Source organism: Vogesella margarita, from assembly GCF_028548475.1.
Classification (GTDB): Bacteria; Pseudomonadota; Gammaproteobacteria; order Burkholderiales; family Chromobacteriaceae; genus Vogesella; species Vogesella margarita.
Genome location: NZ_JAQQLE010000002.1, coordinates 111,257 through 221,727, shown reverse-complemented (window position 1 = coordinate 221,727; position 110,471 = coordinate 111,257). Strand labels below are relative to the sequence as shown.

The 110,471-nt window shown below is 67.1% G+C and carries 112 protein-coding genes (2 of these 112 running past the window's edge); 51 read left to right on the top strand and 61 right to left on the bottom strand.

Going from position 1 to position 110,471, the window contains the following annotated elements; translation table 11 throughout:
• On the bottom strand, positions 1-954 hold the beginning of the coding sequence (gene ppc / locus PQU96_RS03590) for a phosphoenolpyruvate carboxylase (protein WP_272770881.1). Its footprint begins 1,755 nt before the window's first position; 954 of the gene's 2,709 nt are visible here — the first part of the coding sequence; the start codon lies at positions 952-954; its stop codon lies off the left edge, out of view.
• 52 nt (positions 955-1,006) lie between these two features.
• Here ppc and PQU96_RS03585 point away from each other — a divergent pair, with 52 nt between their 5' ends.
• The 6 genes from PQU96_RS03585 (at position 1,007) to PQU96_RS03560 (ending at position 6,516) form a co-directional block, all read left to right on the top strand.
• Positions 1,007-1,900 carry an AEC family transporter gene (locus tag PQU96_RS03585; RefSeq protein WP_272770880.1) on the top strand — a complete coding sequence of 298 codons (894 nt, stop codon included), beginning with the start codon at positions 1,007-1,009 and terminating at the stop codon, positions 1,898-1,900.
• 175 nt (positions 1,901-2,075) lie between these two features.
• Positions 2,076-3,011 (top strand): hydroxymethylbilane synthase, encoded by a 936-nt coding sequence (gene hemC, locus PQU96_RS03580; protein ID WP_272770879.1) that lies wholly within the window; start codon positions 2,076-2,078, stop codon positions 3,009-3,011.
• A gap of 1 nt (position 3,012) precedes the next feature.
• Positions 3,013-3,765 carry a uroporphyrinogen-III synthase gene (locus tag PQU96_RS03575; protein WP_272770878.1) on the top strand — a complete coding sequence of 251 codons (753 nt, stop codon included), beginning with the start codon at positions 3,013-3,015 and terminating at the stop codon, positions 3,763-3,765.
• A 178-nt stretch (positions 3,766-3,943) separates the two neighbouring features.
• Positions 3,944-4,972: a uroporphyrinogen-III C-methyltransferase gene (locus tag PQU96_RS03570; protein ID WP_272770877.1), complete on the top strand. Its 1,029-nt coding sequence runs from the start codon at positions 3,944-3,946 to the stop codon at positions 4,970-4,972.
• A gap of 3 nt (positions 4,973-4,975) precedes the next feature.
• Positions 4,976-6,184 carry a heme biosynthesis HemY N-terminal domain-containing protein gene (locus PQU96_RS03565; RefSeq protein WP_272770876.1) on the top strand — a complete coding sequence of 403 codons (1,209 nt, stop codon included), beginning with the start codon at positions 4,976-4,978 and terminating at the stop codon, positions 6,182-6,184.
• Entirely contained in the window at positions 6,184-6,516 is a 333-nt protein-coding gene (locus PQU96_RS03560) for a rhodanese-like domain-containing protein (protein WP_272770875.1), read from the top strand. Before PQU96_RS03565 ends, PQU96_RS03560 begins: the two co-directional genes overlap by 1 nt.
• A gap of 72 nt (positions 6,517-6,588) precedes the next feature.
• Here the strand turns inward: PQU96_RS03560 and PQU96_RS03555 are convergent, their stop codons facing one another.
• The gene (locus tag PQU96_RS03555; RefSeq protein WP_272770874.1) at positions 6,589-7,305 is read right to left on the bottom strand and encodes a pseudouridine synthase; all 717 of its coding nucleotides are present in this window, start codon (positions 7,303-7,305) and stop codon (positions 6,589-6,591) included.
• Between the two features lie 196 nt (positions 7,306-7,501).
• On the opposite strand from PQU96_RS03555, the gene PQU96_RS03550 reads away from it, so the two are divergent.
• The 3 genes from PQU96_RS03550 to PQU96_RS03540 all read left to right on the top strand — a co-directional run bounded on the left by PQU96_RS03550 (position 7,502) and on the right by PQU96_RS03540 (position 10,360).
• Positions 7,502-8,731, top strand: a complete 1,230-nt coding sequence (locus PQU96_RS03550; RefSeq protein WP_272770873.1) for a GGDEF domain-containing protein — start codon at positions 7,502-7,504, stop codon at positions 8,729-8,731.
• 446 nt (positions 8,732-9,177) lie between these two features.
• Positions 9,178-9,678: a GNAT family N-acetyltransferase gene (locus PQU96_RS03545; protein ID WP_272770872.1), complete on the top strand. Its 501-nt coding sequence runs from the start codon at positions 9,178-9,180 to the stop codon at positions 9,676-9,678.
• A gap of 55 nt (positions 9,679-9,733) precedes the next feature.
• Positions 9,734-10,360 carry a LysE family translocator gene (locus tag PQU96_RS03540; protein WP_272770871.1) on the top strand — a complete coding sequence of 209 codons (627 nt, stop codon included), beginning with the start codon at positions 9,734-9,736 and terminating at the stop codon, positions 10,358-10,360.
• A 179-nt stretch (positions 10,361-10,539) separates the two neighbouring features.
• On the opposite strand, the gene PQU96_RS03535 is transcribed toward PQU96_RS03540, so the two are convergent.
• On the bottom strand, positions 10,540-10,977 hold the full coding sequence (locus tag PQU96_RS03535; protein WP_272770870.1) for a hypothetical protein: 438 nt from the start codon (positions 10,975-10,977) through the stop codon (positions 10,540-10,542).
• A 135-nt stretch (positions 10,978-11,112) separates the two neighbouring features.
• Between PQU96_RS03535 and PQU96_RS03530 the strand changes: the two genes are divergently transcribed.
• Both PQU96_RS03530 and ccoG read left to right on the top strand, forming a co-directional pair.
• A complete protein-coding gene (locus PQU96_RS03530) occupies positions 11,113-12,951 on the top strand; it encodes a sensor domain-containing diguanylate cyclase (protein WP_272770869.1) in 1,839 nt (612 codons plus the stop codon).
• Positions 12,952-13,127: 176 nt separating this feature from the next.
• Positions 13,128-14,519, top strand: a complete 1,392-nt coding sequence (gene ccoG / locus PQU96_RS03525) for a cytochrome c oxidase accessory protein CcoG (RefSeq protein WP_272770868.1) — start codon at positions 13,128-13,130, stop codon at positions 14,517-14,519.
• Positions 14,520-14,544: 25 nt separating this feature from the next.
• On the opposite strand, the gene PQU96_RS03520 is transcribed toward ccoG, so the two are convergent.
• Together PQU96_RS03520 and PQU96_RS03515 are read right to left on the bottom strand one after the other, a co-directional pair.
• Positions 14,545-15,867, bottom strand: coding sequence for an aminotransferase-like domain-containing protein (locus PQU96_RS03520; protein WP_272770867.1), 1,323 nt, complete (start codon positions 15,865-15,867; stop codon positions 14,545-14,547).
• On the bottom strand, positions 15,864-16,805 hold the full coding sequence (locus PQU96_RS03515; RefSeq protein WP_272770866.1) for a helix-turn-helix domain-containing protein: 942 nt from the start codon (positions 16,803-16,805) through the stop codon (positions 15,864-15,866). The genes PQU96_RS03520 and PQU96_RS03515 overlap by 4 nt, the downstream gene beginning before the upstream one ends.
• A 143-nt stretch (positions 16,806-16,948) precedes the next feature.
• Here PQU96_RS03515 and pobA point away from each other — a divergent pair, with 143 nt between their 5' ends.
• Both pobA and PQU96_RS03505 read left to right on the top strand, forming a co-directional pair.
• Entirely contained in the window at positions 16,949-18,133 is a 1,185-nt protein-coding gene (pobA, locus tag PQU96_RS03510) for a 4-hydroxybenzoate 3-monooxygenase (RefSeq protein ID WP_272770865.1), read from the top strand.
• A 157-nt stretch (positions 18,134-18,290) separates the two neighbouring features.
• On the top strand, positions 18,291-18,893 hold the full coding sequence (locus PQU96_RS03505; protein WP_272770864.1) for an FMN-binding negative transcriptional regulator: 603 nt from the start codon (positions 18,291-18,293) through the stop codon (positions 18,891-18,893).
• Position 18,894: 1 nt separating this feature from the next.
• Here PQU96_RS03505 and PQU96_RS03500 read toward each other — a convergent pair whose 3' ends face one another.
• Complete coding sequence (locus PQU96_RS03500; RefSeq protein ID WP_272770863.1) at positions 18,895-19,680, bottom strand: substrate-binding periplasmic protein; 786 nt, start codon at positions 19,678-19,680, stop codon at positions 18,895-18,897.
• Between the two features lie 155 nt (positions 19,681-19,835).
• Here PQU96_RS03500 and PQU96_RS03495 point away from each other — a divergent pair, with 155 nt between their 5' ends.
• Positions 19,836-20,387, top strand: a complete 552-nt coding sequence (locus tag PQU96_RS03495; RefSeq protein ID WP_272770862.1) for a YaeQ family protein — start codon at positions 19,836-19,838, stop codon at positions 20,385-20,387.
• Between the two features lie 7 nt (positions 20,388-20,394).
• Here the strand turns inward: PQU96_RS03495 and PQU96_RS03490 are convergent, their stop codons facing one another.
• The gene (locus PQU96_RS03490) at positions 20,395-20,988 is read right to left on the bottom strand and encodes a TetR/AcrR family transcriptional regulator (protein WP_272770861.1); all 594 of its coding nucleotides are present in this window, start codon (positions 20,986-20,988) and stop codon (positions 20,395-20,397) included.
• 66 nt (positions 20,989-21,054) lie between these two features.
• Between PQU96_RS03490 and PQU96_RS03485 the strand changes: the two genes are divergently transcribed.
• Together PQU96_RS03485 and PQU96_RS03480 are read left to right on the top strand one after the other, a co-directional pair.
• Entirely contained in the window at positions 21,055-21,510 is a 456-nt protein-coding gene (locus tag PQU96_RS03485; protein ID WP_272770860.1) for an acyl-CoA thioesterase, read from the top strand.
• 11 nt (positions 21,511-21,521) lie between these two features.
• Positions 21,522-21,875, top strand: a complete 354-nt coding sequence (locus tag PQU96_RS03480) for a DUF1304 domain-containing protein (RefSeq protein WP_272770859.1) — start codon at positions 21,522-21,524, stop codon at positions 21,873-21,875.
• Here the strand turns inward: PQU96_RS03480 and PQU96_RS03475 are convergent.
• Complete coding sequence (locus tag PQU96_RS03475) at positions 21,872-22,747, bottom strand: HD domain-containing phosphohydrolase (RefSeq protein ID WP_272770858.1); 876 nt, start codon at positions 22,745-22,747, stop codon at positions 21,872-21,874. The genes PQU96_RS03480 and PQU96_RS03475 overlap by 4 nt on opposite strands.
• A 183-nt stretch (positions 22,748-22,930) precedes the next feature.
• Between PQU96_RS03475 and PQU96_RS03470 the strand changes: the two genes are divergently transcribed.
• The 7 genes from PQU96_RS03470 (at position 22,931) to PQU96_RS03440 (ending at position 29,042) form a co-directional block, all read left to right on the top strand.
• Complete coding sequence (locus tag PQU96_RS03470; RefSeq protein WP_272770857.1) at positions 22,931-23,938, top strand: class I SAM-dependent rRNA methyltransferase; 1,008 nt, start codon at positions 22,931-22,933, stop codon at positions 23,936-23,938.
• A gap of 78 nt (positions 23,939-24,016) precedes the next feature.
• Positions 24,017-24,514 (top strand): M48 family metallopeptidase, encoded by a 498-nt coding sequence (locus tag PQU96_RS03465; RefSeq protein WP_272770856.1) that lies wholly within the window; start codon positions 24,017-24,019, stop codon positions 24,512-24,514.
• Positions 24,515-24,644: 130 nt separating this feature from the next.
• Positions 24,645-26,261 (top strand): NAD(P)/FAD-dependent oxidoreductase, encoded by a 1,617-nt coding sequence (locus PQU96_RS03460; RefSeq protein WP_272770855.1) that lies wholly within the window; start codon positions 24,645-24,647, stop codon positions 26,259-26,261.
• Positions 26,262-26,518: 257 nt separating this feature from the next.
• Complete coding sequence (locus PQU96_RS03455; protein ID WP_272770854.1) at positions 26,519-27,169, top strand: YiaD family glycine zipper/OmpA-like lipoprotein; 651 nt, start codon at positions 26,519-26,521, stop codon at positions 27,167-27,169.
• A gap of 196 nt (positions 27,170-27,365) precedes the next feature.
• Entirely contained in the window at positions 27,366-27,557 is a 192-nt protein-coding gene (locus tag PQU96_RS03450; RefSeq protein ID WP_272756334.1) for a Lar family restriction alleviation protein, read from the top strand.
• A gap of 69 nt (positions 27,558-27,626) precedes the next feature.
• Positions 27,627-28,358 carry a substrate-binding periplasmic protein gene (locus PQU96_RS03445; protein ID WP_272770853.1) on the top strand — a complete coding sequence of 244 codons (732 nt, stop codon included), beginning with the start codon at positions 27,627-27,629 and terminating at the stop codon, positions 28,356-28,358.
• A gap of 39 nt (positions 28,359-28,397) precedes the next feature.
• Positions 28,398-29,042, top strand: a complete 645-nt coding sequence (locus PQU96_RS03440) for a tetratricopeptide repeat protein (RefSeq protein ID WP_272770852.1) — start codon at positions 28,398-28,400, stop codon at positions 29,040-29,042.
• A gap of 64 nt (positions 29,043-29,106) precedes the next feature.
• Here PQU96_RS03440 and PQU96_RS03435 read toward each other — a convergent pair whose 3' ends face one another.
• Positions 29,107-30,966: an ABC transporter ATP-binding protein gene (locus tag PQU96_RS03435; RefSeq protein ID WP_272770851.1), complete on the bottom strand. Its 1,860-nt coding sequence runs from the start codon at positions 30,964-30,966 to the stop codon at positions 29,107-29,109.
• 189 nt (positions 30,967-31,155) lie between these two features.
• Positions 31,156-32,979, bottom strand: a complete 1,824-nt coding sequence (locus PQU96_RS03430) for a phosphoenolpyruvate carboxykinase (GTP) (RefSeq protein ID WP_272770850.1) — start codon at positions 32,977-32,979, stop codon at positions 31,156-31,158.
• 336 nt (positions 32,980-33,315) lie between these two features.
• On the opposite strand from PQU96_RS03430, the gene PQU96_RS03425 reads away from it, so the two are divergent.
• On the top strand, positions 33,316-33,597 hold the full coding sequence (locus PQU96_RS03425; RefSeq protein ID WP_272770849.1) for a hypothetical protein: 282 nt from the start codon (positions 33,316-33,318) through the stop codon (positions 33,595-33,597).
• A 62-nt stretch (positions 33,598-33,659) separates the two neighbouring features.
• Here the strand turns inward: PQU96_RS03425 and PQU96_RS03420 are convergent, their stop codons facing one another.
• From PQU96_RS03420 to PQU96_RS03400, 5 genes are all read right to left on the bottom strand, one after another.
• Complete coding sequence (locus tag PQU96_RS03420; RefSeq protein ID WP_189373179.1) at positions 33,660-33,884, bottom strand: HP1242/YdcH family protein; 225 nt, start codon at positions 33,882-33,884, stop codon at positions 33,660-33,662.
• A 141-nt stretch (positions 33,885-34,025) separates the two neighbouring features.
• On the bottom strand, positions 34,026-38,150 hold the full coding sequence (locus PQU96_RS03415) for a DEAD/DEAH box helicase (protein ID WP_272770848.1): 4,125 nt from the start codon (positions 38,148-38,150) through the stop codon (positions 34,026-34,028).
• An 80-nt stretch (positions 38,151-38,230) separates the two neighbouring features.
• Positions 38,231-39,508, bottom strand: a complete 1,278-nt coding sequence (gene hemL, locus PQU96_RS03410; protein WP_272770847.1) for a glutamate-1-semialdehyde 2,1-aminomutase — start codon at positions 39,506-39,508, stop codon at positions 38,231-38,233.
• A 469-nt stretch (positions 39,509-39,977) separates the two neighbouring features.
• Positions 39,978-40,295, bottom strand: coding sequence for a thioredoxin family protein (locus tag PQU96_RS03405; RefSeq protein WP_272770846.1), 318 nt, complete (start codon positions 40,293-40,295; stop codon positions 39,978-39,980).
• Positions 40,296-40,420: 125 nt separating this feature from the next.
• The gene (locus PQU96_RS03400) at positions 40,421-41,200 is read right to left on the bottom strand and encodes a hypothetical protein (protein ID WP_272770845.1); all 780 of its coding nucleotides are present in this window, start codon (positions 41,198-41,200) and stop codon (positions 40,421-40,423) included.
• A gap of 473 nt (positions 41,201-41,673) precedes the next feature.
• On the opposite strand from PQU96_RS03400, the gene PQU96_RS03395 reads away from it, so the two are divergent.
• Positions 41,674-42,165 carry a hypothetical protein gene (locus tag PQU96_RS03395; protein ID WP_272770844.1) on the top strand — a complete coding sequence of 164 codons (492 nt, stop codon included), beginning with the start codon at positions 41,674-41,676 and terminating at the stop codon, positions 42,163-42,165.
• A gap of 162 nt (positions 42,166-42,327) precedes the next feature.
• Here PQU96_RS03395 and PQU96_RS03390 read toward each other — a convergent pair whose 3' ends face one another.
• Genes PQU96_RS03390 through PQU96_RS03365 form a run of 6 tightly spaced genes read right to left on the bottom strand, consistent with a single transcriptional unit; the run spans position 42,328 to position 44,959 of the window.
• Positions 42,328-42,789 (bottom strand): CYTH domain-containing protein, encoded by a 462-nt coding sequence (locus PQU96_RS03390; RefSeq protein WP_272770843.1) that lies wholly within the window; start codon positions 42,787-42,789, stop codon positions 42,328-42,330.
• On the bottom strand, positions 42,773-43,177 hold the full coding sequence (locus PQU96_RS03385; protein WP_272770842.1) for a DVU_2496 family lipoprotein: 405 nt from the start codon (positions 43,175-43,177) through the stop codon (positions 42,773-42,775). The genes PQU96_RS03390 and PQU96_RS03385 overlap by 17 nt, the downstream gene beginning before the upstream one ends.
• On the bottom strand, positions 43,174-43,590 hold the full coding sequence (locus tag PQU96_RS03380) for a CopD family protein (RefSeq protein ID WP_272770841.1): 417 nt from the start codon (positions 43,588-43,590) through the stop codon (positions 43,174-43,176). Before PQU96_RS03380 ends, PQU96_RS03385 begins: the two co-directional genes overlap by 4 nt.
• Positions 43,591-43,947 carry an MmcQ/YjbR family DNA-binding protein gene (locus PQU96_RS03375; RefSeq protein ID WP_272770840.1) on the bottom strand — a complete coding sequence of 119 codons (357 nt, stop codon included), beginning with the start codon at positions 43,945-43,947 and terminating at the stop codon, positions 43,591-43,593.
• Positions 43,948-43,950: 3 nt separating this feature from the next.
• A complete protein-coding gene (locus PQU96_RS03370) occupies positions 43,951-44,766 on the bottom strand; it encodes a M48 family metallopeptidase (protein WP_272770839.1) in 816 nt (271 codons plus the stop codon).
• Positions 44,767-44,794: 28 nt separating this feature from the next.
• Positions 44,795-44,959: a rubredoxin gene (locus PQU96_RS03365; RefSeq protein WP_047968505.1), complete on the bottom strand. Its 165-nt coding sequence runs from the start codon at positions 44,957-44,959 to the stop codon at positions 44,795-44,797.
• Positions 44,960-45,024: 65 nt separating this feature from the next.
• Between PQU96_RS03365 and thiD the strand changes: the two genes are divergently transcribed.
• Together thiD and thiE are read left to right on the top strand one after the other, a co-directional pair.
• On the top strand, positions 45,025-45,885 hold the full coding sequence (thiD, locus tag PQU96_RS03360) for a bifunctional hydroxymethylpyrimidine kinase/phosphomethylpyrimidine kinase (RefSeq protein ID WP_272770838.1): 861 nt from the start codon (positions 45,025-45,027) through the stop codon (positions 45,883-45,885).
• Positions 45,872-46,486, top strand: coding sequence for a thiamine phosphate synthase (thiE, locus tag PQU96_RS03355; RefSeq protein WP_272770837.1), 615 nt, complete (start codon positions 45,872-45,874; stop codon positions 46,484-46,486). The genes thiD and thiE overlap by 14 nt, the downstream gene beginning before the upstream one ends.
• A gap of 84 nt (positions 46,487-46,570) precedes the next feature.
• Here thiE and PQU96_RS03350 read toward each other — a convergent pair whose 3' ends face one another.
• The 3 genes from PQU96_RS03350 to metH all read right to left on the bottom strand — a co-directional run bounded on the left by PQU96_RS03350 (position 46,571) and on the right by metH (position 52,782).
• Complete coding sequence (locus PQU96_RS03350) at positions 46,571-48,067, bottom strand: SulP family inorganic anion transporter (RefSeq protein ID WP_272771112.1); 1,497 nt, start codon at positions 48,065-48,067, stop codon at positions 46,571-46,573.
• A 156-nt stretch (positions 48,068-48,223) separates the two neighbouring features.
• Positions 48,224-49,048 carry a substrate-binding periplasmic protein gene (locus tag PQU96_RS03345; RefSeq protein WP_272770836.1) on the bottom strand — a complete coding sequence of 275 codons (825 nt, stop codon included), beginning with the start codon at positions 49,046-49,048 and terminating at the stop codon, positions 48,224-48,226.
• A gap of 2 nt (positions 49,049-49,050) precedes the next feature.
• Complete coding sequence (metH, locus tag PQU96_RS03340; RefSeq protein WP_272770835.1) at positions 49,051-52,782, bottom strand: methionine synthase; 3,732 nt, start codon at positions 52,780-52,782, stop codon at positions 49,051-49,053.
• 124 nt (positions 52,783-52,906) lie between these two features.
• Here metH and PQU96_RS03335 point away from each other — a divergent pair, with 124 nt between their 5' ends.
• From PQU96_RS03335 to PQU96_RS03320, 4 genes are all read left to right on the top strand, one after another.
• Positions 52,907-53,665 carry a substrate-binding periplasmic protein gene (locus tag PQU96_RS03335; protein ID WP_272770834.1) on the top strand — a complete coding sequence of 253 codons (759 nt, stop codon included), beginning with the start codon at positions 52,907-52,909 and terminating at the stop codon, positions 53,663-53,665.
• A complete protein-coding gene (locus PQU96_RS03330; RefSeq protein ID WP_272770833.1) occupies positions 53,646-54,425 on the top strand; it encodes a substrate-binding periplasmic protein in 780 nt (259 codons plus the stop codon). Before PQU96_RS03335 ends, PQU96_RS03330 begins: the two co-directional genes overlap by 20 nt.
• Positions 54,422-55,012 (top strand): YqiA/YcfP family alpha/beta fold hydrolase, encoded by a 591-nt coding sequence (locus PQU96_RS03325; protein WP_272770832.1) that lies wholly within the window; start codon positions 54,422-54,424, stop codon positions 55,010-55,012. Before PQU96_RS03330 ends, PQU96_RS03325 begins: the two co-directional genes overlap by 4 nt.
• Positions 55,013-55,091: 79 nt before the next feature.
• Positions 55,092-56,066 carry a quinone oxidoreductase family protein gene (locus tag PQU96_RS03320; protein ID WP_272770831.1) on the top strand — a complete coding sequence of 325 codons (975 nt, stop codon included), beginning with the start codon at positions 55,092-55,094 and terminating at the stop codon, positions 56,064-56,066.
• Between the two features lie 80 nt (positions 56,067-56,146).
• Here the strand turns inward: PQU96_RS03320 and PQU96_RS03315 are convergent, their stop codons facing one another.
• A complete protein-coding gene (locus PQU96_RS03315) occupies positions 56,147-56,758 on the bottom strand; it encodes a LysE family translocator (protein ID WP_272770830.1) in 612 nt (203 codons plus the stop codon).
• Between the two features lie 91 nt (positions 56,759-56,849).
• Between PQU96_RS03315 and PQU96_RS03310 the strand changes: the two genes are divergently transcribed.
• Positions 56,850-57,869, top strand: a complete 1,020-nt coding sequence (locus PQU96_RS03310) for a GlxA family transcriptional regulator (protein WP_272770829.1) — start codon at positions 56,850-56,852, stop codon at positions 57,867-57,869.
• Positions 57,870-57,964: 95 nt separating this feature from the next.
• Here PQU96_RS03310 and PQU96_RS03305 read toward each other — a convergent pair whose 3' ends face one another.
• The gene (locus tag PQU96_RS03305) at positions 57,965-58,291 is read right to left on the bottom strand and encodes a hypothetical protein (RefSeq protein WP_272770828.1); all 327 of its coding nucleotides are present in this window, start codon (positions 58,289-58,291) and stop codon (positions 57,965-57,967) included.
• 72 nt (positions 58,292-58,363) lie between these two features.
• Entirely contained in the window at positions 58,364-58,768 is a 405-nt protein-coding gene (locus PQU96_RS03300) for a hypothetical protein (RefSeq protein WP_272770827.1), read from the bottom strand.
• 196 nt (positions 58,769-58,964) lie between these two features.
• Here PQU96_RS03300 and ompR point away from each other — a divergent pair, with 196 nt between their 5' ends.
• Together ompR and PQU96_RS03290 are read left to right on the top strand one after the other, a co-directional pair.
• On the top strand, positions 58,965-59,696 hold the full coding sequence (gene ompR, locus PQU96_RS03295) for an osmolarity response regulator transcription factor OmpR (RefSeq protein WP_272770826.1): 732 nt from the start codon (positions 58,965-58,967) through the stop codon (positions 59,694-59,696).
• Entirely contained in the window at positions 59,693-61,003 is a 1,311-nt protein-coding gene (locus PQU96_RS03290; protein ID WP_272770825.1) for an ATP-binding protein, read from the top strand. The genes ompR and PQU96_RS03290 overlap by 4 nt, the downstream gene beginning before the upstream one ends.
• 67 nt (positions 61,004-61,070) lie before the next feature.
• On the opposite strand, the gene PQU96_RS03285 is transcribed toward PQU96_RS03290, so the two are convergent.
• The 7 genes from PQU96_RS03285 to PQU96_RS03255 all read right to left on the bottom strand — a co-directional run bounded on the left by PQU96_RS03285 (position 61,071) and on the right by PQU96_RS03255 (position 67,862).
• Complete coding sequence (locus PQU96_RS03285) at positions 61,071-61,262, bottom strand: YgaP family membrane protein (RefSeq protein ID WP_189373153.1); 192 nt, start codon at positions 61,260-61,262, stop codon at positions 61,071-61,073.
• A 71-nt stretch (positions 61,263-61,333) separates the two neighbouring features.
• A complete protein-coding gene (locus PQU96_RS03280) occupies positions 61,334-61,732 on the bottom strand; it encodes a hypothetical protein (RefSeq protein WP_272770824.1) in 399 nt (132 codons plus the stop codon).
• 12 nt (positions 61,733-61,744) lie between these two features.
• Positions 61,745-62,614 (bottom strand): DMT family transporter, encoded by an 870-nt coding sequence (locus PQU96_RS03275; RefSeq protein WP_272770823.1) that lies wholly within the window; start codon positions 62,612-62,614, stop codon positions 61,745-61,747.
• A gap of 769 nt (positions 62,615-63,383) precedes the next feature.
• A complete protein-coding gene (prfA, locus tag PQU96_RS03270) occupies positions 63,384-64,466 on the bottom strand; it encodes a peptide chain release factor 1 (RefSeq protein ID WP_272770822.1) in 1,083 nt (360 codons plus the stop codon).
• Complete coding sequence (gene hemA / locus PQU96_RS03265; protein WP_272770821.1) at positions 64,466-65,719, bottom strand: glutamyl-tRNA reductase; 1,254 nt, start codon at positions 65,717-65,719, stop codon at positions 64,466-64,468. Before hemA ends, prfA begins: the two co-directional genes overlap by 1 nt.
• A gap of 112 nt (positions 65,720-65,831) precedes the next feature.
• Complete coding sequence (gene fghA, locus PQU96_RS03260; protein WP_272771111.1) at positions 65,832-66,668, bottom strand: S-formylglutathione hydrolase; 837 nt, start codon at positions 66,666-66,668, stop codon at positions 65,832-65,834.
• Between the two features lie 63 nt (positions 66,669-66,731).
• The gene (locus tag PQU96_RS03255; protein WP_444546104.1) at positions 66,732-67,862 is read right to left on the bottom strand and encodes an S-(hydroxymethyl)glutathione dehydrogenase/class III alcohol dehydrogenase; all 1,131 of its coding nucleotides are present in this window, start codon (positions 67,860-67,862) and stop codon (positions 66,732-66,734) included.
• A gap of 101 nt (positions 67,863-67,963) precedes the next feature.
• On the opposite strand from PQU96_RS03255, the gene PQU96_RS03250 reads away from it, so the two are divergent.
• The 3 genes from PQU96_RS03250 (at position 67,964) to PQU96_RS03240 (ending at position 70,098) form a co-directional block, all read left to right on the top strand.
• Complete coding sequence (locus PQU96_RS03250) at positions 67,964-68,848, top strand: LysR substrate-binding domain-containing protein (RefSeq protein WP_272770820.1); 885 nt, start codon at positions 67,964-67,966, stop codon at positions 68,846-68,848.
• A 92-nt stretch (positions 68,849-68,940) separates the two neighbouring features.
• On the top strand, positions 68,941-69,582 hold the full coding sequence (pdxH, locus tag PQU96_RS03245; RefSeq protein ID WP_272770819.1) for a pyridoxamine 5'-phosphate oxidase: 642 nt from the start codon (positions 68,941-68,943) through the stop codon (positions 69,580-69,582).
• A 39-nt stretch (positions 69,583-69,621) separates the two neighbouring features.
• Positions 69,622-70,098, top strand: coding sequence for a YehS family protein (locus tag PQU96_RS03240; protein ID WP_272770818.1), 477 nt, complete (start codon positions 69,622-69,624; stop codon positions 70,096-70,098).
• 83 nt (positions 70,099-70,181) lie between these two features.
• On the opposite strand, the gene PQU96_RS03235 is transcribed toward PQU96_RS03240, so the two are convergent.
• Together PQU96_RS03235 and PQU96_RS03230 are read right to left on the bottom strand one after the other, a co-directional pair.
• Positions 70,182-70,385, bottom strand: a complete 204-nt coding sequence (locus PQU96_RS03235; RefSeq protein ID WP_120810359.1) for a tautomerase family protein — start codon at positions 70,383-70,385, stop codon at positions 70,182-70,184.
• Entirely contained in the window at positions 70,373-71,302 is a 930-nt protein-coding gene (locus tag PQU96_RS03230) for a DMT family transporter (protein WP_272770817.1), read from the bottom strand. Before PQU96_RS03230 ends, PQU96_RS03235 begins: the two co-directional genes overlap by 13 nt.
• A 102-nt stretch (positions 71,303-71,404) precedes the next feature.
• Between PQU96_RS03230 and PQU96_RS03225 the strand changes: the two genes are divergently transcribed.
• Complete coding sequence (locus tag PQU96_RS03225; RefSeq protein WP_272770816.1) at positions 71,405-72,280, top strand: LysR family transcriptional regulator; 876 nt, start codon at positions 71,405-71,407, stop codon at positions 72,278-72,280.
• A gap of 164 nt (positions 72,281-72,444) precedes the next feature.
• Positions 72,445-74,481 (top strand): methyl-accepting chemotaxis protein, encoded by a 2,037-nt coding sequence (locus PQU96_RS03220; protein ID WP_272770815.1) that lies wholly within the window; start codon positions 72,445-72,447, stop codon positions 74,479-74,481.
• Between the two features lie 103 nt (positions 74,482-74,584).
• Here PQU96_RS03220 and PQU96_RS03215 read toward each other — a convergent pair whose 3' ends face one another.
• Genes PQU96_RS03215 through parC form a run of 3 tightly spaced genes read right to left on the bottom strand, consistent with a single transcriptional unit; the run spans position 74,585 to position 79,800 of the window.
• The gene (locus tag PQU96_RS03215; RefSeq protein WP_272770814.1) at positions 74,585-75,922 is read right to left on the bottom strand and encodes a sigma-54-dependent transcriptional regulator; all 1,338 of its coding nucleotides are present in this window, start codon (positions 75,920-75,922) and stop codon (positions 74,585-74,587) included.
• Entirely contained in the window at positions 75,888-77,441 is a 1,554-nt protein-coding gene (locus PQU96_RS03210) for a sensor histidine kinase (protein WP_272770813.1), read from the bottom strand. The genes PQU96_RS03215 and PQU96_RS03210 overlap by 35 nt, the downstream gene beginning before the upstream one ends.
• Positions 77,442-77,445: 4 nt before the next feature.
• The gene (gene parC / locus PQU96_RS03205) at positions 77,446-79,800 is read right to left on the bottom strand and encodes a DNA topoisomerase IV subunit A (RefSeq protein WP_272770812.1); all 2,355 of its coding nucleotides are present in this window, start codon (positions 79,798-79,800) and stop codon (positions 77,446-77,448) included.
• Positions 79,801-79,877: 77 nt separating this feature from the next.
• On the opposite strand from parC, the gene PQU96_RS03200 reads away from it, so the two are divergent.
• Entirely contained in the window at positions 79,878-80,342 is a 465-nt protein-coding gene (locus PQU96_RS03200) for a GNAT family N-acetyltransferase (RefSeq protein ID WP_272770811.1), read from the top strand.
• 47 nt (positions 80,343-80,389) lie between these two features.
• Here the strand turns inward: PQU96_RS03200 and PQU96_RS03195 are convergent, their stop codons facing one another.
• Positions 80,390-81,118, bottom strand: coding sequence for a BPSS1780 family membrane protein (locus PQU96_RS03195; RefSeq protein ID WP_272770810.1), 729 nt, complete (start codon positions 81,116-81,118; stop codon positions 80,390-80,392).
• A gap of 276 nt (positions 81,119-81,394) precedes the next feature.
• Here PQU96_RS03195 and tkt point away from each other — a divergent pair, with 276 nt between their 5' ends.
• The 5 genes from tkt to fba all read left to right on the top strand — a co-directional run bounded on the left by tkt (position 81,395) and on the right by fba (position 87,873).
• Positions 81,395-83,386 carry a transketolase gene (gene tkt, locus PQU96_RS03190; protein WP_272770809.1) on the top strand — a complete coding sequence of 664 codons (1,992 nt, stop codon included), beginning with the start codon at positions 81,395-81,397 and terminating at the stop codon, positions 83,384-83,386.
• A 117-nt stretch (positions 83,387-83,503) separates the two neighbouring features.
• The gene (gene gap, locus PQU96_RS03185; RefSeq protein ID WP_272770808.1) at positions 83,504-84,517 is read left to right on the top strand and encodes a type I glyceraldehyde-3-phosphate dehydrogenase; all 1,014 of its coding nucleotides are present in this window, start codon (positions 83,504-83,506) and stop codon (positions 84,515-84,517) included.
• A 175-nt stretch (positions 84,518-84,692) separates the two neighbouring features.
• Complete coding sequence (locus tag PQU96_RS03180; RefSeq protein ID WP_272771109.1) at positions 84,693-85,865, top strand: phosphoglycerate kinase; 1,173 nt, start codon at positions 84,693-84,695, stop codon at positions 85,863-85,865.
• A gap of 237 nt (positions 85,866-86,102) precedes the next feature.
• Positions 86,103-86,735: a LysE family translocator gene (locus tag PQU96_RS03175; RefSeq protein ID WP_272770807.1), complete on the top strand. Its 633-nt coding sequence runs from the start codon at positions 86,103-86,105 to the stop codon at positions 86,733-86,735.
• 73 nt (positions 86,736-86,808) lie between these two features.
• On the top strand, positions 86,809-87,873 hold the full coding sequence (gene fba, locus PQU96_RS03170; RefSeq protein WP_272770806.1) for a class II fructose-bisphosphate aldolase: 1,065 nt from the start codon (positions 86,809-86,811) through the stop codon (positions 87,871-87,873).
• Between the two features lie 76 nt (positions 87,874-87,949).
• Here the strand turns inward: fba and PQU96_RS03165 are convergent, their stop codons facing one another.
• On the bottom strand, positions 87,950-89,107 hold the full coding sequence (locus PQU96_RS03165) for an HPP family protein (protein WP_272770805.1): 1,158 nt from the start codon (positions 89,105-89,107) through the stop codon (positions 87,950-87,952).
• 93 nt (positions 89,108-89,200) lie between these two features.
• Between PQU96_RS03165 and PQU96_RS03160 the strand changes: the two genes are divergently transcribed.
• Together PQU96_RS03160 and PQU96_RS03155 are read left to right on the top strand one after the other, a co-directional pair.
• Positions 89,201-89,362: a hypothetical protein gene (locus tag PQU96_RS03160; protein ID WP_272770804.1), complete on the top strand. Its 162-nt coding sequence runs from the start codon at positions 89,201-89,203 to the stop codon at positions 89,360-89,362.
• Between the two features lie 86 nt (positions 89,363-89,448).
• Complete coding sequence (locus tag PQU96_RS03155) at positions 89,449-90,243, top strand: TIGR00266 family protein (RefSeq protein ID WP_272770803.1); 795 nt, start codon at positions 89,449-89,451, stop codon at positions 90,241-90,243.
• 66 nt (positions 90,244-90,309) lie between these two features.
• Here PQU96_RS03155 and aroG read toward each other — a convergent pair whose 3' ends face one another.
• The 6 genes from aroG to PQU96_RS03125 form a co-directional block, all read right to left on the bottom strand.
• Positions 90,310-91,386 (bottom strand): 3-deoxy-7-phosphoheptulonate synthase AroG, encoded by a 1,077-nt coding sequence (gene aroG, locus PQU96_RS03150; RefSeq protein ID WP_272770802.1) that lies wholly within the window; start codon positions 91,384-91,386, stop codon positions 90,310-90,312.
• Between the two features lie 246 nt (positions 91,387-91,632).
• Positions 91,633-92,043: an RNA polymerase-binding protein DksA gene (dksA, locus tag PQU96_RS03145; protein WP_047967729.1), complete on the bottom strand. Its 411-nt coding sequence runs from the start codon at positions 92,041-92,043 to the stop codon at positions 91,633-91,635.
• A gap of 275 nt (positions 92,044-92,318) precedes the next feature.
• Complete coding sequence (locus PQU96_RS03140; protein WP_272770801.1) at positions 92,319-92,624, bottom strand: c-type cytochrome; 306 nt, start codon at positions 92,622-92,624, stop codon at positions 92,319-92,321.
• 77 nt (positions 92,625-92,701) lie between these two features.
• Positions 92,702-93,286, bottom strand: coding sequence for a YggT family protein (locus tag PQU96_RS03135; protein ID WP_272770800.1), 585 nt, complete (start codon positions 93,284-93,286; stop codon positions 92,702-92,704).
• Positions 93,283-94,092 (bottom strand): pyrroline-5-carboxylate reductase, encoded by an 810-nt coding sequence (gene proC, locus PQU96_RS03130; RefSeq protein WP_272770799.1) that lies wholly within the window; start codon positions 94,090-94,092, stop codon positions 93,283-93,285. Before proC ends, PQU96_RS03135 begins: the two co-directional genes overlap by 4 nt.
• 53 nt (positions 94,093-94,145) lie before the next feature.
• Entirely contained in the window at positions 94,146-94,835 is a 690-nt protein-coding gene (locus tag PQU96_RS03125) for a YggS family pyridoxal phosphate-dependent enzyme (protein ID WP_272770798.1), read from the bottom strand.
• Positions 94,836-94,957: 122 nt separating this feature from the next.
• On the opposite strand from PQU96_RS03125, the gene PQU96_RS03120 reads away from it, so the two are divergent.
• Together PQU96_RS03120 and PQU96_RS03115 are read left to right on the top strand one after the other, a co-directional pair.
• The gene (locus PQU96_RS03120) at positions 94,958-95,995 is read left to right on the top strand and encodes a type IV pilus twitching motility protein PilT (RefSeq protein ID WP_272770797.1); all 1,038 of its coding nucleotides are present in this window, start codon (positions 94,958-94,960) and stop codon (positions 95,993-95,995) included.
• Positions 95,996-96,010: 15 nt separating this feature from the next.
• On the top strand, positions 96,011-97,147 hold the full coding sequence (locus PQU96_RS03115; protein WP_272770796.1) for a PilT/PilU family type 4a pilus ATPase: 1,137 nt from the start codon (positions 96,011-96,013) through the stop codon (positions 97,145-97,147).
• Positions 97,148-97,198: 51 nt separating this feature from the next.
• Here PQU96_RS03115 and PQU96_RS03110 read toward each other — a convergent pair whose 3' ends face one another.
• From PQU96_RS03110 to cyaY, 9 genes are all read right to left on the bottom strand, one after another.
• Positions 97,199-98,428 carry an EAL and HDOD domain-containing protein gene (locus tag PQU96_RS03110; protein WP_272770795.1) on the bottom strand — a complete coding sequence of 410 codons (1,230 nt, stop codon included), beginning with the start codon at positions 98,426-98,428 and terminating at the stop codon, positions 97,199-97,201.
• Between the two features lie 164 nt (positions 98,429-98,592).
• Positions 98,593-99,327: an amino acid ABC transporter ATP-binding protein gene (locus PQU96_RS03105; RefSeq protein WP_272771108.1), complete on the bottom strand. Its 735-nt coding sequence runs from the start codon at positions 99,325-99,327 to the stop codon at positions 98,593-98,595.
• Positions 99,328-99,329: 2 nt separating this feature from the next.
• The gene (locus tag PQU96_RS03100; protein ID WP_308446620.1) at positions 99,330-99,995 is read right to left on the bottom strand and encodes an amino acid ABC transporter permease; all 666 of its coding nucleotides are present in this window, start codon (positions 99,993-99,995) and stop codon (positions 99,330-99,332) included.
• Entirely contained in the window at positions 99,995-100,738 is a 744-nt protein-coding gene (locus PQU96_RS03095) for an amino acid ABC transporter permease (RefSeq protein WP_272770794.1), read from the bottom strand. The genes PQU96_RS03100 and PQU96_RS03095 overlap by 1 nt, the downstream gene beginning before the upstream one ends.
• Positions 100,739-100,868: 130 nt before the next feature.
• A complete protein-coding gene (locus PQU96_RS03090) occupies positions 100,869-101,768 on the bottom strand; it encodes a glutamate/aspartate ABC transporter substrate-binding protein (protein ID WP_272770793.1) in 900 nt (299 codons plus the stop codon).
• Between the two features lie 104 nt (positions 101,769-101,872).
• Positions 101,873-102,607, bottom strand: coding sequence for an amino acid ABC transporter ATP-binding protein (locus tag PQU96_RS03085; RefSeq protein ID WP_189375634.1), 735 nt, complete (start codon positions 102,605-102,607; stop codon positions 101,873-101,875).
• Between the two features lie 114 nt (positions 102,608-102,721).
• Positions 102,722-103,504: a 16S rRNA (adenine(1518)-N(6)/adenine(1519)-N(6))-dimethyltransferase RsmA gene (rsmA, locus tag PQU96_RS03080; RefSeq protein WP_272770792.1), complete on the bottom strand. Its 783-nt coding sequence runs from the start codon at positions 103,502-103,504 to the stop codon at positions 102,722-102,724.
• A 187-nt stretch (positions 103,505-103,691) separates the two neighbouring features.
• On the bottom strand, positions 103,692-104,102 hold the full coding sequence (locus PQU96_RS03075) for a YqaA family protein (protein WP_272770791.1): 411 nt from the start codon (positions 104,100-104,102) through the stop codon (positions 103,692-103,694).
• On the bottom strand, positions 104,103-104,420 hold the full coding sequence (gene cyaY, locus PQU96_RS03070) for an iron donor protein CyaY (RefSeq protein WP_272770790.1): 318 nt from the start codon (positions 104,418-104,420) through the stop codon (positions 104,103-104,105). It abuts the gene before it with no gap.
• An 88-nt stretch (positions 104,421-104,508) separates the two neighbouring features.
• Here cyaY and lptM point away from each other — a divergent pair, with 88 nt between their 5' ends.
• Complete coding sequence (gene lptM, locus PQU96_RS03065; protein WP_272770789.1) at positions 104,509-104,619, top strand: LPS translocon maturation chaperone LptM; 111 nt, start codon at positions 104,509-104,511, stop codon at positions 104,617-104,619.
• Between the two features lie 171 nt (positions 104,620-104,790).
• Here lptM and PQU96_RS03060 read toward each other — a convergent pair whose 3' ends face one another.
• From PQU96_RS03060 to PQU96_RS03045, 4 genes are all read right to left on the bottom strand, one after another.
• Positions 104,791-106,443 (bottom strand): diguanylate cyclase, encoded by a 1,653-nt coding sequence (locus tag PQU96_RS03060; RefSeq protein ID WP_272770788.1) that lies wholly within the window; start codon positions 106,441-106,443, stop codon positions 104,791-104,793.
• Positions 106,444-106,736: 293 nt separating this feature from the next.
• A complete protein-coding gene (locus PQU96_RS03055; RefSeq protein WP_272770787.1) occupies positions 106,737-107,186 on the bottom strand; it encodes a MarR family transcriptional regulator in 450 nt (149 codons plus the stop codon).
• An 89-nt stretch (positions 107,187-107,275) separates the two neighbouring features.
• Positions 107,276-107,698 carry a DUF488 domain-containing protein gene (locus PQU96_RS03050; RefSeq protein ID WP_272770786.1) on the bottom strand — a complete coding sequence of 141 codons (423 nt, stop codon included), beginning with the start codon at positions 107,696-107,698 and terminating at the stop codon, positions 107,276-107,278.
• A gap of 23 nt (positions 107,699-107,721) precedes the next feature.
• Positions 107,722-108,285 carry a YIP1 family protein gene (locus tag PQU96_RS03045; RefSeq protein WP_272770785.1) on the bottom strand — a complete coding sequence of 188 codons (564 nt, stop codon included), beginning with the start codon at positions 108,283-108,285 and terminating at the stop codon, positions 107,722-107,724.
• A gap of 238 nt (positions 108,286-108,523) precedes the next feature.
• Between PQU96_RS03045 and PQU96_RS03040 the strand changes: the two genes are divergently transcribed.
• Positions 108,524-108,751 carry a hypothetical protein gene (locus PQU96_RS03040; RefSeq protein WP_272770784.1) on the top strand — a complete coding sequence of 76 codons (228 nt, stop codon included), beginning with the start codon at positions 108,524-108,526 and terminating at the stop codon, positions 108,749-108,751.
• Between the two features lie 60 nt (positions 108,752-108,811).
• On the opposite strand, the gene PQU96_RS03035 is transcribed toward PQU96_RS03040, so the two are convergent.
• Positions 108,812-110,471, bottom strand: the final stretch of a protein-coding gene (locus tag PQU96_RS03035) for an indolepyruvate ferredoxin oxidoreductase family protein (RefSeq protein WP_272770783.1). Its footprint extends 1,835 nt past the window's final position; only the last 1,660 of its 3,495 coding nucleotides appear in the window; its start codon lies beyond the right edge, outside the window — the gene reads right to left on this strand; the stop codon is at positions 108,812-108,814.

The following is a 110,471-nucleotide window of genomic DNA, read 5'->3' as shown; positions in this document are numbered from 1 at the left end:
CTCCTCGCGGCGGCTGATGGCGGTGTCCGGCGACATCGCGGCCAACGTTTGCACCGCCACCGACACCTGCACGTGGCGCGACGACAGCGACAGCTCGCGGTACAGCCCGGCCAGCTCGTAGAAGTAGTGCTTGAATGCCACCTCCGCCTGCCGCGTCACCGCGTGGCGCAGCACCCTGGCGTCGACGTTGGGGTTGCCGTCGCGGTCGCCGCCGATCCAGCTGCCCACGCGCAGGAAGGACGGGATGGCGGCCTGTTCGCCCCACAGCTCGCGCACCTGGCGGCCCAGGCGTTCGTACAGCGCCGGAATGGCCTGGAAGAAGGACAGCGGGTGGTAGGCGACGCCGTTCTCGATCTCGTCGGCGACGGTCATCTTGAAGGAGCGGATCTCGGTGGTCTGCCACAACGAGTGGATCACGCGCTGCAGCTTGGCTTCCAGCTCCTGCTCTTCTTCGGGAGTGATCTCCGGCGAGGACAGCTGCGCCAGGAACTTGCGCACCGCACGGTGGCCGTCGAGCACGCTCTGGCGCTGCACTTCAGTCGGGTGCGCGGTCAGCACCGCGCTGACGCTGGCTTCCTGCAGCGCGCGGTTGAGTCTACCGAAATCGACACCGGCGTCGTGGATGTGGCTCAGCGCCCGCGCCAGGCTACCCTGCTGCGGCGCGCTACCGGCACGCTGGTGCGCACGGCGGCGGCGGGCGTGATGCAGGTCTTCGGCGATGTTGAACAGTTGCGAGTACAGGCCGCAGGCGCGCACCAGCGCGGTGGTCGCCGCCGGGCTCAGCCGGGAGACCAGCGCGTCGGCGCTGCGGTCGTGCTGTTGCGCGCCGCTGGGGATGGCGCGGATTTCCGTCACCACCTCCTCGCCGGCTTGCTCGCGCAGCAGGTTTTCCAGCAAACGATCGAGCCGCGCGATGTCGGCGCGCAGCGGTAAGTCCTTGTCCAGTTCCGTCATGCTCTGTTTTCCCTGATTGTTATGGTGATACGAATGCTGTGAAGATAGCGCGATGAACCCTGCGCTGATCCTGTTACCCGATTTCCTGCTCATCCTGTCCGGCTTTGCCCTGCGCCGCAGCGGCATGCTGTCGCCGGTATTCTGGGCCGAAGCGGAAAAATTCGTCTACTTCATCCTGTTCCCGCCGCTGCTGTTCCGCGCGCTGGCGCGGGCCGAGCTGGACTTTGCCGCCAGCCTGCCGATGCTGGCCAGCGGCCTGCTGTTCACCGGCGCCGGTTTCCTGCTCGGCAATGCCGCCAAACCGCTGTTCCGTCTGCCGCAGGCCTCGTTCGCCGCCGGCAATCAGGGCGCCTACCGTTTCAACACCTACGTCGGTTTCGCGGTGATGGGCAGCCTCGCCGGCACGCCCGGCATCGCGGTGATCGCGCTGCTGTGCGGCGCGATGGTGCCGGTGGTCAACCTGATGGCCGTGTGGCAGCTGTCGCGGACCAGCCAGCAGGGCATGCTGCGCGAGCTGGCGCGCAACCCCATCATCTGGGGCATCAGCAGCGGCCTTGCGGCCAACGTGTCCGGACTGATCGTGCCGCAGCCGCTGTTCGCCGCCATCGACCACCTTGCCGCCGCCGCGCTGCCGCTGGGGCTGATCACCGTCGGCGCCGGGCTGCGCTTTACCGCGCTGGCCAGCCACTACGCGCCGCTGCTGTACTGGAACGGCATCAAGCTGTTGCTGCTGCCGCTGATCGCCGTCGCCACGGTGCAGCTGTTCGGGCTGACCGGCGTCTACCGCCAGGCGACGCTGGTGATGAGCATGCTGCCGACCGCCACCTCCGCCTACATCCTCGCGGTGCGCATGCGGGGCGACGGCGAGCTGGCCGCCGCGGTGGTGACCACCTCGACGCTGGCGGCGATGCTGAGCCTGCCGCTGATGCTGAGCCTGCTGCATTGACACCGCCACTACAGGCCAGGCGCCGACAATCCATCCTGCCGCAAAACGCCGCCACCGTGTAGTTAAACTACACGTACTGTTGCAGCTACACACACTGCCTTGCATCAAGGTTGGCCGCAACGCTCGTGCTAAAATGCGCGCCATCTTTCCAATTGCCCGTGCAGGATCGCCGTCCATGAACAAACTCGTCATCGCCAGCCGCGAAAGCAAACTTGCCATGTGGCAGGCCGAACACATCAAGGCCCGCCTGGAGGCGCTGTACCCGGCGCTCAGCGTGGAAATCCTCGGCATGACCACCCAGGGCGACCAGATCCTGGACAAGACCCTGTCCAAGATCGGCGGCAAGGGCCTGTTCGTGAAGGAACTGGAGCTGGCGCTGCAGGAAGGCCGCGCCGACATCGCGGTGCACTCCATCAAGGACGTGCCGATGAACCTGCCGGAGGGCTTCGCGCTGGCCGCCATCTGCGAGCGCGAAGACCCGCGCGACGCCTTCGTGTCCAACACCTACGCCAGCCTGCACGAGCTGCCGGCAGGCAGCGTGGTCGGCACCTCCAGCCTGCGCCGCGAATCGCAGATCCGCGCCCGCTTCCCGCACCTCACCATCAAGCCGCTGCGCGGCAACGTGCAGACCCGCCTGCGCAAGCTGGACGACGGCGAATTCGACGCCATCATCCTCGCCGCCGCCGGCCTGAAACGCCTGGAGCTCGCCGAGCGCATCCGCGCCGAGCTGGCGCCGTCCGAGAGCCTGCCGGCCGTCGGCCAGGGCGCGCTGGGCATCGAGATCCGCGCCGACCGCAGCGATCTCATCGAACTGCTGGCGCCGCTGAACCACGCCGACACCCACGCCTGCGTCAGCGCCGAACGTTCGCTGTCGCGCGTACTGGGCGGCAGCTGCCAGATCCCGATCGGCGGCTTTGCCACCATCACCGACGACGTGATCACCCTCGGCGGCTTCGTCGCCCATCCGGACGGCTCGGTGATGCTCACCGCCAGCGCCAGCGCGCCGCGCGACTACGCCGACGCGCTGGGCCGCGCAGTGGCCAAGAAACTGCTGGACCAGGACGCCGGCCCGCTGATCGAGGCCGTGATCGCCGAACAGGCCGGCAAGTAAGATGCCGGCCACGCCGCGGCCAACCTTGCAGCCCACGCTGCTTCTGGTGCGCCCGGCCGCACAGGCGGCACAGCAGGCGCAGCGGCTGGCGGCCGCCGGCATCGCGGCGCTGCCGTTCTGCGTCGAGGACACCGTCGCCGACGACGCCGCGCTCGCGGTCCTGCCGCAGCAGGCCGCCGGTGCCGACTGGCTGGTCTTCGTCAGCCCGTCCTGCATTGAGCTCGCCTGGCCGCACCTCGCCGGCCTGCCGCTTGCGGCCAAGCTTGCCTGCGTCGGCCGCGCCAGCGCCGACAAGCTGGCCGCGCTCAGCGGCCGCACGGTGCTGCATCCGCCGCAGGGAAACGACAGCGACGCCCTGCTGGCGCTGCCGCCGCTGCAACAGCTCTCCGGACAAACGGTACTGATTGTGCGCGGCGACGGCGGCCGGCCACAACTTGGGGAAACCCTCGCCCGCCGCGGCGCGCGGGTGGTCTACGCGGAGGTCTATCACCGCGTGCCGGTGGAAGCCGACTGGACGCTGTTCGACCGCCTGGCTGCCAGCAATCCGGCGCTGCTGATCACCTCCAGCCATAGCGCAACGCTGCTGTTCCGCCAGGCCGGCGCCGCGCGCCAGCGCGCGCTGCTGGGCTGCCGTTTCATCGCGCTGCACCCGCGCATCGCCGCCACCCTGCAGCAGCTGGGCGTCACCCGGCCGCTGCTGGCCGCCGACGAGACGGCGCTATGCGCGCTGTTTGCCGCCCGCCAGCAGCCCTAGCCGCTGGCCGCACCGGGGCGGCGCGGTTACAATGCCACGGTTCTGTTAAGATTTGTTTCGCCGCCGCGCGCCGCGATACAGCACGGCAGGGCGCAATGATTCCGGCGCAGATGCCGCCATATTCGAGCAAACACGGCCACGCCTTATGGCTGGGCCACACTCCGGTTCTCCGTCATCCATGAGCGAAGCCACTCCAGTTGAAAACGGCAGCAACAAGCCGAACAAACCACCCGTCAACCTTGCGCTGATCGTTGCCGTCGTCGCGCTGGGCCTCACCGGCTGGCAGTACCTGGATACCCGCCAGCAACTGAACAAGGCGCAGCAGGCGCTGGCCGAACGGCTGGCCGACGCCGGAGGCAGCACCAAGGCGCTGCAGAACCAGGCCGAACTGACCCAGGCCAGCACCCGCGAGCTGCAGGCCAAGCTGGCGCTGATCGAGGCCCGCGTCAACGAGTCCGCCGGCCAGTACGCCACCCTCAGCGGCATGTACCAGGAGCTGACCAAGGACCGCAGCGACTGGCTGCTGTCCGAGGTGGAGCACACCCTGGGCGTCGCCAGCCAGCAGCTGCAGCTGGCCGGCAATGTCAGCGGCGCGATCTCGGCACTGGAGGGGGTACAGACCCGTCTGGCGCAAGTCGACAATCCCGGCCTGATCGGCGTCAAGCGCGCGGTGGCCAAGGATCTGGAAACGCTGAAGGCGCTGCCCTACCTCGACACCGTCGGCCTGACCGTCAAGCTGGACACGCTGATGCTGGGCGCCGAGACCCTGCCGCTGGTGATCGACCATCACCGCCTCGGCGGCAAGCCGGTGGCACAGGCCAGCGTGGCCGCCGATGCGCCGTGGTGGACGCGCCTGGCCGGCGAGCTGACGCAGAGCCTGGGCGACCTGGTGCGCATCCGCCGCATGGACAAGCCGGAGGCGCTGTTGCTGTCGCCTGAGCAGGCGTTCTTCCTGCGCGAGAACCTGAAAATGCGCCTGCTGGATGCGCGTCTGGCGCTGATCCAGCGCGACGGCGCCACCTACCAGGCCGATCTCGCCGCCGCCGGCCAGTACGCTGCCCGCTACTTCGACCGCGACGCGCCGACCACCCGCCAGTGGCAGGCGATGCTGTCCGAGGTCGCCTCGGTACGCCTGAGCGTGACGCTGCCGGACCTGTCTGCCAGCCTGAAAGCCGTGCGCGAAGCGCAGGGCAACAAAGGGGAATAAAGCGTGAGATTCGTATTCTGGGTCGTCGGGCTGTTTGCCCTCGCGGTGCTGATTGGCCTTGCCTCCACCATCAATACCGGCTACGCCATCCTGTTCGTGCCGCCGTACCGCATGGAGGTGTCGTTCAACTTCCTGATCCTCGCCATCGTGCTGCTGATCCTGGTCGCCTACGGCGTGCTGCGCCTGCTCGGCATTGCGGCCAACCTGCCGCACGAGGTGCGCACCTACCAGCGCCAGCGCAAGCTGAAGGCGTCGCGCCACGCGCTGCGCGAGGCGGCGATCGCGATGTTCGAAGGCCGCTTCCAGCGCGCCGAACGCGAGGCGCTGAAATCGATCGACGACGAGTATTCCGATGAGAACCGCGGCCTCGCGCTGATGATCGCCGCGCGCAGCGCCGCCAGCATGCAGGACATGGAACGCCGCGACGGCTATCTGGCGCGGCTGGAAGACATGCCGGAACGCATCCAGCTGGCGCGCCACATGCTGGAGGCGCAGATCCGCCTCGACGGCAAGCAGCCGCTGGAGGCGCTGGCCGCCGTCGAGCGCGCACGCGCCATCTCCAGCAACCTGACCTCGGCGCTGCGGCTGGAGCTGAAGATCCGCCTGATGCTGAAGCAGCCGGAACACGTGCTGACGCTGACCGAAAAACTGCTGAAGGCCGACGCGCTGGAAGCGGAGCAGGCGCGCCGCTACCGGCTGGCCGCCTACCGCCAGCAGCTGGCCAGCTTCAGCAGCGAGCGCGAGATCCGCGACTGGCTGAAGCGTATCCCCGGGGTCGAGCGGCAGAACCCGGCGCTGGTCGCCGACATCGCCAACCAGCTGATCAAGCTCAACGCCTACGACATGGCGGCGGAGCTGATCGCCGGCGCGCTGTCCGACGACGAACAGGCGACGCCGGAGCTGGCGCGAGAGCTGGGCCTGCTGGCCGAGCACATCGACAGCCCGCGCCGTCTGACCCTGCTGCGCGACGCGGAAAACTGGCTGAAATCGCGGCCGCGCGACCACCTGCTGCTGCTGTCGCTGGGTCGCCTCGCGCACGCCGAACAGCTGTGGGGCAAGGCGCAGAACTATCTGGAAGCCAGCCTGTCTATTCAGCCTACCCTGTGCGCCCACGCCGAACTGGCCAAGCTGCTGCTGGCGATCGACAAGCCGGAAAAGGCCGAACGCCACTACCAGGACGCACTGAAAATCGCGCTGGAGAACGGCTGCTGATGAAATCCCTTGCCCGTAGCGTACTCGTCCTCGCCAGCTGTCTGTGGCTGGGCAGTGCGCTGGCCGACCCGCTGCTGATCGATGTGCGCAGCCCGCAGGAATACGCTGAGCGTCACCTGCCCGGCGCCATCCTGCTGCCGGCCGAGCGCATCGGCAGCGAGATCCAGCAACTGGTGCCGGACAAGTCCACACCGATCCAGCTGTACTGTCGCACGGGCAGCCGTGCCGGCGAAGCACAGCGGCAGCTGCAGCAACTGGGCTACCAGCAGGTCAGCAACCTGGGCAGCCTGGAACAGGCTGCCACGGTGCTGCAACTGACACCGCAGCCCTGAGCGTACCCCCTACAACAATGCGGCCAACCTTTGCCAAGGTTGGCCGCATTGCTTTTGGCGAAGGCGTAATGCTTACTTCGCCGCCGGATAGCCCAGCAGCGCCAGCTCCGCCGCATCCAGCAGCCGCCACTGTCCCTCCGCCAGCTCGCCGAGCGGCAGATCGCCCATCGCGATGCGATGCAACTGCTCGACACGGTTGCCGGCGGCGGCAACCATGCGCTTCACCTGGTGGTACTTGCCCTGGGTGATGCTCATGTTGAAGCGGTGCGTATCCAGCTGCTCCACCTGTGTCGCGGCCAGCGGCACGGTCTCGTCGTGCAGCAGCACACCGTCGCGCAGCTGCTGCAACAACTGCGGCGTGACGGCGTGACGGGTGGTGACCTGGTAGCACTTGGGGATAACCTTGCGCGGCGAGCTCAGGCTGTGGACAAACTGGCCGTCTGTGGAAAACAGCAGCAGGCCGGTGGTATCGACGTCCAGCCGGCCGACGGCGGCGATGCCGAGATTGGCGAACTGCCACGGCAGCAGGCGAAACACGCTGAGGTGGTGCTGCGGCTGGTGCGAGGTCTCGTAGCCGGCCGGCTTGTGCAGCATCAGGTAGCAAGGCAGCGCCAGCACCGGCCACGGCTCGCCGTCGACGCAGAGCGTGCGGATCGCCGCCGGTTCCACCGCCATGCGCCAGTCGGTCGCGGGCACGCCGTCCAGCTCGACCAGGCCGTAGTCCACCAGCTCGCGACAGGCCTTGCGCCCGCCGAAGCCCTGTTGTTGCAAAAATCGATACAGTTCCATGGCGCGCATTCTAGCATGTTGCCCCGTGCGCCGACCCCGCCAGACCGGCAAGCGGCGCCCCGCCATGACGGATAAGTTCATCTTTTTGAACGGATTATTCTTTAAAATCAATGCGGCCGCTTACAGACCCCAATTAAAAGCGTGGTACAATTTCCGATTGCTTTTTGACAAAACAACCAATCAGGATATTTGCCGCATGGCATCGCTGGACACCCCCACCCTCCTCACCGCCATTGCCCTGGTCTACGGCATTGGCGGCGTCATGGTGTACGCGGGGCGTGACCGGCTGACCGGCCGCGGCATCGAGGCGTTCTGGCTCGGCGGCTCGCTGCTGATGGCGATCCTGATGCTGTACTTCGCCTTCCTGCCTTCTCCGCAAGCGGCAGGCAGCAGCGCCTGGCTGTTGCCCGCCGCACTGCTCACCGGCCTGAAGAACGAACTGCTGGGCCAGGCGGTGGCGCGACTGACCGAAGGGCGCCGCGCGTGGTGGCACGGCAAGGCGGCCTCGGCGACGCAGGCCGTGCTGCTGCTTTGCGGCGTCCTGCTGCTGCCACAGGCCGCATCGCGACAGGCCTTGTTCCTGCTGGTCAGCGGCTGGCTTTTCGCCGGCATTGCCCGCCAGTTGCTGCAAAAACGCAGCAAGCGCGGCCCGGCGGCGCTGCTGCTGGGTAGCGCCAGCGCGCTGTTCGGCCTCTACCTGCTGGCCAGTGCCGCCGGAGCCGCCCTTGCGGCCGCGCCGCCGCTGCTCGGCTGTCCGACCCTGTTGCTGCTGACCCTGATCAGCGCGGTGATGCTGCAACTCGGCTTCATCCAGGTGCAGCGCGAGCTGCAATACCGCCAGCTGAGCAAGCTCGCCGCACTCGACCCGCTGACCGGCATCTTCAACCGCCGCACCTTCTTCGACCTGGCACTGCGCCAGTACGCGCTGCACGCCCGCCAGCAGCGCTCGCTGGCGGTGCTGATGATGGACCTCGACCACTTCAAGCGCATCAACGACACCTACGGCCACAGCAAGGGCGACCAGGCGCTGCGCGCGGTGGCCGACCGCATCGCCGACGAAGTGCGCCAGGGCGACATTTTCGCCCGCATCGGTGGCGAGGAATTCTGCCTGCTGCTGCCGGATACCGATGCCGCCGGTGCGCGCCATGTGGCCAACAAGCTGTGCCTCGCGCTGAACGGCATCCTGCTCAACCCTGCCGATCCGGCGACACAGCTGACTGCCAGCATCGGCGTCGCCAGCGGCATACCGCAGCCCGGCGCCAGCTGGAACCAGCTGTTCGACAGCGCCGACCGCCGCCTGTACCTGGCCAAGTCCGGCGGCCGCAACCGTGTGGTCGACTGCGACCCGGCCCCGCTTGCCCCGTCCAACCGGCCGGTACCGCTGTGCAACACCGTAGGCGGCAAGCCGCGCACCACCGGCCGCTGAGCATGCCTCTGGCCCGAGCGGCCGCTTCACCCCTTTCTCCATCTTGATAGCGACTGCGCGTCGGTCGGTCCGCGCGGCACGTCTTCACCACACCCCGACCGCAAAGAACGGCGGCGGCGATCCTCGCCACGATGAGCGGCGACGCTTGCCGTGCTGCCGTCGGTCGCCACCGTCTCCCCGCAGCCGCCACCCGCGCCTTGCCGCCCCCTATCCCCACGCAACAACTGGCCGGCAACCGGCCACGCAGGCCATAAAAACAAATTTATTACGTAAAAAAATAACGTAATTCGTAATTTTTATTACGAAACAGGCCGTCGGATTGCCACAGGATGGTGGGCACCACCCAAAAGCACCGCTCCCAAAACAGTCTGTTCTGCCCCCTGATTGCACGTTCACAAAGCCATCGCCATCCAGCACAATGTCCCGATCGGAACCGAGGAGACACCATGAGTCACGTGCAGCTGGACATTGCCACCCTCGACGACCTGCCGCAGATCGTCGCCATCTACAACAGCACCATCGCCGGGCGCATGGTGACCGCCGACCTGGAGCCGGTCAGCGTCGATAGCCGCCTGCCGTGGTTCCACGCGCACAACGCCACGCGCCGGCCACTGTGGGTGGTGCGCGAGCAAGACACGGTCATCGCCTGGGTCAGCCTGTCCGACTTCTACGGCCGCCCTGCCTACAACGGCACCGCCGAAGTCAGCATCTATCTGGCCGAAAGCTGCCGCGGGCGCGGCATGGGCAGCCGCCTGCTGCAACAGGTGATGGACATCGCGCCGCAGTACGGAGTGGAGAACCTGCTCGGCTTCGTGTTCGGCCATAACCAGCCCAGCGTCGCGCTGTTCCAGCGCCACGGCTTTGCACAGTGGGCGCACTTCCCGCGCGTGGCGGTGCTGGACGGCGTGCACCGCGACCTGATCATCTTCGGCAAGACACTGGGCTGAGCCGGACTTTTCCCGCAAGTCACTGATAATGCAGTCTTTATAGCAGGAGTCCACCATGTTGAGCCCCGACCAGATCCTTGCCTTTCTTGCCGCCGCGATGCTGATCACGCTATCGCCGGGGCCGGACAACCTGATGGTGCTGAGCCTGGGCATCGCGCGCGGGCGGCGTCACGGCATGGTGTTCGGGCTGGGCTGCGCGCTGGGCTGCCTCAGCCACACCCTGCTGGCCGCGGCCGGCATCAGCGCGCTGCTGGCGGCGTCGGCCACCGCCTTCCTCGCGCTGAAACTCGCCGGCGGGCTGTATCTGGTATGGCTGGGAGTGCAGGCGCTACGCAGCCGCGGCAGCCAGTGGCAGGGCGGCGGCCAGGGCCAGCAGGACGGGCTGGCGGCGCTGTTCGGCAAGGGACTGCTGGCCAATGCCATCAACCCCAAGGTGGTGCTGTTCTTCCTCGCCTTCCTGCCGCAGTTCATCGTCGCCGACGGCGCTGGCGTCGCCTGGCAGACGCTGCAGCTGGGGGTGTTGTTCACGCTGCAGGCGGCGCTGCTGTTCGGCCTGCTCGGCTATTTTTCCGGTTACGCCGGTCAATGGCTGATGACCACGCCGCGGCGCGGCATGTGGCTGGATCGCCTCGCCGGCACCGTGTTCGTCGCGCTCGGGCTGCGCCTGATCTTCAGCCGCTGAAACACATAAAGCGATGCGGCCAACCTTGTTGCAAGGTTGGCCGCATCGCTTTTTTCGTACCGTCACGGCGTGCCATGACAGCCACTCACCGCCAGCGACAATCTGCCAAAAATACCCAAGAAAGTCTGTTTTGGCGCAAGAAGACGGCTGTTGGCGGCAGTTTTCACGCCGCCTGCCGCCTAGTCGCGATCGGCGGGCGCCGCCTCCACCGCCTGGCGCTGGCTACGGAACCACTGCGCGGCGCTGCCCGTCCACGCTAGGTACAGCGCCACCGCGTCCAGCAGCAACACCAGCGCGTCGGCGCCGTGCTGCCACCACGGCATGGCCGCCGCCAGCTGGCTCAGCCACGCGAACAGCGACAGCAACAGCCAGCCGCTGAGCGCCAGCCGCGCCCACGGCCGCGCGCGCGCCAGCTCCCACACCACCCACGCCGACAGGCCGTAGGCCAGCACCACAAAGGCCAGCAGCCTCGCCAGCTCCGCCGGCGGCAAGGCGCTGCCCAGCCACAGCCGTTCACCCAGCTGCGTCAGCGCGCCCAGCAGCAGCGACAGCCACAATAATTGCGCGCTGCGACGCAGGCGCAGCGGTATTTCGGCAAACCGGAAGCGATATTCCATGACATAGACTCAATCAGACCCGAAGCGCGCATTACAACGCGTTGCGCCCGCCGCGGCAAATCGGCGTGCTGGCGCGCGACGCTTCATGCGAGAATCCCCCGAGTCCCCCTTGATCGCGACTTCGCCACCCAGCGTATGCCCATCATCCCGCGCTTTTCCCTGTCCAGCCTCACCGCCAGGACGCTGCTGCTCAGCACCGCGCTGTGTCTGCTGCTGCTCGGCCTCGGCGCGCTGGAGCTGGCGTCGTCCTACCGCAGCGCCCTCAAGCAGGGCTACAACCAGGCGCGCGTCACCAACCTGCTGCTGGCGGAGTGGATACAGCGCGAATTCCGCGAGATCGACCTGATCCAGAGCACGCTCGCGCGCCAGCTTGGTGCCGCCGACTTTGCCACCGCCAGCGACAGCCCGGCGCGCAGCGCGCTGGAACAGCGCCTGGTGCGCGCGATGCAGGGCATGCCACAAACCTACGACCTGATCCTGGTCGACCGCCACTGCAAGCTGGTGCTGTCGTTCAAGGTATCGCCCGGCTTCGACGCCAGCGAGCGCAGCTACTGCAAGGCGATGCTGGCCAACAACCGCGACGACCGCTTCGTCAGCGAACGCTTCCACACCATTGCCGGCGACGACGTGGTGCTGGCCACGCAGCGGGTGCGCGGCGACGACGGCAAGGTGATCGGCCTGATCGGCAGCGCGGTGCGCGTCGAGCACTTCCAGGCCCAGATCAACCGCGCGATGGTCGGCAACCGCTACGACGTGCTGTTCTTTGCCGACGAGCAGCGCCAGCTGCTGGCGCGCCAGCCGATGCTACCGAAGCTGCCGGCGCAGCCGCTGCCGGACCCGCAGGCCGAGGCGATGATCCGCAACCAGCAGAGCGAGGCACAGTACGAGGCGACCTCGGCCCTCGACGGCCGCCGCCGTCTGCACGTGACGCGCCAGATCGAGTTCCTGCCGGTGATCGTGTCGGTCGGCATCGACAAGGACACCCTGCTGGAGCCGTGGTGGAGCAAGCTGGTGCTGTTCCTCGCCAGCTGGGTAGTGATGGTGCTGCTGGTCGTGTACGCCACCCGCCGCTACCTGCAGAACGTGGCGCTGAGCGAGGCGCTGTCCATCCGCAGCGCGGCCATCGACTACGCCGCCGAGGCCATCGCCATCGCCGACGGCAACGGCGTGGTGCAGTACATCAACCCGGCATTCGCCAGCATGACCGGCCACCGCCTCGACGAGGTGCGCGGCCGGAGCCGCCTGGCCGAGCTGCTGCTGGAACAGCAGCCGGAGCTGCAGGAGCAGCTGGCACAGGCGATCCACGACGGCCAGCCCTGGCGCGGCGAGCTGAGCAGCCTGCGCCCCGACGGCCACCGCTGCGTCGAGACGGTGTCGGTGGTGCCGGTGCGCGATGCGCACAAGCAGCTGATCCACATCGTCGCCATCAAGTACGACATCAGCGCCGCCAAGCAGCTGCAGGCCGACCTGGAGCGCCTCGCCAATACCGACGAGCTGACCGGGCTGTACAACCGTCGCCAGTTCCTGCAGCGCGCGCAGGAGGAAATCGCGCGCGGCCAGCGCTGGCAACGGCCGCTGTCGCTGGCGATGCTGGACCTCGACTTCTTCAAGCACATCAACGACCGCTTCGGCCACGGCTTCGGCGACGAGGTGCTGCGCCGCTTCGCCTCCTGCATCCAGTTCAACGTGCGGCTGGAGGACGTCTGCGGCCGCCTGGGCGGCGAGGAGTTCGCCATCCTGCTGCCCGACACCGACCGCTACAATGCCGGCCTGATGATGGAGCGGGTGCGCGAGGCGGTGGAGCAGCTCCGCCTCGACAACCCGCTGGGCGGCGAGGCGGTGCGCTTCACCGTCAGCATCGGCATCAGCGAGCTGTACCCGGGCGAGGAAACGCCGACACCGCTGATCGCACGCGCCGACGCCGCGCTGTATCTGGCCAAGCAGGAAGGCCGCAACTGCGTGCGCACCGGCTGAGAACCGGTTCACGCGCAGTGACCTGCGGCCAACCCTGGCCGCAGCGTTCCGTCTGATCCACGTCAAACCCCGTGTTCGCCGGCGCCGCTGTGTCCTGCCGATCGCGCCGCTCTGTGCCTGTTGCCCCCCGCCAACGCCGCCTAAGCTCGGGCATCGTTTCTCTTCGGGTCCGCATCATGGCAACGCCCCTGCACTTCGTCTCCAGCAAAGTCTACCCCCGCCTCACCGGCGGCCGTTTCAACACCGTGCGCGTCGCCTTCGTGCTCGTCACCCAGCTGATCTACTTCGGCCTGCCGTGGCTGAACTGGGACGGGCAGCAGGCGACGCGCTTCGATTTCGACAGCATGCGCCTGTACCTGTTCGGCCTCACCCTGCTGCCGCAGGACTTCATCTACCTGGCGGCGGCGCTGATCGTCGCGGCGCTGGGGCTGTTCCTGTGGACGATGCTGGCCGGGCGGCTGTGGTGCGGCTTTTCCTGTCCGCAGACGGTGTACACCGAGATCATGATCTGGATCGAGCGCTGGGTGGAAGGCCCGCCCAACCAGCGCCGCAAGCGCGACGCGGCACCGTGGGGGGCGGAAAAAGTGCTGCGCAAGAGCACGACGCAGCTGCTGATGGCCGCGTTCTCGCTGTGGACCGGCCTGACCCTGGTCGGCTATTTCACGCCGATGCGCGAGCTGGCGGCCAACCTCGGCGCCGGCGACATCGGGGTGTGGGAGGCGCTGTTCGCGCTCAGCTACGGCGGCTTTACCTGGCTGCTGGCCGGTCATCTCAGAGAACAAGTCTGCAAGCACATGTGCCCGTACGCCCGCTTCCAGGGCGCGATGTTCGACCGCGACACGCTGCTGGTGGCCTACGACGACAAGCGCGGCGAACCGCGCGGCGCGCGACGCAAGCAGCACGCCATCATCCCGATTGCTGCGGCCAACGTTGGCCGCGACGACAAGCCGCAGGGCGCCTGCGTCGATTGCGGGCTGTGCGTGCAGGTGTGCCCGACCGGCATCGACATCCGCGAAGGCCTGCAATACGAGTGCATCGGCTGCGCCGCCTGCATCGACGTCTGCGACGAGGTGATGGACAAGACCGGCCAGGCACGCGGCCTGATCCGCTTCAGCACCCAGCACGCGATGGCACAGCAGCAGCCGCTGCCGTCGCTGCGGCAGCGCCCGCGCGCGCTGGTCTACGGCGGCCTGCTGCTGGGCATCGTCGCGCTGTCGGCCACCGGCCTCGCGCTGCGGGTACCGTTCAAGGTCGACATCCTGCGCGACCGCGCAGTGATGCAGCGCGAGAGCAACGACGGCTACATCGAGAACGTCTACAACGTGCGCATCATGAACACCGAGCGCGACAGCCGCCGCTACCGTTTACAAGTGGAAAGCGCCGGCCTGGTGCGGGTGGAGGCGCCGATACTGCAGGTGGCCGGCGACAGCGTCAGCAGCTTCAACGTCGCGCTGGTCGCCGATCCGGCCGTACTGCCCAGCGGCAGCCACACCGTCGGCGTGCGCATCGTCAACCTGGACGACCCGAGCCAGGTGCTGCACGAGGAAGCGCGCCTGCTGATGCCGTAAGCGGCGACAAGGTTGGCCGCAATGCTCAGTGCTGGCGCAGCGCGCGCGCCAGCCAGTCCAGCGCCGCCTGCTGGCGCAGCGGATCGAAATAGCTGGCGTTCAGCCGCAGCGCGCGGCGGCCGGCCTCGCCCGGCAGGCACAGGGTACCGGGCGCCAGCACGATGCCCGCACGCTCGGCCTCGGCCGCCAGCTGCACGCTGTCGCAGGGCAGCGCGTCCAGCCACACGAAATACCCGCCCTCGGCCGCGCGCAGCACCACGCCGTCCGGCAGGCGCGGCTGCAGCGCCGCCTCCAGCGCGCGCACCTTCTGCGCCAGCAGACCGCGCAGGCGCGCCAGCAGCGGCAGGTGGCGGCCGCCGGCCAGCAGCTCCGCCAGCGCCAGCTGGTTGGGCAGCGGCGAGGCCAGCGTGTGCGCCAGCTTCAGCCGGCGCACGATGTCGGCGTAGCGCCCCGGCGCCAGCCAACCGACGCGGTAGCCCGGCGCCAGCGACTTGGAAAAGGTGCTGCACAACAGCACGCGGCCGTCGTGGTCGAGCGCCTTCAGCGGCTGCGGCACCGCGTCGGCAAAACCGAGATGGCGGTAGGCATCGTCCTCGATCAGCGGCACGTCGTACTGCTGCGCCAGCGCCAGCAGCGCCTGCTGGCTGGCCGCCGGCAGCGAGCGGCCGTGCGGGTGGCAGAACGCGCTCATCAGCGCGATGCCGTGCACCTCGCCGGCGGCCAGCGCCTGCGCCAGCGTCGCCAGCGGCAGGCGGTCGTCCGCGTCCGCCACCAGCGGCAGCACGCGCACGCCGTGCTCGGCCAGCCAGCCGAGCAGGCCGGGGAAGGCCGGCAGCAGCACCGCGACGCAGGGGTCGGCGATGCCGTGGGTGACCGCGGCGATGGCCAGCGACAGCGCCTCCATGCCGCCGCAGGTCACCAGCACGTCGTCGGCCTGCAGCCGCCAGCCCTCGGCGTGCGCCTGCTGCGCGATCTGGCGCCGCAGCGCTGGCAGCCCGGCCAGCGCCGGCTCGGCCAGTGCCTGGTCGTAGCGGCGCATGGCGCCGATGAAGGCGTGCGTCAGCGGCCGGGTGTCGTACAGCGCGGTGTCGATGAAGGGTGCGCCCAGCGGCGCGGCCAACCTGTCGGCGCCGTGCAGCGCGCCGGCGGCGACCACGTAGCCGCTGCGGGCGTGCGCCTCGACGTAGCCCAGCCGCTCCAGTTCGTAGTAGGCGCGGCGCGCGGTATTGAGGCTGACCGCGTGCTGCGCCACCAGCTGGCGCAGCGAGGGCAGCGCGTCGCCGGCCTGGTAGCTGCCGTGTTCGATGCTGTCGATGACCTGCTGGACGATGGTGCCGTATTTGCTCAAGAGGAATGCTCGTTTGCCGGGACGGAGCCGCCATTATGACGCTTTGCCGGCGTCGCGGGCAGCGCCGGCACCACGCCGCCGCGCTGGCGGAACACGCGCGGGGTAACACCGGTGAGGCGGCGGAAGAAGCGGATGAAGTAGGCCGGCTCGGTAAAGCCGAGCACATCGGCGATCTGGCTCACCGACAGCACGGTGTAGATCAGGTTGCGCTTCGCCTCCAGCAGCTGGCGCTGGTGCACGATCTGCAGTGCGCTGTGCCCGGTCAGGCGGCGGCAGACGCTGTTGAGATAGGCGCTGGTGACCCCCAGCTGCCGCGCGTAGCGGCTGACCGGCCAGTGCGCGGCGTAGTGCTGCTCCACCAGTGCCGAGAATTTCACCAGCTGCGGCTGGCCGCGGTCGGGACGGTCGGTGCTGCTGGCCGCCTGCGGCAACTGCCGGCTGAGCAGCACCACCAGCGCACACACTAGCGAGCGCAGCAGCACGTCGCGGCCGGCGGCGGGGGTGGCGTATTCGCGGGCGATGGCGAGGAACAGCGCGTCCAGCTCGGCGTCAGCGGCGTAGCAGCCCGGCTGCTGCAGCAGCGGCGGACAGTTGGCCAGGCACTCCTGTAACCACGCCACCAGCGGCGCCGCCAGCGTGATGATGTAGCCGTCGATGCTGTCGTGAAACTGGAAGCCGTGCACGCACATCGCCGGCACCACCTGGATCACCGGCATCGCCACCGGCGTGCAGTGCTCCTCGATGAACAGCGTCGCCGGGCCGCGACGCACGTACAGCAGCTGGTACAGGTCGGCGTGGCGGTGCTGGTCGATCTCCCAGCCGTGACGCTGGCTGCGGCTGGAGATGCTCTCGCAGTGCAGCAGGTCCGGCGTCGGCCACGCCGCGCCCTCGCCATACAGCTTGAATACCGGTATGCCCTTGCCGTGTTCCAACATCATTCCCTCCCTGCATTTCTGCGAAAAGTCCTGTTTTTTTACCTGAAATTGCCTGTTATGTCGCCCGCTGCTGACCAAAAATACCGTCACACCAGCCCGTGCGCCGGGCTCTACACAGCAAAAAGCAATACGAGAGGAACGCGATCATGAAAACACAAGTCGCCATTATCGGTGCCGGCCCGTCCGGCCTGCTGCTGGGCCAGTTGCTGCACAAGGCCGGCATCGACAACATCATCCTGGAACGCCAGACCCCGGACTACGTGCTGGGCCGCATCCGCGCCGGCGTGCTGGAGCAGGGCATGGTCAACATGATGCGCGAGGCCGGCGTGGCCGAACGCATGGACCGCGAAGGCCTGGTGCACGAAGGCATCGAGCTGGTCTACAACGGCCGCCGCGACCGCATCAACCTGAAGGAACTCACCGGCGGCGACACCGTGGTGGTGTACGGCCAGACCGAAGTCACCCGCGACCTGATGGAAGCGCGCGCTGCCAGCGGCGCCATGACCATCTACGAAGCGGCCAACGTGCAGCCGCACGAGCTGAAGGGCGAGAAGCCGTACATCACCTTCGAGAAGAACGGCGAGACCGTGCGCCTCGATTGCGACTACATCGCCGGCTGCGACGGCTTCCACGGCGTGTCGCGGCAAAGCATCCCGGCCGAGGTGCTGAGCCACTACGAACGGGTGTACCCGTTCGGCTGGCTGGGGCTGCTGTCCGACACCCCGCCGGTCAACGACGAGCTGATCTACGCCCAGCACGAGCGCGGTTTCGTGTTGTGCAGCCAGCGCTCTGCCACCCGCAGCCGCTACTACCTGCAGGTACCGCTGACCGACAAGGTGGAAGACTGGTCCGACGAGCGCTTCTGGGACGAGCTGAAAACCCGCCTGCCGCAGGACGTGGCCGCCAAGCTGGTCACCGGCCCGTCGCTGGAAAAGAGCATCGCCCCGCTGCGCAGCTACGTGGTGGAGCCGATGCAGTACGGCAAGCTGTTCCTGGTCGGCGACGCCGCCCACATCGTGCCGCCGACCGGCGCCAAGGGCCTGAACCTGGCCGCCTCCGACGTGTGCTACCTGTACCGCATCCTGGTGAAGGTGTACAAGGAAGGCCGCACCGACCTGCTGGAGAAATACTCCGAGCTGGCACTGCGCCGCATCTGGAAGGCCGAGCGCTTCTCCTGGTTCATGACCACGCTGCTGCACGACTTCCCGGACGCCGACGCCTTCGACAAGCGCATGCAGCGCACCGATTACGACTACTACACCAGTTCGCCGGCCGGCCTGAAGACCATCGCCGAGAACTACGTCGGCCTGCCGTTCGACGAAGTGGACTGAGCCCGCGCCCCGGCATTTTCCTCTGATGACTCTTGCCAGCCCCGGCCCTGCCGGCGCTGGCTTTTTTACTGGCTCCGTGACAACGCGGGAAAGTGGCTCTGGCCGCAACAGTCCGGCGGCGACAACATCAGCACTGTCCCCCGTCACGGAGCCAGCCATGCCCTTGTACCAGCCACCGTCCTTCGCCGCCGCAGCCAACGTTGGCCGCAGTATCGCCGACGACTTCCCGTTCGCCACGCTGATTACCCAGCAGCCGGATACGCCGTGGCTCAGCCATCTGGTGCTGCTGCCCGATCCGCACCACCCGGACTGCCTGCTCGGCCACCTCGCCGCCGCCAACGGCCACAGCGCCGCGCTGCTGGACTCGCCCAGCGTGGCGATCTTCCACGGCGAGCACGGCTACGTGTCGCCGCGCTGGTACGTCACCCCCGGCATGGTGCCGACCTGGAACTACCGCGTCGCGCACGCCCACGGCCAGGCCGAGGCGGTGGACGGCGACGAGCTGACTGCGCTGCTGGCACAACTGGCCGCCCGTTTCGAAGGGCCGGACGGCTGGACGCCGGCGGCGGTGCCGGACACCGCGCTGGCGGCGATGCAGCGCGCCATCGTCGGCTTCCGGCTACGGGTCACGCGCTGGGAAGTGAAGGAGAAGCTGAGCCAGAACCGCACGCCGCAAGACATTGCCGCGGTGATCGCCGCGCTGCAGGCCGGCGACGGCGAACAGCGGCAGCTGGCGGCGCGCATGGCGCAGGCGCAATAAATCAGCCGACGCCGAGGCTGGCGTACACCTGCTGCCGCGTCTGCGCGACCAGCCGCGCCAGCTCGCCGCTGTCGCGCATCTTGCGCAGCTCGCGGTTGAAACGGGCGATCAGCTCCGCCGCCTGCGGATGCTTGCGCGACACCGCCACGCACAGCGGTGTGGTCCAGTACTCGCGCGCCTGCGGCACCAGCTGCCGTGCCTGGTGCGAACGCAGCGTGCTGCGGACCAGCAGCTGCCCGGCCTCCCACTCCATCGGGAACAGGTCGATGCGCCCGGCCAGCAGCTTGCGCAGGTTGCTGATGTCGTCGCCGGCGACGTCGACCTTCAGCACGCCCTGCTGCTGCAGGCTGTTGAAGGCGTCGGAATAGAAATTGCCGGCGGTGATGCCGAAACGGTAGGGAGCGAGATCGGCCAGTGACTGCCACGGGTAGCTTTCGCCGGCGCGCTGGAACAGCACCATGCGGAAGGGCATCACCGGCTCGGAAAACAGCAGGTCGCGCGACCGCTCCTCGTTCGGCGTCCAGCCGAGGCTGCCGTCGACATCGCCGTTGCGTGCCAGCTGGATGGCGCGGTGGTTCGGATACCAGCCGTAGCTGATGCTGACCTGGCCGCGACGGAACACCTCGCTCACCACCGCCGACAGGATGCCGCCGCGCGGCAGCTGCTCGCCCATGAACGGCGGGTAGGACTGGTTGGAGAAACGCACCCGCAACGGCGCGTCGCCGGCCAGCGCCGGCAACGACCATGCCAACAGCAGCAAGAGCATGAAATTGCGGAACAACGTCATATTTACCCCGGTCTGCGCCATTTTGCGTTGCATAGCAGCCTATCCCAAGCAGATGCTGTCGCCAAGCGGCAATAATACCCGCCACCACGGGCGCAGGCGGGACAAAAGCGGTACACTGCCGGCCTTGACCGAAACCTTCCCCAGCGAAAGCCCTCATGGCACTGAAAGCCACCATCTACAAAGCCGACCTCACCATTTCCGACATGGATCGCGGCTATTACGACAGCCATAGCCTGACCATCGCGCAGCACCCGTCGGAAACCATCGAACGCATGATGCTGCGCATCGCGGTGTTCGCGCTGCACGCCGACGAGCGGCTGCAGTTCAGCAAGGGCATCAGCGCCGACGATGAGCCGGACCTGTGGCGCAAGAACTACGGCGACGAGGTGGAGCAGTGGATCGAGCTGGGCGAGCCGGACGAGAAGCGCCTGCGCCAGATCTGCGGCCGCGCCGAGGCGGTGTGGATCTACAGCTATGGTGGCCGCGCCGCCGACATCTGGTGGGAAGGCATGGCCGGCAAGGCCAGCCGCTTCGACCACCTGAACATCATGAGCGTGTCGCCGGAAACGCTGGCGGAACTGGCCTCCCTGTGCGAACGCAGCATGCAGCTCAACGCCACCATCCAGGACGGCACGCTGTGGCTGTCGTCGGAACAGGGCAGCGTCGCCTTCACCCCGCAGCGGCTGTACGGCAGCGGCGAACGCTAAAGGCGCCTCAGCCGGCCTGGTGCATCGCCATCAGCCGCGCAAAGCCGCGCCGCGCCAGCGCCACGCCGTCGGCGCTGTCCAGCAGTTGCAAATCGTGGTGCGCGCTCTGCACCAGCCCGAACAGCATGAAGGCCAGTAGCGCCACGTCGCAATCTTCCGCCAGCTCGCCGGCGTCGCAGGCCTGCTGCAGCAACCGCTCAAGCGTGTCGCGCTGCCAGCGCTGGCCGGCGACCAGCGCCTCGCGCACCGCGCCGGGCTGGTCGTCGAACTCGTAGGCCGCCGCCAGCAGCGGACAGCCGCCGGGATAACACCCGCCCTCCAGACGTCCGATCCAGCCCTCGAACAGCGCCGTCAGCCGCGCCATGCCGCGCGGCAGCGCCAGCGCCGGCTGCACCGTCTCCGCGACGAACTGCGCCTGCGCCGCCAGCACCACCGCCAGCTGCAGCGCCTCCTTGCTGCCGAAGTGGGCGAACAGCCCGCTTTTCGACAGGCCGCTGGCCGCCGCCAGGCTGCCGATGGTCAGGCCGCTGACGCCGACCTGGCTGGCCAGCGCCAGCGCCTGTTGCAGAATTGCTTCCCGTGTTGCCGCCTTTTTCGTCATCGCTGCTTGCCTTGCCGCTGTCTTCGTGCAAAATAGCACGATCGTTCTATTTTAGGAATCACACCCATGACCGCATTCAGCAAAGTCGTCGAGGTACGCTGGGCCGATATCGACGCCAACCAGCACATGCGTCACAGCGCCTACGCCGACCTGTGCACCCACACCCGGCTGGAGTGGCTGCAGGCGGCCGGTTTCGGCGCCGACGAATTCAAACGCCAGGGCTTCGGCCCGGTGCTGTTCCGCGAAAGCACCGATTATCGCCGCGAGGTGAACCTGGGGGAACGCCTGGACATCAATGTGCTGATCGCCGCCGCCAGCCCGGACAACAGCCGCTGGCAGATCCGCCAGGAAATGCGCAAGGCGGACGGCACCCTGGCCGCGGTGTACGAAGTGGCCGGCGCCTGGCTGGACCTGCGCAGCCGCAAGCTGATCGCACCGCCGCCGGCGCTGGCCGACATCCTCGCCGCCTTGCCGCGCAGCGCCGATTTCACCGCGCTGCCGCTGCCGCAAAGCGCCGCCTGAACGGAGCCGCCATGACGCTCGCCGCCAGTATTGCCATCGCCGTGGTCGCGCTGATCCATGTCTGGATCATGGTGCTGGAAATATTCTTGTGGACGCGCCCAGCCGGGCGCCGCGCCTTCGGCCTGACGCCGGAGTTCGCCGCCGCCAGCCGCGTGCTGGCCGCCAACCAGGGCCTGTACAACGGCTTTCTCGCCGCCGGCCTGATCTGGAGCCTGCTGCCGGGCAGCCCGGCCGCCATCGCGCCGTTTTTTCTCGGCTGCGTGATCGTCGCCGGCGTGTTCGGCGCCGCCACCGCCAGCCGCAAGATCCTGTGGGTACAAGCGCTGCCAGCAGCCATCGCCTTGCTGCTGTTCTGGCTGGCCTAAGCCAGCAGCCGTGCCAGCAGGCCGCGCTTCGGCTGCGGCAAGGCACGGTAGCCGGCGCGCACCATGTCGTCGATCAGGTCATGGTCTGCCTGCGGTTGTCTTGCCTGCACCGGTTGTGCATTGCCGGTGGCCTGCAGCGCCGCGTGCGACCCCGTGCGGCTGACGCGATAGCCCATGGTGCAGGACGGACAGTACACCTCGTCGCCGTCGCCGACGCGGCGTGGCAAGGCGATGACCGGCCCGCACTGCTTACACACCTGCAAGGGAATACCCGCTTCGCTATGACCGACGATATGCGCCAGCGCCGGACCCTCGCCCAGCTGCAGCAGATTGCGGCCAACCTCGATATCGAACTGGCTGCCGAGGTTAGCCTCGATAATGGACAGTGCCCGGGCAATCGGCATCCCGGCACGATACGGCCGCGTGCTGGTCATCGCGTCGAAGGCATCGGCCACGCCGACGATGCGCGCCACCAGCGGAATCTCCGCGCCGGGCAGGCCGTGCGGATAACCGCGCCCATCCGGCGTTTCGTGGTGCAGCAGCACCGCATCCAGCGCCAGCGCTGCCAGCGGGTGACCGCGCAACAAATCGGCACCGACACGCGGATGGGTCTTGATCACCGCGTACTCCTCTTCGCTGAGGCGGTCGCGCTTGTTGAGCACCGCATCGGGAATGCCGACCTTGCCCAGATCGTGCAAAAACCCGCCCAGCTCGATGCGTGCCACCTGCTCCGCATCCAGCCGCATCGATTCCGCCAGCAGTCGCGACAGTTGCGATACCCGCCACAGGTGGCCACCGGTGTAGGCGTCGCGCGCCTCCACCATCATTGCCATGGTGTACAAGGAACGTAACAGGTCGCTGGCAGTGCTCATTTATTTCTCCCGGGGTTGGCCGCAACGAACGGCGTTGCGGCTTGGTCGCCTCCACTGGCGGATTCTTACAACGCTGACACCATACAGCTTGCGACAGCCATGGCGGTATCAGCGTACAATTCGGTCATTCTCGGCCGGGGCGATGACCACCGGCCGCACTTTTTTCAGGAATTGCGAGAACCCATGTCCACACTGCTGCCCCTGCTGCAAGCCGCCGATGCCCAGCGCACCGCGCTGCTGGCACAACTGCACGACGAAAACACCAACGCCTACCGCCTGTTTCACGGCAGCGTCGAGGGCCGCGACGGCCTGACCATCGACCGTTACGGCGATGTGCTGCTGATCCAGACCTTCCACACCCCGCTCAGCGACGACGAGCACCAGACCATCCTCGACCACTACGCGCCGCTGGGCCTGCACGCCGTCTACAACGACCGCAGCAGCAGCAATTCGCGCATCGGCAACGCGCTGAGCGAGGAAGAACTGGTCGCGGCGCAGCAGCCGCGCGTGATCAGCGAGCTGGGCGTGAACTACCACTTCGAGGCGCGTCACGACGGCCAGGATCCGTGGCTGTTCCTCGACCTGCGCGCCGGCCGCCGCCGCGTGATGCAGCTGGCCGAGGGCAAGAGCGTGCTCAACCTGTTCGCCTACACCGGCGGTGTCGGCGTCGCCGCCGCCAAGGCCGGCGCCAGCTTCGTGATGAACGTGGACTTCGCCGAATCCAGCCTGCGCGTGGCGCGTGGCAATGCCAAGCTCAACACCCTGGCCACCCGCCCGCGCTGTGTGCAGAGCGATTTCTTCCCGGCCATCCGCCAGCTGTCCGGCCTCGGCCAGGCCAAGATGGTACGCGGCAAGAAGATGCCTCCGTTCCAGCCGCTGGAAGCGCGCCAGTTCGACCTGGTGTTCCTCGATCCGCCGCGCTACGCCAAGAGCCCGTTCGGCGTCGTCGACCTGATCAACGACTACCCGGCGCTGTTCAAGCCGGCGCTGCTGGCCACCGCCGAAGGCGGCATCATCATCTGCTGCAACAACGTGGCGCAGGTCGATGCCGACGCCTGGCTGGAGCAGCTCAAGCGCAGCGCCGCCAAGGTTGGCCGCACCGTGCGCGAGGTGGAGTGGATCGCCCCGGAAGCCGACTTCCCGTCCTTCGACGGCAAGCACCCGCTGAAGATGGTGCTGCTGCACGTCTGAGCCCGCCTTCGCCGCCATCCGACAGCGCCCGCCGGGCGCTGTCCCCGTTTCCACGCCCCGAGATCGAGCACTACCCTCATGAGCCAGCCGCTGACCTATCTGCAAGCCTATCCCGCCGAACTGCTGGACAAGGTGCGCGCGCTGCTGGACCAGGGCCAGCTCGGCCAGTGGCTCGCCCGCCGCTATCCAGACCGCCACGACGCCACCACCGACCGCGCGCTGTACGACTACACGATGGCGCTGAAGCAGCGCTACCTGAAGAACGCGCCGCCGCTGGCCAAGGTGCAGTACGACAACACCATGCACCCGGTCAACGGCACGCTGGGCACCAACGCCTTCGTGTCGCGGGTGCAGGGCGGCAAGCTGAAATCGAAGAACGAGATCCGCATCGCCACCCTGTTCCGCGAGGCGCCGGAACCGTTCCTGCAGATGATCGTGGTGCATGAGCTCGCGCACCTGAAGGAAAAGAACCACGACAAGGCGTTCTACCAGCTGTGCTGCCACATGCTGCCCGATTACCACCAGCTGGAGTTCGACACCCGGCTGTGGCTGACCGCGCGCGAGCTGGAACGCTGACGCGCAAGGTTGGCCGCAAGATGTACGGCCAACCTTGCGGCTGACACCCGCACGCCGCTCGCCTACAATACGCACCCTGTTGATTTGACAACGATTTGCGGCACTACCCGCCGCCCATGAAAGCCCGATTATGTTGCGACTCGCCGAAATCAAGCTGCCGCTTGACCACCATGACTCCGCGCTGCGCGAGGCCGTCTGTGCCCGCCTCGGCGTACCCGACAGCGCCATCCGCGCGCTCACCGTTTTCAAGCGCAGCTACGACGCGCGCCGCTCCTCGCAGCAGCTGATCTACATCGTCGATCTGGACATCGCCGGCGAGGATGCGCTGCTGAAGAAGTTCAAGGGCGACCCGCACGTCAGCGCCACGCCGGACATGAACTACTACTACGTCGGCCAGGCGCCGGCGACGCTGCCGTGCCGCCCGCTGGTGATCGGCTTCGGCCCCTGCGGCATCTTCGCCGCACTGATCCTGGCGCAGATGGGCTTCAAGCCCATCGTGCTGGAGCGCGGCAAGGAAGTGCGCCAGCGCACCAAGGACACCTGGGGCCTGTGGCGCAAGCACGTGCTGAACCCGGAATCCAACGTGCAGTACGGCGAGGGCGGCGCCGGCACCTTCTCCGACGGCAAGCTCTATAGCCAGATCAAGGACCCGCGCTACCTCGGCCGCAAGGTCATCGACGAGTTCGTCAAGGCCGGCGCGCCGGAGGAGATCGTCTACGTCGCCAAGCCGCACATCGGCACCTTCCGCCTGGTGACGATGGTGGAGAAGATGCGCGCCACCATCATCGAGCTGGGCGGCGAGATCCGCTTCGAGCACAAGGTCACCGACATCCTGCTGGACGGCGACGGCGACAAGCGCCAGCTGCGCGGCGTGGTGCTGGAAAACGGCGAACAGCTGCTGTCCGACCACGTGGTGATGGCGCTGGGCCACAGCGCGCGCGACACCTTCGAGATGCTGCACGCGCGCGGCGTGTACATGGAGGCCAAGCCGTTCTCCATCGGCTGCCGCATCGAGCACCCGCAGTCGCTGATCGACAAGGCGCGTCACGGCAAGCACGCCGGCCACCCTATCCTGGGCGCCGCCGACTACAAGCTGGTGCACCACGCCAAGAACGGCCGTGCTGTGTACAGCTTCTGCATGTGCCCGGGCGGCACCGTGGTCGCCGCCGCGTCCGAGCCGGGGCGCCTGGTCACCAACGGCATGAGCCAGTACTCGCGTAACGAACGCAACGCCAACTCGGCGCTGGTGGTCAGCATCACGCCGGAAGACTACCCGGGCGAAGGCCCGCTGGCCGGCATCGCGCTGCAGCGCCAGCTGGAAGAGCTGGCGTTCAAGCTCGGCGGCGAGAACTACGAGGCGCCGGCGCAGCTGGTCGGCGACTTCCTCGCCGGCAAAGCCTCCACGCAGCTGGGCGAGGTCGAGCCATCGTACAAGCCGGGCGTGAAGATGACGGACCTCGCCAGCATCCTGCCGCCGTACGCGGTGGAGGCGATGCGCGAGGCGCTGCCGGCTTTCGACCGCCAGATCCGCGGCTACGCCATGCACGACGCGGTGCTGACCGGCCTGGAGACGCGCACCAGCTCACCGCTGCGCATCACCCGCGGCGATGACCTGCAGAGCCTGAACGTGCGCGGCCTGTATCCGGCCGGCGAGGGCGCCGGTTACGCCGGCGGCATCCTGTCGGCCGGCGTCGATGGCATCAAGATCGCCGAAGCGGTGGCGAAAAGCATGCTCGGCCTGCACTGAACCCGCAGCGCTGATCCCTGTCAAAACGCGGCGCGCCACTCCGGCGCGCCGCATTTTTTGCTGCGACCGCCCGGCGGCCGTGGTAAAACGCCCGTATGCACACGACGCACGTCGCGGCAATTGTTAACCCGACGTGCTAAAACCAAGGTTGGCCGCAGGGCCACATGCCGGCTCTGGCCGCCAACCCGGATCATAAGCAGCACCCGGCACGCATCGGGCGCCTACCTGTTAAAACCCTTGCTTGCAAAGGAACTACCGTGAAGCTTTCCATCAAATCGCTGGCCATCGCCAGCCTCGCCGTCGCCGTTACCGGTTGTGCCGTCAATCCGCAGACCGGCCAGACCGAAATGAACAAGACCGCCACCTACGGCCTCGGCGCGGCCGCCGCCTGCGGCATCGTCGGCGCGCTGACCCACGGCGGCAAAGGCGCACGCAACTCGGCGCTGGCCTGCGGCGCACTGGGTGCCGGTGTCGGCGCCTACATGGACTACCAGGAAAAACTGCTGCGCGAAAAACTGGCCAATAGCCAGGTGCAGGTGCAGCGCGTCGGCGACCAGATCAAGCTGGTGATGCCGGAAAACATCACCTTCGCCACCAACAGCGCCACGCTGGGCAGCGGCGCGGTGAAGACGCTGGGTGACGTGGCCGGCGTGCTGGCCCAGTACGCCGATACCACCATGGTGGTAGCCGGCCATACCGACAGCACCGGCAGCCAGGCGCTGAACCAGAGCCTGTCCGAGCGCCGTGCCGCCGCCGTGGCCTCGGTGCTGCAGCAGCGTGGCGTCGCTAGCGCGCGCATCCGCAGCGTCGGTTACGCCTCCAGCCAGCCGGTAGCCGACAACGGCACCGCCGAAGGCCGCGCCAAGAACCGCCGCGTCGAGATCGCCATCGACCCGATCAAGCAGTAAGCCCCCAGCACTGCCGACACCGCCCCTGCCGCCCCGCGCCAGGGGCGTTTTTCTGTACCGGGGCGACCGGGCGCCGCCGCCGTGCAGGCTGCGCCATCCGCGGCTACAGTGAAACAAGCAGCCTCACCGACGGCCACGTTGGCCGCAGGCTTTGCGGTATCATCGCCGTCCCATTCCTTTATCCAGCGAGCCCAACATGAGCGACATCACGCCTGTCACCCCCAAGCCCTGCCACAAGTGCGGCGCCCCCGCCGAGGTGGTCAAAGCCGGCTCGCGCCGTTTCTGGGTGCAGTGCTCGCGCTACGCCGGCCAGGGCACCTGCTCGGCGATCGGCTCGCAGGCCGACAACCGCAAGGAAGCGATCGCCAACTGGAACAAGATCCGCTGAATGTGCGCGCCAGCGGACGCGGTCATTGTGCCGGCCATGGTCTAGCATGAGATGAGGATACCGTCGGAGATGCCTGTGCGCTTGTTCCTGTTCTGCCTGCTGCTGGGTGCGGCACTGCCGGCGCTGGCCGACGGCTGGCGCGTGGTCGGCGACGAGCAGTTCGCACCGTACAGCTTCCAGTACGGCGAAGACCGGCAGCCGCGCGGGCTGGACGTGGAGGTGGTGCAGGCGGTGCTGCGCGAGGCCGGCATCGACTACCAGCTGCGCCTGTATCCGTGGGCACGGGTGAAGCAGATGCTGGCGCTGGGCGACGCCGAGATGGCCTTCCAGTTCGCCGGCACGCCGGAGCGCAGGGCGCAGTACGAGCTGGCCGGCCCGCTGCGCAGCGGCGCCACCGTGTTCATGACCCTGCGCAAGTTCCCGCTGGCGGACTGGCAGCGGCTGGACGACCTGGCGCCCTATAGCGTCGGCCAGGTCAGCGGCTACTCCTACGAGGCCGCCTTCGACAGCTTCGCGTTCAGGCGCGACAGCAGCGCGCAGAACCCGCGCCAGCTGGTCGCCATGCTGCTGGCCGGCCGCATCGACGTGATCGTCGGCGACCGCCTGCAGCTGATGCACTTCGTGCGCGAACAGCGGGCAGAGCAGCAGGTACGCATCCTGCCGCGCCCGCTGGTGGAAATGCCGCGCTACGTCGCCTTCGCCAAGGGCGACAGCGCGCGGGCACAACGCTTCGCCAGTGCGCTGCAGCGCTTGCAGCGCGCCGGCAAGCTGGACGCCATTTACCGGCGCTGGGGCTTGTAAGCGCACCCGACCCCGCGTCCGGACAGGAAGGGGGACGCCATGCGACATCTGTCTTTGCTGCTGTGTCTGATACTGGGCTCGACACCGGCCCTGGCCGCCGAACCGCCAGCGGTGCCCGGCTGGCAGGACTACCGCGACGGCAAGCTGGCCAGCGCGCGCCAGCACTTCGAGGAGGCGGCCGACGCCGGCGACCGGGTCGCCGCCTTCAACCTGGCGATGCTGTACTGGCGCGGCGAGGCCGTCGCCACCAGCAAGCCCAAGGCGCTGTACTGGCTGCGCCGCGCCGCCGAGCAGCAGCTGCCGCAGGCCGAGCACGCGCTGGGCATCCTCTACGAAAACGGCGACGCGGTGCCCAAGTCGCTGACGCGCGCCACCTACTGGTTCGACCGTGCGGCCAACCATGGCCTGATCGTGGCGCAGATCGACCTTGGTACCCAGTTCTTTCTCGGCCGCGGTGCGCCACAGGATTACGGCCGCGCCGCCTACTGGTATGAACGCGCCGCGGAACAGGGCGACGCCGGCGCGCAATACCTGATCGCCAGCATGTACGAGTTCGGCCACGGCGTACGCCGCGACCTGGAAAGCGCGATCCGCTGGTACGCCAAGGCCGGGGTGCAGGGCGATGTCGCCGCCACGCTGAAGGCGATCGAGCTGGCGAAACAGATCAGCGGCCAGCCACTGTAGGCCACGGCATGCAAAACGGCGGGGAGCCCCCGCCGTTCTGGTTGACACCGCGTTCAGCCCAGACTCAACCCAGGCTGAACGCCGTCTCGTCGTCCTCCGCCTCCTCGCCGAGGAAACCGCCGCTCTGGTGCGCCCACAGCCGCGCGTACAGACCGCCGCGCGCCAGCAGGCTGGCGTGGTCGCCTTCCTCCACGATGCGGCCCTTGTCCAGCACGATCAGCCGGTCCATCGCCGCGATGGTGGACAGCCGGTGCGCGATGGCCACCACGGTCTTGCCCTCCATCAGCCGGTACAGGCTGCGCTGGATCGCCGCCTCCACCTCCGAATCCAGCGCGCTGGTCGCCTCGTCCAGCAGCAGGATGGGCGCGTCCTTCAGCATCACGCGCGCGATGGCGATGCGCTGGCGCTGGCCGCCGGACAGCTTCACGCCGCGCTCGCCGACGTGGGCGTCGTAGCCGCTGCGACCCTTCGGGTCGGTCAGCGTCTGGATGAACTCGTGCGCCTCGGCGCGCTCGGCGGCGGCGATCATCTGTGCGTCGCTGGCATCGTTGCGGCCGTACAGCAGGTTGTCGCGCACCGAGCGGTGCAGCAGCGAAGTGTCCTGCGTCACCATGCCCACCTGCGCGCGCAGGCTGTCCTGCGTCACCTGACTGACGTCCTGGCCGTCGATCAGGATGCGCCCGCTTTCCACGTCGTAGAAGCGCAGCAGCAGGTTGACGATGGTGGACTTGCCGGCGCCGCTGCGACCGACCAGGCCGATCTTCTCACCGGGGCGGATGGTCAGCGACAGCTCGTCGATCACCGTGCGCGTACCGCCGTAGCTGAAGCACACCTGTTCGAAGCGCACCTCGCCGCGGCCAACCTTGAGCGGCTGCGCCTGCGGCGCGTCCTTGATCGCCACCGCGCGCGACAGGGTGTTGATGCCGTCCTGCACCGTGCCGATGTGCTCGAACAGGCTGGACATCTCCCACATGATCCAGTGCGAGATGCCGTTCAGGCGCAGCGCCATCGCGGTGGCCGCCGCCACCGCGCCGACGCCGACCGTGCCGCGCGTCCACAGCCACAGCGTGGCGCCGGCGGTGCTGGCGATCAGCAGCATGCTCAGCAGGTGGTTGACGATCTCGAAGCCGCTGACCAGCCGCATCTGCCGGTAGGCGGTAGCCAGGAATTCCTGCATCGCGCCGCGGGCGAAGCCGGCCTCGCGCTGGCCGTGCGAGAACAGCTTCACGGTGGCGATATTGGTGTAGGCGTCGGTGATGCGCCCGGTCATCAGGCTGCGCGCGTCGGCCTGCGCGCTGGCGGCGCGGCCCAGCCGCGGCACGAAAAAGGCCAGCGTCGCCACGTACAGCGCGAGCCAGGCGATGAACGGCCACAGCAGCACGCGATCGAAGCTGCCGACCACCGCGATCATGGTGACGAAGTAGATCACCACGAACACCAGGATGTCGGTGACGATCATCACCGTGTCGCGCACCGCCAGCGCGGTCTGCATCACCTTGGCCGACACGCGGCCGGCGAATTCGTCCTGGTAGAAGCTCATGCTCTGGCCGAGCAGGTGGCGGTGGTAGATCCAGCGCAGGCGCATCGGGAAGTTGCCGGCCAGGCCCTGGTACTTGCACATCGCCTGCAGGGCGATCAGCAGCGGGCTGGCCAGCAGGATGCCGGCCAAGAGCAGCAGGTTGTGCTTCTGCTCCTGCCACAGCAGCGCCGGCGGCACCTTGCCCAGCCAGTCGACGATGGAACCGAGCATGGAGAACAGCAGCGCCTCGAAGGCGCCGATGCAGGCGGTGAGCGTGGTCATCGCCAGGATCAGTGGCCGCGTGCCGGCGGTGGCCGCCCAGATGAAGGGAAAGAAGCCCTGCGGCGGTTGCGCGGGCGGGGTTTCCGGGTAGGGATTCACCCGGCTTTCGAACCATGACAGCATAAAGAACACTCCTTTTCCCGACATAACAGCAAGCTTATGCCAGTACAGGTTATAAAACGGGCCAATGACAATAGCGTTAAGCGTATCGCGGCGCAACTTCTTTATCGCACTGTAGCGCAGCCGGCCAAGGTTGGCCGCAAACAAAAACGGCTGCCCGCGGGCAGCCGTTTTGTGTGGTCACGCCGTGCGTCAGGCGATCAGCGCCGCGCTGAGGCGGGTACGCTGCGCCGCCAGGGCCGGCGGCAGGCGGTCGGCCAGCTTGGCGAACCACTCGTCGTGCGCCGCCAGCTCGTGCTGCCAGGTGGCATGGTCCAGCGTCATCAGCGCGGCAAAGCGCTCGGCGGTGACCTCGTCCAGCCCGTCCCAGTTCAGGTGACCGTGTTCCGGCACCCAGCCCAGCGGCCCGGACACCGCCTCGGCGCGACCCTGCACGCGGCCGACGATCCACTCCAGCACGCGCATATTGTCGCCGAAGCCCGGCCACAGGAAGTTGCCGTCCTTGTCGGTGCGGAACCAGTTGACGCAGAAGATGCCCGGCGCCTGGCTGACACGCTGGCCGATGTCCAGCCAGTGCTGGAAGTAGTCGCCCATGTGGTAGCCGCAGAACGGCAGCATCGCGAATGGGTCGCGGCGGGTGACGCCCTGCGCGCCAAAGGCGGCGGCGGTGGTTTCCGAGCCCATGGTCGCCGCCATGTACACGCCCTCGGCCCAGCCGGCTGCCTGGAACACCAGCGGCACGGTGGACGAGCGGCGGCCACCGAAGATGAAGGCCGAGATCGGCACGCCAGCCGGGTCGTTCCACGCTTCGTCCAGCGACGGGCACTGGGTCGCGGCCACGGTGAAGCGCGCGTTCGGGTGCGCCGCCTTGCGGCCGGTTTCCTTGGCGATGGCTGGCGTCCAGTCCTGGCCCTGCCAGTCGGTGAGGTGCGCAGGTAGCTCCTTGCTCATGCCTTCCCACCACACGTCGCCGTCGTCGGTCAGCGCCACGTTGGTGAAGATCACGTTCTCGTGCAGCATCGCCATCGCGTTGGGGTTGGACTTCACCGAGGTACCCGGCGCCACGCCGAAGTAGCCGTTTTCCGGGTTGATCGCATACAGGCGACCGTCGGCACCCGGCTTGATCCAGGCGATGTCGTCGCCGACGGTGCTGACCTTCCAGCCGTGGTAGCTCTTGGGCGGGATCAGCATCGCGAAGTTGGTCTTGCCGCAGGCGCTGGGGAAGGCCGCCGCGACGTAGGACTTCTCGCCCTGCGGGCTTTCCACGCCCAGGATCAGCATGTGCTCGGCCAGCCAGCCCTGGTCGCGGCCCATGGTGGAGGCGATGCGCAGCGCGAAGCACTTCTTGCCCAAGAGCGCGTTGCCGCCGTAACCGGAACCGTAGGACCAGATCTCGCGCGATTCCGGGAAGTGCACGATGTACTTGGTGTCCGGGTTGCACGGCCACGCCTTGTCGGCCTGACCGGCGGCCAGCGGCGCGCCCACCGAGTGCACGCACGGCACGAAATCGCCATCCTTGCCCAGCACCTCGTACACCGCACGGCCCATGCGCGTCATGATGCGCATCGACGCCACCACGTACGGCGAATCGGTGATCTCGATGCCGATGTGGGCGATCGGGCTGCCCAGCGGGCCCATGCTGAACGGAATCACGTACATGGTGCGGCCGGCCATGCAGCCGTCGAACAGGCCGTTCAGCGTGCCGCGCATCTCGTCAGGCGCCATCCAGTTGTTGTTGGGACCGGCGTCGGCCTTGTGCGCGCTGCAGACGTAGGTGCGGTCTTCCACCCGCGCCACGTCGGACGGGTCGGAGAAGGCGGCGTAGGAGTTCGGGCGCTTGGCCGGGTTGAGGCGGGTCAGGGTACCGGCCTTGACCATTTGCGCCAGCAACTGCTCGTTTTCTTCGGCCGAGCCGTCCACCCAGTGTACGGCGGCCGGTTTGGTCAGGGCGGCCACTCGGGCAACCCAGGCGATGAGTTCGGAATGCTGAATATAGGACGGTGCTTGCAGCGACATGACAAACCTCGACAACAGGGATGGACAGGGGGAACCGAGTCCGCCATTGTCGCCGATTTGTAGTCGGCAAGGTTCACCGGCGCCTGTCGGAACGCAAACAACACCATGTTTTTGCGCCAAAAACAGGGATTTGTTGCACTAAAAACAAAAAAACAGGGAAAAACCGGTGACGTAAGGCCGGACTTACGTAAGCGTAAAACTACATCCTGCAGGGCAGGACAAGGTTGGCCGCAAGCGCCCGCGCCGCCGGTCGCGCCGCGACAGCACTTGCCGTGCGGCGCCAATCCGGTGTTCAATGCTCAAAAAATGACAACAGCAACAACATAAGGAGCAGACATGGCCTTTGACGAAGCAGTACACCCGGATCACTTCAGCACCCTGCGCCGCACCCCGTTCCCGCACGCGCTGATCGAACAGCAGCTGATGCAGATGGGCGGCGGCGGCGTCGCCGGCAGCAGCTTCCGCAAGCAGGTGCTGCTGGCCGCCGGCTGGCCGCACGACGGCCTGGTGCCGTTCGCCAAGCACCCGCAGCTGGCAACCACCACCTTCAACCGCATCCGCCTGCTGCTGGACCAGCATCAGCAGCCGGATACGTTGCTGAGCGCACTGGCCGGCTAAGCCGCCGACCGGGCATAAAAAAACCGCCTGTGCACAGGCGGTTTTTTCATTTCCGGCAGCAATCAGCCGGCGCTGACCGAGGCCTCTTTCAGGATCACGTACAGCTCGTCCTTCAGCTGCAGCTTTTCCTTTTTCAGAGTCTCGATCTCCAGCGGCGTGGCCGGGACGATGTGCGCTTCCATGTTCTTGATCTGCTGGTCGAGCTCGTTGTGCTTGTCGAACAGGCGGCTGAAGCGGCTGTCTTCGGTTTTCAGCTGGGAAATCAGGTCGCGGAATTCTGGAAACATGGGCAGGCTCCTTGTCGGTGGGTCGTTGCCTGAAACAGGCGGTCGATTTCATGCTACGCCTAGCGGCACGCTCCGACTTGATCCAGCGCAAGCAAGCTCGCCCGCCATGCCAGTTACATGACACGGCGGACGGCGTTGCCCTCAGGCGCCGCGCAGCAGCGCCAGCAGCGCCTCCGAATCCAGGCGCGCGCTGACGTCACCACCTTCCAGCAGGCTGTCGGCGAGGTCGCGCTTGGCCGCGTGCAGCGCCACGATCTGCTCCTCGATGGTGTGCTCCGCCACCAGCCGGTAAATGGTCACCGGCCGCTGCTGGCCCATGCGGTAGGCGCGGTCGGAGGCCTGGTCTTCCACCGCCGGGTTCCACCACGGGTCGAGGTGGATCACATAATCCGCTGCCGTCAGGTTCAGGCCGGTGCCGCCGGCCTTCAGGCTGATCAGGAAGATGTCACCCTCACCGCGCTGGAAGGCGTCGACGCGCTCCTTGCGCGCCTTGGCCGGCGTAGTGCCGTCCAGATACTGGTAGGCGACGCCGCGCGCGTCCAAATGCTGGCGCACCAGCGACAGGTGATCGACAAACTGACTGAATACCAGCGCCTTGTGGCCGTTTTCCAGCAGTTCGTCGGCGATGTCGGCAAAGGCCGCCAGCTTGCTGCCGGCGATGGTGCTGTCCTTCAGCACCAGCTGCGGATGGCAGCAGAAGCGGCGCAGCTTGGTGATCTCGGCCAACACCTGCATCTGCTTGCCGTCGGCACCCTGCAGCTCGTCCAGCTTGGCCACCGCCTGCTGCCGCATCGCCTCGTACAGGTGCAGCTCATCGGCCGACAGTGGCACCTTGCGCGTGATCTCGGTACGCGGCGGCAGCTCGTCCAGCACCTGGGTCTTGGTACGACGCAGGATAAAGGGCTGGATCAGCGCCTTGAGCGCCTTCTTCGCGCCCTTGTCGCCACGCTCGATCGGGTTGCCGAAGCGCTGCGCAAAACGTTCCTGGCTACCGAGCAGGCCGGGATTGAGGAAGCGGAACAGGCTCCACAGCTCGCCGAGATGGTTTTCCACCGGTGTGCCGCTGGCGGCCAGGCGGAAACCGGCCTGCAGGTCCATCACCGCCTGCGCACGCTTGGTGCCCGCGTTCTTGATCGCCTGCGCCTCGTCCAGCACCACGCTCTGCCATTCGATGGTGGCAAAGGCGGCGGCGTCCTGCTGCAGCAGGCCGTAGCTGACCACCACCAGGTCCAGCGGCCCCAGCCCTGCCAGCGAGCGGAACTGGTGATACGGGCGCACCTTCAGCGTCGGCGCGAAGCGCGCCGCCTCCGACAGCCAGTTCAGCGCCACCGAGGTCGGCGCCACCACCAGCTGCGGCCCGCCCGGCGCGCGCGACAGCAGCAGCGCCAGCGTCTGCACCGTCTTACCCAGGCCCATGTCGTCGGCGAGACAGGCGCCGACGCCCCAGTGCGCCAGCCGCGACATCCAGTCGTAACCCTCGCGCTGATAGTCGCGCAGCTCGGCCTGCAGCGTGGACGGCAGCTGCGGCTGGTAGGCCTGCAGCGACTGCAGGCGCTCGGCCTGCGCCTGCCACGCGTCGTCGGCGTCGAAGTCGCCGACTTCGCCGGCCAGCTCCGCCAGCTGCGCGGCGGCCAGCGCCGACACGTGCAGGCCGTCGCGGCCAACGTGGTCGGCCAGCAGCGCCAGTTCTTCCAGCCGTTTCTTCATCGCCTCGGTCAGCGCCAGCCAGTCGTCGTCGCCGAGCTTGAGGAAGCGCCCCGGCGCCTCGCGCATCAGTTCCAGCAGCTCGCGCAATTGCAGCACGCGGCCGTCGTCCAGCTTCAGCGCGCCGTTGAGCACGAACCAGTCGCCCTGCTGCTTGATGCCCAGGCTCAGCTGCGTCAGGCCGCGGCGCGACTTGATGCGCAGGCGCTCGCCCTCCGGCCACACGCATTCCAGCAGCTCGCTGTCCAGCGCCTGCAGTTCGGACAGCACTTCCAGCGCCGCCTGCGGATCGGCCAGCAGCCACTCTTGGCCGTCGTTATCGCTGGCGGCCAAGAGCGGACAGGCGGCCAGCACGCTCTTGAGCGCCTTCTGTTCCTTTTTCAGGTTGCGGCGGGTCTGGATCGCCTTGCCGTCGATGTCGCCGACGATGTTCTCCAGCCCGGCGCCGGGCTTGCACCAGTTTCCGCCCGGCAGCGGCCGCACCAAGAGCTGCAGGCGCAGGCCCTCGCTCAGCGGCAGCAGGTGCGCGTAGATGCGGCCGTCGGCCGGCACGCTGTCGATGTGCGCCGCCAGCTCCGGCATGTCGGTGTGCACCGGCACCAGCGGCGCGATGTCGCGCACCGCCTCCAGCAGCTGCGCCTTGGCCGCGCGCGGCACGGTCAGCTCCTTGCCGAGGATGGTGGCGATCTGGCGCACCTCCTTGCTGATGCTGTACACCGCCAGCCGCGTCGGCGTCGCCTTGTCCCACACGATCTCGCTGTCCGGCGCGATCTTGCCCGGCACCAGCTTGATGCGGATCTGCTCGCCGCTTTCCTGCAGCTGCAGCGCCACGCTGCCGGCGACGATGTCGATGCCGACATCCGGCGCGTCGCTCCAGTACACCGCCGGATGGCCGACCAGCTGCGGCAGCGCCTTTTCGGCGTCGATCTCGTAGATGCTGCTGGCGTGGTAGTGGTGCTCGTGCTGCGCGCGCAGCACCTTGATGATCTGCTGGTCCTGCGGCAGCAGGTAGTCGAGGTCGTCACCGCCGTCAAACAGGCGGCGCCACGACACGGTGCGGCCGCGGCTCCACTGGTTCTTGGCCGAGCGCTTCTGCTCGCGCGCTTCCAGCATCACGCCGTGGGCGCCGGCGCTGAGCAGCCACGCCAGCCGCGTCTGGCCCTGCGCCGCCGCGCTGCGGCCCTCGCTCTTGTTGGGGCCGAGCTGGCGCAGCGCGTGCAGCGCCTGCTGCCATGCCTCCTGACGCTGGAACGCCTCCAGCAACGGCTTCAGCCGGTGCTGGCGGTGCCACTCTGCTTGCTGCCGTGGCAGGCCGAACTGCGCCGCCAGCAGCGCATCCAGCTCGGCGGCCACCCACAGGTAGCCCTCGTCCTGCATCTGCTCGCGGAAGTTCTGCAGCGCCGCCTGCCACTGCGGCGTGCGCGCCTGTTTCACGTCCAGCCAGTACATCGCCAGCGCCAGCAGCAGGCCGTCGACACCGGCCAGCGTCGACGCGTCCGGCAAGGTCAGGTTGTTGCTGATGGCGCCGCCCTCGTGCTGCAGCACCAGATGCTGCAGCACGTAGTAGCTGTGGCCGAAGTGCTGGCGGATGCCGCTGCTGATCGCCTGCTTCAGCGCGCTGCTGCGCTGCGGGCTGTCCGGGCTGCCCAAGAGCGCGATGCAGTGGAAGGCGTTGAGGTCGGCCGGCAGCTCGATCTTGCGTTTCTGCGTCTGCTCCTTCAGCTCGTCCAGCCACTGCTGCAGCGTGGACAGGGCCTCGCCGTAGCGGCCGGACACGGTATGCAAAAAGAACAGGCTGCTGATGGCGAAGCCCTCGCCGGCGGCGGCCTCCTGCAGCAGGCGCTGGATGTCGCCGCGCCACAGGAACTGCAGCATCAACAGGCTGGTGAGCTGGTCCCAGTCGCGGTAGCCGTCGTCCAGCCGCGACAGCGCGTAGCGGTAGCCCTCGCGGAAGGTGTCGAAGCGGTAGTTGGCCTCCGGCAGGTAGTCCAGCAGCAGCAGTACCTGGATGTCGTCGACCAGCTGGTCGAACAGCTGGCGCCCGGCGGCATTGGCGAACAGGCGCTTGAACGGCGCCTGCGGCAGGCTGCCGCTGTGCAGTGCCGCCGCCTGCTGGTAGCGCTGCAGCCAGTCCTGTGCCGCCCCGACCTGGCCGTGCAGGATCGCCAGCCACAGCCGCAGCTGGATCAGCGCGAGATCGGGCTTGCCACGCGCCGCCGGCGACATCGACAGGTGCTCGGTCAGCAGCTCGTCCCACGCGGTGCGCTCCTGGCGGTCGTGCAGCAGCTGCAGCAGCACGGTATTGCGCGCGCCCGCCGCGATGCGGTAGGGCAGACCGGCGGTACGCACGATCCAGCCCTGGTGCTCCAGATCGCCGAGGATCTCGCCGAGCTTGTCGTTGTTCACCGCCTTGCCCTGCTCGTCGCGGATCAGGTTCAGCTGCAGCAGCGTCAGCAGGTTGGGCCTGGATTCGCCGGCCGGCAGCAAGGCCAGCGCCTGCAGCACGGCCAGATGCGCCGGTGCGAGTTGATCAATGGTGTGGGCGGCAAACAAATCGGTCATTGGCGGCGATCGGGAAATACAAAAACAAAAAAGCCGCACACCCGGTCAAGGGCATGCGGCCAACCTTGGGCAGGGCAAGATTATACGCGGCTCAGCGCACGGCGTGCGGCGGAGATGGTCTGCTCGACCAGCTCGTCGGTGTGGGCGATGGAGATGAAACCGGCCTCGTAGGCCGACGGCGCCAGGTACACGCCCTCGTCCAGCATCGCGTGGAAGAAGGCCTTGAAGCGGGTGATGTCGCAGCGGGTGGCCTCGGCGTAGCTGGCCGGCACCGTGTCGCTGAAGTAGAAGCCGAACATGCCGCCGACGCTGTCGGTGGTCATGGTCACGCCAGCTTCGCGTGCGGCGTCGGCGAGGCCCGCGGCCAACCTTGCACTGCGGCGGCCCAGGGTGTCGTGGAAGCCCGGCTGCTGGATCAGGCGCAAGGTCGCGAGGCCGGCGGCCACCGACAGCGGGTTACCGGACAGCGTGCCGGCCTGGTACACGTTACCCAGCGGCGCGATCTTGCCCATGATGTCGGCGCGCCCGCCGAAGGCCGCCAGCGGCATGCCGCCGCCGACCACCTTGCCCAGCGTGGTCAGGTCCGGCGTGATGCCGTGCAGGCCCTGCGCGCAACCCAGCGCCACGCGGAAGCCGGTCATCACCTCGTCGTAGATCAGCACCGCGCCGTACTGCTCGGTCAGCGCACGCAGTGCCTGCACGAACTCGGCCGACGGCTTGATCAGGTTCATGTTGCCGGCGATCGGCTCCAGGATCACGCCGGCGATCTTGTCGCCCAGCTCCTTGAAGGTGTCGGCCAGCTGCTGCACGTCGTTGTACTGCAGCACCAGCGTGTGCTTGGTGCAGTCGGCCGGCACGCCGCCGGACGACGGGTTGCCGAAGGTCAGGAGGCCGGAGCCGGCCTTCACCAGCAGGCTGTCCGAGTGGCCGTGGTAGCAACCCTCGAATTTCACGATCAGGTCACGGCCGGTAAAGCCGCGCGCCAGACGGATCGCCGTCATCGTTGCCTCGGTGCCGGACGACACCAGCCGCACCTGCTCCACCGAGGGCAGCAGCTTGCAGATTTCCTCGGCGATCTCGACCTCACCCTCGGTCGGCGCGCCGAAGGACAGGCCGCCGACGGCCGCATCCTGCACCGCCTTCACCACCTCGGGGTGGGCATGGCCGAGAATGGCCGGGCCCCAGCTGCCGACGTAGTCCAGGTACTGCTTGTCGTCGGCGTCCCAGAAATAGGCGCCTTCGGCGCGCTTCACGAAGCGCGGCGTGCCGCCGACCTGACCAAAGGCACGCACCGGCGAATTCACGCCGCCGGGAATCACCTGCTTGCCACGTTCGAACAGTTCGAGATTGCGGGACATCGTTTTCCTTTCTGGCGGCGTCGCACGCCGCGCTGGCTAATGGGCAACGGGCCACCCGTGGCAGCCCGGCAAAATCCTGTCGGTCACGATACGGCAGTGCGCGCGTCGCGGCGTTGACCTGTATCCAGAAGCGTGCGCCCTGCGCGGGCGTCTGTTATCGACGCAGGATTGTCCGGCAAATCGCCGCACAAGGCCACCACCGGGCAGAAACGCAGCGTTCGGCCGGCGCGATGGGCTTGGGTTGTCGCGACAAGCAGGGTTGATTCCTGCCACGGAAGCACACGGGAAACACGGACCAAGACCAACGCGGCCTTGGCCACGAAACCCGCGAAAAGACACGGATATGAAAACGAAAGGTTGGCCGCAAGCCATGTCGATCGCCAGCCCGTCACGGCAGGGGACGTCACAGGTAGGGTACGTCACCCGCAGGGCGACGCACCGTCAAAGGCGAGTCCGCGGCAGCGTCACCTCACAAGGCCAACAGCGGCGCCACCTCGTCCACCGTCAGCGGCCGCACCACGCGGCCAACCTCCACCCCGTCGCGCAGCAGGATCAGCGTCGGCCACAGCTTGACGCGGAAGCTGCGCCCCAGCCGCCGCCCGGCGCCGTCCTCCACCTTGATGTGCGTCAGCGCCGGCTGCTCCGTCAACGCCTGTTCGATGGCCGGCTGCGCCGCCTGGCAGTGCGGGCACCAGTCGACGCCGAATTCCAGCAGCAGGGTGCCGCTGCCGGCATCAAGTTCGGCGCGCTCCGGCGCGGCGGCGGAATAGGTGGCAACGTAAGGCATCGCGGGCTTCCTTCTGCTATCGGGTATACGGCCATGATAGCGGGAAACGCGTGGGACGCACGTTGGCCGCAAACCCGGCATGGTTTGCGGCCAACGTTTGCGACTTAAGCGGTGCGCGACGCGGCTCAGTCATGCGGCCGATGACCACGCTCCTCCGCCCAGATCACGTGGGTATACACGCGCCAGCCGTGGCCAAAGTCCTGCACATAGGTTTCCACCATGCCGCCACGCTGGCTGCGCAACAGCCGCCCCCACTGTCCGGGGGTCGCCAGCTCCAGATTGGCCATCGCCGCCGGCATCGCCGCCAGCGTGGTGCTGGCGTCGAGGTGGCTGTAAATGATCGCCAGCTCGTCGTAGTCGTGCGCATTGGGCGACAGGTTGGTGCTCGGGTCATTGGTGTAATCCATGCAGGTGCCGAGGTTGGGATTACTGAAGTTCTCGTCCTGATGTCCCAGCCCGAAATTGTGGCCGATCTCCTGGCACATCACCAGCTGGCGCCAGGCCGGCGTGTTGTAGCTCGCCGTCCTGAAGTAGCTGTCGTTGAGCTTGGTGGTGCCCTGCACGATATGGCTGCCGCTGGCCCAGATCTGCGCCAGCCCCAGCCAGCCGTTATTGCCGTACAACGCATTGCAGACCTCGACCCGGCCGCTGGTCGGCCGGCAACGCTTGGCGGTAGTGCCGCCGGTCACGATCTTCGTGGCCAGCACGGTCGATTTGCTCCAGTCAGAACTCGCACCGTCAAGGTGCGGCTGCCAGTCAGTGTCGACGTTATTCCCCAGCTGCACGGTAAACGGGTTGCCGGTACGGGCCCAGTGGTAATTGCCCCAGGCATGGTTGGCCTGCGCCAGCGGCGCCGCCAGCAAGGAAGCCAGCAGCGTGCCGGCCAGAAGCGTAGTGCGTGACATGATGCAAGCCCCCGTGAAGTGTCCCCTTCACAGTAATGACCAGCCGCAGCGCAAATACAAATGCCACGCAGGCAAAAATCTGTCTTTCACCATGCAATTGCAGTAGAGCCTTCTGGTTTGACGCCGAGCCTGCTTCCGCAAGCAAAACGTGCAGGCCAGCACCATATGGTTAACAAGCCGAAGACAAGGTCGGCCGCAAGCTGGGCAAGGATTGAGGCCAACCTCGACTAGCCATTGCATGCACCTTGGACCTCACCGGCAACACCTAGCCCGCCCCACCAGAAGGCGCACTTGCTCATGCAGTCATGTTGAGTAACAACGGGCCGTTTCCGGTTGCTGCGACGACCAGGTCGACTGCAATTCATGCCAATAGCCTATCAAATATGGTTTCTTCAGTTTTTACTTGTACTTCAAACGGCACTCATCCATAACGGCAGTAATGCAAGCATGTCCCCTCCCGCAGGAGTCATACCATGTGTGCCTATACCAGAAAATTTCTGCTGCTACTCTGCGCCACCGGGTTCAGCTTGCCACTGTACGCAGACACCGCATTGCTCTTTTTCGGGGCCTCGCGCCATTGGGGCTGCGACCAAAGCCGCTACAATTGTGAATATCGCGAATTCAACCCAGGTCTTGGTCTTGAAGTTGCAAAACAAACAGACAACTGGGGAAAGATATTTGCCCGCTTAGGACACTACAGGGACTCTTACGGGGATCAGGCCAACTTTTTCGGCCTAGGCCTGCGACAGGACTGGGCTCTCTCTCATCCTGAATGGCGACTCGGCGTCGGCTTCATGGCCGGCCAGTCTACTGGCCGACACAATAGAACAATTGGATTGCCTTTTGTCTACATTGCCCGTTCAAATCTGGCGATCGAAATGGGCCTTGCACCCGCCCAGTTAAGTGACCAAGACTACAGGGCAAAATATATTGGCACGCTGAGTGTCAGGTGGGATCTGAATTGAAATGGACGGATCCCCTGAAACACAGGACACCATTTCCCCTTCTTTCAATTAAGTGCCGCAAATGCTCGGCTTGCCGCATTCTCAAATAAGAAAAAGGCAAGCCATCCGGCCTGCCCTTGTCCATCTCACCTTGCGGCCAACCTAGGCCGCCACCTCAGCCGCTCACCACGACCCAAACGGATTCTTCGACAAATAAGCATTGGTAAAGCGCCCGTCGAAGGTCACCTCCTCGCCGATCCAGTCCGGCTTGTCGAAGGCGGTGTCTTCCGACGGCAGCTCGATCTCGGCCAGCACGAGGCCGGCGTTGGCGCCGAAGAACTCGTCCACCTCCCACACAAAGCCGCCGAAGCTAATGCGGTAGCGCAGCTTGTCCACCACCATCGGACACATCGCGTCCATGATGGTCTGCGCCTCCGCCACCGGGATCAGGTATTCGAACTCGTGGCGGCTGATGTCGCTGATCTGGCCCTTCAGCGTCAGCCACGCTTGGTCGCCGACCACGCGCACGCGCACGGTGCGTTCCTTTTCCACCGACAAATAGCCCTGGCGGTAACGCACGCCCTCGGCCAGACCGCGCCAGGCGTCACCGTTTACCTTGAAGCGACGTTCAATTTCCACTGCCATTGTGTTTTTCCATTTCCTTGACGAGACGGGCCGGCGCTTTCAGGCGCCAGTCCGCGGGGCGATAGGGGTGCACGTCGTCCGGCCAGCGCGCGTCGGTCTGCCACACCGACCAGGCGCCGGGGACGGCGATGCGGCCGGCGCGGGCGCTGTCGACATAGTCGCTGCGCGCGGCGGTGACGTTGCAGTAGGCCTTGCGGCCGGCGTAGGAGCCGTCGGACGACAGCTGGTTGCGCGGGAAGCCGGCCGGCAGCTGGGCCGGGGTCATCTTGCCGGGCACGCTGTCGCCGGCGGCCAGGCCCTGGGCCAGGATGTAGACGTGGCCGTCGCAGTCTTGCTGGCAGCCGGTGAGCAGCGCGGCCAGCGCGAGGGGGAGCAGGAGCTTGATCAAAACGGTTTCACCACCACCAGGATCAGCACTGCCAGCAGCAGCAGTACCGGTACTTCGTTGAAGAAACGGAACCAGACGTGGCTCCGGCGATTGCGCTGCTGCACGAAATCCTGCAGCAGCCGGTAGCAGTAGCCGTGGTAGCCGACCAGCACCGCGACCAGCGCCAGTTTGGCGTGCAGCCAGCCGCCGCTGACGCCGTAGCCCAGCCACAGCACCAGGCCGAACACCAGCGCCAGCACGGCCAGCGGTGTCATGAAGCGGAACAGCTTGTACGCCATCAGCAGCAGGCGGTCGTACTCCTTGCCCGGCTCGGCCAACGCCAGGTTGACATACAGCCGCGGCAGGTAGAACAGGCCGGCGAACCAGGAGACCACGAAGAACAGGTGGAAGGCCTTGATGTAGAGGTAGGTCATTCAGAGTCCGTATTGCGCGCGTAGGGCTTTTGACAGCCGGGAAAGCACGATGAGGCGCGCTGCGGCCAACCTTGCCTCGATCTGCGCCACGCTGAAGCTCTGCAGCGTGTGCAGTTTGATCCAGCGGGCGCGGGCGAGGTAGGGCGCCGGGGTGACGCCGGGCAGGTCGCACAGCGCGAGGAAGTCGTCGGCGTCGACCTTGAACGCGACGCCGCCGTCGTGGAAGGTGGCGAACATCTTGCCCTCGATCTGCAGCACGCGCACGCCGCCCCACTTGATGTCGAGCACCACGCCGGGCAGCGCCAGCGCGTGCCGCTCCAGCTGTTGCAGCAGCGCGGCATCAAGCGAGGATGGCATCGCTCAGCGCGCCTTGCGGGCGGCGTTGTACAGCGGCATCACGCGCGGGATCAGGCGTTGCAGCTCGTCGATGCGCGCCGGGCCGGACGGGTGGGTGGACAGGAAGCTCGGGCCGGTGCCGGCACCGTTCTGCATCATCTTCTGCCACAGCGTCACCGACGCGTTCGGGTTGTAGCCGGCGCGCGCCATCAGCTCCAGGCCGATGACGTCGGCCTCGGATTCCATGGTGCGGCTGTTGGGCTTGGTCAGCGCCACGTCGGTGGCGATCGCCGCCAGTTCCATCGAGCCTTGCGACAGGCCGGCGAGCTGGCCGACGATGCCGAGGCCCATCTGCTGCGCGTAGGCCTGGCTCATGGTTTCGCGCGAGTGTTCGCGCAGCGCGTGCGAGATCTCGTGGCCGATGATGGCCGCCATCTCGTCGTCGCTCAGGCGCAGGCGGTTGACGATGCCGCTGTAGACCATGATCTTGCCGCCGGCCATCGCGTAGGCGTTCAGCTCGTCGGACTGGGTGACGTTCACTTCCCACTTCCAGTTGCGCGCGTCGGCGCGGAACACCGGCACTTGCGCGATCAGGCGTTGCGACACGTTGCGCACGCGGGCGGTCAACGCGGCGTCGGTATTGAGCTTGCCGGCGCTGCGCGCCTTGCCCACTTCCTGCACATAGGACTGCGCGGAGGCCTGCTCCACTTCCTGCGGCGACAGCAGCATCAGCTGCTTGCGGCTGGCGCCCACGGCGCCGGTGGCGGTGGTATTGACGCAGCCGGCGACGGCCGCGCTAAGCATCAGGACACATCCGGTACGGGTCAGCCAGTTAGCCATGTTCATCTTCCTCTTGCCGTGGCGTCACTCAGAACGCCATCATCTCGAAATCGTCTTTACGCGCGTCGCAATCCGGGCAGGTCCAGTTCATCGGCACGTCTTCCCACTTGGTGCCGGGCGGGATGCCGTCTTCCGGGCGACCCGCCGCTTCGTCGTAGATAAAGCCGCAGATCAGACACATCCAGGTTTGCATAGTGTTAAGCCTTCGCTCGGTTAAAATCCGTATTGTAAATCCTGTGAGACCAGAGAGGTTAAGCCTTGAGCCAAGACATCATTCTCCCGCCCATCGTGCTGACGCTGGCCGGGGCCGATCCCACCAGCGGCGCCGGCATCCAGGCCGACATCCTGACCCTGGCCAGCATGGGCTGCCATCCGCTGTCGGTGATCACCGCCATCACGGTGCAGGACACCCGCGGCGTGCAGGACTTCATGGTCATCGACGACGAATGGGTGCTCGACCAGGCGCGCGCGGTGCTGGAAGACATGCCGGTGGCCGCGTTCAAGGTCGGCATGATAGGCAGCATCGACAACGCGGTCGCCATCGCCGAACTGGTCGCCGACTACCCGGACATCCCGCTGATCTACGACCCGGTGCTGGCCAGCGGCGCCGGCGACGAGCTCTCGCGCGAGGACATGATCCACGTGCTGCGCGACGTGCTGCTGCCGCAGGTGACGGTGCTGACCCCCAACAGCATCGAGGCGCGGCGACTGGCGGCCAACGATGCCGACGACGAGGAAGAGCTGACCGTGGCCGACTGCGCCAAACGCCTGACGCGGCTGGGCTGCGACTACGTGTTCATCACCGGCACCCACGAGCCGTCGCGCGACGTGGAAAACCGGCTCTACGACCTGGGCGGCGAAATCCGCGTCGACACCTGGCCTAGACTCAACGGCAGCTTCCATGGTTCCGGCTGCACCCTCGCCGCCGCCATCGCCGGGCTGGTCGCGCGCGGGCTGGCGGTGCCGGAGGCGGTGAAAGAGGCGCAGGACTACACCTGGCAGGCGCTGCGCTACGGCTTCCGCCCCGGCATGGGCCAGTTCATTCCCGACCGTCTGTTCTGGGCCAACGACGACGCCGGCGACGACGATGCCGACAAGGAACAAGATGCAAACGTTTAACGGCCTGTACGCGATCACCCCCGACACCGACGACAGCGAACGTCTGATCGAGCAGGTCGGCGCCGTGCTCGACGGCGGCGCGCGCATCCTGCAATACCGCAACAAGGGCAGCGACACCGTGCGCCGGCTGTGGCAGGCCAATATCCTGGCCAGCCTGGCGCGCAGCCGCAACGCGCTGTTCATCGTCAACGACGACGTCGAGCTGGCGCGCGCGGTGGGCGCCGACGGCGTGCACGTTGGCCGCGACGACGCCGACATCGCCGCCGCCCGCGCCGCGCTCGCCCCCGGCGCCATCGTCGGCGCCAGCTGCTACGACAGCCTGGAGCTGGCACGCGCGGCGGTGGCCGCCGGCGCCAGCTACGTCGCCTTCGGTGCGGTGTTCCCGTCCGCCACCAAGCCCGGCGCGGTGGCGGCGCCGCTGTCACTGTTCGCCGAGGCCGCCAGCCTCGGCGTGCCGCGCGTCGCCATCGGCGGCATCACCGCCGCCAACGCCGGCGCGGTGGTCGCCGCCGGCGCCGACGCCATCGCGGTGATCGGCGGCCTGTTCGAGCAGGCCGACCCCGGCACCGCGGCGCGCACGCTGGCGGCGCTGTACCGCTAGGCCGCGCCGCCCTGATGCGGCCAACGTTGGCCGCAAAAAAACCGCCACGCTGCTACGTGGCGGTTTTTCTTTGCGGCGACGGCCTCAGCCCAGCCGGTTGTCGGCGATGTGGTAGTGCGGGTCCTCGAACCGGTTCACCTCCACCATGCCCTTGGCCTTGTCCAGCAGCTCCAGGCAGTCCGGGCTCAGATGACGCAGGTGCAGCGTCTTGCCGGCCTGCTGGTAGCGCGCGGCCAGCGCGTCGATGGCCTCGACGGCCGAATGATCGACCACCCGCGCGCGGCGGAATTCGATCACCACGTGCTCGGGGTCGCTCTTCGGCGCGAACAGCTCGCTGAAGTTGGCCGCCGAGGCGAAGAACAGGCTGCCTTCCAGCTCGTACACCTTCCAGCCCTGCGCGTCGGTGCGGGTTGTGACGCGGATGGTCTTGGCGTGCTGCCAGGCGAACACCAGCGCGGCAAACACCACGCCGCACAGCACCGCCACCGCCAGATCGGTTAGCACGGTGATCAGCGTCACGCCGACCACGATGATCGCGTCCTGGCGCGGGATCCTGCGCAGCGCCTGCAGGCTGCCCCAGGCGAAGGTCTTCTGCGACACCACCAGCATCAGCCCGACCAGCGCCGCCAGCGGGATCTGCTCGATCCACGGTGCCAGGAACAGGATGAAGCCAAGCAGGAACAGCGCGGCGACGATGCCGGACAGGCGGTGGCGGGCACCGTTGTTGATGTTGATCATGCTCTGCCCGATCAGCACGCAGCCGCCCATGGTGGCGAACAGGCCGGCCACCACGTTGCCGCCGCCCTGTGCCAGCGCCTCGCGGTTGGGCTGGCCGCGGCTGTCGGTGATGTCGTCGATCAGGTTCAGCGTCAGCAGCGATTCCAGCAGGCCGATGGCGGCCAGCACCAGCGAGTACGGCAGGATGATGTAGAGCGTGTCCAGCGTCAGCGGCACCTGCGGCAGGTGGAACTGCGGCAGGCCGCCGGCGATGGAACCCATGTCGCCGACGGTCTTGGTGTCGATACCGAAACCGGCCACCACGCCGGCCACGATCAGGATCGCCACCAGCGCCGCCGGCAGCGCGCGGCTGAGGCGCGGCAGCAGGTAGATGATGGCCATGGTCAGCACCGTCAGCGCCGCCATCACCGCCAGCTGCGGCGCCGGCAGCCACTGGCCGCCGCTCTTGAAGTGACCGGCCTGCGCCACCGTCATCACCAGCGCCAGGCCGTTGACGAAGCCCAGCATCACCGAGTGCGGCACCATGCGGATGAACTTGCCGAGCTTGAACACACCGAACAGCAGCTGCAGCACGCCCATCAACACCACGCTGGCGTACAGGTACTCCACGCCGTACTGGGTAACGATGGACACCATCACCACCGCCAGCGCGCCGGTGGCGCCGGAGATCATGCCTGGACGGCCGCCGAAGCTGGCGCTGATCAGGCACAGGAAAAAGGCGGCATACAGCCCGGTCAGCGGGCTGACGTGGGCGACCAGCGCGAAGGCGATCGCCTCCGGCACCAGTGCCAGCGCCACGGTGATGCCGCTGAAGAAGTCGGTCTTGATCGCCGACGGGGTCATTTTGGTCAACACGCTACTCCGCAACAGGGTATGCGCCGGCAGGCGGCGGCAAAAGAAACAGGCAAGGGAAGGCTGGACGGCCGGCGCACGGCGCGGCACGCTGGCGAAAAAAGGGAGCGATTATGCTACAGAAACAGGGACTTGTCGCCGCGCGGCTCAGCCGGCGCCCAGGGTTGGCCGCAAGGCACCGCTGCCCGCCGGCTGCGGGCGGAACAGCGGCTGGCTCTGCCCCGGCAGGCGGTAGCGTAGCGCCAGCGCCTGGTACAGCCCGGCCTGCGCCTGCTGCTGCAACGCCTTGTTGAAGCGGTCGCGCACGCGCGGATCGCGGAACGACAGCGCGTACTGCGTCGGCGGGAACAGCGCGTGGGTGCACAGCGGCTGGCGGTTGTTCAGCGGCACGTCCGGCTGCTGCGCGAAGTGCAGGAAGATGTACAGGTCGGAGATCACCACGTCGGTGCGGCCGGTGAACAGCAGGTTGTTGAGGATGGGCTGCGGCGACGACTCGACGTACTCGGGGTTGCTCCTGGCCATCGCCGCGAACTCGGCGCCGAGAAAGCGCTGCGCATTGTGGAAGGCCGCCACCCGGTACTGGCCCAGCTCGGCGATGTGTTTCAGCTGCAGGTGGCGCTGGCACAGCGTGATCGCCATATTGCGGTAGGCGATGTAGGGCTCGGACACGAACGGGCCGTCATTGGAGATGGCCGCGTCGATGCGGCCGTCGGCCAGCGACTGCTGCGCGCGCTGGTTGGGCAGCAGCAGGATTCTCGGCTGGTAGCCGGCCGCGCGCAGCACGCTGCTGACCAGCTCGTACTCGATGCCGCGGGATTCGTCGGCGATGATGTACGGCGGCTTGTTCTCGCCCAGCGCTACCTGCAGTATCGGCATCGCCGCCATTTCCACCGCCTGCGCCGGCAACGCCAGCCACAGCAGCGCCGCCGTCAGCAGGCGGCGCAAGCGGGGACGGGCGAAATGGCCGGCCATGATCAGGCGTTGTAACCCAGGTTCGGCGCGAGGTCGCGCTCGGCCTGCTGCTGGCTGACGCCGCGGCGTTGCGCGTAGCTTTCCACCTGGTCGCGGCTGATCTTGCCGATGCCGAAGTAGCGACTGTCCGGGTGGCTGAAGTAGAAGCCGGACACCGCCGCGGTCGGCAGCATGGCGTAGCCCTCGGTGAGGGTCATGCCGATGGCCGGGGCGCCCAACAGCTCGAACAGCTCGCGCTTCACGGTGTGGTCCGGGCAGGCCGGGTAACCTGGCGCCGGGCGGATGCCCACGTACTTCTCGTCGATCAGCGCCTCGTTATCCAGCGTCTCGTCGGCGGCATAGCCCCAGAACTCGGTGCGCACGCGCTTGTGCATCAGCTCGGCAAACGCTTCGGCAAAGCGGTCGGCCAGCGCCTTGAGCAGAATCGCCGAGTAGTCGTCGTTGGCTGCTTCGAAGCGGGCCACATGCGGGTCGATACCCAGGCCGCCGGTCACCGCGAAGGCGCCGATGTAGTCGGCCACGCCGCTGTCGGCCGGGGCGATGAAGTCGGCCAGTGCCCAGTCCGGGTTCTTGTTGCCGTCCTTGTCGGTCTTCACCAGCTGCTGGCGCAAGCCCACCCAGGTCATCAGCGGTGCGCGGCTGTCCGGGTCCAGAATCTCGATGTCGTCCACGTCCACGCTGCGCGCCGGGAACAGGCCGATCACCGCGTTGGCGCTCAGCCACTTTTCGTCGATGATCTGTTTGAGCATGGCCTGCGCATCTGCCCACAGCGCGCGGGCGGATTCGCCGACGATGTCGTCGTCCAGAATCGCCGGGAAGCGGCCGGCCAGCTCCCAGCTCTGGAAGAACGGCGTCCAGTCGATGAAGCGGGCGATCTCGGCCAGATCGTATTGTTCGAAGCGGCGCACGCCCAGCCATTTCGGCGTCGGCGGGGTGTAGCCGGCCCAGTCGATCTGGTGGCGCTGCGCCCTTGCTTCATTGATCGGCAGCAGCTTGGCATCGCCGCGGCCTTCGAAGATGGCGCGCGCGCGGGCGTAGTCGTCGGCCACTTCTTTTACAAACGGGTCGCGCAGGGTGTCGGACAGCAGGTTGGAGCACACGCCCACCGCGCGGCTGGCATCCGGCACGTAGATCACCGGGCCCTGGTAGTGCGGTGCGATCTTCACCGCGGTGTGCACGCGGCTGGTGGTGGCGCCGCCGATCAGCAGCGGGATGTCGAAGCCCTGGCGCTGCATCTCCTTGGCCACGTGGCTCATTTCTTCCAGCGACGGTGTAATCAGGCCGGACAGGCCGATGATGTCGGCCTTGTGCTCGATGGCGGCGTCCAGAATCTTCTGGCACGGCACCATCACGCCCAGGTCGATCACCTTGTAGTTGTTACAGCGCAGCACCACGCCGACGATGTTCTTGCCGATGTCGTGCACGTCGCCCTTCACCGTGGCCATGATGATCACGCCCTTGGCCGGCGCGTCCTGCAGGCCCATGCGGATTTTTTCTTCCTCGATGAACGGCTCCAGGTGGGCGACGGCGGCCTTCATCACGCGCGCCGACTTCACCACCTGCGGCAGGAACATCTTGCCGGCGCCGAACAGGTCGCCGACCACGTTCATGCCGTCCATCAGCGGGCCTTCGATCACGTGGATCGGGCGCTCGGACTTCAGGCGTACTTCTTCGGTGTCTTCGGTGATGTAGGTGGTGATGCCCTTGATCAGCGCGTGTTCCAGCCGTTTTTCCACCGGCAGCTCGCGCCAGGCCAGGTCTTCGCCCTGCTTGCCGGCCACCGCGTCGCCCTTGAACTTCTCCGCCAGCGCGATCAGGTTTTCGGTAACGTCGGAACCGTCAGACGTTGGCCGCATCAGCACCACGTCCTCGATGCGGTCGCGCAGCTCGGCGTCCACCTCGTCATACACCTCCAGCGCGCCGGCGTTGACGATGCCCATGGTCATGCCGCGCTGGATGGCGTGGTACAGGAACACGGCGTGGATCGCCTCGCGCACCTTGTTGTTGCCGCGGAACGAGAACGACACGTTGGATACGCCGCCGGAAATCTTGGCGTGCGGCAGATGTTGCTTGATCCAGCCGGTGGCCTCGATGAAGTCCAGGCCGTAGCGGGCGTGTTCCTCGATACCGGTGGCCACCGCGAAGATGTTGGGGTCGAAGATGATGTCTTCCGGCGGGAAGCCCACCTCGTCCACCAGGATGCGGTAGCTCTTTTCGCAGATTTCGATCTTGCGGGCGAAGGTATCGGCCTGGCCGACCTCGTCGAAGGCCATCACGATCACCGCCGCGCCGTAGCGGCGCACCAGGCGCGCCTGCTCGACGAACTTGTCGCGGCCTTCCTTCATCGAGATGGAGTTGACGATGCCCTTGCCCTGGATGCACTTCAGCCCAGCCTCGATCACCTCCCATTTCGAGCTGTCGATCATGATCGGCACGCGGCTGATGTCCGGCTCGGCGGCGATCAGGTTGAGGAAGCGCACCATGGCGGCGTGGGCGTCCAGCATGCCCTCGTCCATGTTGATGTCGATCACCTGCGCACCGTTTTCCACCTGCTGCCGCGCCACATCCAGCGCAGTGGCGTAGTCGCCGTTGAGAATCAGCTTGGCAAACGCCTTGGAGCCGGTCACGTTGGTGCGTTCGCCCACGTTCACGAACAGGTCGTGGTCGCCGATATTGAACGGCTCCAGCCCGGACAGCCGGCACTTGGGCTCGATCTGCGGCAGCGGGCGCGGCGGCAGGTCTTTCACCGCCTGGTAGATGGCAGCGATGTGCTCCGGCGTGGTGCCGCAGCAGCCGCCGATGATGTTCACCAGCCCGGCTTCCGCCCACTCGCGCACCTGCGGCGCCATGTCTTCCGGCGTGAGGTCGTAGCCGGTGGGCGCCAGCGGGTTGGGCAGACCGGCGTTGGCGTGTACCGATACATAGGTGGCGGAAATGCGCGACATTTCTTCCACGTACGGGCGCAGCAGGTCCGGGCCCAGCGCGCAGTTCAGGCCGAAGCTCATGGCATCGGCGTGCGACAGCGAGTTGTAGAACGCCTCGGTGGTCTGGCCGGTAAGGGTGCGGCCGGACTGGTCGGTAATGGTGCCGGACACCATGATCGGCAGCCGCGCCACATCCGGGCGCTCGTCGAAATACTTGTGGATGGCGAACACCGCCGCCTTGGCGTTCAGCGTGTCAAAAATGGTTTCCACCAGCAGGAAGTCCGCACCGCCCTGTACCAGACCGTCGATGGCCTCGCTGTAGGTTTCCACCAGCTCGTCGAAGGTCACGTTGCGGTAGCCCGGATCGTTCACATCCGGGCTGATGCTGCAGGTGCGGCTGGTGGGGCCGAGCACGCCGGCACAGAAGCGCGGCTTGTCCGGGTTGGCCGCCGTCGTCGCCACGCACAGCTCTTTTACCAGCTTGGCGGCGGCAAAGTTCAGCTCCCATACCAGTTCTTCCATGCCGTAGTCGGCCATGGCGATGGCGGTGGCGTTGAAGCTGTTGGTCTCGATGATGTCGGCACCGGCATCGAGATAGGCCTGGTGGATGCCGGCGATGATCTGCGGCTGGGTCAGCACCAGCAGGTCGTTATTGCCCTTCACGTCACGCGGCCAGTCCTGGAAACGCTCGCCGCGGTAGTCCGCCTCTTCCAGCTTGTGGCGCTGGATCATGGTTCCCATGCCGCCATCCAGGATCAGGATGCGGCGGGCGAGCAAATCGTAGACGGCGTGCTGGGCAATTTTTGACATGGCAAAGGCGGCTTTTTTAAGTAAAACTACGTAGGTGCGGAGCCGGTTATCTTAACATTGCGCACGCGGCAGCGAGATCGAATCCTTAGATCGAGCATTTATAACCATCAGGCTGGTGCTTCATATGAAAACCACACTTCCGGTGCTAACCATCGCCGCAGCCGTCCTGTTGGCCGCCGGTGCCCAGGCGGCACCGGCGTTGCGCATCGGCGTCGCCGACTCCGACTCCGCCCCCATCGTGGTGTTGGCCGGCAGCCAGCTGGTCGGCGGGCTGTCCAAGGAGCTGGGCGAGGAGCTGGGGCGCACGCTGAAGGCACCGGTGGAGTTCATCGTGGTATCGCGCAAGCGGGTGGAGCTGGCCATCGACAGCGGCAGCATCGACATCGTGTGCAACACCAACCCGGCGTGGTACGTCGGCGCCTCGCGCGTCGGCTGGACGCGCGAATTCTACCCGCAGGTGGAGCGGGTGATGTCGCTGAAGCCGCACCCGCGCACCATCGACAGCGTCGACGAGCTGGCCGGCCAGCGCATCGGCGTGATCGGCGGCTACCACTACAGCACGGTGGAGCCGCTGTGGCAGGGCCAGCGCGCCACCCGCGTCAACCAGCCGCGGCTGCCGCTCCTGATGCGCGCACTGCAGACCGGCATGGTCGACGTGGTGATCAATTCCGAGCTGGAAATGAGCGCCTGGGCGCGCGCCAACCCGGCACAGGCGGCCAACCTGCGCCTGCATCCGCTGGTGGTGTCGTCGATGCCGACGCGTTGCGCGGTGTCGCCGGGCAGCCGCTACAGCGAGAGCCGGCTCGACCAGGCCATCGCCGAGATGGAACAAAATGGCAGCATCCGGCGTATCCTTGACCGTTATGAATGGAAAAACCGCTAAACGTTGGCCGCAACGGCTGGCCGGCGCGCTGTGCCTGCTGGCCGTGGCCCTGACGGCCACCGCCGACGACGACCCCCTCACCGTCGGCGTCACCGAAAACGACGCCGCGCCGTCGATGATCTTCTCCTACAGCCCGCGCCTGCAGCTGGACGGTGGCGTGTGGAAGGACCTGCTGGACAGCATCGCCCACCAGCTCGGCCAGCGCGTAGAGTACCTGCCGCTGGCGCGCAAGCGCCTGGACAGCTACCTGCAGAACGGCCAGATCGACATGGTGTGCAACACCAACCCCGCATGGTGGGAGGCGCCGGAGCGCTTCCACTGGTCGCTGCCGCTGACCGAGCAGGTGGAGCGTTTCGTGTCGCCGCTCAGCCTGAGCGAGCGCATCACCTCGCTCGGCCAGCTTAACGGCCGCCGCATCGGCACCGTGATCGGCTACCACTACCCGGCGCTGGAGCACGCCTTTGCCCACGGCGCGCAGCGCATCGACCAGCAGCAGGGCAATCTGCAACTGCGCGCCGCCGCCAGCGGCGTGGTCGATGTCGCGGTGGTCGACGAGCTGAGCTTTGCCTGGTGGCTGAAAAACAATCTGCGCGAAGCGCGCCAGGTGCGGCTGCAGCCGCTGGTACTGTCGCGCATGCCGCTCAGCTGTGCGCTGTCGCGCCGCTCGCGCCTGGCGCCCGCCAGCCTCAACCACGCGATCCGCACCCTGCAGCAGCAGGGCGTGCTGGCCGCCCGCCTCAAGCCTTACCAGGTGCCATGAACCAGCGTTATCTCTACCTGCACGGTTTCCAGTCCGGTCCGCAATCGCTGAAGGCGCGCGAGACCGCCGCCTGGCTGCAGCGACACCCGGATGCCGGCCAGCTGCTGTGCCCGCAGCTGTCGCCGTACCCGGCCGAGGCGATGCGGCAGCTGCAGTTGCTGGTCGAGCAGCAGCAGCCGACGGCGCTGATCGGCAGCTCGCTGGGCGGCTTCTACGCCACCGCGCTCGCCGAGCGCTACCGGCTGCCGGCGGTGCTGATCAACCCGGCGATCCGGCCGGAGCGCGAGCTGCAGCACTTCCTCGGCCCCCTGCACAACCCGTACACCGGCGAGGACTACCGGCTGACCCGGCAGCACATGGCCGAACTGGTGGCGATGCGCCCGCCGCGGCTGACGCCGGCGCGCTACTTCCTGCTGCTGGGCACGGCCGACGAGGTGCTGGACTGGCGCGAGGCGGTGCGCCACTACGCCGGCGCGCGCCAGCTGGTACTGAGCGGCGACGACCACCGCCTGCAGGCGTGGCCGCAGCTGCTGCCAGGCGTCGTGCGCTTTGTCGACGACTACTACCGCCGCCAGGCCGCACGCTAAGGAACACTGTGTTCCCCCGCCCAGCGCGCGCTTTGCGGCACACTGCCGCTGTTACCGATCCCACGCTTCCGGAGGCTCCATGAACCTGACCATCCGCCTGCCGCACTGCGGCGGCCCCGACGTCCTGCGCGCCGAAGACGCCGCCATCCCCGTGCCGGCCGCCGGCGAAGTGCTGCTGCGCCACACCGCCATCGGCGTCAACTTCATCGACACCTACTACCGCAGCGGCCTGTATCCGCTGCCACTGCCGTCCGGGCTCGGCTCCGAGGCCGCCGGCGTGGTGGAGGCGGTCGGCGACGGCGTCGGCCAGCTGAAGGTCGGCGACCGCGTCGCCTACGCCGGCGGAGCGCAGGGCGCCTACAGCCAGTGGCGCGCCATGCCGGCGGCGCTGCTGGTGAAGCTGCCGGACGACATCGGCGACGAGAGCGCCGCCTGCGCGATGCTGCAGGGCATGACCGTGGAGTACCTGATCCGCCGCACCTACCCGGTGCAGCCCGGCCAGACGGTGCTGTGGCACGCCGCCGCCGGCGGCGTCGGCCAGATCGCGGTGCAGTGGCTCAGCTCGCTGGGGGTGAAGGTGATCGGCACCGTCGGCTCCGACGCCAAGGCTGACCTCGCACGCTCGCTCGGCTGCGCCCACGTCATCAACTACCGCGAGGAAGACGTGGTGGCGCGGGTGCGCGAGCTGACCGGTGGTCGCGGCGTGCCGGTGGTGTACGACTCGGTGGGCAAGGACACCTTCGAGATGTCGCTGGACTGCCTCGCGCCGCGCGGCATGTTCGTCAGCTTCGGCAACGCCTCCGGCGCAGTGCCGCCGTTCGCGCCGCTGCTGCTGACGCAGAAGGGCTCGCTGTTCTTCACCCGCCCGCGCCTGGGCGACTACGTGGCCACCCGCGCCGAGCTGGAAGCCAGCGCCGCGGCGCTGTTCGAGCGCATCGGCGCCGGCGCGGTGAAGGTGCAGCCGTCGGCGCGCTACGCACTGGCCGACGCGGCGCAGGCGCACACCGACCTGGAAGCGCGGCGCACCACCGGCTCCATCATCCTGCTGCCCTGAGCACCCCTCCGTCCAGATGGCAAAAAGGTTGGCCGCAGCGATGCGGCCAACCTTTTTTGTTGCTGCGAGACGACGCGGCGCTAGCCGGCCAGCGGCAGGCAGGCGGCGATCAGCACGAACAGTCCGGCGCACACGCGGTTGAAGTGCTGCCCGCTGTGCGCCAGCCACGGGCGGATGCGGCCGGCCAGCCGCGCCAGCAGCAGCTCCACGCCAAACTCGATGACGGCATAGGTCAGCGTCAGCAGCAGGAACTGCGGCAGCAAGGCGCGCTGCGGATCGACGAAGGGCGGCAGGAAGGCGCCGTAGAACAGCAGCACCTTGGGGTTGGACAGCGCCGTCAGCCAGCCCTGGCGGAACAGGCTGGCCCGGCCTGGGCGCGGCGGCCCGCCCGCCGCCTCCGGCCGCAGGGGTGGTGCCCGCCACAGCTGCCAGCCCAGCCACAGCAGGTAGGCGGCGCCCAGCCACTTCAACAGCGGCAAGGCGAGCGATGACGCCTGCAGCAGCATGCCCAGGCCGAACATGGCCAGCGCGATCAGGCAGCAAAAGCCGGCCACGCCGCCGGCAATGGTGAACAGCGTGTGACGGGTGCCGTACAGCGCCCCGTGCGTCAGCGCCAGCAGGCTGTTCGGCCCCGGTGTCAGCGCCAGGCCCAGCGTGGCTCCGCAATACAGCAACCAGGTATCGGGATTCATGCCGCGTACTCCGTGAAAAGATATGGCCAGTGTAGCCGTCACGCGCGACAATCAACGGTAACTTCTGGCCATTTTACGGTGTTATACGGACATGACCCCGCCCGACGTCTCCGACGTACGCTTCCTGCTGCTGCCCTTGCCGGATTTCGCGCTGCTGCCGTTTGCCGGCTTTCTCGACAAGCTGCGCTTCAGCGCCGACGACGAGGACTACAGCCGCCAGCGCTACTGCCGCTGGACCATCGCCGGCCTCGCCGCGGGCAGCATCCGCGCCAGCTGCGGCGCGCTGCTGCAGGCGGAGCACGCGCTGGCCGAGCTCGACCCCGGCGACTACGACTACCTGGTGCTGTTCGGCAGCCGTCAGGCCGGCGCCATGAGCGCGCTGGCGCCCGGCTGCCAATCGCTGCTGCGCGGCATCGCGGCACGCGGCGTGAAGCTGGTCAGCATCGACAACGCGTGTTTCCTGCTGGCCGCCTGCGGCCTGCTGGACGGCTACCGCGTGGCGGTGCACTGGCGCCACGTCGCCGAATTCCAGGCCAGCTTTCCGCGCGTGCGGCTGGAGCCGGAGGCGCTGTACCTGCAGGACGGCGCGCGCCTGAGTTGCGCCGGCGGCACCGCCGCCATCGACCTCGCCGTGGCGCTGCTCGGCCGTCACAGCGGCCGGGAGCGGGCGCTGAAGGGGCTGGCCGACATGCTGGTGGACGACAGCCGCGGCAGCCGGCACGCGCTGCGCTCGCTGGACGGTGCCGCGCGCGACAGCGGCCCGCTGGAGCGGGCCATCGCCCAGATGCGCGACTGGCTGGCCGGCCCGCACCACATCGAGCGGCTGGCACGGGCGGTGGGCATCAGCCGCCGGCAGCTGGACCGGCTGTTCCACGCCGGCCACGGCATGAGCGCCAGCGACTACTGGCTGGAGATGCGGCTGCAGCACGTGCGCTGGCGGCTGCTGAACTCGCCACACAGCCTGGCCACGCTGGCGGACGAAGTAGGCGCGGCCGACAGCAGCTATCTGGGCAAGCTGTTCCGCCGCCGCTTCGGCCTCCCCCCCGGCGCCTGCCGGCGGCAGGCCGGCGTGCTAGCGGAGGCGGACGGGGAGCGGGCGGGCGAGAGGTGACGCAGGCCGGAGACAAAACGGCCGCCCAAAACAAGTTTGGCCGCAGCACCCTCGCGGTGTTGCGGCCAACCTTTTCCTGGTATCGCTGTCCCGGCCTAGTCGCGTTCGGCGTCCTGCTGCTGGCGCCAGCGCTGGTGGCGCGGCGGCGGCGGGTCGCGCCGCTCATGGCGCGGGCCGCGTCCGGCGCCGTCCTCATCCGGCGACAGGTAATGCCAGCGGCGCAGCCGTTTCAGCGCACGCGCCTCTTCGCGCGTCAGCTCGCCGCGCTCCACCGCCTCGCGCAGGCGCAGGTCGCGCAGGCGATGCGGTGGCGCCGCCTCGGCCTGCCACGCGGGCGGGCCGTTGTCGGCGCGCCAGGGTGGGGCCGCCAGCGCACTGTGACCTGCCAGCAGCGCCAGCAGGAGCAGGAAGAGGGCTTTCATGCGTGCATTTTATCCCGCACTTCGCGCGGCTGCCACGGCGGCCGCGCGGTGCTCAGTTTCAGTGGCGCCTGTTCAGTTGCTCTTGGCGGCAGGCGGAGTGGCCGGCGCGCCGCAATGGCCATCACCGCGATGGTGGCGCATCTTGTCGCCCCGGAACTGCTTGCCAGCCACCGCTTCCGGCCAGCTGTCGCGCTTGGCGGTGCGCTCCTTGTTGTCGATCAGCGCCTTGGTCTTCGCCTGCAGCTGCTCGTGCAGCTTCTGCATCTGCGCGTGCACGGCGTCGCGCTCCTTCTTCAACTGGGTCAGCTCGGCGTCGGTCAGCGCGCCGGACATCACCGCCTCGTGGTAGGCGCGCATGTTCTGGCGCATTTCCTCGCGCTGCGGCTTGCCGTCGCCGCCAAAGGCGAAAGCAGTCAGCGATACGCCGGCCAGCAGGCTGGCGAACAGGGTCACGGCAACGGTACGTTTGGCATTCATGGTCAGACTCCTCGGTTGCTACGTTGAAAGGGATGAGCTGACTGTACGCGGCAGGTTTTGCCCGGGTATTGCCGCGCCGGCGGCAAGTGTTAAGAGGTGTTAACCACCGCCGCCGCGTTAACGGCTGTTCATATCCGGGCTGACTTGGCGCGGCAGGCGCGTTACGCTTGGCAAATAAAGAGACGGGGTGTGACGGATGGAAAACCACAAGATACTGGTCGTCGACGACGATGTGCGCCTGCGCGAGCTGCTGCAGCGTTACCTCGCGCAGCAGGGCTTCAGCGTCGACACGCTGCCGGACGCGCGCGACCTCGACCGCAAGCTGGCGCGCAACCGCCCGGACCTGCTGGTGCTGGACGTGATGATGCCCGGCGACGACGGGCTGGCGGTGGTGCGCCGCCTGCGCGCGCAGGGCGAGCAGATCCCGGTGATCATGCTCACCGCGCGCGGCGAGGACATCGACCGCATCCTCGGCCTGGAAATGGGCGCCGACGACTACCTGGCCAAGCCCTTCAACCCGCGCGAGCTGGCCGCGCGCATCCACGCGGTGCTGCGCCGCCACGCGCAGACGCCGGTGGTGATGGCGCAGCACGACGCCGACGAGGTGCTGGGCTTCGGCAGTTGCGAGCTGCACCCGGCGCGGCGCGAACTGCTGCGCGATGGCCAGCCGGTGACGCTGACCACCGCCGAGTACGCGGTGCTGCTGGCGCTGGCCAGCCACCCGCGGCGGCCGCTGACGCGCGAACAGCTGATGGAGCTGGCGCTGGGCAAGGGCGGCGGCGAATCGCAGGACCGCAGCATCGACGTGCACGTGTCGCGGCTGCGCAAGCTGATCGAGGACGGCGACGGCGCGCCGCGCTACCTGCAGACGGTGTGGGGCTACGGCTACGTGTTCGTGCCGGACGGCAAGGCAAGGGACGCGACATGAACCTGCTGGTGCGCTTCGGCGGCACGCTGTTCCTGCGCCTGGCGGCCCTGGTGGTGCTGGCGGTGCTGGCCAGCCAGGTGTTCACGCTGTGGCTGACCGAGCAGCAGAAAAGCGCGCTGCTGGCGCGGCAGCTGTACGCGCAGGTGCTGGACACGCTAGCCGACTACGAGGAAGCGCTCGACCGGCTGCCGGCGGCGGAGCGCGACACCTTCCTGCTGCGCAACAACCTGCCCGGCCTGCCGCGGCTGCTGCCGCTGGCCCAGGCGCCGGCAGAGACCTTTCCCGCGCCGCCCTTTGCCGCGCCGCTGGAAGCCTGGCTGGGCAACGCCGTCGGCGAGCCGGTCAGCGTGCGCATGAGCCGCGCCGAACGCCGCGAGCTGTGGCTCAAGGTGCCGGTGCTGGACAGCCACTACTGGCTGGTGATGCCGCTGCGCCGCTACCTGCCGCCGGCGCTGCGGCCAACCTTGCAGGCCGCCGGGCTGGTGGCGCTGCTGTCGGTGCTGGCCGCCTTCGCGCTGGCGTGGCGCACCACGCGGCCGCTGAGCCGGCTGGCCAATGCCGCCCGCCACCTCGAAGCCGGGCGCATGCCGCAGGCGGTGCCGGTCAGCGGCCCGCGCGAGGTGCGCGACGTGATCGAGCGCTTCAACACCATGGCGCTGGCGCTGGACAAGGCCGCCAGCGAACGGCGGCTGATGCTGGCCGGGCTGTCGCACGACCTGCGCACGCCGCTGACGCGGCTGAAACTGGCGGTGGAGCTGCAGGACGACCTCGGCGACAAGGCCGGCATGCTCAACGACATCGACGAGCTGTCGCGCATCGTCGGCCAGTTCATCGACTTCGCGCGCAGCGAGGAAACGCGGCCGCTGACGCCGCTGGCGCTGGGCGAGCTGGTCGACAACGTGCTGACCCGCTTCCGCCGCGACGACATGGAGATCGCCTGGCAGCGCGGCGACGCCACCATCAACGGCGACGCGCTGGCGCTGCAGCGCCTGCTGTCCAACCTGCTGGAAAACGCGCGCCGCTACGGCCGCGCGCCGTTTCGCGTCAGCCTGCAGCCCGGCGATCGCCACTGCGAGCTGCGCGTGCATGACAGCGGCGACGGCATCGCGCCGGAGTTGCAGCAGGCGGCGCTGACGCCGTTCGAAAGGTTGGCCGCACACCGCGGCAGCGACGGCGGCAGCGGCCTGGGCCTTGCCATCGTCAGCCGCGTGGTGGCACAGCACGGCGGCAGCCTGCGCTTCGACTACCCGCCGGAAGGCGGCTTCGCGGTGGTGATCACGCTGCCGACACTGGCCGACGCCGGCTGACGCAGCGTGCAATACGCAAACAAAAACCGGCCACTATGGCCGGTTTTTCGTGACGCTGACGACGCGCTTACGACTTGTGCTTGCAGGTGTTGATGCCCAGCAGCGCGTACGGCGGGCACCAGCCGAAGATGCCGGTCGCCACCGGCACCAGCCCCAGCAGCGCCCACGGCGAGGCCGGGCCGATGAAGGCGAGGCTAGTGATCGCCAGCCCCACCACGATGCGGATCACGCGTTCGGTATTGCCGATATTCTGTTTCATCGCCCTGCTCCTTGTTGTCGATAATTCATTATATACATATATAAACTATTTACCAATATACAAATCGCAAGTCAGTCGCCATCGCAGCCGCCGCAGCGACCGACCAGCCACGGCGCCAACAACAGCACCAGCATGCCCAGCCCGAGATAACCGCCGGCGCGCGGATCGTAATCCGCCAGCAGCCGCTCAGGCGGGTAGCCCAGCAGCGTGCCTAGGCCGAACTCGAACAGCAGCATCAGCAGCAGCCACAACGCACCAGCCTGCAGCTGTTGCGCCGGCGTGCGCAGCCGCAACCAGCGCCGCGTGGCCCAGGTAAGCAGCAGGATCAGCAGCGCACCGCTGACCACGCCCAGCTGCCGCGCCGGCAGCTCGCCCAGCCACGGCACCAGCCACAACTGGCGCAGCACGCCCTGCAGCGTCTCCGCCAGCACGATCAGCCCCCACACCGCCCACACCCGGTGCCAGCGCATCGCCGCCCCCGTTCAACCGCGGCGCTGCCAGCCCAGCAGCAGCACCCCGGCCAGGATCAGCACGCCGCCGGCCAGCATCGCCGCGCTCACCGCCTCGCCCAGCCACAGCGCACCCCACAGCACGCCGAATACCGGCACCAGATAGGTGACGCTGCTGGCGCGGATAGCGCCCAGTTTCTCGATCAGACGGTAGAAGATCACGTAGGCAAACGCGGTGCAGGCCAGCGCCAGCAGCAGCACCGCACCCCACACCGTGGCCGTCGGCATCTGCGACGGCCACGTCCACAGCGCCAGCGGCAACAGCAGGATGGCGCCGGACGCCAGGCTGCCGGTCGCCGTCACCAGCGGCGGCAGCCCCGGCAGCCAGCGCTTGGCCATGTGCCCGGACCAGCCGTAGCAGGCGGTGGCCGCCAGCATCGCCAGCACCGGCAGCGCGCTGTCCAGCCCGAACGCCGCGCCGCGACCGAGCGTCAGCACCAGAACCCCGGCCAGCCCCAGCGCCAGCCCGGCGGCGCGCTGCCGCGTCATCGCCTCGCCGGCCAGCGGCATCGCCCACAGCGCGGTCATCAGCGGCGTGGTGGCGTTCAGCACCGACGCCACCCCGGCCGGCAGTGTCAGCGTCGCCCACGCGATCAGGCAGAACGGCAGCGCCGACAGGAACACGCCGACCACCGCGATCGCGCGCCAGTGCTGCCGCCACAGCGCGAAACCGCCCGGCAGCCACCCCAACAGCGGCAACAAGGCCAGCGTCGCCACGCCGAGGCGCAGCGCGATCAGCGGAAACGGCCCCAGCACCGGCACCGCCACGCGCATGAACAGGAAGGACGCCCCCCACATCGCCGCCAGCAGCAGCAACCACAACCAGTCGCGCGGCGTCGTCATCGCCCCGCTCCCGTCACCAACCCGTTCGTCACCGTCATCACCACACCCTCGCGAAAATCACAGTGTAGGCAAACGCGGACGGCATGACGATCCGATTCTTGCTTTGCAATCCGGACGACGGCGGCTTGTAGTGATGGTTTTGGCCACGGAAGCACACGGAAAGACACGGACAAGAGCAAGGGCGGCCTTGGCCACGACACCCGCGAAAAGACATGAAAGTAAAAACAAGGTTGGCCGCAAGCCCGTTATGGCCTGCGGCCAACCTTTGAGCATCAGCGGTGCGTCGCTCGGCAAGCCGGGTGACGACACCCTGCGCCAACCATGCAGCAGCCAAGATTGGCCGCAAACACCACCACCGGCCAAACCACCGAGCCGCCAGCCAGCACCGAACCGACGCACCCGTTCCCGTTGGCGCAAGCCGTGACAACTGTCGCCAGCCCGGGAACAAGCCGTCCTCTTTTGAGCGCAGCGGATGGGCGGCGCCGGGATGGTGTCAGTTGTCGCGGGGATTCTTGCGCCTTCGGGAAGAGCGGGGATTGAAAAGGGGGATGCGGTATCCCCCTTTTCCCGTCCGCCGCGCGGAAGCGGCAAGACAAACCGGCATCCGCGCAGCGGATACAGCAGACCCGAACAAGGTTGGCCGCAAGCAATGTCGGGTTACACTCCGCTAACCCAACCTACACTTACGCATCATGATAAAAGGGCAAGCCAACCGGCTTGCCCTTTCCTGCTACCGCTTGCGGCCAACCTCGGCCGCCAGATCACCCCCTCAACTCCCCTCCGACAACTGCGCCAGCAGCTCCGCCTGGCGCTCGGCCACCAGCGCGTCGGTCAGCTCATACAGGTCGCCGTCCATCGCCTGGTCCAGCTTGTACAGAGTGAGGTTGATGCGGTGGTCGGTGATGCGACCCTGCGGGTAGTTGTAGGTGCGGATGCGTTCGGAGCGGTCGCCGGAGCCGATCAGGCTCTTGCGCTCGGCCGCTTCCTTCTGGTTCTTCTCGCGCAGCTGGATGTCGTAGATGCGCGCCGCCAGCACCTGCATCGCGCTGGCCTTGTTGGCGTGCTGCGAGCGGCCGTCCTGGCATTCGGCGACGATGCCGGTCGGCAGGTGGGTGATGCGCACCGCGGAATCGGTCTTGTTGATGTGCTGGCCGCCGGCGCCGCTGGCACGATAGGTGTCGATGCGCAGGTCGGCCGGGTTCAGCACCACCTCGGCGATCTCGTCGGCCTCGGCCATCACCGCCACGGTGCAGGCGGAGGTGTGGATGCGGCCCTGGGTCTCGGTGGCCGGCACGCGCTGCACGCGGTGGCCGCCGGATTCGAATTTCAGCCGGGAGTACGCGCCCTGGCCGACCAGGCGCACGATGACTTCCTTGTAGCCGCCGAGGTCGGATTCGCTGGCGGAGACGATCTCGGCCTGCCAGCGGTTGCGTTCGGCAAAGCGGGTGTACATGCGCAGCAGGTCGGCGGCGAACAGCGCGGCCTCGTCGCCGCCGGTGCCGGCGCGGATTTCAAGAAAAATGTTCTTGTCGTCGTTGGGGTCTTTCGGCAGCAGCAGTTTCTGCAGTTCGAGGTCGAGCGCAGCCAGTTTTTCCCTGGCTTCGCCGATTTCTTCCTGCGCGAATTCCTTCATGTCCGGGTCGTCCAGCAATTCGCTGGCGGTGGCGATGTCGGCTTCGCACTGGCGGTAGGCGTTGAACGCCTCGACCACCGGGGTCAGTTCGGCGTGTTCGCGGGTGAGCTTGCGGAAGGTGTCCATGTTGGCGGTGGCCTGTTCGGACATCAGCAGTTGCGTGACTTCTTCCAGCCGGTCATCGAGCTGGGCCAGTTTCGCGGCAATCGAGGGTTTCATTACGACTCCGGGTGCAAACGATACAGGCTGGCGATCAGCGCCACCTGCGCGTCGTGCGCCGCGCCGCTGCCGGAAGACAGCGCCTGCGTCGGCGGATGCATCAGTTTGTTGGTCAGTTGTACCGACAGGACTTCCAGCACTTTTTCCGGCGGCGTGCCGCGGGCCAGCTGTTTCATCGCGGCTTCCAGCGCATTGCGGCGGGTGCGTTCCGCTTCGTCGCGCAGCGCGCGGATCAGCGGCACGCTTTCGCGGCGCTTGAGCCAGTCGGTGAATTCGCCGACGCGGTGGGCGATGATGGTTTCGGCTTCTTCCGCCGCCTGGCTGCGCGCCTGCTGGCCGACTTCGACGATGCCGGCGATGTCGTCCACGGTGTAGAGGTAGACGTCGGACAGCTCGCCGACTTCGGCCTCGATGTCGCGCGGCACCGCCAAGTCGAGCATGAAGATCGGGCGGTGGCGGCGTGCCTTGATGGCGCGTTCGACCATGCCCTTGCCGATGATGGGCAGCTGGCTGGCGGTGGAGCTGACCACCACGTCGTAGTGGTGCAGGTGGTCCGGCAGCTCGGCGAGGGTGATGGCGTTGCCGCCGAATTGCGCCGCCAGTGCCTGGCCACGCTCCAGCGTGCGGTTGGCGACGGTGATACAGGCCGGGTTGCGCGCGGCGTAGTGGGTGGCGACCAGTTCGATCATCTCGCCGGCGCCGATGAACAGCACCTTCAGTTCGCCGACCGAGGCGAAGATCTGCTCGGTGAGGCGCACGCCGGCGGCCGCCATCGACACCGAGCTGGCGCCGACCGCGGTCTGGCTGCGCACGTCCTTGGCCACGGCAAAGGTTTTCTGGAACAGGCCGTTGAGCAGGCTGCCCAGCGTGCCGGCGCGTTCGGCGGTGCGCACCGCGTCCTTGATCTGGCCCAGGATCTGCGTTTCGCCCAGCACCATGGAATCCAGCCCGGAGGCGACGCGGAAGGCGTGGCGTGCCGCTTCGGCGGCGTCGAGCTGGTACAGGTAGGGACGCACTTCGTCCAGGCTCAGGCCGTGGTAGTTGGCCAGCCACGCCAGTGCCGCGTCCGGCTGCTGCGTGGCGCAGTACAGCTCGGTTCGGTTACAGGTGGAGACGATGGTCGCCTCACGCGCGGCCTGCGAATCCACCAGCTGCGCCAGGGCGCCCGGCAGGGTTTCTGCAGGGAAGGCCAGCCGTTCGCGTATCGCCAGCGGGGCGGTGTGGTGGTTCAGTCCAAAGGCAACCAGGTGCATGAGTGCAAGGAAAAGCCGCAGTGGGAAACGGGCTATTCTAGCCCAAAACCTGCCGCCCGAGGGGCTGGCCGCGCGGCGGCCAGCCCGGCTGCAGGAATGCGCTTGACCTGCATCAGGCGAACAGGTGGCCGGCGTGGAAGCGCAGCTGCGCCTCGATGAAGCTGGCGATGAAGTAGTAGCTGTGGTCGTAGCCGTCGTGGCGGTGCAGCTGCAGCGGGTAGCCGCTGGCGGCGGCGGCACGTTCCAGCGCTTCCGGCTGCAGCTGTTCGGCGAGGAAACCGTCGGCGAGGCCGATGTCGACCCGTGCCGGCAACTGCGCGTCGGCAGCGGCGGCGGCCATCAGCACGCTGGCGTCCCATGCCTGCCATGCGGCGCGGTCAGCGCCGAGGTAGGCGGCGAACGCCTTCTGTCCCCACGGCGCGTTGACCGGGTTGGCGATCGGGCTGAATGCCGACACCGACACGTAGTCCTGTGGCCGTTTCAGCGCACACATCAGCGCGCCGTGGCCGCCCATGGAGTGGCCGGCGATGGCGCGCCGGTCGCTGACCGGGAAGTGCGCGGCGACCAGCGCCGGCAGCTCCTGGCTCACGTAGTCGTACATGCGGTAGTGGCGCATCCACGGCGCCTCGCTGGCGTTGACATAGAAGCCGGCGCCCTGGCCGAGGTCGTAGCCGGCGTCGTCGGCGACGCCCTCGCCACGCGGGCTGGTATCCGGCGCCACGATGGCGATGCCCAGCTCGGCGGCGACGCGCTGCGCGCCGGCCTTCTGCATGAAGTTCTCGTCGCTGCAGGTCAGCCCCGACAGCCAGTACAGCACCGGCACCGGCCCGCTGGCGGCCTGCGGCGGCAGGTAGACGGCAAAGCGCATGCGGCAGCCCAGCACTGCCGAATCGTGGCGGTACTGCTTGTGCCAGCCGCCGAAGCTCTTGTTGCTGGCGATCATTTCCAGGTTCATCTGGCGTATCTCTCCCGGTGGCGACTGCGGCCAACGTTGGCCGCAGCCGCCGGTGGTTTACTTGCCGTAGTGGATCACCGAGCGGATGCTCTTGCCTTCGTGCATCAGGTCGAAGGCGGTGTTGATGTCCTGCAGCGGCATGGTGTGGGTGATGAAGTCGTCGAGGCGGAATTCACCCTTCAGGTAGCGCTCGACGTAGTCCGGCAGCTCGGAACGGCCGCGCACGCCGCCGAAGGCCGAGCCGCGCCACACGCGACCGGTCACCAGCTGGAACGGACGGGTGCTGATTTCCTGCCCGGCGCCGGCGACGCCGATGATCACCGACTCGCCCCAGCCCTTGTGGCAGCACTCCAGCGCCGAACGCATCACGTTGACGTTGCCGATGCACTCGAAGGAGAAGTCCACGCCGCCGTCGGTCATTTCCACGATCACGTCCTGGATCGGCTTGTCGAAGGTTTTCGGGTTGATCACGTCGGTGGCGCCCAGCTTCTTCGCCAGCTCGAACTTGCCCTCGTTGATGTCGATGCCGATGATGCGGCCGGCGCCGGCCATGCGCGCGCCGATGATGGCTGACAGGCCGATACCGCCGAGGCCGAAGATGGCGACGCTGTCACCGGCCTTGACCTTGGCGGTATTCACCACAGCGCCCATGCCGGTGGTGACGCCGCAGCCGAGCAGGCACACCTCTTCCAGCGGCGCCGCCGGGTTCACCTTGGCCAGCGAGATTTCCGGCAGCACGGTGTACTCGGAGAAGGTGGAAGTCCCCATGTAGTGGTAGATCGGCTGGCCGTCCTTGCTGCGGAAACGGGTGGTGCCGTCCGGCATCAGCCCCTTGCCCTGGGTGGCGCGGATTTTCTGGCATAGGTTGGTCTTGCCCGACTTGCAGAATTTGCACTCGCCGCACTCCGGCGTGTACAGCGGGATCACGTGGTCGCCGACGGCGACGCTGGTGACGCCCTCGCCGACCGACTCCACGATGCCGCCGCCCTCGTGGCCGAGGATGCAGGGGAAGATGCCTTCCGGGTCTTCGCCGGACAGGGTGAAGGCGTCGGTGTGGCACACGCCGCTGGCGACGATGCGCACGCGCACCTCGCCGGCCTGAGGCGGCATCACTTCGATGTCTTCGATGGACAGTGGCTGGCCGGCGGCCCAGGCCACCGCGGCCTTGCATTGGATGATTTCGCTCACGACGTGCTCCTTGAGTGCGACAGACTAAAGCGGCATTGTATTACCGCTTTTTTCGCCGATAATCGCCACTATCGGTAAATGATTTTTTACGAGGAGCAACAATGCTGGCTTGGGAAGGGGTGTGCGAGTTCGTCAGCGTGGCCGAGCAGGGCAGCTTTACCCGCGCCGCGCTGGCACTGTCGCTGTCGGTGGCGCAGGTCAGCCGCCAGGTGACGCGGCTGGAGACGCGACTGGGCGCGCAGCTCTTGTACCGCACCACCCGCCATGTGACGCTGACCGAAACCGGCCTGCTGTACCTGCAGCACTGCCGCCAGCTGCTGGATTCGCTGGCCGACGCCGAGCGCGCGGTGTCGCAGCACTTGGCGGTGCCGCAGGGCACGCTGAAGCTGACCGCGCCGCTGGCCTACGGCGAGAGCCACATCGCGCCGCTGATCACCGCCTTCGGCCAGCAGTATCCGGCGCTGGAGATCAACCTCAACCTCAGCAACCAGCTGCTGGACCTGGTGCACGACGGCTACGACCTGGCGATCCGCATCGGCCACCTCGCCGACTCCTCGCTGATGGCGCGGCGGCTGGCGTCGCGACGGCAGTTCATCTGCGCCGCCCCCGGCTACCTGGCACGCCACGGCATTCCCAACAGCCTGTCGGAGCTGGAGCAGCACAACTGCCTGCTCGGCAGCAACGAGGTGTGGCACGTGCAAGAGCAGGGACGCCGCCGCCTGCTGCGCGTACGCGGCAGCCTGCGCTGCAACAGCGGCCACGCGCTGGTGCACGCCGCGCTGCAGCAGGTCGGCATCGTGCAGCTGCCGGACTACTACGTGGCGCGCCACCTGCAAAGCGGCGCGCTGGTGGCGCTGCTGGGCGCCTATCAGGAGCCGGACGAGGGCATCTGGGCGCTGTACCCGCACAACCGCCAGCTGTCGCCCAAGGTGCGCATGCTGGTCGATTTCCTCGCTGCCGAGCTGCCACAGCGGCAGCTGCCATAGCCGGTGTGCCCATCCCGGCGACGGCCTGCGGTATCATGGCGGCCAACCTTGCCGCCTCGCGGCCACCGCCGTCATTCATTCAGGAGTCTGCCATGGCGCTCAATCTCGCCGATATCCGCCTCGAATACAGCCAGCACGAACTCTCGCCCGACGACTGCCTGCCGGACGCCGTGGCACAGTTCGAACTGTGGCTGCACGAGGCGATCGCCGCCGAGGTCAACGAACCGACCGCGATGCACGTCGCCAGTGTCGACGAACACGGCCGGCCGTCGGCGCGCATCGTGCTGCTGAAAGGGGTGGAACAGGGGCAACTGCTGTTCTATACCAACTACCTCAGCCGCAAGGGCCGCCAGCTGGACGCCAATCCCTACCTCGCGATCACCTTCTTCTGGCCGGAGCTGGAACGGCAGGTGCGCATCGAGGGCTGTGTGGCGCGGGTGGCGGGCGAGGTGTCCGACGCCTACTTCGCCAGCCGCCCGTACACCAGCCGCATCGGCGCCTGGGCCAGCGAGCAGAGCAGCGTGATCGACAGCAAGGCGGTGCTGGTCAGCCGCGCCGCCGGCTTCGGCCTCAAGCACCCGCTGTCGGTGCCGCGCCCGCCGCACTGGGGCGGTTACGCGGTGGTGCCGGACCGCGTCGAATTCTGGCAGGGCCGCCCCAGCCGCCTGCACGACCGCGTGCTGTACACCCTGCAAGCCGACGGCAGCTGGCTGCGCCAGCGCCTCGCCCCCTAACCCGACGTTGGCCGCAAGCGGCCAACCATAAAGACCGCCATGATCAATAACGACATCCTGCGCAGCGTGCGTTTCATCATCGACTGCCCCGACAACCGCATGCTGGCCATCCTGCGCCACGTCGAGCCGCTGGCCGACGACGACTTCGCGCCGCTGCTGAAGAAGGACGACGATCCGGCCTTCCGCCCGTGCAGCGACGAGCTGCTCGGCGCCTTTCTCGACGGCCTGATCATCGAGCGCCGCGGCCGCCGCGACGGCACGAAGGCCCCGGCACCACTCTTGCGCCTGAACAACAACGAGATCCTGAAGAAGCTGCGCATCGCCTTCGACCTGAAACAGGAAGACATCGAGGCGCTGATGGCGCGCAGCGATTTCAAGGTGTCCAGCAGCGAGACCAGCGCGCTGTTCCGCAAGCCGGACCACAAGCACTTCCGCCCCTGCGGCGACCAGTTCCTGCGCTACCTGCTGAAGGGGCTGGCGCTGCGCGAACGGCCGGACGACGCGGCCAAGTCCTGAGCCGCCCGCCAGACGACCGGCAACAAAAAACTGCGGCCAACCTTGCACAAAGGTTGGCCGCAGTGTCGTTTAGTCGGAACCGTTCAGCTGCCGCGCGCGCGGCGCACGGTGACGCTCTCGCCGCCTATGCCCCAGTTGTCGGTATCGACCTCGTCGATCACCACCACGGTGGTGGCCGGGTTCTTGCCCAGCACGTCGCGCAGCAGGTCCGTCACCCCGGCGATCAGCTCCGCCTTCTGTTCCGGTGTCGCACCCTCGCGGGTAATCTTGATGTTCACGTACGGCATGGTTTTTCCTCGGTAAGGGTTGGCCGCAAGCCGCGACCACGTTCAACGGATGCCGGACGCGCGACCCACCACGCACCCAGCGACACACTCAACAACGCCCCGGCCAGCCCCGGTGTCAGCGGCTCGTGCAACAGCGGCACCGCCGCCACGCCGGCCACCACCGGGATCAGCGCCATCAAGGCCGCCACCCGCGACGGCCCCAGCAGCGCCACCGCGCGCAGATAGCACAGCATGGCGACGATGGCCGGGCTGATGCCGTGAAACAGCGCCTGGCCGACGATCACCGGCCACGGCGTCTGCGCCAGCCCCTTGGGCAGCCACAGCAGGTACACCGGCAGGTACAGCAACGCCGACGCCAGCGTGACAAAACTGGTCATCTGCCACGCATCATACGGCCGCCGCTTGGCCAGCAGCGCGTACAGCGCCCACAGCACGCCGGCCAGCAGCAGCATGCCGTCGCCCAGCCACTGCCCCGGCGCCGCCTGGCCGGCGAACAGCGGCCACGCCAGCAGCAGCAAGCCCAGCGCCATCAGCGCGTAGCCCGGCCACGTCGCCCGTTGCGGCCAACCTTGCCGCCACAACAAAAGCAGCAGGGCGAGCAGAAAGGGCTGCAAGCCGGCCACCAGCAAGGCCAGGTGCGCCGCCGGCACCCACCGCACCGCACCGTAGCACAGCAGGCAGAAGGCGACACAGCCGATCAGTGCCAGCCCCCACATCGACGCGTCGCGCCACGCAGCGGCCGGCGGCTTGGGCAGCCAGCACAGCACCGCGCTGGCGGTGGCCAGCCGCAGCGCCAGCACATCGAACGGCGTCAGCGGCGTCTTGCCGCCCAGGCGCGCGATCAGCATGAAGCTGCTCCACAGCAGCACACAGGCCAGGATGTAGACATAACCGCGACGCGGGACGGCAAGGGGCATGGCAGGCTTTCGGCAAGACAATCAGGCGACCACTATGCCGCAGCGCGCCCATCCTGAAAAATGAATTAACATGATGGAAATCATCTTCCGGAGAGAACGATCATGGATCTCGGTGACCTCGCCATTTTCCAGGCGGTACTGCAGGAAGGCGGCATCACCGCCGCCGCGCGCCGCCTGAACCGCGTACAGTCCAACATCACCACCCGCATCCGCCAGCTGGAAGACGACCTCGGCGTGCCCCTGTTCCAGCGCGAGGGCCGTCGCCTGCAGCCGACGCCGGCGGCGCGCATCCTGCAGGACTACGCCGGCCAGCTGCTGGGGCTGGCGCAGGAGGCACGCGACGCGGTGATCAGCAACGCACCGCAAGGCCAGCTGCGGCTGGGGGCGATGGAAAACACCGCTGCGGTGCGGCTGCCGCCGCTGCTGGCCGACTTCCACCAGCGCTATCCGGCAGTGCAGCTGGAGCTGCGCACCGGCGCCACCGCGCGCCTGATTGCCGAGGTGCTGGCCGGCACGCTCGATTGCGCACTGGTGTGCGGCCCGGTGGAGGACGCGCGGCTGGAAAGCCAGCCGTTCTGCCGCGAAACGCTGCTGCTGATCGGCGCGCGCGGCCGGCCGCCGCTACCGGACGACCGGCCGCACACGCTGCTGGCCTTCGACAGCGGCTGCGCCTACCGCCAGCGGCTGGAGCTGTGGCTGCGCCATAGCGGCTGCGCGGTGGACCGCATCGTGGAGCTGGATTCCTACCACGCGATGATCAGCTGCGCCGCCAGCGGCATGGGGCTGGCGCTGGTGCCGCAGGCGCTGCTGGCCTGCCTGCCGGCCGGCGACAGCGTGGCCTGCCACGCGCTGCCGGAGCACATCGCCATCGCCGACACCGTGCTGATCCGCCGCCGCCAGCAGCGCCACGCCGCGGTGGACGCCTTTGCCGCCTTGTTGACCGCATCGGCCCCACCCGGCGGCGAGCACGCGGCCTGAGGTGCGGCGTACCCCGTGAAAAATGTTTCCAATCAAAAGGATAAGCAGTCGCAATTGATCAAAATCAACATGCCATCGTCAATAAACGGTTAGCCTCCGGTGTATTGTTGCCATAACAAGTCTTTTTTATGACAACAGCCACCCCCTTATCACCGGATGTCGCCATGCCCCGTCTGCAACTCGCCGGATTGTCTCTGGCCCAAAAACTCAGCCTGTTGCTGAGCATCGCCCTTTTCGTGATCCTCGGCGTCGCCGGGGTCGTCCTCAGCAGCTGGCTGGGCGAGCGCATGGAGCAGCGCTCGGTCGACGCCATGGCCCAGACCAACCGGCAGGTGGTGGACACCATCGACGCCTACGCCAGCGTGCTGGAAAACACGGCCCGCATCAGCGCGGCGCAGCTGGCGGCCAGCCTGCCGCAGCCGCTGCGCAGCGACAGCAGCGCCCCGGTCAGCGTCAGCGGCGTCAGCACCCCGGCGCTGTACGGCGGCGAGCTGCTGCTCAACGGCAACGACGCGCTGGTCGACCGCTTCAGCGCCGCCACCCGCGGCGTGGCGACGCTGTTCGTGCGCGAAGGCGACGACTTTGTGCGCGTCGCCTCGTCGCTGAAGAAGGAGGACGGCACCCGCGCCATCGCCACCCGCCTCGACCACGACCACCCCGCCTACGCGCAGCTGCGCAGCGGCCAGCCCTACACCGGCCCCGCCAACCTGTTCGGCCGCGACTACATGACCCACTACCTGCCGCTGAAGGATGCCGGCGGCGCGGTGGTCGGCGCCATGTTCGCCGGCATCGACTACAGCGACGGACTGCAGGCGCTGAAGCAGAAGGTCCTGTCCATCAAGATTGGCGACAGCGGCTACGTGTACGTGGTGGACGCCAGGAACCGCCCCGGCGAGCTGGTGATCCATCCGAACGCGGAAGGCAAGAACCTGCTGGACAAGACCGACGCCGACGGCAACGCCTTCATCAAGACCATGCTGGCGCAGAAGAACGGGCAGAGCAGCTACCTGTGGCTGGACCCGGGCGCCAGCGAGCCGCGCCGCAAGCTGGCCACCTTCCTTACCTACGAGCGCTGGGGCTGGCTGGTGGCCACCGGCGCCTACCAGGAAGAGCTGGTGCGCGAACCGCACGAGATGCAGCTGAAGATGCTGCTGGGCACGCTGCTGGTGACGCTACTGCTGGTGGTCCTGGTGTACTTCTCGATGCGCTACTGGGTCAGCCGCCCGCTGGCGCAGCTGGTGGACGTGTCGCGCCGCGTCGCCTCCGGCGACCTGACGGTGAGCATCGACAGCCGCCGCCGCGACGAGATCGGCGAGGTGCTGGCCGCCAGCGACCACATGTGCCAGGCGCTGCGCCAGCTGATCAGCGAGGTGAACCAGAGCGTGGACAGCCTCGCGTACAACGCGCACAACCTGGCGGCGCTGTCCGACGACGTGTCCGGCAGCTCGCGCGAGCAGAGCGCGGCGGTGTCGGCGATGGCCGCCTGCGTCGAGGAAATGACGCAGAGCATCCAGCAGGTCAACCAGCACGCCGGCAGCGCGCGTGAACTGGCGGTGCAGTCGGACGAGGTGTCGCGTAGCGGCGAGGCCGTCGTCAGCCGTACGGTGGACACCATGCGCGAAATCGCGGCGGCATCGGGCAGCACCGCCGCCACCGTCACCCAGCTGGGCGAGCGCTCGGAGCAGATCAGCCGCGTGGTGACGGTGATCCGCGAGATCGCCGAGCAGACCAACCTGCTGGCGCTGAACGCGGCGATCGAGGCGGCGCGCGCCGGCGAGATGGGCCGCGGCTTTGCCGTGGTCGCCGACGAGGTGCGCAAGCTGGCGGAGCGCACCACGCAGTCGACACTGGAGATCAGCGACACCGTTGGCCGCATCCAGAACGAGGCGCGCGAGGCGGTGGACAGCATGAGCAGCGGCGTGGTGCAGGTTGAGGCGGGGGTGAAATCGGCGAGCGAGGCCGGTGCCAGCCTGCAGAGCATCCGCGACGGCGCCAGACAGGTGGAGCTGGCGGTGGCCGGCATCTCCGACGCGCTGCGCGAGCAGAGCACCGCCAGCCTCGACATCGCCCACAACGTGGAGCGGGTGGCGCAGCAGGCCGACCAGAACCACCAGAAGGCGCACGACGCGTCGCTGGCCGCCTGCGAGATGACGGCGATGGCGCAGCAGTTGCGACAGTCGGTGGCGCGCTTCCGCGTGTAAGCCGCCGCGCCCAACAGTAAAAAGGCAGCAAAAAAGGCGTTACCGCAACGGTAACGCCTTTTTTCTTGCGGCCAACGTTGGCCGCAACGGTGCGGCCAGGCGCTCACTTCATGCCCAGCCGCTCCAGCCGGTAGCGCAGCGAGCGGAAGCTGACGCCCAGCAGCCGCGCCGCCTGGGTGCGGTTGCCGTCGCTGGCCTGCAACGCCTTGTCGATGGCGGCGCGCTCGACGCGGTCGAGGTAGTCCTGCAGCGTCTCGCCGCCGTCCTGCGGCTGTGCGCCGGGGAGCGCAGCCTCCGCGCCGGAAGCGCCCAGCTGCAGGTCGCCGGCGCGGATGCGGCCGTCGCTGGCCAGCGCCACCGCCCGCTCCAGGATGTTCTCCAGCTCGCGGAAGTTGCCGGGATAGTGGTAGCCCAGCAGCGCCTGCAGCGCGGCCTCGTCCAGCTGCGGCTGTTCGCTGCCGGCGCTGAAGCGCTGCAGCAGGCGGGCGACGAACTGCGGCAGGTCGTCGCGCAGCTCGCGCAGCGGCGGCATCGCCAGGCCGATCACGTTCAGGCGGTAGTACAGATCCTGGCGGAAGCGACCCTGTTCCACCAGCTGCACCAGGTCGCGGTGGGTGGCGCTGACCAGGCGCACGTCGACCGCCTCCTCCTGCGCCGCGCCCAGCCGCCGCACCTTTTTTTCCTGGATCGCGCGCAGCAGCTTGACCTGCATCGCCAGCGGCAGGTCGGCAACCTCGTCGAGGAACAGCGTGCCGCCATGGGCGAGCTGGAAAAAGCCGTCGCGGTCGGCGTCGGCGCCGGTGAAGGCGCCCTTGCGGTAGCCGAAGAACTCGCTCTCCATCAGCGTCTCCGGGATCGCACCGCAGTTCACCGCGACGAAAGGCTGGCTTGCGCGCGCGCTCTGCTCGTGGATCTGCCGCGCCGCCTGCTCCTTGCCGGTGCCGGATTCGCCGCTGATGTGCACCGCCGCCTGCGTGCGCGCCAGCTTGTCTATCATCGTGCGCACGTCGCGCATCGCCGCCGCGCCGCCCAGGAGGCGCGGCTCGCCGCCGGCGGCCGGCGCCGGCTCCCTCACCTGCAGCGCCGACTTCACCAGCGCGCGCAGCGCAGCCAGGCTCAGCGGCTTGGCCAGGTAGTCGAAGGCGCCGGCCTTCATCGCCGCCACCGCGTTCTCGGTGCTGCCGTAGGCAGTGATCACCGCCACCGGGATGTCCAGCTGCTGTTGCTGGATGTACTGCACCACCTGCAGCCCCTCGCCGTCCGGCAGGCGCATGTCGGTGAGCACCAGGTCGCAGCGCTCGCGCGCCAGCAGGCGGCAGGCGTCGGCAACGTTGGCCGCAGCCAGCACCTGCAGCCCCATCTTGAGCAGGGTCAGCTGCAGCAGCTCGCGCAGGTCCGGCTCGTCGTCAACGATCAGTACGCAGGAGGGGGTCGGGTTCATGGCTTTCCGGGAAGGTCAGTTGAAAGCAGCCGCCGGGCGGCTGGTAGGACAGCTGCGCGCCGTTGGCCTGGGCCAGCTCGCGCGCGATGTACAGGCCGAGGCCGGTGCCGCTGCTTTCGGTGGTGAAGAAGGGTTCGAACAGGCGGCTTTGCGCCGCGGCATCGAGACCGGGGCCGTCGTCCAGCACCGTCAGCCGTTGTGCAGTGGCCACCAGCTGCACCGCGCCCGGCTGTGCGCTGCCGTGGCGGCAGGCGTTGGCCAGCAGGTTGGTGAGGATGCGCTGCAGGTGGCTGCGGTCGAAGCGCACCGTGGCCGAGGGCTCCACCTGCCAGCCGAGACGCTCCCGGTATTCCGGGTGCGCCAGCAGGAAGCTCGCGATCAGCTCGTCGACAAAGGACGCCAGCGGGAACACCTCGCCGTGCACGCGGTCGCGGCGACCCAGCTGCAGCACCTCGGCCACCAGATGTTCGATGCGCGCGCAGTTGTCGCCCACCATGCCGCTCAGCCGCTGCGTCACCGGCGTTGCCGCCTCTTCGCCCAGCAGCTCGGCGGCGTGGCTGATCGCCGCCAGCGGGTTGCGGATTTCGTGCGCGATATTGGCGGTCAGCCGCCCCAGCGCCGCCAGCTTCAGCTGCTGCGCCTCGGCGGCCAGCTGGTCTGCCGGACGCAGGAACATCACCAGCAGCAGGCTGTCATCTTCCGCCAGCGGCACCATGCGCCCGATCAGTTGCCGCCCGCCCAGATCCAGGTCGATCTCCTGCTCCTGCAGCGGCATGCCCTGCCGCTGCCAGCGCCGGATCAGCGGTTGCAGCGCCGGCGGCGCCCGGTCGCGCTGCAGCTCGCCGAACAGGCGGCTGGCAGGCGTGTTGAACTGACGCAGCACGCCCTGCGCGTCCAGCACCAGCACCGCCTCGCGCAGCGCCTGCAGCGCCAGCGCGTTGACGCGGTTGAGGCTGGCCAGCTGGCTGCCGCGCTGCGCCGCCAGCAGCTCGGACTGCCGCGCCTTGCGCGACAGCAGCCAGGTGGTGGCGCTGGTGACGAAGCCGGCGATCGCCAGCAGCGCCGCCTGCAGCAGCTGGTTGCTGTCCGGCCCGTCGTGCCAGGCGTTCAGCGCCACGCTGGCGAACAGGCTGAAGGTGGCCAGCGCGGCGTAGAACAGCGCCAGCCGGCCGCTGACCAGCATGCCGGCCACCGCCAGGAAGGGCAGCAGCAGCATGCCGAAGCCGCTTTTCACGCCGCCGTAGAGATGGGTAAAGCTGCTGATCAGCACAATGTCGGCGGCCAGCGTCGCCGTCAGCAGCCACGACAGCGGCAGCGCCAGGCGGCCGACCAGCGCACCGGCCACCACCAGCGCGCCGTAGGCCAGCGCCCACTGCCCCAGCGCGGCGCGATCCAGCGCCTGTTCCGGCAACACCCACTGCGTCATCAGCAGCAGCACCGCCACCAGCGCGATGCGGAACAGGTTGAAAAAGCGCAGCGCCTTGCGGGTCGACAGCAGCGAGGCGGGCGGCGGCGTCATCGTGTCAGTCCGGCTGGCGGATGGCGCCGACCGTCCACTTCTTCGGCATCAGCTTGCCCTTGGCGCCGCGCTTGCCGTCGAACTCGGCCAGCGCCAGCTTCTCGTCACCCGCCTTGCCGCGTACCGACACCGTGGACAGCAGTGCCTTGTCGCCGGCCACCAGGCCGATGGCGGTCAGCGCCTCGCCCGCGGCCAGCGACATCAGCATCAGGCCGCGGCCCTTGGCCAGCTCCTTCAGCTCGCCGGCCGGGAAGGCCAGCGCGCGGCCGCCGTCGCTGGCGGCCACCAGGCGCAGGCCGTCAAGGTTGGCCGCAATGCGCACCGGCGCGAGCACCGTCTCGCCCGCGTCCAGCGTCAGGAAGGCCTTGCCGGCCTTCACGCGGCCGCTCATGTCGCCGAGCTTGGCGATGAAGCCGTAGCCGCCGCTGCCGGCCACCACGTAGCGGGTGGCGTCTGGCGCCGACAACAGCTGCGCCGGCTTGGCGCCGTCCTGCAGCTCGACCAGGGACGCCACCGGCACACCGTCACCGCGCCCGGTCGGCACGTCGGCGGGGTCGATGGTGTAGGCGCGGCCGCGGCTGTCGAGCACGATCAGCGACCACACGGTGCGCGTCTCCACCACCGTGTGCAGGCCGTCGCCGTCCTTGAAGGTGAGCGCCGACAGATCGACGTTGTGGCCGACGCGGGCGCGGATCCAGCCCTTCTGCGACAGGATCACCGTCACCGGCTCGTCGGCGGTGGTCTGCGTCAGCACCGCGCGCTCGGCGACCTTGATCTCGCTGCGGCGCGCGTCGCCGTATTTCACCGCATCGCTGCGGATTTCCTCGGCCATCAGCCCGCGCAGCGCAGCCTCGCTGGACAGCAGGTGACGCAGGTTGTCGCGTTCCTTGCGCAAATCGGCCAGTTCCTTCTCCAGCTTGAAGCCTTCCAGCCGCGCCAGCTGGCGCAGGCGGATCTCCAGGATGTCCTCGGCCTGCGCCTCGGACAGGCCGAAGGCCTTGATCAGGTCCGGCTTCGGCTCGTCCGATTCGCGGATCACGCGGATCACTTCATCGATATGGATGAAGGCGATCATGCGCCCTTCGAGGATGTGGATGCGCTTGTCGACCTGGCCCAGGCGGTAGTTCAGGCGGCGGGTGATGGTGTGCTGGCGGAAGGACAGCCACTCGGCGAGGATGGCTTTCAGCCCCTTCTGCGCCGGACGGCCGTCCAGGCCGATCATCACCAGGTTCATCGAGGCGTTGCCTTCCAGGCTGGTCTGCGCCAGCAGGATGTTGATGAACTCGTCCGGATCCTGGCGGCTGGATTTCGGCTCGAACACCAGCCGCACCGGCTGCTCGCTGTCGGACTCGTCGCGCACGCGGTCGAGCAGCGACAGCATCAGGCTCTTCAGGTTTTGCTGTTCCTGGGTCAGCGCCTTCTTGCCGGATTTCAGCTTCGGGTTGGTGGCCTCCTCGATCTCGGCCAGCACCTTCTGTGCGCTGGAGCCGGGCGGCAGCTCGGACACGATCACGCGCCACTGGCCGCGCGCCAGTTTTTCCACTTCCCACTTGGCGCGCACGCGCACGCTGCCGCGGCCAACCTCGTAGGCGGCGAGGATGTCCTCGTGCGGGGTGATGATCTGGCCGCCGCCGGGGAAGTCCGGGCCCGGCACGTGGGCCACCAGCTCGGCGGTGCTCATGTCCGGATCGGCCAGCAGCGCCAGCGCGGCGGAGGCCACTTCCTTCAGGTTGTGCGGCGGAATCTCGGTGGCCATGCCCACCGCGATGCCGGAGGCGCCGTTGAGCAGCATCATCGGCAGGCGCGCCGGCAGCAGCGCCGGCTCCTCGAAGGCGCCGTCGTAGTTGGGCACGAAGTCCACGGTGCCCATGTCGATCTCGGACAGCAGCAGCTCGGCGATCGGGGTGAGGCGCGCCTCGGTGTAACGCATCGCCGCGGCGCCGTCGCCGTCGCGCGAGCCGAAGTTGCCCTGGCCATCGATCAGCGGGTAGCGCAGGGTGAAGTCCTGCGCCATGCGCACCAGCGCCTCGTAGGCCGAGCTGTCGCCGTGCGGGTGGTATTTACCCAGGATTTCGCCGACCACGCGCGCCGATTTCACCGGCTTGGCGCCGTGCACCAGGCCCATGTCGCGCATCGCGTACAGGATGCGGCGCTGCACCGGCTTCTGGCCGTCGGCCACCTCCGGCAGCGCGCGGCCCTTGACCACGCTCATCGCGTATTCGAGATAGGCACGCTCGGCGTACAGGTCGAGCGCCAGCTGGCCGTCGTCGTCGACCAGATCGGCCGCCGGCGGCGCGGGCGGGGCAGGGGGCACGCTGGCGTCGGGCAGCGTGCCGGCAAACAGATCGTCGTGATTCATAAGGGTCCGTACGGCGTGCAGTCAGCACATCGTGCTATGGTGAGGGTCACAAAACTGGCAATGGGGCAAATTGTACTATGGCAAGTCAAGTGAAGTGGCACTGCCACGGTTTCGGGGACTTCGGCGTGCAGCAGCTGTACGAGGCGCTGCAGCTGCGCGATCAGGTGTTCGTAGTGGAGCAGCGGTCGATCTACGGCGACCTGGACGGTCTGGACCAGCACGGCTGGCACCTCAGCGGCCGCGACGGCAGCGAGCGGCTGGTGGCCTACGCCCGGCTGCTGGCGCCGGGCGTCAAGTATCCGGACGCGGTGGCCATCGGCCGGGTGGTGGTCGCCCCCGATCGCCGCGGCGGCGGGCTGGGGCGGCAGCTGCTGCAGCAGGCGATCCGCCACTGCGGGCAGCGGTATCCGGGGTGCGCCATCATGCTGTCGGCGCAGGCCTCGCTGCAGCACTTCTACGAGGAGTTCGGCTTCGTGGTGCAGTCCGAGCCCTACGACGACGACGGCATCCTGCACCTGGACATGCGCCGTCACGACGCCTGAAACAGCACGGCGGCGAACGCAAGGTTGGCCGCAGTTGCCGCGGCGCGCTAGCGGTGGCGCGGCATGCCGTCGCCGCAGACGTCGTGCCAGGACATGAACACGGTGACGAACATCACCGGCAGCCACAGCAGCAGGCCAAGGCCGAAGGGCAGCAGCGCCAGCCCAAACAGCACCGCCAGGATCAGGCCGCAGTACAACATCGCGCCCCAGTTCGCCATGCCGGCGCGCGCGCTGTAGCGCATCGCCGGCAACGGCTCGCCGCCACGTAGCACGATTTCCACCGGCGCGAACCAGTAGCTCAGCGACGCGACGAACAGGCTGCCGCCCATCAGCACCATCATCAGTATCATCAGCACCGGCGAACGTTCGAACGCATGCCCGGTCTGCAGCGTGTCGCCGAACAGCAGCAACAGCAGCACCGCCATCATCATCAGCAGCACGACCAGCAGGCCGAAGTAGGCGATGCCCAGCATCACCAGCCGCTGCCAGTACGGCTTCAGCATCAGGAACAGGTCCAGCGGGCGCAGCTGTTCGCCGCGCATCGCCTTGGCGGCGGCCAGCACGAAGCCGCCGGCGAATACCGGCACCAGCACCATGCTCAGGAACTGCCCGACCACCGGCAGCGCCGCCACGGTAAGCTGGATCATGCCGTACATCGCGGCGTACAGCAGCCAGGTCAGCGGCTGTTCGCGCACCAGGAAAAAAGCATGCTGGACCCAGGCGGCACCCTGGCGAAACGGCACCTTCTGCGGCACCGGAATGGATAGAGACTCCACGACTGACAGCTCCCCTGTTGTTGATGTTGTGGTCGCCCGCCACGGCACAGTGGCGGCATAAGTGCCGGCAAACGGCTCACCATTGGCATGGTTATACCTGCTGGCAGCCTCTTTCTGCCGGAAATCACGTCATTTGCCGCGCCGCAGCCTGCGGCCAACCTTGCCTGAAAAGGCCGAATTCAGCGATAATTCCATGATTTCGCAACGGTTACCCCATCGGCAAAAGCGGTGGCGTCACTGTTGTTCCGGTTCCCTACAAATTGAGGTTCTTCCCGAATGGTCTCCCGAACCGAGCTTGCCAATGCCGTGCGTTTCCTGTCGATGGACGCGGTGGAAAAAGCCAAATCCGGTCACCCCGGCGCCCCGATGGGCATGGCGGATATCGCCGAAGTCTTGTGGCGCGATCACCTGAAGCATAGCCCTGCCAATCCAGACTGGTCCAACCGCGACCGCTTCGTGCTCTCCAACGGGCACGGCTCCATGCTCCTCTACAGCCTGCTGCATCTCTCGGGCTACGACCTTTCGATCGACGATCTCAAGAACTTCCGCCAGCTGCACAGCAAGACCCCGGGTCACCCGGAGTACGGCTACGCACCGGGCGTGGAAACCACCACCGGCCCGCTGGGCCAGGGCATCAGCAACGCGGTGGGCATGGCGCTGGCCGAGAAGATCCTCGCCGCCGAATTCAACCGCGACGGCTTCCCGATCGTCGACCATCACACCTACACCTTCCTGGGTGACGGCTGCATGATGGAAGGCATCAGCCACGAAGCCTGCGCGCTGGCCGGCACCTGGGGCCTGGGCAAGCTGATCGCCTTCTACGACGACAACGGCATCTCCATCGACGGCGACGTCGAAGGCTGGTTCACCGACGACACCCCGGCCCGCTTCGAAGCCTACGGCTGGCAGGTGATCCGCCACGTCGACGGCCACGACGCCGAAGAGCTGCAGATCGCCATCGCCACCGCGAAGAAGGAAACCGCGCGGCCAACCCTGATCTGCTGCAAGACCGTGATCGGCAAGGGCGCACCGAACAAGGAAGGCGGCCACGACGTGCACGGCTCGCCGCTGGGCAGCGCCGAGATCACCGCCGCGCGCGCCAACCTGAAGTGGGCGTACGAGCCGTTCGTGATCCCGCAGGACATCTACGACGCGTGGAACTACCGCGCCAAGGGTAGCGAACTGGAAGCCGGCTGGAACCAGCTGTTTGCCGACTACGCCGCCGCGCATCCGGAACTGGCTGCCGAGTTCACCCGCCGCATGGCAGGCGAGCTGCCGGCCGGCTGGGACGCGCATGTGGCCGCCAAGATCGCCGCCGCCAACGACAAGGGCGAGACCATCGCCACCCGCAAGGCGTCGCAAAACGCCATCGCCGCGCTGGCTGAGGTGCTGCCGGAACTGGTGGGCGGCTCCGCCGACCTGACCCCGTCCAACCTGACCAACTGGCCGGGTTCCGTAGCCGTGACCGCCGAAGCCGGCGGTAACTACATCCACTACGGCGTGCGCGAGTTCGGCATGGCCGCCATCATGAACGGCCTGGCCCTGCACGGTGGCGTGAAGCCGTTCGGCGCCACCTTCCTGATGTTCAGCGAATACGCACGCAACGCGCTGCGCATGGCCGCGCTGATGAAGATCAACCCGGTGTTCGTGTTCACCCACGACTCCATCGGCCTGGGCGAAGACGGCCCGACCCACCAGCCGGTCGAGCAGATCGCCACCCTGCGCCTGATCCCGAACATGGCGGTATGGCGTCCGTGCGACACCGTGGAATCGATGGTGGCGTGGGCCGACGCGCTGTCCGCCAAGGACCACCCGTCGTGCCTGATCTTCAGCCGCCAGAACCTGCCGTTCGTCACCCGTGACGCCGCGCAGATCGATGGCGTGAAGAAGGGCGGCTACGTGCTGCGCGATGCGGCCAACCCTCAGGCCGTACTGATCGCCACCGGCTCGGAAGTGGAGCTGGCGCTGAAGGCGCAGGAAGCGCTGGCAGCCGAAGGCATCGCGGTACGCGTGGTGTCCATGCCGTGCACCAATGCCTTCGACAAGCAGGACAAGGCCTACCAGGCCAGCGTACTGCCGGCAGGCGTGCCGCGCGTGGCCATCGAGGCCGGCGTGACCGACATCTGGCGCAAGTACGTGGGTCTGGAAGGCGACGTGGTCGGCATCGACCACTTCGGCGAATCCGCCCCGGCCGGCGTGCTGTTCAAGGAATTCGGCTTCACCGTGGACAACGTGGTCGCCAAGACCAAGGGCGTGCTCCGCGCATAACACTCAGGCCGCCCCGCACGGGGCGGCCGCACCATTATCAGTGCCACCAGACCGGCCCAAGCCGGCAGACACGGGCACCTTCCGCTTTTAAAGACATTTTTCTTGGGAGAGAAAATTATGACCATCCGCATCGCGATCAACGGCTACGGCCGTATCGGCCGCCAGGCGCTGCGCTCCATCTACGAGTACAAGCTGCGTAACGAATTCGAGATCGTGGCCGTGAACGCCTCCGGCGATCTGGCTACCAACGCGCACCTGACCAAGTTCGACACCGTGCACGGCCGTTTCGACGCCGAGGTGAGCCACGACGAGCACAACCTGATCGTCAACGGCGACGTGATCCCGTTCTTCTCCACCCGCAACCCGGCCGAACTGCCGTGGGACAAGCTGCAGGTGGACCTGGTGCTGGAGTGCACCGGCTCGTTCACTACCAAGGAAAAGTGCCAGGCGCACATCAACGCCGGCGCCAAGAAGGTGCTGATCTCCGCTCCGGGCGGCGACGACGTTGACGCGACCATCGTGTACGGCGTGAACCACGACATCCTGACTGCCGACATGACCGTGGTGTCCAACGCGTCCTGCACCACCAACTGCCTGGCCCCGGTGGCCAAGGCGCTGAACGACGCTATCGGCATCAAGAAGGGCCTGATGACCACCATTCACGCCTTCACCAACGACCAGGTGCTGACCGACGTGCGTCACAAGGACCTGCGCCGCGCCCGTTCCGCCACCGACAACCTGATCCCGACCAAGACTGGCGCCGCCAAGGCCGTCGGCCTAGTACTGCCGGAGCTGAAGGGTCGTCTGGACGGTTTCTCGGTACGCGTGCCGACCATCAACGTATCGCTGGTTGACCTGACCTTCACCGCTTCCCGCGACACCACCAAGGACGAGATCAACGAGATCGTCAAGGCCGCGTCCGAAGGCAGCATGAAGGGCACGCTGGGCTACAACACCCTGCCGCTGGTTTCCAGCGACTTCAACCACAGCACCGAAGGCTCCATCTTCGACGCCACCCTGACCAAGGTCACCGGCGGCAACATGGTGAAGGTGCTGGCCTGGTACGACAACGAGTGGGGCTTCTGCCAGCAGATGCTGAAGACCGCGCGCGCGATGTTTGCAGCAAAATAAAGCCAGACCATGCCGCCGGCCGCAAGGTTGGCCGCATGCCTGGTAGGGTGGGCCGGACACGTCCGGCCCACACCGTTGTTTGAACGGTAATGCGACGATCTGCCTGCGGGCAGATCGTCGCATTCCGGACGATGGTGGGCCGAACCGCCCACCCTACCTAGCCGAGGAGATGAAATTGCAATTCAAGAAACTGACTGACCTCCCGCTGGCCGGCAAGCGCGTGCTGATCCGCGTGGACATGAACGTGCCGCTGAAAAACGGCGTGATCGGCGACGACACCCGCATCCGCGCCAGCCTGCCGTCCATCGAACACTGCCTGAAGGCCGGCGCCAGCGTGATCCTGATGACCCACCTGGGCCGCCCGACCGAAGGCGAGCCGAAGCCGGAAGACAGCCTGGCGCCGGTCGCTGCGCGCCTGTCCGAGCTCTTGGGCCAGGCCGTGACCGTGTCCGACAACTGGCAAGCCGGCCTGCCGCTGGCCGCCGGTGACGTGGTGATGCTGGAAAACGTGCGCCTGAACAAGGGCGAGAAAAAGAACAACGAAGCACTGGGCCGCGCCTACGCCGGCCTGTGCGACATCTTCGTTAACGACGCCTTCGGCACTGCGCACCGCGCCGAAGCGTCCACCCACGCCGTGGCGCAGTTCGCCCCGGTGGCCTGCGCCGGCATCCTGCTGGCTGCCGAGCTGGACGCGCTGGGCAAGGCGCTGTTGGCACCGGCCCGCCCGCTGGTGGCCATCGTCGCCGGCTCCAAGGTCTCGACCAAGCTGACCATCCTGGAAGCGCTGGCCGACAAGGTGGACCAGCTGATCGTCGGTGGCGGCATCGCCAACACCTTCCTGCTGGCCGAAGGCAAAACCATCGGCAAATCGCTGGCCGAGGCCGATCTGGTGGACGACGCCCGCCGCGTGATCGCCAAGATCCGCGCCCGCGGCGGCGACGTGCCGCTGCCGGACGACGTGGTCTGCGCCACCGAGTTCTCCGACACCGCGACCGCCACGCTGAAGAACGTGGCCGAGGTCGGCGCCGACGACATGATCCTGGACATCGGTCCGGACTCGGCCAAGGTTCTGGCCGACATCGTCGCCAAGGCCGGCACCGTGGTGTGGAACGGTCCGGTCGGCGTGTTCGAGATCGAGCAGTTCAGCCACGGCACCCAGGCGCTGGGCGAGGCCATCGCCAAATCGGCGGCGTTCTCCATCGCCGGCGGTGGCGACACCCTGGCGGCGATCGCCAAGTACGGCCTGACCGAGCAGATCAGCTACATCTCCACCGGCGGCGGCGCCTTCCTGGAATTCCTGGAAGGCAAGCAACTGCCGGCGGTCGCGATCCTCGGCGAGCGCGCCTGAAAACCGGCTAACGACCTCGCGAGCTCGCGCGAGACAAGGCGAAAACGGCTGAGGAAGCGGAGTTGACATAGCGTCAATGCGCATCACCAAGTCGAATTCAACGCGGTATCGCGCGAAGCGCAGCAGGTCGTTACTGCGGCCAACGTTGGCCGCAGTAACGATGCTGTAACTTGCCGGGTACAGGCATCACGCCTAGACTCGGCAACACCCCTATTACAGAAGCAAGGAGCAGCGCCCATGGCCTTCGATACCTGGCTGATCTTCGTCGTCACCGTGTTTTTCGTGTCGGCGACCCCCGGTCCCAACATGCTGCTGGCGATGAGCCACGGCATCCGCTTCGGCCTGCGCGGTGCGCTGCCGACCATGGCCGGCCTGCTGCTGGCGCTGGGGCTGATCATGGGCGGCTCCGCCGCCGGCCTGGGCGCGCTGCTGGCCGCCTCGGAGCAGCTGTTCTCCTTCGTCAAGTACGCCGGCGCCGCCTACCTGGTGTGGCTGGGCTACCAGGCCTGGCGCGCGCCGGTGAGCGAGCGCATGGGCAGCGAAGACGACGAAAGCGCGGCCGCCGTCAGCAACTGGCAGCGTTTCCGCACCGGCTTCCTGGTGGCGATGAGCAACCCGAAGGCCTTCGTGTTCTTTGCCGCGCTGTTCCCGCAGTTCATGCGCGCCGATGCGCCGCAGATGCCACAGCTGGCTGTGCTGGCCGGCACCTTCTACGTGATCGAGAGCAGCTGGCAGGTGGTGTACGCCTTCGGCGGCGCCAAGCTCAAGCACTGGATCACCAGCCCGCTGCGCCAGCGCCTGATGAACCGCTTCGCCGGCGGCTCGTTCATGGCGGCCGGCGTCGCGCTGAGCACCGTCAGCCGCGCCTGATCCCTGCGGCCAACCTTTTTCCGCGCCGGCCACGGCGGGCGCGACAAGCATACAACTACTGGAGACTCACCCCATGGCACTCGTTTCGATGCGTCAGCTGCTGGACCACGCAGCAGAATTCAGCTACGGCCTGCCGGCCTTCAACGTGAACAACCTGGAACAGATGCGCGCCATCATGGAAGCCGCCGACAAGGTGGACGCCCCGGTGATCGTGCAGGCCTCGGCCGGCGCGCGCAAATACGCCGGTGCACCGTTCCTGCGCCACCTGATCCTGGCGGCAGTGGAAGAATTCCCGCACATCCCGGTGGTGATGCACCAGGACCACGGCACCAGCCCGGACGTATGCCAACGCTCGATCCAGCTGGGCTTCAGCTCGGTGATGATGGACGGCTCGCTGAAGAGCGACGGCAAGACCCCGGCCGACTACGCCTACAACGTGGACGTGACCCGCACCGTGGTGAACTTCTCCCACGCCTGCGGCGTGTCGGTGGAAGGCGAGATCGGCTGCCTGGGTAGCCTGGAAACCGGCATGGCCGGCGAGGAAGACGGCGTCGGCGCCGAAGGCGTACTGGACCACAGCCAGCTGCTGACCGACCCGGAAGAAGCCGCCCAGTTCGTCAAGGACACCGGCGTGGACGCGCTGGCCATCGCCATCGGCACCAGCCACGGCGCCTACAAGTTCAGCAAGAAGCCCACCGGCGACGTGCTGCGCATCGACCGCATCAAGGAAATCCACGCCCGCATCCCCAACACCCACCTGGTGATGCACGGCTCCTCCAGCGTGCCGCAGGAATGGCTGCAGATCATCAACGAATTCGGCGGCGAGCTGGGCGAGACCTACGGCGTGCCGGTGGAAGAGATCGTGGAAGGCATCAAGCACGGCGTGCGCAAGGTGAACATCGACACCGACCTGCGCCTGGCCTCCACCGGCGCCATCCGCCGCTTCCTGGTGCAGAACCCGAAGGAATTCGACCCGCGCAAATACCTGGCCGCCAGCACCGCGGCGATGCGCGACATCGTGATCGCCCGCTACGAAGCCTTCGGCGCCGCCGGCATGGCCAGCAAGATCAAGCCGGTCAGCCTCGACACCATGGCCAACCTGTACCTGAAAGGCCAGCTGGCGCAGATCGTGAAGTAAGCACGGCCTGACCATGCAAAACGCCACTCTCCGGAGTGGCGTTTTTGTTGGTGGCGTGCGGCCAACGTTGGCCGCATCAACCGGCATGCAGCCGGTCGCGGAACAGCGCGGCGATCAGGTCCGACTGGCTGATCACGCCGGCCAGCGTGCCGTCGACCGCCAGCACCGGCACATGGTGCAGGCCGCGCTCGGCGAACAGCGGCACCAGCTCCACCAGATGCAGGTCCTCGCGCACGCTGATCAGGGTGCTGCTCATGATCGCCGCCACCCGGCTGTCGCCGGCGCGGCCGCCGAGCAGGCGCGCCAGCCGTTCACGCAGCCCCTGCGGCGAGCCGTCCAGCCGCTTGAGAAAGTCCACCAGCGACACCATGCCCAGCACCTGGCCGGCGTCGGTGACCACCGGCAACGCCCGCACCTTGTGCCGGCGCAGCAGCCGCCACGCCTCCTGCAGCGCGGTGTCCGGACGCAGGCTGATCACGTCGCGCGACATGATGTCGCGGCAGCGGATGTCGCCCAGCCGGCGGCGGTAGGCGTGCATCTCCGCCAGCGTCATCACCTGTTCCAGGTCGCTGCGGCTGATGTCGAGCAGGTGGTTGAAGCCGGACAGTGCCGCTTCCATGTCCTCCTCGCGGATGCCCAGCCGCGCCAGCGGCGCCGGATCGCGGATCAGGTGGCGATTGGGCGGCGGCAGCACGCGCGGGTAGGGACGGCGCAGCAGGTAGTTGTTGAGCAGCCACGCCAGGGCCAGCATCAGCAGCGTATTGCACAACACCAGGCCGACAAAGCCGAAGCCCATCGCCTGCACCGCCGGGCCGCCGACCACCGCGTTCAGCGCGATGGCGCCGCCCGGCGGGTGCAGGCAACGCAGCGCAATCATGGCGAAGATGGCCAGTCCCACCGCGAGGCCGGCCGCCAGCGCCGGCTGCGCCACGTAGTGCGCGCACAGCACACCGATGGTGGCCGACACCAGGTGGCCACCCAGCAGCGGCCACGGCTGCGCCAGCGGGCTGCTGGGCAAGGCGTACAGCAATACCGCCGCCGCGCCCATCGACGCCACCAGCAGCGGCGCCGATCCTAGGGTCAGCGCAGTGAACAGGCCGGTCAGCGCGATGGCAAACAGGGCGGCAGCGGCCACCAGCAGCTGTTCGCGCCGGCCGATCACCAGCGGCTCCGGCCACCAGCGTTCCAGACGCCGGCGCAGTCCGGCCGGCAACAAGGCAAGAGATGTCATCATCCCGCCATTGTATTTGAAGATGTATTTGGTTTGCCACTTTATAGCCGGCCGCCGCCACTTGGCCGGCGCCGCCGCGCTGCGTACACTATGCCGATGAGCGAACTTTTCTCCCCCCTCGAATGGGTCTTCGTGATCATTCTCGGCCTGGTACCGCTGGCCGGTATCGTGTTCCACCTGTGGATCATGCTGCTGCGCCCGCCGAAGCAGCCGCCAACCGACGCGCCCCCGCCGGCACAGGACCGCGAGCAGCCCTGACACCGCGCCTCTCGTCCGGCTTTGCATTGGGCATCCGCAGCCGCTAGCATGAATGCATGCCGGCAACGGTGCCCAAGGAGAGCAAGATGGCAATGGACGTGATCGACTACCAGATCTTCGGCGACGACATGCAGTACGTCGAAGTGGAGCTGGACCCCGGCGAGGCCGCGGTCGGCGAGGCCGGTGCGCTGTACTACATGGAAGACGATGTCAGCATGGACACCATCTTCGGCGACGGCTCGGCGGCGCAGAGCGGGCTGATGGGCAAGCTGCTCGGCGCCGGCAAGCGGCTGATCACCGGCGAATCGCTGTTCACCACCGTCTACCTCAACCAGGGCCAGCGCAAGCGCCGCGTCGCCTTTGCCGCCAGCTATCCCGGCAAGATCGTGCCGGTGCACCTCCTGGAGCTGGGCGGCACGCTGTACGCGCAGAAGGACAGCTTTCTCGCCGCCGCCAAGGGCGTCAGCCTCAGCCTCGCGTTCCAGAAGAAGATCGGCACCGGCCTGTTCGGCGGCGAGGGCTTCATCATGCAGAAGCTGGACGGCGACGGTTACGTGTTCCTGCACGCCGGCGGCACGCTGACCAGCCGCCAGCTGCAGCCGGGCGAGGTGCTGCGCGTCGATACCGGCTGCGTGGTGGCCTACCAGCCGACGGTGGATTTCGACATCGAGTACGTCGGCAAGCTGAAGTCGGCGCTGTTCGGTGGCGAAGGCCTATTCTTCGCCAAGCTGACCGGTCCCGGCCGCGTGTGGCTGCAGTCGCTGCCGCTGTCGCGGCTGGCCGACCGTATCGTCGCCGCCAGCCCCAAGGCCGGCGGCGGCAGCAGCGAGCAGGGTTCGCTGCTGGGCGGGCTCGGCAACATCCTGGACGGCAAGGACTGAAGCGCGGCCAGCGCCTGCATGAAAAAAGCCCGGAGCACGCTCCGGGCTTTTTCGTCGACGGCAGGCTTACTTGCCGGACGGCACACCGACCTTGGCGCGGCGCGCCTGGACCGCGTCGGCCAGCGTCTGCAGCAGCGCCTCGGTATTGTCCCAACCGATGCAGGCGTCGGTGATGCTCTGGCCGTAGGTCAGCTCGCAGCCCGGTTTCAGATCCTGACGACCCTCCACCAGGTGGCTTTCCACCATCACGCCGAAGATGTGCTGGTCGCCGGCCGCCAGTTGCGCGGCGACGTCCTCGCACACTTCCATCTGGCGACGGTAGTCCTTGCGACTGTTGGCGTGACTGAAGTCCACCATCAGCTTCTGCGGCAGGCCGACGGCGGCCAGCTCGGCGGCGGCGGCCTGCACATAGCGGGCCTCGTAGTTTGGCTCCTTGCCGCCGCGCAGGATCACGTGGCAGTCCGGGTTGCCGCCGGTCTCGACGATGGCGGAGTGGCCGGTCTTGGTCACGGACAGGAAGTGGTGCGACACGCTGGCGGAGCGGATGGCGTCCACCGCGATCTTCAGGTTGCCGTCGGTGCCGTTCTTGAAACCGACCGGGCAGGACAGGCCGGAGGCCAGTTCGCGGTGCACCTGCGATTCGGTGGTACGCGCGCCGATCGCACCCCAGCTGATCAGGTCGGCCAGGTACTGCGGCGTGATCATGTCCAGGAATTCGGTGGCGGCCGGCATGCCCATACTGTTCAGGTTCAGCAGCAGGCGGCGCGCCAGGCGCAGGCCGGTGTTGATGTCGTAGGACTCGTCCAGGTGCGGATCGTTGATCAGGCCTTTCCAGCCGACGGTGGTACGCGGTTTTTCGAAGTAGACGCGCATCACGATCTGCAGCTCGCCAGCGTACTTCTGGCGCAGCGGCAGCAGCCGGCGCGCGTATTCTTCGGCCGCGGCCGGATCGTGGATGGAACAGGGGCCGATCACCACCAGCAGGCGGTCGTCCTCGGCACGCAGCAGACGGGCAATGTCACGACGGGCGTTGAAGATCAGCTCGGCAGCGGATTCGTTGATCGGCAGCTCGTACAGGTGAGCAATCGGCGGGAGCAGTTCTTTGATGTCGCGGATTCTGACGTCGTCGGTCTGGCGGTGCATTGCTGTGTCCTTGGTTTCTTTTGTTTGCATAGCAACATTACCCGCTTCACCCAGTCATGCCAAGCCCCAAACCGCATCATGACCGGCGATTTTTTTGGCCACGTCCGCCCTGGCCGCCGCGGCATGAGCTGCCAAGCCCAAGGCCTGAAAACGGCACCATTGGAATATCATTCCAAAACAGATGCCAATAAAAACAAAAAGCACCCAAGAGGGTGCTTTTGTCGGGCAATGCGGCCAACCTTGGGTTCAGTCGGCGTACTGGCGCTTCATGCGTTCTCGACGCTCCTGCGCTTCCACCGACAGCGATGCCGTCGGACGGGCCAGCAGACGCTTGAGGCCGATGGGCTCGCCGGTGTCTTCGCAATAGCCGTAGCTGCCGTCTTCGATCAAACGCAGGGTGGACTGGATCTTCTGCAGCAGCTTGCGCTCGCGGTCGCGGGTGCGCAGCTCCAGCGCGTACTCTTCTTCCAGTGTGGCACGATCCGCCGGATCGGGCGTGGCTTCCTGCTCCTGCAGGTGGCTAGCCGTGGCACTGGCGTTGCTCAACAGCTCTTGTTGCATGTTCAACAAGCGCTCCTTGAAGAACTCAAGATGGTCGGCGTTCATGTAGTCATCGCCGGACCAGTTGATGATGTCTTGTTCAGTCAGCTTGGCCATAGTTTGATGCTTCCAGCTATAAAGTTGTGGCAACAGGCGTGGAAGATTACCGACGGCATAAGGAAAGTGCAACACAATCCGTACGCCATTTCCAGCACAACTGTCTTTTATCTTGTGTATATAGTGCCGAACGGGGGTGAACTCAAGAGGGCAGGCCAATTAAGGTCGGAGTTAAGACATTGGCAAGAAACACGAAAAACGGCGCGGCGACTGATCGGCCCCGCGCCGGTACGACAAAAGCGCCTGACGGCGCTTTCATGTTGCATAAAACGTGATTACTTCTGGCTCAAGACCCACTTCACCAGCGTTTTCAGATCGGCATCGCTGACCTGCGGATGAGCCGGCATCGGGATCGGCCCCCACACGCCGGAACCACCGGCCTTGACCTTGGCCACCAGTTTGGCTTCGGCACTCTTGTCGCCGGCGTACTTCTTGGCGACATCCTTGTAGGCCGGGCCGACGATCTTCTTGTCGACCGAGTGACAGGCAACACAGGCGTATTTCTGTGCCAGCTGCAGGTTGGCAAAAGCGGGGGTGGCCAGCACGCCCAGGGCCACAGCGGCCAATAGCATTTTCTTCATGCAACGTTCTCCACAGGATCAAACCCCTGCCCTGGCTCCGTCGCCAGGCAGGGCGACTCCACTTGATAACCGAATGCTCATACTGCCATCTTGAGTTGCATCAAGAAAGACATTTCCAGCATCCGGACCGGCAACATCAGGATCACCTGGATCACCAGCAACAGCACCAGCGGCGACAGGTCGACGCCGCCGATCACCGCGCGCTGGAACGGGCGCAGGTAGGGGCGGGTCAGCGCCTCCAGCACCGGACGCAGGCCGTTGTAGGGATTGACCCAGCTGAGAATGGCCAGCACGAATACCGCGCCCATCAACAGGTACAGCGACAGGCGGAACACGTCGAGCACAGCCAGCAGCGTCAGCGCCAGCCAGCTCTGCGGATGCAGCAGGTCGTAGGGCAGCGGGTTGAGCAGCAGGATGCAGACCAGCGCCAACAGCGATACCGCCCACGCCAGCACCATGGTGGCGGTGTCATAACTGCGCCACGCCGGAATCCAGCGCCGCAAGGGCAACACCGCAAAATTGCTGACCGCGATCACGAACTGGGTCAGCGGGTGCTTGAACGGCGCCCGTGCCACCTGCAGGTAGAAGCGCATCAGCAACACCAGCACGAACAGTTCGCTGATGGTCTTGATCAGGAATTGCAGCGTTTCCAGCAGCATCATTCGCCGTCCTTGCTCAACAGGTCACCCAGCTCCACCGAGCGGGCGCGGCAATCCAGCGCCCCGGCGATGATCGCCGCCTTGACGCCCTCGGCCTCGAAACGGGCGATGGCGCGCTCGGTGGTCCCGCCCTTGGACATCACGTTGGTGCGCAAGGTTGCCACCGGCAGCGGGCTTTGCTTGGCCAGCTCCACCGCGCCCTCGAAGGTGCCCAGCACCAGCGCCCGCGCTTCCTGCTCGCTGAAGCCGACCTGGCAGGCGCCCTCGATCATGCTCTCGATAAAGTAGAACACGTAGGCCGGGCCGCTGCCGGAGACGCTGGTGATGTCGTCGATGCCGCCCTCGGTCTCCAGCCAGCTGGTGATGCCGACCGCCTGCATGATGCGTTCCGCGGTACTGCGATCCGCCTCGCCGACATCGGCGGCGGCGTACAGCCCGGACACACCCTTGCCGACCATGGCCGGAGTGTTGGGCATCACCCGCACGATGCGCGAGCTGCCCAGCCAGCGGCCCAGCGCCTCCAGCCGCACCCCGGCAGCAATCGACACCACCAGCGCGCCGTGCAGGCGCGGTGCCAGTTGCTGGCACACCGCCTGCAGCGCCTGCGGCTTGACCGCCAGCACCACCACCTCGTCGGCGGCAAAACGCTCCGGCAGGGTCGCCAGCGCGGTGACACCGAACTCGGTCTGCAGGCTGGCGCGCTTGTCTTCGTGCAGCTCCACCACGCTGATCTGCTGGCCGGGCTGCTTGCAGAGTCCGGAAATGATGGCGGAGGCCATATTGCCGCCACCGATGAACGTGATACGCATGGTTTTCCCCTGGTTCTTGTTGCTTCGCCCGCTGGCGAAGCCTGATTGGACGGTTAGCCGTAGTGGCGCGCGCCGAAGATCGCGGTGCCGACGCGCACCATGGTGCTGCCGGCGGCGATCGCCGCCGCCATGTCGCCGGACATGCCCATCGACAGCGTGTCGGTGGCGATGCCGGCCGCCGCCAGCTGCTGCTGCAGCGTGGCCAGCACGCCGAAGCGTGCGGCCAACGTTGCCGCATCCTGCGTCGGCTCCGGAATGCACATCAGCCCGCGCAGGCACAGGCCGGGCAGGGCGGCGATGGCCTGCGCCAGCGGCAGCACCTCGTCCGGCGCGCAGCCGCTCTTGCTGTCCTCGCCGGAGACGTTGACCTGGATGCAGACATTCAGCGGCGGCAGGGTCGCCGGGCGCTGCGCCGACAGTCGTTCGGCGATCTTCAGCCGTTCCACCGAATGCACCCAGTGTGCCAGCTCCGCCACCGGCCGCGTCTTGTTCGACTGCAGCGGGCCGATGAAATGCCACTCCACCGCCAGGTCCTGCAACTCGGCGGCCTTGGCCTGCAGCTCCTGCACGTAGTTCTCGCCGAAGCGGCGCTGGCCGGCGGCGTAGGCTTCGCGCACCGCCGCAGCCGGGAAGGTCTTGCTCACCGCCAGCAGGGTCACGCTGCCGGCGTCGCGACCGGCGGCCTGTGCCGCACTGCCGATCGCCGCCTGCACCCGCTGCAGGGCGCTGCTGATATCTGTCATCGTCTGCTCGCTTTCTCTCCCGCCGGTGGCCGTGGCCTCAGTGGGCAGCGACACCCGGCGGCGTTACAATCGTCCGCACCGATTCGATGAACCCGGCATTGTTGCGGACGCGGAGAAATTATATGGAAATTTCCGAACTTCTGGCCTTTACGGTCAAAAACAAGGCATCGGACCTGCACCTGTCGTCCGGCTTGCCTCCGATCATACGGGTACACGGCGACATCCGCCGCATCAACCTGCCGCCGATGGCGCACCACGACGTGCACGACATGGTGTACGACATCATGAACGACCACCAGCGCAAGGCCTTCGAAGAGTCCTTCGAGTGCGACTTCTCCTTCGAGCTGCCGGGCATCGCCCGCTTTCGCGTCAACGTGTTTCTGCAGAACCGCGGCATCGCCGCGGTGTTCCGCGTGATTCCGTCCAAGGTGCTGTCGCTGGAGGATCTCAACGCGCCGAAGATCTTCCGCGAAATCTCCGACCTGCCGCGCGGCATCGTGCTGGTCACCGGCCCGACCGGCTCCGGCAAGTCCACCACGCTGGCGGCGATGGTCGACTACATCAACGAGAACCAGTATTCGCACATCCTGACGGTGGAAGACCCGATCGAATTCGTGCACGAAAGCAAGAAGGCCCTGATCAACCAGCGCGAGCTCGGCGCCCAGACGCAGAGCTTCGCCAACGCGCTGAAGAGCGCGCTGCGCGAGGACCCGGACGTGATCCTGGTCGGCGAGATGCGTGACCTGGAAACCATCCGCCTGGCGCTGACTGCGGCCGAAACCGGCCACCTGGTGTTCGGCACCCTGCACACCAGCGGCGCTGCCAAGACCGTCGACCGTATCGTCGACGTGTTCCCGGCCGGCGAAAAGGAAATGGTGCGCGCGATGCTGTCGGAAAGCCTGCGCGCGGTGATCTCGCAGACGCTGCTGAAGACCAAGGACGAGAGCGGCCGCGTCGCCGCCCATGAAATCATGATCGGCACCCCGGCGATCCGCAACCTGATCCGCGAAAACAAGATCGCGCAGATCAACTCGATGATCCAGACCGGCCAGCAGTACGGCATGCAGACCATGGACATGTGCCTGCAGGAACTGGTGCGGCGCAATGTGGTGTCGGTCCAGGACGCCCGGCAAAAGGCGTCCAACAAGGACGCGTTCTAAACGAGGTAGTAGCGTATGGAAAAAGACCAGGCATCACGATTCATCCACGATCTGCTCAAGCACGCGGCCAGCAAGAACGCCTCCGACATCTTCATCACCTCCGACTTTCCGCCGGCGATGAAGATCGACGGCAAGATCACGCCGGTGGCGCCGCAGGCGCTGACCGGGCAGCACTGCAAGGAGCTGGTGCGCTCGGTGATGAACGACCGCCAGATGGAGGAGTTCGAATCCAGCTCCGAGGCCAACTTCGCCATCAGCCCGCCCGGCATCGGCCGCTTCCGTGTCAGCGCCTACATGCAGCAGGGCAAGGCCGGCATGGTGCTGCGCAAGATCAACACCGAGATCCCGACGCTGGAGCAGCTGAACATGCCGGTGGTGCTGCAGGACGTGGCGATGATCAAGCGCGGGCTGGTGATCTTCGTCGGTGGCACCGGCTCCGGCAAGTCCACCTCGCTGGCGGCGCTGGTGGACTGGCGCAACAGCAATGCGGCCGACCACATCATCACCCTGGAAGACCCGATCGAGTACGTGCACCAGCACAAGAAGAGCATCATCACCCAGCGCGAGATCGGCGTGGACACCGAGAGCTGGGAGGTGGCACTGAAGAACACACTGCGCCAGGCGCCGGACGTGATCCTGATGGGCGAGATCCGCGACCGCGAATCGATGATGTACGGCCTGCAGTTTGCCGAAACCGGCCACCTGTGCCTGGCCACGCTGCACGCCAACAACGCCAACCAGGCGCTGGACCGCATCCTCAACTTCTTCCCGGAGGAGCGTCACCAGCAGGTGCTGATGGACCTGTCGCTGAACATGCGCGCCATCGTATCGCAGCGGCTGATTCCGCTGAAGCAGGTCAAGGGCCGTGTGGCGGCGGTGGAAGTCCTGCTCAACAGCCCGCTGATCGCCGACCTGATTTTCAAGGGCGAGGTGTCCGGCATCAAGGAGGTGATGGGCCGCTCGCGCGAGACCGGGATGCAGACCTTCGACCAGGCGCTGTTCGAGCTGTACGAAGGCGGCCAGATCAGCTTCGAGGACGCGCTGCGCAACGCAGACTCGGTCAACGACCTGCGCCTGAAGATCAAGCTCTACGGCGAGGAGAGCAAGCACAGCGATCCGCTGAGCGGGATCGACCACCTCGACATCGTGTAAACAAAAGGTTGGCCGCAACGGCTTGCGGCCAACCTTGCCGTGCCCCGCCGCTCAGGCGGGAACGTCGTCCTGCCACATCTTGCGCACCCACTCCAGCGCTTCCAGCTGCACCTGGTTGAAACTGTCCGCCGCCAGCGTCGGCAGTGGCGTCGCCGTCTCGCGGCATTCGGCCAGCTCGGTCTGCGCCAAGAGCTCGCCGAGCATGCCCTGCCGGTACAGCAGCGCCTGCAGCACCTTGTCGCGCAGCGCCAGCGATGCCACCAGCGACTGCATGCTCATGCCCAGCAGGCTGTCGGCCAGCGACAGGATGCCGGTCATGAACGCCTCGTCGCGCTCGGCCGGCGGCGCCAGCAGCTCCATCATGCGGCCGCGCACCGCCGCCATCTCCAGCAGCGGGCTGGGGCCGCTGCCTGGGCGACAATCGGCGGCGAACAGGATGACCAGCGCCCAGCGCTTCAGCCGTGAGGAGCCGAGCATGGTCAGCGCCTCGCGGATGGAGCGCACCGGGCGGCCGTAGTTTTCCGCCGCGTTGACCAGCTTCAGCAGGCTGACCACCATGTCCGGCGCCCCCTTGAACGCCTCCTCCAGCGCCAGCAGCTCGGCGTCCTGCATCACCAGCCCCAGCAGGCGCAACATCAGCGCGCGGTGCGGATGGGCACGCTGCTGCTGCATGACGGTCGGCTTGGCGAAGAAGTAGCCCTGGAACAGGCGGATGCCCAGCTCGCGGCAGCGTTCGAACTGCTCGTAGCTGTCCACCTTTTCCGCCAGCAGCTGGCCGCGATAGCCCTGCAGCCGCTGCAGTAGCGCCGGCAGCCGTGCCAGCGACACCTGCTGCAGGTCGATCTTCAGGTAGGCCACCAGCGGCAGCATCGCCTGGATTTCCGGGGTGATGTCGCTGACGTCGTCCAGCGCCAGCCGGTAGCCGCGCGCCCGCAGCTCGCGGCAGCGCGCGCGCACCGAGTCGTCCAGCGGTACGCTTTCCAGGATCTCGATGATGATGCTCTCCGGCGGCAGCAGGTCCAGCATCGGGCTTTTCAGCAGCCGTTCATTGACGTTGATGAAGCCGGGGCAGCCTTCCAGCACCCGCGACATGCCCAGATCGATGAAGGTGTGGCGGATCACCGAGGCGGTGGCGCTGACGTCATCGAGGAACTGCGCGCGGTTTTCCGGTCCGGAGCGGAACAGCAGCTCGTAGGCGACGCGCTGCTGCTGGACATCGACAATCGGTTGGCGGCCAAGATAGATGGTGGTGTGCATGTCGGCGATATTAGCGGATGCCATCGTCAAACAAAACCGCGATCATGACCGGCATATGTCAGGCATGATCAAGCGCAAGCCTGACGGGGGAAAAAACCACACCCGCGGGCGCGGGTGCAAAAAACGCCACCGCAAGGGTGGCGTTCCATGTGAAACGTTGGCCGCAAAGCCTGCGGCCAACCGTGCACTCAGTGCTGCAGGATCTTGGACAGGAACTGGCGCGCGCGCTCGGAGCGGGCGTCGATATTGCCGAAGAATTCCTCCTTCTCGCAGTCCTCGACGATGGCACCGCGGTCCATGAAGATCACGCGGTTGGCCACCTTGCGCGCGAAACCCATCTCGTGGGTCACACACATCATGGTCATGCCTTCGTGCGCCAGTTCCACCATCACGTCCAGCACCTCGTTGACCATTTCCGGATCCAGCGCCGACGTCGGTTCATCGAACAGCATCGCGATCGGGTCCATCGCCAGCGCACGGGCGATCGCCACGCGCTGCTGCTGGCCGCCGGACAACTGGCCGGGGAACTTGCCTGCGTGTGCCTTCAGGCCAACGCGGTCGAGATAGTGCATGCCCTTCTGCATTGCCTCGTCCCGGTTGCGGCCGAGCACGCGCTGTTGCGCGATGGTCAGGTTCTCGGTGATCGACAGGTGCGGGAACAGCTCGAAGTTCTGGAACACCATGCCGATGCGGGCGCGCAGCTTGGGCAGGTCGGTTTTCGGGTCGCCGACCGACACGCCGTCGACGAAGATCTCGCCCTTCTGGAACGGCTCCAGCGCGTTGACGGTCTTGATCAGTGTGGACTTGCCGGAACCGGACGGGCCGCACACCACCACCACTTCGCCTTTCTTGACGTTGGTTGTGCAATCGGTGAGTACCTGGAAGTCACCGTACCATTTGCTGACGTTCTTGATCTCGATCATGCTCATACTGCCAACCTCTTTTGCAGACGCTTCACCAGAGAGGACGCGCCGAAACTGATAACAAAGTACACCGCACCGGCAAAAATCAGGAACTCGTGCGATTGCCCCATGATGTCGCCGCGCGCGCGCGCGGCATTGAGGAAGTCGATCAGGCCGACCGCATACACCAGCGAGGTGTCCTGGAACAGGATGATGGTCTGCTGCAGCAGCAGTGGGGTCATCTTGCGGAACGCCTGCGGCAGAATGATCAGGCGCATCGCCTGGCTGTAGGTCATGCCCACGGCGTAGGCGGCGTTGATCTGTCCCTTGGAGATCGACTGGATACCGGCCCGCACGATCTCGCAGTAGTAGGCGGCCTCGAACATCACGAACGCCACCAGGCAGGAGGTGAACGCGCCGACGGCGACGAACTCGCCGGTGATCCAGTTCAGAATCATCGGCACCGCCAGGTAGAACCAGGTGATCACCAGCAGCAGCGGGATGGAGCGGAAGTAGTTGACGTAGGCCTTGGCCAAACCGGACAGCATGGCGTTGCTGGACATGCGCGCCAGTGCCAGCACGGTACCGAGGGCGATGCCGCCCGCGACCGCCAGCACCAGCAGCTGCAGCGTCAGCTTCATGCCGTCCCACAGGCTGGGCAACGACGGGATAATCTGGCTGAAATCCATTATTTGGCCCCTCCCATCATGCCGGGAATGCGTACTTTCTTCTCGACCAGGTTCATCAGCGCCATCAGGCTCATGTTGAGCACGAAGTAGATCACCGTGGCCAGGGTAAACGCCTCAAAGATGTTGGCGCTGAATTCCGCGGTCTGCTTGGTCTGCGCCAGCAGTTCCATCAGGCCGATCAGCGACGCCACCGAGGAGTTCTTGAAGATGTTGAGGAACTCGCTGGTGAGCGGCGGGATGATGATGCGGAACGCCTGCGGCAGCAGCACGTGGCGATAGGTCTGCCCGATGCTGAAACCGACGGCCAATGCGGCAGCGCTCTGGCCCTTGGGCAGCGCCTGGATGCCGGTACGCACCTGCTCGCACACCCGCGCCGCGGTAAACAGCGCCAGACACACCACCACCGAGACATAGGCCGAGGTCGCCGGGTTCAGGTCCTGCTTGAACCAGGTCTGCAGCGGCTCCGGCAGATAGTCCGGCACCACGAAATACCACATGAACAGCTGTACCAGCAGCGGCACATTGCGGAACAGCTCGACGTAGCCGGTGGCAATCGCCGGCAGCGCCTTGCCCGGCAGGGTGCGCATCACGCCCAGCACCGACCCCAGCAGCAGGGCGATGATCCAGGCGACGAGCGCCACGGCAATGGTCCAGCCCAGACCGGAGACGAACCAGTCGAGATAGATTTCGCTGCCGATGCCTGTGGACTTGAAGAAGATGTTCCAGTCCCAGTTGTAATTCATAGACGTCTCCAAAAGAAAAGGGGCGCCAGCAGCGCCCCTCCGGGAGCGGGTTGCCGGGTGTTGCCACCCGGTCCCGGTCTCGTTTCACGCTTGTGTCAGAAAACCCGCTCCGTCATTACCGACAAGCTGCTTACATTTCCTCGGCAGACTTGTCTGTCGGCTTGGCCACCAGCGACTTGAATTCGTCGGACATCGGGAAGTTCAGATTCAGGCCTTTTGGCGGTACCGGTGCCATGAACCACTTGCTGTAGATCTTGTTCACTTCGCCGGACTTGAAGGTAGCCTTGAGCGCGTCATCGACCACTTTCTTGAAGGCCGGATCTTCCTTGCGCATCATGCAGCCGTAGATTTCGAAGGACTGCGGCTTGCCGGTCACCACCCAGTTGCCCGGGTTCTTGGCCTTGGCCATTTCGCCGTACAGCAGCGCATCGTCCATCATGAAGGCGACGGCACGACCCGACTCCAGCATCAGGAACGATTCGCCGTGATCCTTGGCGGAGATGATGTTCATGCCCATCTGCTTCTCGGCGTTCATCGCCTTCAGCAGGCGCTCGGAAGTGGTACCGGCGGTGGTCACCACGTTCTTGCCCTTCAGGTCCGGGAAGTCCTTGATGCCGGAAGTCTTGGCGGTCAGCAGGCGGGTGCCGATCTCGAAGATGCCAACGGAGAAGGCCACCTGTTTCTGGCGCTCCAGGTTGTTGGTGGTGGAGCCGCACTCCAGATCCACGGTGCCGTTCTGTACCAGCGGGATGCGGGTCTGCGAGGTCACCAGGTTGTAGCGCACCTGCAGGTTAGGCATCTTCAGCTGTTTCTTCACGGCTTCGACCACCTTCAGCTGCAGGTCGTGCGAGTAGCCGATCGGCTTGGTCGGGTCGTTCGCCAGGTAGGAGAACGGGATCGAGGCATCACGGTGACCGAGCACGATCACGCCGGAGCTCTTGATCTTGTCCAGGGTACCTTCGGCCATGGCCGGAGCGGCAAAGGCGGAAGCGATGACAGCAGTAGTCAGCAGACGAGTCGTAAAGCGCATTGGTTTCTCCATTTTCTCTTGGGTTTTGCTGCTTTTATCAAGCCGTACCGGCTGGGTATGGCCCGGAAACCTGGCACCACCAGTACAGCGGTGCCGGTGGGCAATCAGCTCATCGGGGTGAGCAATTGCCGCAAAAACTGTTGTGCCCGTTCGTGTTGCGGGTTCTTGAAAAATTCTTCCGGCGGCGCCTGTTCCACGATCTTGCCGTGGTCGATGAACACCACCCGGTCAGCCACTTCGCGGGCAAAGCCCATTTCGTGGGTGACCACCATCATGGTCATGCCGGATTCGGCCAGATCCTTCATCACCTTCAGTACTTCACCGATCATCTCCGGGTCCAGCGCGGAGGTCGGTTCGTCGAACAGCATCACCCGCGGTTCCATCGCCAGGCCGCGGGCGATGGCCACGCGCTGTTGCTGGCCGCCGGACAGCTGCGCCGGGAAGGCGTCCTTCTTGTGGGCGAGACCGACCCGCTCCAGCAGCGCCACCGCCTGCTTGTCGGCCGCGGCCTTGTCCATGCCCTTCACCTTGATCGGCGACAACGTGATGTTGTCCAGTACCGACAGGTGCGGGTAGAGGTTGAAGTGCTGGAACACGAAACCGACTTCGGCGCGCAGCGCGTTGAGATCGGTTTTCGGGTCGGCCACGTTCTTGCCGTCGACCCAGATCTCGCCCTCGTTGATGCTCTCCAGCTGGTTCACGGTGCGGATCATGGTCGACTTGCCGGAGCCGGACGGCCCGCACACCACCACCACCTCACCCTGCGCCACCTGCAGGTCAATCCCGTTCAATACGTGCAAGTCCTTGAACCACTTGTGGACATTGTTGAAACGAATCATCACTTTTCCTTTAATTCCTGTGCCAGCCCGCCTTACGGTGCGGCTTGGTCCGCATCATTCAAAACGGATTGTGCGGCGGCCAACCTGGTACAGCAAGCCGCAGCGCAACATGGGTCAGCCGCGCGCGGCGGCCAGATGGTTGGCCAGCGCCACATACTGCTGCACGCTCAGCGTCTCGGCCCGGGCCGTCGGGTCGATGCCCAGCGACAGCAGGGCCTCGTCATCGATCACGCCCTTGAGGTTGTTGCGCAGGGTCTTGCGCCGTTGGGCGAAAGCCTGTGCCACGATCTCCTCCAGCAGCGCCTCGTCTGTCGCCACACCACAGCGACCGGCATCAGGAATCATCCGTACCACCGCGGAATCCACTTTCGGTGGCGGGTAGAATGCACCCGGTGGTACGAGCAAGATCTGTTCCATGTCGAAACGATACTGCAACATCACCGTCAGACGGCCGTAATCCGGCGTCGACGGCGCCGCCACCATACGGTCGACCACCTCTTTTTGCAGCATGAAGTGCATGTCGGTGACGCGGTTGCCGTAGCAGGCGAGGTGGAACAGCAGCGGGGTGGAAATGTTGTACGGCAGGTTGCCGACCAGCTTGAACGGGCCGTCGCAGACGCTGCCAAAATCGAAGGCCAGCGCGTCGCCCTCGTGGATGGTCAGCCGCTTGGGCGAGAACTCGCCACGCAGGCGGCTGATGATGTCGCGGTCGATCTCCACCACATGCAAATGGTCTAAACGCTGCAACAGCGGCTTGGTCAGCGCGCCGAGGCCGGGGCCGATCTCGATCACCACATCGTTCGGCTGGGCGCCGACGGCGCTGACGATGTCCTCGATCACCTTGCTGTCCTGCAGGAAGTTCTGGCCGAAGCGCTTGCGCGGAATGTGTTTGCTCATTGCTACTTTCTGGATGAAAAACGGCGACAGTCTCGGCCGATGCTGGCGGGCAAATACTGTCGCACAAAGATAAAGTCATAACCCAAGCATAGCGGCGATCGTGCCGCGCGCCAGTACAACGCCATGATGCTGCCGCCACCGGCATGGCGTCCGGAAATCCGGACAACAACCCGCCGGTACGTACGCCTCACCGGATAAGACCCAGCATTCCCCACGCCAGCAAGGCGTAACGGCTGGCCTTGCCCAGCGTAATCCACAGCACGCAGGGCCAGAACGCCAGCCGCAGCCAGCCGGCGGCCAGCGGCAGCGCATCGCCGGCCAGCGGCACCCAGCTCAGCCACAGCGCGGCCGGGCCGAAACGCTCGAACCATGCCGCCGCCCGCGGTGGCAGCGGTTTGGGCGGCACGCAGCGCCCCAGCCACAGGCTGCTGATGCTGCCCAGCGCGTTGGCGACGGTGGCGACCAGCAGTGCCGGCCACAGCAGCTCCGGACGCTGCAACAGCAAGGCGCCCAGTGCCAGCTCGGAATTGCCCGGCAGCACGGTAGCGGACAGGAAGGCCGACGCCGCCAGGCCGCCCAGCAGCAGCCAGCTGCTCACTCAGACGGCAAACGCGAAGTCGCAGCCGGCCGCCTGGCCGACCACCGCCGACAGCGTGGCGCCGAACTCCCTACCGTCGCGCGCCGCCAGCCACTGGCCATCGCGCAGCGCGAAGTGGAAACCGCCGCTCTTGGCCGCGATCCACAGCTCCTGGTTCGGCACGTGGCGGTTGACCACCACCTTCTCGCCGCTGTCGAACTCGATTTCCAGCACATTCCCCATTTTCAGGCAGTCCAGATCCAGCTCCGCCTCATCCAGTGCCGCTTCGATGCGCGTGAAAATACCGTCGGTGAGGGTCAGGAATTCGCTTTCAGTCATGGAAAAATCCTAAAGGTTGGCCGCATGGCTTGGGGTGGGAGGCTCGCGCCTGTTAGACTGCGATTTTGCCATAGCTACCGGATTCCGTATGCGTACTGCGCTGATGTTTGTCCTTGTCGCCACCGTTGTCACCGCCTGCGGCTTCAAGGGTCCGCTGTATCTGCCGGCCCCGACCGGCCAGCAGCAGACCGCACCGTAAGCGGCCCGTGCCGGCGTGCGGCCAACCTTGCCGACGCCGGCGGCGGCCCGTAACGGGCATGATTGACCGATGCAGAAGCCGGTGCAGGAAGTGGATGACGACAAGGCGGCGGCTCGCGCGCCGTAGCTTGGCGCAGGCCTCGCCGATGCCGGTGACGGGAAAAGACGCCGGCTACGGTGCCGGCGCCACCTCCAGCCGGTTGCGGCCCTTGTGCTTGGCCTGGTACAGCGCGAGATCGGCGGCGCGCAGCGTGCGCTCCCAGTCCTGCGGCTGGTTCTGCCACGCCATGCCGAGGCTGGTGGTGACGTGCAGCAGCGGGTGCAGCGTGCTCCAGTCGTAGTCCATCAGTGCCAGCCGCAGGCGCTCGCAGGTCGCCACCGCCGCCTCCTGCGAGGTCTCCATCAGCAGCAGCACGAACTCCTCGCCGCCGTAGCGCACCACCAGATCGACCGAACGGGTGTGCAGCACCACCAGCTGCGCCACCTTGCGCAGGGTGTCGTCGCCGACAGCGTGGCCGAAGCGGTCGTTGATCGACTTGAAGTAGTCCAGATCCAGCACCACCACCGCCATGCCGTCAAAGCCGCCGTGCAGTTGCGCCAGGCGCTGCGGCCCTTCGCGGTCGAGACAGCGGCGGTTGCCGACCCCGGTCAGCGCGTCGACCAGCACCGCCTGCTCCAGCTCGTTCATGCGCGCCTCGGCCACCGATTTTTCCGCCTCTAGCCGCGCCGCGCGCAGGCGCTCGTGCTCGGCCTTCAGCCGTTCGCGCTCGGTTTCCAGCCGCGCGCTGGTGATCTCCAGCTCCTTGCGGATCGCCCAGCCCTGGGTGCTGGCGCGCTTGCCGGCCAGCGCCTGTTCCAGCTGGCGCAGGCGTTCCAGCTGCCGCAGCGCCGGCTCGAACTGGCCGCCATCCTTGTGCACGCGGTACAGCGCCTCGTGCGCCAGCACCCGCATCTCGTACTCGATCCGCTCCGCCGGCAGTGCCAGCACCCGCTCCAGCACCGCGATCGCCGCCGGCAGCTGCCCGGTGCGGTGCAGGATGATCGCTTCCGCGAGATCGGCGCGGTGCTGCAACGCGGCAAAGTCGCCGCACCGTGCCAGCTCGCGGCCCTGGGCCAGCGGCTCCAGCGCTTCGTCGTAGCGCGCGAGATCGGTGAGGATTTCCGCCAGATTGATGATGGCGCTGGCTTGCAGGTGCGGGTTGTCCGTCGTGGCCGCCAGCGTCGCCGCCTGCTGGAAGTGGTCCAGCGATTGCGCCAGCAGTGCCGCGGCCCCGGACTGGGACAGCGACTGCGCCAGCTGGCCGGCGGTGCGGTAGGTGGAGCCGAGATTGTTGATGGCGCTGAACAGCGCGACGAGGTGGCCGTGCTGCGCCGCCAGCTCGCGCGCCTGCTGCAACAGCGCCACGCTTTGCTCCAGATCGCCGACCGCGCTGTAGGTGCACAGCCCGGCGCGGTTCAGCGCCCAGCTCAGCATCAGCGGCTGCCGGCAGAGGCGGGCAGCGCTCAGCGCCTCCAGCGCGTACTTCAGGCCGTCGTGCGCCAGCCCCAGCTCGTTGCAGGCCATCGCCACCGTGCACAGCACCTCGGCGCGGGCGGCGGCATCGGCGGGCCGCTCCAGCAGCGACGCCGCTTCCAGCCCCGGCGGAATGGCGTCGGCCAGCTGGCCGAGCCGGAAGCGGTGCAGCGCCAGCAGGGCCAGCGCCTCGCTGCGCAGGTGTTCGAAACCATGCTCGCCGGCCAGCTGCAGCGCCGTTTCCGCCGCCTGCAGGCCGTGATGGTGACGGCCGCTGTTGCCGGCCTCGCGCGCGCTACGCAGCAAGCGCAACAGGGTCTGACGCTGCGATCCCGCACCGCCGGCCGCGGCTGCCGCAATGGCCGCCACAGCCGGCTGGGGACAACGCGATACGTTTACCGGCTCACAGGATTTGTCAGCGCCGATCATAAAAACCACCGGAAATTCAGATGGCTGAATTTATATACCGATTTATGGCAAGGACGTAGCAGAAGGTTGGCCGCAATGACGGATTGCCGGCGGCAAAGCGCAAAAAACAACAATCGCAGCGCAACATAAGCGCACCGCCATGACGTAAGGATTGGCGCGGCGCTGGCCGTGACGCCTCAGTCCGGCACCAGGCTCTGTGCCGCCTGCAGCAGCAGGTCCAGCGACAGCGCACCACTGGTCTGGCGCAGCGCCAGCAGCTCGTCGCGGTGCGCGCGGGCCAGCCGCTGCACCAGCTCCTCACCCTTGGGTGCCAGGCTGATCTCGACGCAGCGGCGGTCTTCGCGCCCCGGCTTGCGCACGATCAGCTGCTGCGCCTCGCAACGGCTGACCAGCCCGACCACGCTGTGGTGGTGCGACTGCAGCCGCTGTGCCAGCTCCGCTACCGTCGCCCAATCGCGCCCAGGGTAGCCGCGCAGTTGCAGCAGCAACTGGTACTGCAGCGGGGTGATGCCGTTGTTTTGCGCCAGCTCCTCGCTGAAACGCAGGAACAGGCGCAGGCGGTAGCGAAAATCGGCCAGACGCTCGAAGTCGTCCTTGGACAGCGGAGTCGGGGGGGAAGGGTTCATCGTGGCAACACCAGGCAACAAGCCCGCCAGCGTAGCAGATTTCCGCGCCGCCGCCGTGGCGGCGCGTCCGGGCGATGCCTCCGCCATGCTCAGTGCGACAGGCCGGCGTAGCACACCGGCGAGCTGCGCCGGGCGGCGTCGTGCCAGTAGTCCTGTGCCGCCAGGCGCGCCTCCAGGAAACGCGCCAGCGCCCGCACCGGGTTGTGCAGGCCGTCCTCGCCATCGTACAGCAGCACTACGCCGCCCTCGGCAGCGGCCTGCAGCAGTGCCTGCCAGCGCGGCGGGTTGGCCGCGAGATCGGCCCAGTAGGTATCGCAGAACAGTGCGTAACGCAGCGGGTCACGGCGCAGCCAGGCCTGCAGCCCCGGCGCCGGCAGCGCGCGCGGCAACCACCGTGCCCGCGGCAGGCTGCCGCGGGGCAGCCCCGCCGGCCAGCGTGCGGCAAGCAGGAACACGTTGTCGCGTTGCGCCGGGCACTGGCTGGCCGGCAGCAGCTGGATGGCGGAACTCATCTCTGAACTCATCTCGGGCGTCCTCATAGCAGTGGTACCGCGATCAGGGCCACCAGCACCGCCCACAACAGGGCGCCGACGGTGAACACGGTGTAGGCCAGCGATTCGGTGCGCACCGAGTCCTCATGCTCGAACAGTGCGTCCAGGCCGTGATAGATCAGCAGGCCGGAGGCCAGCAGCCCCAGCAGGCCGATCGCCATATTGAAGAACGGCATCGGCACCAGCAGCGACAGCGCCGACAGCCAGATCGGCAGTGGTGCCAGCGCCGCCAGCCGGTAGCAGTCGGCGTACGGCGGCCGCGCCTCGGCGTGCACCGCCATGCGGATGAAACCGGCCATCAGGTGCACGCTGAACCAGTTCAGCAGCAGGAACAGCACGATCACCGCCTGCCACTGCGCCAGCGGCACCTGCGGCGCGTACACCTCGCCGTTGAAATAGGCGGCGTACAGCAGCATGCCGGCGGCGAACAGCGAGGCCGGCAGCACGATGCGGAAGAAGGACCGGGCAGTCGAGGCATGGTGGTGGGCGATTTCGTCCCAGCCGTGATGCGAGGACAGCAACATGCGAAGCGGGGTAAGCGGGGTCATGGCGACACTCCTTGCTGACGTGGCGGACGGGCACGACGGGGCGCGTCCTCTCCTGAAATATATCGCATTACGATATAAATACAAGGCGCCAGAAGACGTAGTCGTGCCTTATCCCGGTGCAGTACGTTTTACGCCGCACCGCAGCATCACATCCCGGCCAATGGCGGCAAGGCCGGTGCCGTACTGAACCTGGCACGGCTTTTGCATTGCAACAACATTATCCTGATGGAGTCTTGCCATGCGATCCCTGCCTGCCAGCAGCAACACCCCGGTTACCAGCGATGCGGTGGTGTTCAATTACCAGCGACCGACCCGCGCGCGGCTGATCGCGCTGGGCACCGGCAGCCGACTGTGGCTGGTGGAAGCGTTCGACCCGCTGCACAAGGTGTGGGTGTGGCAGGACGAGAGCAACAATATGGAACAGGCGGTGGAAGGCGCGCGCCGGCTGAGCCTGTTCCCGTCCTGAACGGCGGCCATAAAAAAAGCGGGCCGGCTGGCCCGCTCAAACACCCTCAAACATTGCCCGTTACGCCACGGCGCCCTTGCCGGTGCGCGGTGACGCCTCGAACGCCTGCCGCAGCGTCGCCAGCTTGCCGCGGGCGCTGGCGAGGCCGGCGTCCTTGACATGGCCGAAGCCGCGAATGCCTTCGTACTGCTTGACCATCTCGGTGGCGGTGTCCAGGTTGGCCGCAGTCAGCTTGCCGCACAGCTCGTCCACCAGCGTCTCGAACTCGACGATCAGCTGCCGCTCCAGCTTGCGGTCGGCCTGGTAGCCGAACGGGTCCAGCGCGGTGCCGCGCAGGCTCTTGAAGCGGGCGATCACGCCCATCGCCTTCAGTGCCCACTGGCCGAGGTTGATCTTGCGCGGCTGGTGGCCGGTCATCCAGCTGGCACCGAAGTGGAAGGTCAGCTTCAGGTCGCCATCGAACTGCGCCGCCAGATCGCGCTGGAACACGCCGTCGCTGTACAGGCGCGCCACTTCGTACTCGTCCTTGTAGGCCAGCAGGTGGTAGTAGTGCTTCGCCACCGCCAGTGCCAGCGCGCTGCTGCCGGGCTTGGCCTGCTCTTCGGCAGCCTGCACCCTGGCTACCAGCGCCTTGTAGCGCTCGGCCAGTTTTTCGTCCTGATAGGCGACCAGCTCCTTGCTGCGATGGTGCAGCACGCCGTCCACGGTTTCACGTGGAACGAATTGCACCACCGCCGACGGCGACACCAGCGTCTCGACGCGCTGCAGGTCGTGCGCGGCGTGACGGCCCCAGGTGAAGGCGTCCTGGTTGAACTTCACCGCGGCGCCGTTCAGCTCGATGGCCTTCATGATCGCTTCCAGCGACACCGGCACCAGCCCCTGCTGCCAGGCGTAGCCGAGCATGAACATGTTGGCCGCAATGGCGTCGCCCTGCAGCGCGGTGGCGATGCGGGTGGCGTTGACCTCGGAGAAATGGCTGCCGCCGACCGATTCGATGATCGCGTCCTTCATCGCCCGCGCCGGGAAGCGCACGTCCGGGTTCTTCAGGAAGGCGCTGGTCGGCGATTCGTAGCTGTTGACCACCACGTGGCTGAAGCCCTCGCGCATCTTGGCCAGCGCTTCCTCGGCGGCGGTGACCACCAGGTCGCAGCCCAGCACCAGGTTGGCGTCGCCGGCGGCGATACGCACCGCGTGCAGCTTGTCCTGGCTGTCGGCGATGCGCACGTGCGACCACACCGAGCCGCCCTTCTGCGCGAGGCCGGCCATGTCCAGCACGGTGATACCCTTGTTGTCGAGGTGGGCGGCCATCGCCAGCACCTGGCCGATGGTAACCACGCCGGTGCCGCCGACGCCGGTGATCATGATGCCATACGGCTCGTGCAGCGCCGGCAGCCGTGGCGCCGGCAGCGCGCCCATATGGTCGAGGCCGGCCTTGTTGCCGCCGGATTTTTTCAGCTTGGCGCCGGATACCGACACGAAACTCGGGCAGAAGCCCTCGACGCAGCTGAAGTCCTTGTTGCAGCTGCTCTGGTCGATCTTGCGCTTGCGGCCGAGCGCGGTTTCCACCGGCAGTACCGACAGACAGCCGGATTTCTTGCTGCAGTCGCCACAGCCCTCGCACACGCGCTCATTGATGAACACGCGGCGGTCCGGGTCGGGGAATTCGCCGCGCTTGCGGCGGCGGCGCTTCTCGGCGGCACAGGTCTGGTCGTGGATCAGG

Bases quoted from the DNA above. Each gene is read 5' to 3' on its own strand.
- PQU96_RS03450 (WP_272756334.1), top strand. From the start codon at position 27,366: ATGAGCGACATCACGCCTGTCACCCCCAAGCCCTGCCACAAGTGCGGC.
- lptM (WP_272770789.1), top strand. From the start codon at position 104,509: ATGCGTACTGCGCTGATGTTTGTCCTTGTCGCCACCGTTGTCACCGCC.
- PQU96_RS03280 (WP_272770824.1), bottom strand. From the start codon at position 61,732: ATGCGCTGGCACCGGGTGTGGGCGGTGTGGGGGCTGATCGTGCTGGCG.
- PQU96_RS03200 (WP_272770811.1), top strand. From the start codon at position 79,878: ATGGCAAGTCAAGTGAAGTGGCACTGCCACGGTTTCGGGGACTTCGGC.
- PQU96_RS03055 (WP_272770787.1), bottom strand. From the start codon at position 107,186: ATGAACCCTTCCCCCCCGACTCCGCTGTCCAAGGACGACTTCGAGCGT.
- gap (WP_272770808.1), top strand. From the start codon at position 83,504: ATGACCATCCGCATCGCGATCAACGGCTACGGCCGTATCGGCCGCCAG.
- PQU96_RS03420 (WP_189373179.1), bottom strand. From the start codon at position 33,884: ATGTTTCCAGAATTCCGCGACCTGATTTCCCAGCTGAAAACCGAAGAC.
- PQU96_RS03120 (WP_272770797.1), top strand. From the start codon at position 94,958: ATGGAAATTTCCGAACTTCTGGCCTTTACGGTCAAAAACAAGGCATCG.
- PQU96_RS03375 (WP_272770840.1), bottom strand. From the start codon at position 43,947: ATGCCATCCTCGCTTGATGCCGCGCTGCTGCAACAGCTGGAGCGGCAC.
- PQU96_RS03480 (WP_272770859.1), top strand. From the start codon at position 21,522: ATGACGCTCGCCGCCAGTATTGCCATCGCCGTGGTCGCGCTGATCCAT.
- PQU96_RS03435 (WP_272770851.1), bottom strand. From the start codon at position 30,966: ATGCTGTCATGGTTCGAAAGCCGGGTGAATCCCTACCCGGAAACCCCG.
- PQU96_RS03350 (WP_272771112.1), bottom strand. From the start codon at position 48,067: ATGACCCCGTCGGCGATCAAGACCGACTTCTTCAGCGGCATCACCGTG.
- ccoG (WP_272770868.1), top strand. From the start codon at position 13,128: ATGGCAACGCCCCTGCACTTCGTCTCCAGCAAAGTCTACCCCCGCCTC.
- PQU96_RS03545 (WP_272770872.1), top strand. From the start codon at position 9,178: ATGAGTCACGTGCAGCTGGACATTGCCACCCTCGACGACCTGCCGCAG.
- PQU96_RS03470 (WP_272770857.1), top strand. From the start codon at position 22,931: ATGTCCACACTGCTGCCCCTGCTGCAAGCCGCCGATGCCCAGCGCACC.
- hemA (WP_272770821.1), bottom strand. From the start codon at position 65,719: ATGCACCTGGTTGCCTTTGGACTGAACCACCACACCGCCCCGCTGGCG.
- PQU96_RS03325 (WP_272770832.1), top strand. From the start codon at position 54,422: ATGAACCAGCGTTATCTCTACCTGCACGGTTTCCAGTCCGGTCCGCAA.
- PQU96_RS03125 (WP_272770798.1), bottom strand. From the start codon at position 94,835: ATGACAGATATCAGCAGCGCCCTGCAGCGGGTGCAGGCGGCGATCGGC.
- PQU96_RS03240 (WP_272770818.1), top strand. From the start codon at position 69,622: ATGATCAATAACGACATCCTGCGCAGCGTGCGTTTCATCATCGACTGC.
- PQU96_RS03225 (WP_272770816.1), top strand. From the start codon at position 71,405: ATGGATCTCGGTGACCTCGCCATTTTCCAGGCGGTACTGCAGGAAGGC.
- PQU96_RS03485 (WP_272770860.1), top strand. From the start codon at position 21,055: ATGACCGCATTCAGCAAAGTCGTCGAGGTACGCTGGGCCGATATCGAC.
- PQU96_RS03425 (WP_272770849.1), top strand. From the start codon at position 33,316: ATGGCCTTTGACGAAGCAGTACACCCGGATCACTTCAGCACCCTGCGC.
- PQU96_RS03305 (WP_272770828.1), bottom strand. From the start codon at position 58,291: ATGAAAGCCCTCTTCCTGCTCCTGCTGGCGCTGCTGGCAGGTCACAGT.
- PQU96_RS03050 (WP_272770786.1), bottom strand. From the start codon at position 107,698: ATGAGTTCCGCCATCCAGCTGCTGCCGGCCAGCCAGTGCCCGGCGCAA.
- PQU96_RS03575 (WP_272770878.1), top strand. From the start codon at position 3,013: ATGCCGGCCACGCCGCGGCCAACCTTGCAGCCCACGCTGCTTCTGGTG.
- PQU96_RS03215 (WP_272770814.1), bottom strand. From the start codon at position 75,922: ATGAACCCGACCCCCTCCTGCGTACTGATCGTTGACGACGAGCCGGAC.
- PQU96_RS03105 (WP_272771108.1), bottom strand. From the start codon at position 99,327: ATGATCGAGATCAAGAACGTCAGCAAATGGTACGGTGACTTCCAGGTA.
- fba (WP_272770806.1), top strand. From the start codon at position 86,809: ATGGCACTCGTTTCGATGCGTCAGCTGCTGGACCACGCAGCAGAATTC.
- PQU96_RS03445 (WP_272770853.1), top strand. From the start codon at position 27,627: ATGCCTGTGCGCTTGTTCCTGTTCTGCCTGCTGCTGGGTGCGGCACTG.
- PQU96_RS03390 (WP_272770843.1), bottom strand. From the start codon at position 42,789: ATGGCAGTGGAAATTGAACGTCGCTTCAAGGTAAACGGTGACGCCTGG.
- PQU96_RS03430 (WP_272770850.1), bottom strand. From the start codon at position 32,979: ATGTCGCTGCAAGCACCGTCCTATATTCAGCATTCCGAACTCATCGCC.
- PQU96_RS03490 (WP_272770861.1), bottom strand. From the start codon at position 20,988: ATGACGAAAAAGGCGGCAACACGGGAAGCAATTCTGCAACAGGCGCTG.
- pobA (WP_272770865.1), top strand. From the start codon at position 16,949: ATGAAAACACAAGTCGCCATTATCGGTGCCGGCCCGTCCGGCCTGCTG.
- PQU96_RS03275 (WP_272770823.1), bottom strand. From the start codon at position 62,614: ATGACGACGCCGCGCGACTGGTTGTGGTTGCTGCTGCTGGCGGCGATG.
- tkt (WP_272770809.1), top strand. From the start codon at position 81,395: ATGGTCTCCCGAACCGAGCTTGCCAATGCCGTGCGTTTCCTGTCGATG.
- PQU96_RS03330 (WP_272770833.1), top strand. From the start codon at position 53,646: ATGAATGGAAAAACCGCTAAACGTTGGCCGCAACGGCTGGCCGGCGCG.
- PQU96_RS03300 (WP_272770827.1), bottom strand. From the start codon at position 58,768: ATGAATGCCAAACGTACCGTTGCCGTGACCCTGTTCGCCAGCCTGCTG.
- PQU96_RS03365 (WP_047968505.1), bottom strand. From the start codon at position 44,959: ATGCAAACCTGGATGTGTCTGATCTGCGGCTTTATCTACGACGAAGCG.
- PQU96_RS03230 (WP_272770817.1), bottom strand. From the start codon at position 71,302: ATGCCCCTTGCCGTCCCGCGTCGCGGTTATGTCTACATCCTGGCCTGT.
- PQU96_RS03475 (WP_272770858.1), bottom strand. From the start codon at position 22,747: ATGAGCACTGCCAGCGACCTGTTACGTTCCTTGTACACCATGGCAATG.
- PQU96_RS03310 (WP_272770829.1), top strand. From the start codon at position 56,850: ATGACCCCGCCCGACGTCTCCGACGTACGCTTCCTGCTGCTGCCCTTG.
- PQU96_RS03440 (WP_272770852.1), top strand. From the start codon at position 28,398: ATGCGACATCTGTCTTTGCTGCTGTGTCTGATACTGGGCTCGACACCG.
- PQU96_RS03220 (WP_272770815.1), top strand. From the start codon at position 72,445: ATGCCCCGTCTGCAACTCGCCGGATTGTCTCTGGCCCAAAAACTCAGC.
- PQU96_RS03380 (WP_272770841.1), bottom strand. From the start codon at position 43,590: ATGACCTACCTCTACATCAAGGCCTTCCACCTGTTCTTCGTGGTCTCC.
- PQU96_RS03155 (WP_272770803.1), top strand. From the start codon at position 89,449: ATGGCAATGGACGTGATCGACTACCAGATCTTCGGCGACGACATGCAG.
- PQU96_RS03395 (WP_272770844.1), top strand. From the start codon at position 41,674: ATGTGTGCCTATACCAGAAAATTTCTGCTGCTACTCTGCGCCACCGGG.
- metH (WP_272770835.1), bottom strand. From the start codon at position 52,782: ATGTCAAAAATTGCCCAGCACGCCGTCTACGATTTGCTCGCCCGCCGC.
- PQU96_RS03320 (WP_272770831.1), top strand. From the start codon at position 55,092: ATGAACCTGACCATCCGCCTGCCGCACTGCGGCGGCCCCGACGTCCTG.
- cyaY (WP_272770790.1), bottom strand. From the start codon at position 104,420: ATGACTGAAAGCGAATTCCTGACCCTCACCGACGGTATTTTCACGCGC.
- PQU96_RS03290 (WP_272770825.1), top strand. From the start codon at position 59,693: ATGAACCTGCTGGTGCGCTTCGGCGGCACGCTGTTCCTGCGCCTGGCG.
- PQU96_RS03370 (WP_272770839.1), bottom strand. From the start codon at position 44,766: ATGGCTAACTGGCTGACCCGTACCGGATGTGTCCTGATGCTTAGCGCG.
- PQU96_RS03165 (WP_272770805.1), bottom strand. From the start codon at position 89,107: ATGATGACATCTCTTGCCTTGTTGCCGGCCGGACTGCGCCGGCGTCTG.
- PQU96_RS03100 (WP_308446620.1), bottom strand. From the start codon at position 99,995: ATGGATTTCAGCCAGATTATCCCGTCGTTGCCCAGCCTGTGGGACGGC.
- PQU96_RS03540 (WP_272770871.1), top strand. From the start codon at position 9,734: ATGTTGAGCCCCGACCAGATCCTTGCCTTTCTTGCCGCCGCGATGCTG.
- PQU96_RS03285 (WP_189373153.1), bottom strand. From the start codon at position 61,262: ATGAAACAGAATATCGGCAATACCGAACGCGTGATCCGCATCGTGGTG.
- PQU96_RS03465 (WP_272770856.1), top strand. From the start codon at position 24,017: ATGAGCCAGCCGCTGACCTATCTGCAAGCCTATCCCGCCGAACTGCTG.
- PQU96_RS03045 (WP_272770785.1), bottom strand. From the start codon at position 108,285: ATGACCCCGCTTACCCCGCTTCGCATGTTGCTGTCCTCGCATCACGGC.
- PQU96_RS03570 (WP_272770877.1), top strand. From the start codon at position 3,944: ATGAGCGAAGCCACTCCAGTTGAAAACGGCAGCAACAAGCCGAACAAA.
- PQU96_RS03210 (WP_272770813.1), bottom strand. From the start codon at position 77,441: ATGACGCCGCCGCCCGCCTCGCTGCTGTCGACCCGCAAGGCGCTGCGC.
- PQU96_RS03040 (WP_272770784.1), top strand. From the start codon at position 108,524: ATGCGATCCCTGCCTGCCAGCAGCAACACCCCGGTTACCAGCGATGCG.
- PQU96_RS03115 (WP_272770796.1), top strand. From the start codon at position 96,011: ATGGAAAAAGACCAGGCATCACGATTCATCCACGATCTGCTCAAGCAC.
- hemL (WP_272770847.1), bottom strand. From the start codon at position 39,508: ATGTCCCGCAATCTCGAACTGTTCGAACGTGGCAAGCAGGTGATTCCC.
- pdxH (WP_272770819.1), top strand. From the start codon at position 68,941: ATGGCGCTCAATCTCGCCGATATCCGCCTCGAATACAGCCAGCACGAA.
- PQU96_RS03250 (WP_272770820.1), top strand. From the start codon at position 67,964: ATGCTGGCTTGGGAAGGGGTGTGCGAGTTCGTCAGCGTGGCCGAGCAG.
- ompR (WP_272770826.1), top strand. From the start codon at position 58,965: ATGGAAAACCACAAGATACTGGTCGTCGACGACGATGTGCGCCTGCGC.
- PQU96_RS03160 (WP_272770804.1), top strand. From the start codon at position 89,201: ATGAGCGAACTTTTCTCCCCCCTCGAATGGGTCTTCGTGATCATTCTC.
- rsmA (WP_272770792.1), bottom strand. From the start codon at position 103,504: ATGAGCAAACACATTCCGCGCAAGCGCTTCGGCCAGAACTTCCTGCAG.
- parC (WP_272770812.1), bottom strand. From the start codon at position 79,800: ATGAATCACGACGATCTGTTTGCCGGCACGCTGCCCGACGCCAGCGTG.
- PQU96_RS03530 (WP_272770869.1), top strand. From the start codon at position 11,113: ATGCCCATCATCCCGCGCTTTTCCCTGTCCAGCCTCACCGCCAGGACG.
- PQU96_RS03400 (WP_272770845.1), bottom strand. From the start codon at position 41,200: ATGTCACGCACTACGCTTCTGGCCGGCACGCTGCTGGCTTCCTTGCTG.
- PQU96_RS03345 (WP_272770836.1), bottom strand. From the start codon at position 49,048: ATGGCCGGCCATTTCGCCCGTCCCCGCTTGCGCCGCCTGCTGACGGCG.
- PQU96_RS03550 (WP_272770873.1), top strand. From the start codon at position 7,502: ATGGCATCGCTGGACACCCCCACCCTCCTCACCGCCATTGCCCTGGTC.
- aroG (WP_272770802.1), bottom strand. From the start codon at position 91,386: ATGCACCGCCAGACCGACGACGTCAGAATCCGCGACATCAAAGAACTG.
- PQU96_RS03135 (WP_272770800.1), bottom strand. From the start codon at position 93,286: ATGATGCTGCTGGAAACGCTGCAATTCCTGATCAAGACCATCAGCGAA.
- PQU96_RS03505 (WP_272770864.1), top strand. From the start codon at position 18,291: ATGCCCTTGTACCAGCCACCGTCCTTCGCCGCCGCAGCCAACGTTGGC.
- PQU96_RS03315 (WP_272770830.1), bottom strand. From the start codon at position 56,758: ATGAATCCCGATACCTGGTTGCTGTATTGCGGAGCCACGCTGGGCCTG.
- PQU96_RS03235 (WP_120810359.1), bottom strand. From the start codon at position 70,385: ATGCCGTACGTGAACATCAAGATTACCCGCGAGGGTGCGACACCGGAA.
- PQU96_RS03560 (WP_272770875.1), top strand. From the start codon at position 6,184: ATGAAATCCCTTGCCCGTAGCGTACTCGTCCTCGCCAGCTGTCTGTGG.
- PQU96_RS03090 (WP_272770793.1), bottom strand. From the start codon at position 101,768: ATGCGCTTTACGACTCGTCTGCTGACTACTGCTGTCATCGCTTCCGCC.
- thiE (WP_272770837.1), top strand. From the start codon at position 45,872: ATGCAAACGTTTAACGGCCTGTACGCGATCACCCCCGACACCGACGAC.
- PQU96_RS03095 (WP_272770794.1), bottom strand. From the start codon at position 100,738: ATGAATTACAACTGGGACTGGAACATCTTCTTCAAGTCCACAGGCATC.
- PQU96_RS03175 (WP_272770807.1), top strand. From the start codon at position 86,103: ATGGCCTTCGATACCTGGCTGATCTTCGTCGTCACCGTGTTTTTCGTG.
- PQU96_RS03415 (WP_272770848.1), bottom strand. From the start codon at position 38,150: ATGACCGATTTGTTTGCCGCCCACACCATTGATCAACTCGCACCGGCG.
- PQU96_RS03500 (WP_272770863.1), bottom strand. From the start codon at position 19,680: ATGACGTTGTTCCGCAATTTCATGCTCTTGCTGCTGTTGGCATGGTCG.
- PQU96_RS03335 (WP_272770834.1), top strand. From the start codon at position 52,907: ATGAAAACCACACTTCCGGTGCTAACCATCGCCGCAGCCGTCCTGTTG.
- PQU96_RS03140 (WP_272770801.1), bottom strand. From the start codon at position 92,624: ATGAAGAAAATGCTATTGGCCGCTGTGGCCCTGGGCGTGCTGGCCACC.
- PQU96_RS03405 (WP_272770846.1), bottom strand. From the start codon at position 40,295: ATGCCTTACGTTGCCACCTATTCCGCCGCCGCGCCGGAGCGCGCCGAA.
- PQU96_RS03460 (WP_272770855.1), top strand. From the start codon at position 24,645: ATGTTGCGACTCGCCGAAATCAAGCTGCCGCTTGACCACCATGACTCC.
- PQU96_RS03085 (WP_189375634.1), bottom strand. From the start codon at position 102,607: ATGATTCGTTTCAACAATGTCCACAAGTGGTTCAAGGACTTGCACGTA.
- prfA (WP_272770822.1), bottom strand. From the start codon at position 64,466: ATGAAACCCTCGATTGCCGCGAAACTGGCCCAGCTCGATGACCGGCTG.
- PQU96_RS03495 (WP_272770862.1), top strand. From the start codon at position 19,836: ATGGCACTGAAAGCCACCATCTACAAAGCCGACCTCACCATTTCCGAC.
- PQU96_RS03515 (WP_272770866.1), bottom strand. From the start codon at position 16,805: ATGATGTTGGAACACGGCAAGGGCATACCGGTATTCAAGCTGTATGGC.
- hemC (WP_272770879.1), top strand. From the start codon at position 2,076: ATGAACAAACTCGTCATCGCCAGCCGCGAAAGCAAACTTGCCATGTGG.
- PQU96_RS03110 (WP_272770795.1), bottom strand. From the start codon at position 98,428: ATGGCATCCGCTAATATCGCCGACATGCACACCACCATCTATCTTGGC.
- PQU96_RS03555 (WP_272770874.1), bottom strand. From the start codon at position 7,305: ATGGAACTGTATCGATTTTTGCAACAACAGGGCTTCGGCGGGCGCAAG.
- proC (WP_272770799.1), bottom strand. From the start codon at position 94,092: ATGCGTATCACGTTCATCGGTGGCGGCAATATGGCCTCCGCCATCATT.
- PQU96_RS03535 (WP_272770870.1), bottom strand. From the start codon at position 10,977: ATGGAATATCGCTTCCGGTTTGCCGAAATACCGCTGCGCCTGCGTCGC.
- dksA (WP_047967729.1), bottom strand. From the start codon at position 92,043: ATGGCCAAGCTGACTGAACAAGACATCATCAACTGGTCCGGCGATGAC.
- PQU96_RS03585 (WP_272770880.1), top strand. From the start codon at position 1,007: ATGAACCCTGCGCTGATCCTGTTACCCGATTTCCTGCTCATCCTGTCC.